The 104,808-nt window shown below is 67.2% G+C and carries 89 protein-coding genes, 1 pseudogene and 1 riboswitch; of the genes and pseudogenes, 33 read left to right on the forward strand and 57 right to left on the reverse strand.

Features of this window, described 5'->3' with window-relative positions:
- The first annotated feature begins 228 nt into the window (after positions 1 to 228).
- The 6 genes from CFB18_RS14360 (at position 229) to folE (ending at position 5,622) form a co-directional block, all read left to right on the forward strand.
- Complete coding sequence (locus CFB18_RS14360; protein ID WP_143597633.1) at positions 229 to 1,215, forward strand: hypothetical protein; 987 nt, start codon at positions 229 to 231, stop codon at positions 1,213 to 1,215.
- 583 nt (positions 1,216 to 1,798) lie between these two features.
- On the forward strand, positions 1,799 to 3,244 hold the full coding sequence (locus CFB18_RS14365) for a TolB-like translocation protein (RefSeq protein WP_159461792.1): 1,446 nt from the start codon (positions 1,799 to 1,801) through the stop codon (positions 3,242 to 3,244).
- Positions 3,245 to 3,783: 539 nt separating this feature from the next.
- Positions 3,784 to 4,077 (forward strand): hypothetical protein, encoded by a 294-nt coding sequence (locus tag CFB18_RS14370; RefSeq protein ID WP_143597635.1) that lies wholly within the window; start codon positions 3,784 to 3,786, stop codon positions 4,075 to 4,077.
- A gap of 26 nt (positions 4,078 to 4,103) precedes the next feature.
- Positions 4,104 to 4,571 (forward strand): hypothetical protein, encoded by a 468-nt coding sequence (locus tag CFB18_RS14375; protein ID WP_088572491.1) that lies wholly within the window; start codon positions 4,104 to 4,106, stop codon positions 4,569 to 4,571.
- Positions 4,572 to 4,619: 48 nt separating this feature from the next.
- The gene (locus CFB18_RS15480; RefSeq protein ID WP_159461793.1) at positions 4,620 to 4,775 is read left to right on the forward strand and encodes a hypothetical protein; all 156 of its coding nucleotides are present in this window, start codon (positions 4,620 to 4,622) and stop codon (positions 4,773 to 4,775) included.
- Positions 4,776 to 5,016: 241 nt separating this feature from the next.
- Positions 5,017 to 5,622: a GTP cyclohydrolase I FolE gene (gene folE, locus CFB18_RS14380; protein ID WP_200808240.1), complete on the forward strand. Its 606-nt coding sequence runs from the start codon at positions 5,017 to 5,019 to the stop codon at positions 5,620 to 5,622.
- A gap of 21 nt (positions 5,623 to 5,643) precedes the next feature.
- Here the strand turns inward: folE and CFB18_RS14385 are convergent, their stop codons facing one another.
- Positions 5,644 to 8,271, reverse strand: coding sequence for an AAA family ATPase (locus CFB18_RS14385; protein ID WP_088572493.1), 2,628 nt, complete (start codon positions 8,269 to 8,271; stop codon positions 5,644 to 5,646).
- Between the two features lie 605 nt (positions 8,272 to 8,876).
- Here CFB18_RS14385 and CFB18_RS14390 point away from each other — a divergent pair.
- Entirely contained in the window at positions 8,877 to 9,200 is a 324-nt protein-coding gene (locus tag CFB18_RS14390) for a hypothetical protein (RefSeq protein WP_088572494.1), read from the forward strand.
- 300 nt (positions 9,201 to 9,500) lie between these two features.
- Here CFB18_RS14390 and CFB18_RS14395 read toward each other — a convergent pair whose 3' ends face one another.
- Genes CFB18_RS14395 through hisS form a run of 4 tightly spaced genes read right to left on the reverse strand, consistent with a single transcriptional unit; the run spans position 9,501 to position 15,474 of the window.
- Positions 9,501 to 12,182, reverse strand: coding sequence for a YfhO family protein (locus tag CFB18_RS14395; RefSeq protein WP_088572495.1), 2,682 nt, complete (start codon positions 12,180 to 12,182; stop codon positions 9,501 to 9,503).
- Positions 12,183 to 12,225: 43 nt separating this feature from the next.
- Entirely contained in the window at positions 12,226 to 12,795 is a 570-nt protein-coding gene (locus CFB18_RS14400) for a VTT domain-containing protein (protein WP_088572496.1), read from the reverse strand.
- Positions 12,796 to 12,821: 26 nt separating this feature from the next.
- The gene (locus tag CFB18_RS14405) at positions 12,822 to 14,147 is read right to left on the reverse strand and encodes a nucleotide sugar dehydrogenase (RefSeq protein ID WP_088572497.1); all 1,326 of its coding nucleotides are present in this window, start codon (positions 14,145 to 14,147) and stop codon (positions 12,822 to 12,824) included.
- Positions 14,137 to 15,474, reverse strand: a complete 1,338-nt coding sequence (gene hisS / locus CFB18_RS14410) for a histidine--tRNA ligase (protein WP_088572498.1) — start codon at positions 15,472 to 15,474, stop codon at positions 14,137 to 14,139. Before hisS ends, CFB18_RS14405 begins: the two co-directional genes overlap by 11 nt.
- Positions 15,475 to 16,006: 532 nt before the next feature.
- On the opposite strand from hisS, the gene CFB18_RS14415 reads away from it, so the two are divergent.
- From CFB18_RS14415 to CFB18_RS14460, 10 genes are all read left to right on the forward strand, one after another.
- On the forward strand, positions 16,007 to 16,204 hold the full coding sequence (locus CFB18_RS14415) for a MoaD/ThiS family protein (RefSeq protein ID WP_088572499.1): 198 nt from the start codon (positions 16,007 to 16,009) through the stop codon (positions 16,202 to 16,204).
- A gap of 68 nt (positions 16,205 to 16,272) precedes the next feature.
- Entirely contained in the window at positions 16,273 to 16,857 is a 585-nt protein-coding gene (locus tag CFB18_RS14420; RefSeq protein ID WP_088572500.1) for a glycerol-3-phosphate acyltransferase, read from the forward strand.
- An 18-nt stretch (positions 16,858 to 16,875) separates the two neighbouring features.
- On the forward strand, positions 16,876 to 17,451 hold the full coding sequence (locus CFB18_RS14425) for a DUF4126 domain-containing protein (RefSeq protein ID WP_088572501.1): 576 nt from the start codon (positions 16,876 to 16,878) through the stop codon (positions 17,449 to 17,451).
- A gap of 222 nt (positions 17,452 to 17,673) precedes the next feature.
- Positions 17,674 to 18,159, forward strand: a complete 486-nt coding sequence (locus CFB18_RS14430) for a succinate dehydrogenase/fumarate reductase transmembrane subunit (protein WP_088572502.1) — start codon at positions 17,674 to 17,676, stop codon at positions 18,157 to 18,159.
- Positions 18,160 to 18,162: 3 nt separating this feature from the next.
- The gene (locus tag CFB18_RS14435; protein WP_088572503.1) at positions 18,163 to 18,588 is read left to right on the forward strand and encodes a succinate dehydrogenase/fumarate reductase transmembrane subunit; all 426 of its coding nucleotides are present in this window, start codon (positions 18,163 to 18,165) and stop codon (positions 18,586 to 18,588) included.
- A gap of 9 nt (positions 18,589 to 18,597) precedes the next feature.
- The gene (locus CFB18_RS14440; protein ID WP_088572504.1) at positions 18,598 to 18,951 is read left to right on the forward strand and encodes a retroviral-like aspartic protease family protein; all 354 of its coding nucleotides are present in this window, start codon (positions 18,598 to 18,600) and stop codon (positions 18,949 to 18,951) included.
- Between the two features lie 76 nt (positions 18,952 to 19,027).
- Positions 19,028 to 20,803: a succinate dehydrogenase flavoprotein subunit gene (gene sdhA / locus CFB18_RS14445; RefSeq protein WP_088572505.1), complete on the forward strand. Its 1,776-nt coding sequence runs from the start codon at positions 19,028 to 19,030 to the stop codon at positions 20,801 to 20,803.
- Complete coding sequence (locus tag CFB18_RS14450) at positions 20,803 to 21,195, forward strand: HEPN domain-containing protein (protein ID WP_088572506.1); 393 nt, start codon at positions 20,803 to 20,805, stop codon at positions 21,193 to 21,195. The genes sdhA and CFB18_RS14450 overlap by 1 nt, the downstream gene beginning before the upstream one ends.
- Positions 21,149 to 21,613, forward strand: coding sequence for a nucleotidyltransferase domain-containing protein (locus CFB18_RS15700; protein ID WP_200808241.1), 465 nt, complete (start codon positions 21,149 to 21,151; stop codon positions 21,611 to 21,613). Before CFB18_RS14450 ends, CFB18_RS15700 begins: the two co-directional genes overlap by 47 nt.
- The gene (locus tag CFB18_RS14460) at positions 21,610 to 22,323 is read left to right on the forward strand and encodes a succinate dehydrogenase iron-sulfur subunit (RefSeq protein WP_088572508.1); all 714 of its coding nucleotides are present in this window, start codon (positions 21,610 to 21,612) and stop codon (positions 22,321 to 22,323) included. Before CFB18_RS15700 ends, CFB18_RS14460 begins: the two co-directional genes overlap by 4 nt.
- A gap of 46 nt (positions 22,324 to 22,369) precedes the next feature.
- Here the strand turns inward: CFB18_RS14460 and CFB18_RS14465 are convergent, their stop codons facing one another.
- The 9 genes from CFB18_RS14465 to CFB18_RS14505 all read right to left on the reverse strand — a co-directional run bounded on the left by CFB18_RS14465 (position 22,370) and on the right by CFB18_RS14505 (position 39,042).
- Positions 22,370 to 22,792, reverse strand: coding sequence for a hypothetical protein (locus CFB18_RS14465; RefSeq protein ID WP_088572509.1), 423 nt, complete (start codon positions 22,790 to 22,792; stop codon positions 22,370 to 22,372).
- A 46-nt stretch (positions 22,793 to 22,838) separates the two neighbouring features.
- Positions 22,839 to 24,137, reverse strand: a complete 1,299-nt coding sequence (locus CFB18_RS14470) for a glycosyltransferase (protein WP_200808242.1) — start codon at positions 24,135 to 24,137, stop codon at positions 22,839 to 22,841.
- Positions 24,138 to 24,149: 12 nt separating this feature from the next.
- Positions 24,150 to 24,977 carry a class I SAM-dependent methyltransferase gene (locus tag CFB18_RS14475; protein ID WP_088572510.1) on the reverse strand — a complete coding sequence of 276 codons (828 nt, stop codon included), beginning with the start codon at positions 24,975 to 24,977 and terminating at the stop codon, positions 24,150 to 24,152.
- Between the two features lie 141 nt (positions 24,978 to 25,118).
- Positions 25,119 to 26,534: a class II fumarate hydratase gene (locus CFB18_RS14480; protein ID WP_088572511.1), complete on the reverse strand. Its 1,416-nt coding sequence runs from the start codon at positions 26,532 to 26,534 to the stop codon at positions 25,119 to 25,121.
- 46 nt (positions 26,535 to 26,580) lie between these two features.
- Entirely contained in the window at positions 26,581 to 26,808 is a 228-nt protein-coding gene (locus CFB18_RS14485; protein ID WP_088572570.1) for a DUF2905 domain-containing protein, read from the reverse strand.
- A gap of 25 nt (positions 26,809 to 26,833) precedes the next feature.
- Entirely contained in the window at positions 26,834 to 27,373 is a 540-nt protein-coding gene (locus tag CFB18_RS14490) for an HNH endonuclease (RefSeq protein ID WP_088572512.1), read from the reverse strand.
- Between the two features lie 142 nt (positions 27,374 to 27,515).
- Positions 27,516 to 28,670 carry an adenosine deaminase gene (add, locus tag CFB18_RS14495; protein WP_088572513.1) on the reverse strand — a complete coding sequence of 385 codons (1,155 nt, stop codon included), beginning with the start codon at positions 28,668 to 28,670 and terminating at the stop codon, positions 27,516 to 27,518.
- A 70-nt stretch (positions 28,671 to 28,740) separates the two neighbouring features.
- On the reverse strand, positions 28,741 to 34,587 hold the full coding sequence (locus CFB18_RS14500) for a GAF domain-containing protein (protein ID WP_159461794.1): 5,847 nt from the start codon (positions 34,585 to 34,587) through the stop codon (positions 28,741 to 28,743).
- A 384-nt stretch (positions 34,588 to 34,971) separates the two neighbouring features.
- Positions 34,972 to 39,042 (reverse strand): preprotein translocase subunit SecA, encoded by a 4,071-nt coding sequence (locus CFB18_RS14505; RefSeq protein WP_088572515.1) that lies wholly within the window; start codon positions 39,040 to 39,042, stop codon positions 34,972 to 34,974.
- A 296-nt stretch (positions 39,043 to 39,338) separates the two neighbouring features.
- On the opposite strand from CFB18_RS14505, the gene CFB18_RS14510 reads away from it, so the two are divergent.
- Positions 39,339 to 40,703, forward strand: a complete 1,365-nt coding sequence (locus tag CFB18_RS14510; protein WP_088572516.1) for a right-handed parallel beta-helix repeat-containing protein — start codon at positions 39,339 to 39,341, stop codon at positions 40,701 to 40,703.
- 72 nt (positions 40,704 to 40,775) lie between these two features.
- On the opposite strand, the gene CFB18_RS14515 is transcribed toward CFB18_RS14510, so the two are convergent.
- The 5 genes from CFB18_RS14515 to CFB18_RS14535 all read right to left on the reverse strand — a co-directional run bounded on the left by CFB18_RS14515 (position 40,776) and on the right by CFB18_RS14535 (position 46,517).
- Positions 40,776 to 41,852: an ABC transporter ATP-binding protein gene (locus tag CFB18_RS14515; RefSeq protein ID WP_088572517.1), complete on the reverse strand. Its 1,077-nt coding sequence runs from the start codon at positions 41,850 to 41,852 to the stop codon at positions 40,776 to 40,778.
- 32 nt (positions 41,853 to 41,884) lie between these two features.
- Positions 41,885 to 42,700: a carbohydrate ABC transporter permease gene (locus tag CFB18_RS14520; RefSeq protein ID WP_200808244.1), complete on the reverse strand. Its 816-nt coding sequence runs from the start codon at positions 42,698 to 42,700 to the stop codon at positions 41,885 to 41,887.
- Positions 42,697 to 43,563, reverse strand: a complete 867-nt coding sequence (locus CFB18_RS14525; protein WP_200808245.1) for a carbohydrate ABC transporter permease — start codon at positions 43,561 to 43,563, stop codon at positions 42,697 to 42,699. Before CFB18_RS14525 ends, CFB18_RS14520 begins: the two co-directional genes overlap by 4 nt.
- Positions 43,564 to 43,625: 62 nt before the next feature.
- Positions 43,626 to 44,993, reverse strand: a complete 1,368-nt coding sequence (locus CFB18_RS14530) for an ABC transporter substrate-binding protein (RefSeq protein ID WP_088572519.1) — start codon at positions 44,991 to 44,993, stop codon at positions 43,626 to 43,628.
- A gap of 18 nt (positions 44,994 to 45,011) precedes the next feature.
- The gene (locus CFB18_RS14535; protein WP_088572520.1) at positions 45,012 to 46,517 is read right to left on the reverse strand and encodes an extracellular solute-binding protein; all 1,506 of its coding nucleotides are present in this window, start codon (positions 46,515 to 46,517) and stop codon (positions 45,012 to 45,014) included.
- A gap of 134 nt (positions 46,518 to 46,651) precedes the next feature.
- Here CFB18_RS14535 and CFB18_RS14540 point away from each other — a divergent pair, with 134 nt between their 5' ends.
- Positions 46,652 to 47,971, forward strand: a complete 1,320-nt coding sequence (locus CFB18_RS14540) for an amylo-alpha-1,6-glucosidase (RefSeq protein ID WP_088572521.1) — start codon at positions 46,652 to 46,654, stop codon at positions 47,969 to 47,971.
- 30 nt (positions 47,972 to 48,001) lie between these two features.
- On the opposite strand, the gene CFB18_RS14545 is transcribed toward CFB18_RS14540, so the two are convergent.
- Both CFB18_RS14545 and CFB18_RS14550 read right to left on the reverse strand, forming a co-directional pair.
- Positions 48,002 to 49,585: a carbon-nitrogen hydrolase family protein gene (locus CFB18_RS14545; RefSeq protein WP_088572522.1), complete on the reverse strand. Its 1,584-nt coding sequence runs from the start codon at positions 49,583 to 49,585 to the stop codon at positions 48,002 to 48,004.
- A 139-nt stretch (positions 49,586 to 49,724) separates the two neighbouring features.
- Positions 49,725 to 50,135: a dimethylsulfonioproprionate lyase family protein gene (locus CFB18_RS14550; RefSeq protein WP_088572523.1), complete on the reverse strand. Its 411-nt coding sequence runs from the start codon at positions 50,133 to 50,135 to the stop codon at positions 49,725 to 49,727.
- 268 nt (positions 50,136 to 50,403) lie between these two features.
- Here CFB18_RS14550 and CFB18_RS14555 point away from each other — a divergent pair, with 268 nt between their 5' ends.
- Positions 50,404 to 51,141, forward strand: a complete 738-nt coding sequence (locus CFB18_RS14555) for a creatininase family protein (protein WP_088572524.1) — start codon at positions 50,404 to 50,406, stop codon at positions 51,139 to 51,141.
- Between the two features lie 90 nt (positions 51,142 to 51,231).
- Here the strand turns inward: CFB18_RS14555 and CFB18_RS14560 are convergent, their stop codons facing one another.
- The 20 genes and pseudogenes from CFB18_RS14560 to CFB18_RS14650 all read right to left on the reverse strand — a co-directional run bounded on the left by CFB18_RS14560 (position 51,232) and on the right by CFB18_RS14650 (position 69,451).
- Positions 51,232 to 52,536, reverse strand: a complete 1,305-nt coding sequence (locus tag CFB18_RS14560; protein WP_088572525.1) for a PTS transporter subunit IIC — start codon at positions 52,534 to 52,536, stop codon at positions 51,232 to 51,234.
- A gap of 9 nt (positions 52,537 to 52,545) precedes the next feature.
- Positions 52,546 to 53,004 (reverse strand): PTS sugar transporter subunit IIA, encoded by a 459-nt coding sequence (locus tag CFB18_RS14565; protein ID WP_088572526.1) that lies wholly within the window; start codon positions 53,002 to 53,004, stop codon positions 52,546 to 52,548.
- Positions 53,005 to 53,008: 4 nt separating this feature from the next.
- On the reverse strand, positions 53,009 to 53,311 hold the full coding sequence (locus CFB18_RS14570; protein WP_159461795.1) for a PTS sugar transporter subunit IIB: 303 nt from the start codon (positions 53,309 to 53,311) through the stop codon (positions 53,009 to 53,011).
- A 55-nt stretch (positions 53,312 to 53,366) separates the two neighbouring features.
- On the reverse strand, positions 53,367 to 54,281 hold the full coding sequence (locus CFB18_RS14575) for a phosphotriesterase family protein (protein WP_088572528.1): 915 nt from the start codon (positions 54,279 to 54,281) through the stop codon (positions 53,367 to 53,369).
- A 22-nt stretch (positions 54,282 to 54,303) separates the two neighbouring features.
- Complete coding sequence (gene eda / locus CFB18_RS14580) at positions 54,304 to 54,975, reverse strand: bifunctional 4-hydroxy-2-oxoglutarate aldolase/2-dehydro-3-deoxy-phosphogluconate aldolase (RefSeq protein WP_088572529.1); 672 nt, start codon at positions 54,973 to 54,975, stop codon at positions 54,304 to 54,306.
- The gene (locus tag CFB18_RS14585) at positions 54,972 to 55,964 is read right to left on the reverse strand and encodes a sugar-binding transcriptional regulator (RefSeq protein ID WP_159461796.1); all 993 of its coding nucleotides are present in this window, start codon (positions 55,962 to 55,964) and stop codon (positions 54,972 to 54,974) included. The genes eda and CFB18_RS14585 overlap by 4 nt, the downstream gene beginning before the upstream one ends.
- A gap of 200 nt (positions 55,965 to 56,164) precedes the next feature.
- Complete coding sequence (locus CFB18_RS14590; RefSeq protein ID WP_088572531.1) at positions 56,165 to 57,238, reverse strand: branched-chain amino acid ABC transporter permease; 1,074 nt, start codon at positions 57,236 to 57,238, stop codon at positions 56,165 to 56,167.
- A 61-nt stretch (positions 57,239 to 57,299) separates the two neighbouring features.
- Entirely contained in the window at positions 57,300 to 58,397 is a 1,098-nt protein-coding gene (locus CFB18_RS14595; protein ID WP_407084020.1) for a branched-chain amino acid ABC transporter permease, read from the reverse strand.
- A 99-nt stretch (positions 58,398 to 58,496) separates the two neighbouring features.
- Positions 58,497 to 58,661: pseudogene (locus tag CFB18_RS16660) on the reverse strand (ABC transporter permease subunit); the annotation flags it as partial.
- An 83-nt stretch (positions 58,662 to 58,744) separates the two neighbouring features.
- On the reverse strand, positions 58,745 to 59,452 hold the full coding sequence (locus CFB18_RS14600; RefSeq protein ID WP_088572533.1) for an ABC transporter ATP-binding protein: 708 nt from the start codon (positions 59,450 to 59,452) through the stop codon (positions 58,745 to 58,747).
- Positions 59,431 to 60,207: an ABC transporter ATP-binding protein gene (locus CFB18_RS14605; RefSeq protein WP_088572534.1), complete on the reverse strand. Its 777-nt coding sequence runs from the start codon at positions 60,205 to 60,207 to the stop codon at positions 59,431 to 59,433. The genes CFB18_RS14600 and CFB18_RS14605 overlap by 22 nt, the downstream gene beginning before the upstream one ends.
- Before the next feature lie 132 nt (positions 60,208 to 60,339).
- Entirely contained in the window at positions 60,340 to 61,650 is a 1,311-nt protein-coding gene (locus tag CFB18_RS14610) for a substrate-binding domain-containing protein (protein ID WP_088572535.1), read from the reverse strand.
- Positions 61,651 to 61,667: 17 nt separating this feature from the next.
- Positions 61,668 to 62,105 (reverse strand): MaoC family dehydratase, encoded by a 438-nt coding sequence (locus tag CFB18_RS14615; RefSeq protein ID WP_088572536.1) that lies wholly within the window; start codon positions 62,103 to 62,105, stop codon positions 61,668 to 61,670.
- On the reverse strand, positions 62,098 to 63,120 hold the full coding sequence (locus CFB18_RS14620) for a 3-oxoacyl-ACP synthase (RefSeq protein ID WP_088572537.1): 1,023 nt from the start codon (positions 63,118 to 63,120) through the stop codon (positions 62,098 to 62,100). The genes CFB18_RS14615 and CFB18_RS14620 overlap by 8 nt, the downstream gene beginning before the upstream one ends.
- A complete protein-coding gene (locus CFB18_RS14625) occupies positions 63,117 to 64,646 on the reverse strand; it encodes a long-chain-fatty-acid--CoA ligase (protein WP_088572538.1) in 1,530 nt (509 codons plus the stop codon). Before CFB18_RS14625 ends, CFB18_RS14620 begins: the two co-directional genes overlap by 4 nt.
- Positions 64,647 to 64,653: 7 nt before the next feature.
- On the reverse strand, positions 64,654 to 65,706 hold the full coding sequence (locus CFB18_RS14630; protein ID WP_200808247.1) for an alpha/beta fold hydrolase: 1,053 nt from the start codon (positions 65,704 to 65,706) through the stop codon (positions 64,654 to 64,656).
- Positions 65,707 to 65,748: 42 nt separating this feature from the next.
- On the reverse strand, positions 65,749 to 66,504 hold the full coding sequence (locus tag CFB18_RS14635; RefSeq protein WP_088572539.1) for a 3-hydroxybutyrate dehydrogenase: 756 nt from the start codon (positions 66,502 to 66,504) through the stop codon (positions 65,749 to 65,751).
- Positions 66,505 to 66,532: 28 nt separating this feature from the next.
- Positions 66,533 to 68,047 carry an acyl-CoA synthetase gene (locus CFB18_RS14640; RefSeq protein WP_088572540.1) on the reverse strand — a complete coding sequence of 505 codons (1,515 nt, stop codon included), beginning with the start codon at positions 68,045 to 68,047 and terminating at the stop codon, positions 66,533 to 66,535.
- Complete coding sequence (locus CFB18_RS14645; protein ID WP_159461797.1) at positions 68,044 to 68,850, reverse strand: alpha/beta fold hydrolase; 807 nt, start codon at positions 68,848 to 68,850, stop codon at positions 68,044 to 68,046. Before CFB18_RS14645 ends, CFB18_RS14640 begins: the two co-directional genes overlap by 4 nt.
- A complete protein-coding gene (locus CFB18_RS14650; protein ID WP_088572542.1) occupies positions 68,828 to 69,451 on the reverse strand; it encodes a TetR/AcrR family transcriptional regulator in 624 nt (207 codons plus the stop codon). The genes CFB18_RS14645 and CFB18_RS14650 overlap by 23 nt, the downstream gene beginning before the upstream one ends.
- Before the next feature lie 246 nt (positions 69,452 to 69,697).
- Between CFB18_RS14650 and CFB18_RS14655 the strand changes: the two genes are divergently transcribed.
- The 12 genes from CFB18_RS14655 (at position 69,698) to CFB18_RS14705 (ending at position 87,845) form a co-directional block, all read left to right on the forward strand.
- On the forward strand, positions 69,698 to 70,684 hold the full coding sequence (locus CFB18_RS14655) for a sensor histidine kinase (RefSeq protein ID WP_088572543.1): 987 nt from the start codon (positions 69,698 to 69,700) through the stop codon (positions 70,682 to 70,684).
- Entirely contained in the window at positions 70,678 to 71,337 is a 660-nt protein-coding gene (locus CFB18_RS14660; RefSeq protein WP_088572544.1) for a response regulator, read from the forward strand. The genes CFB18_RS14655 and CFB18_RS14660 overlap by 7 nt, the downstream gene beginning before the upstream one ends.
- A gap of 228 nt (positions 71,338 to 71,565) precedes the next feature.
- Positions 71,566 to 73,164: a malate synthase A gene (aceB, locus tag CFB18_RS14665; RefSeq protein ID WP_088572545.1), complete on the forward strand. Its 1,599-nt coding sequence runs from the start codon at positions 71,566 to 71,568 to the stop codon at positions 73,162 to 73,164.
- A gap of 22 nt (positions 73,165 to 73,186) precedes the next feature.
- Positions 73,187 to 74,494 (forward strand): isocitrate lyase, encoded by a 1,308-nt coding sequence (aceA, locus tag CFB18_RS14670; protein WP_234977069.1) that lies wholly within the window; start codon positions 73,187 to 73,189, stop codon positions 74,492 to 74,494.
- 152 nt (positions 74,495 to 74,646) lie between these two features.
- Positions 74,647 to 74,799: a hypothetical protein gene (locus tag CFB18_RS15490; RefSeq protein ID WP_159461798.1), complete on the forward strand. Its 153-nt coding sequence runs from the start codon at positions 74,647 to 74,649 to the stop codon at positions 74,797 to 74,799.
- A 28-nt stretch (positions 74,800 to 74,827) separates the two neighbouring features.
- Positions 74,828 to 76,420, forward strand: a complete 1,593-nt coding sequence (locus CFB18_RS14675; protein WP_088572546.1) for an ATP-binding protein — start codon at positions 74,828 to 74,830, stop codon at positions 76,418 to 76,420.
- Positions 76,421 to 76,596: 176 nt separating this feature from the next.
- Positions 76,597 to 76,792, forward strand: a riboswitch (cobalamin riboswitch).
- 106 nt (positions 76,793 to 76,898) lie between these two features.
- Positions 76,899 to 79,286, forward strand: a complete 2,388-nt coding sequence (locus tag CFB18_RS14680) for a ribonucleoside-diphosphate reductase subunit alpha (RefSeq protein WP_200808249.1) — start codon at positions 76,899 to 76,901, stop codon at positions 79,284 to 79,286.
- 64 nt (positions 79,287 to 79,350) lie between these two features.
- Positions 79,351 to 80,346: a ribonucleotide-diphosphate reductase subunit beta gene (locus CFB18_RS14685; protein ID WP_088572547.1), complete on the forward strand. Its 996-nt coding sequence runs from the start codon at positions 79,351 to 79,353 to the stop codon at positions 80,344 to 80,346.
- Positions 80,347 to 80,919: 573 nt separating this feature from the next.
- Positions 80,920 to 83,226 carry a glycosyltransferase family 39 protein gene (locus tag CFB18_RS14690; protein WP_088572548.1) on the forward strand — a complete coding sequence of 769 codons (2,307 nt, stop codon included), beginning with the start codon at positions 80,920 to 80,922 and terminating at the stop codon, positions 83,224 to 83,226.
- Positions 83,227 to 83,242: 16 nt separating this feature from the next.
- Positions 83,243 to 84,844 carry an FAD-binding oxidoreductase gene (locus tag CFB18_RS14695; protein ID WP_088572549.1) on the forward strand — a complete coding sequence of 534 codons (1,602 nt, stop codon included), beginning with the start codon at positions 83,243 to 83,245 and terminating at the stop codon, positions 84,842 to 84,844.
- Between the two features lie 45 nt (positions 84,845 to 84,889).
- A complete protein-coding gene (locus tag CFB18_RS14700) occupies positions 84,890 to 86,443 on the forward strand; it encodes a glycerol-3-phosphate dehydrogenase/oxidase (protein WP_088572550.1) in 1,554 nt (517 codons plus the stop codon).
- Positions 86,444 to 86,771: 328 nt separating this feature from the next.
- Positions 86,772 to 87,845: a proline racemase family protein gene (locus CFB18_RS14705; protein WP_088572551.1), complete on the forward strand. Its 1,074-nt coding sequence runs from the start codon at positions 86,772 to 86,774 to the stop codon at positions 87,843 to 87,845.
- A 14-nt stretch (positions 87,846 to 87,859) separates the two neighbouring features.
- Here the strand turns inward: CFB18_RS14705 and CFB18_RS14710 are convergent, their stop codons facing one another.
- Together CFB18_RS14710 and serS are read right to left on the reverse strand one after the other, a co-directional pair.
- Entirely contained in the window at positions 87,860 to 89,074 is a 1,215-nt protein-coding gene (locus CFB18_RS14710) for a ribonuclease H-like domain-containing protein (RefSeq protein ID WP_088572552.1), read from the reverse strand.
- Between the two features lie 22 nt (positions 89,075 to 89,096).
- Positions 89,097 to 90,401 (reverse strand): serine--tRNA ligase, encoded by a 1,305-nt coding sequence (serS, locus tag CFB18_RS14715; protein WP_088572553.1) that lies wholly within the window; start codon positions 90,399 to 90,401, stop codon positions 89,097 to 89,099.
- 329 nt (positions 90,402 to 90,730) lie between these two features.
- Here serS and CFB18_RS14720 point away from each other — a divergent pair, with 329 nt between their 5' ends.
- Positions 90,731 to 91,084: a DUF4870 domain-containing protein gene (locus CFB18_RS14720; RefSeq protein WP_088572554.1), complete on the forward strand. Its 354-nt coding sequence runs from the start codon at positions 90,731 to 90,733 to the stop codon at positions 91,082 to 91,084.
- Between the two features lie 26 nt (positions 91,085 to 91,110).
- Here CFB18_RS14720 and CFB18_RS14725 read toward each other — a convergent pair whose 3' ends face one another.
- The 14 genes from CFB18_RS14725 to CFB18_RS14790 form a co-directional block, all read right to left on the reverse strand.
- Complete coding sequence (locus CFB18_RS14725; protein WP_088572555.1) at positions 91,111 to 91,992, reverse strand: Rab family GTPase; 882 nt, start codon at positions 91,990 to 91,992, stop codon at positions 91,111 to 91,113.
- Positions 91,993 to 92,001: 9 nt separating this feature from the next.
- Positions 92,002 to 92,274 carry a DUF7990 family protein gene (locus CFB18_RS14730; protein WP_088572556.1) on the reverse strand — a complete coding sequence of 91 codons (273 nt, stop codon included), beginning with the start codon at positions 92,272 to 92,274 and terminating at the stop codon, positions 92,002 to 92,004.
- A gap of 34 nt (positions 92,275 to 92,308) precedes the next feature.
- Positions 92,309 to 93,481, reverse strand: a complete 1,173-nt coding sequence (locus CFB18_RS14735) for a roadblock/LC7 domain-containing protein (RefSeq protein WP_088572557.1) — start codon at positions 93,479 to 93,481, stop codon at positions 92,309 to 92,311.
- A gap of 42 nt (positions 93,482 to 93,523) precedes the next feature.
- Complete coding sequence (locus tag CFB18_RS14740) at positions 93,524 to 94,177, reverse strand: DUF4388 domain-containing protein (protein WP_088572558.1); 654 nt, start codon at positions 94,175 to 94,177, stop codon at positions 93,524 to 93,526.
- A gap of 126 nt (positions 94,178 to 94,303) precedes the next feature.
- The gene (locus CFB18_RS14745; protein ID WP_088572559.1) at positions 94,304 to 95,341 is read right to left on the reverse strand and encodes a glycosyltransferase family 4 protein; all 1,038 of its coding nucleotides are present in this window, start codon (positions 95,339 to 95,341) and stop codon (positions 94,304 to 94,306) included.
- A 7-nt stretch (positions 95,342 to 95,348) separates the two neighbouring features.
- Entirely contained in the window at positions 95,349 to 96,002 is a 654-nt protein-coding gene (locus tag CFB18_RS14750) for a hypothetical protein (RefSeq protein WP_088572560.1), read from the reverse strand.
- 378 nt (positions 96,003 to 96,380) lie between these two features.
- Entirely contained in the window at positions 96,381 to 97,517 is a 1,137-nt protein-coding gene (locus tag CFB18_RS14755) for a zinc-dependent alcohol dehydrogenase family protein (protein ID WP_088572561.1), read from the reverse strand.
- Positions 97,518 to 97,531: 14 nt separating this feature from the next.
- Entirely contained in the window at positions 97,532 to 98,983 is a 1,452-nt protein-coding gene (locus CFB18_RS14760; RefSeq protein ID WP_088572562.1) for an aldehyde dehydrogenase family protein, read from the reverse strand.
- A 95-nt stretch (positions 98,984 to 99,078) separates the two neighbouring features.
- Positions 99,079 to 100,218, reverse strand: coding sequence for an ABC transporter substrate-binding protein (locus CFB18_RS14765; RefSeq protein ID WP_088572563.1), 1,140 nt, complete (start codon positions 100,216 to 100,218; stop codon positions 99,079 to 99,081).
- Between the two features lies 1 nt (position 100,219).
- Positions 100,220 to 100,879, reverse strand: coding sequence for an ABC transporter ATP-binding protein (locus tag CFB18_RS14770; RefSeq protein ID WP_088572564.1), 660 nt, complete (start codon positions 100,877 to 100,879; stop codon positions 100,220 to 100,222).
- Between the two features lie 5 nt (positions 100,880 to 100,884).
- Positions 100,885 to 101,631: an ABC transporter ATP-binding protein gene (locus tag CFB18_RS14775; protein ID WP_088572565.1), complete on the reverse strand. Its 747-nt coding sequence runs from the start codon at positions 101,629 to 101,631 to the stop codon at positions 100,885 to 100,887.
- A complete protein-coding gene (locus tag CFB18_RS14780; RefSeq protein WP_088572566.1) occupies positions 101,601 to 102,569 on the reverse strand; it encodes a branched-chain amino acid ABC transporter permease in 969 nt (322 codons plus the stop codon). The genes CFB18_RS14775 and CFB18_RS14780 overlap by 31 nt, the downstream gene beginning before the upstream one ends.
- Positions 102,566 to 103,462, reverse strand: a complete 897-nt coding sequence (locus CFB18_RS14785; RefSeq protein WP_088572567.1) for a branched-chain amino acid ABC transporter permease — start codon at positions 103,460 to 103,462, stop codon at positions 102,566 to 102,568. Before CFB18_RS14785 ends, CFB18_RS14780 begins: the two co-directional genes overlap by 4 nt.
- 64 nt (positions 103,463 to 103,526) lie before the next feature.
- On the reverse strand, positions 103,527 to 104,808 hold a 1,282-nt coding region (locus CFB18_RS14790), incomplete at its 5' end, for an ABC transporter substrate-binding protein (protein ID WP_088572568.1).

The raw sequence follows: 104,808 nt of genomic DNA on the forward strand, positions 1-104,808 counted from the left end.
CGTGGCTGCGGGCCGGGGGGCTGGAGGACCCGGCGGTGGCAGCCGGGCTTCGGGGGGAAGTACCCTGGCCGCCCGAGACAGAGGATCCCGATCTCAGCGTCGCGTCCCCCTTTTTGGAGGACACTCTTCGAATTTGTCCTCCTTTTTGGAGGACCACGGCTTCCGCTGGCTGAATCGCATGAAAACCGAAAGCCGACCCGCGAGCGGAGGGGAAGCGAGGAGCGAACGATGGCTACTCTACGATGCGGATGCTCGGTGTGCGCGGCCCTGGCCCGGGAGGTGGAAGCCCTGAGCGGCGGGCGGCTGGGGGTGCGGAATTTGCGGGACCCCGAGGTCCGGGCCCTGCTCGATCGGGCTCACCCCGGCTGGCGCTGGGAGCCGATGCTCCTGGAGGTCGAAGGGGAGCGGGTGCGGGTCTGGGCGAGGCTGGCGATGCGGGCGCGCCTGGTGCAGGTCCTGGGCCCGGTGCGGGCCCTGCGGGTGGCCCAGGCCGTGGCCCGGATGGGAGGCCCCGTGCTCGGGGTGGATTGGGGAAGGCGACGGCTGCTGCGCCAGAGCCTGGCCCTGGCCGGGCTGGCCCTGCTGCGGCGGATCCCCGGAGGGCTTCAACCCTCCGGCCCTGTAGAATCCACGGTCCCTGTTCCCCAGGCCCCTGAGGGCGAACAGTGGAAGGGATTCCTTCTGCTTCCTCCGGGGGCTCCCCTTCCTTCTTTCGTTCGCCAGGTTCTCACTCCGATTTTGTGCCAGACCGATGGCAGCCCGGAGGCCGAGGCCTTGCGCGGGGAAGTCCTCACCTTTCCCGACCTGGAGCAACTGCGCCCCTTCATCCGGTTCCCCCTGTATAGGCCCTCCCGGCTGCCACCGGGGATTAAATGGCAATGCGCGGCCGTCACCCGATTTGCGCGTTCGGGGGAGGTGTTTTCGGTATCGTTGAACTTTGGGGACGGGGAGGGGGTGCCGCGGATCCGGGTGATCGCCCAGCCGATGTATCCGTCTCCGTATCCGGTGTGGCCGGTGTATTCGCCGGATCGTCCCGAGGAGCTGATCTTTCCGGAGAAGGTCTTCTTCACGCCCAGGCCGGGGCTGCTGCTGCCCAGCGCCCAGGGCCATCTAGCCCTCTGGATCGAACAAAACACCCTCTATATGCTCATTGCCGAACATGATACACGTCTTGAAGCCAACGTAGAACTCATAAAAAGCTTAAATTACCCATAATTTGATTGGGAGGATGCCATGCCTACGGTATATGTATATGCCCCAGTATCTGGAACTGTTACTCGTTGTAACACATCGACGCATTGTCCTTGTACCGATTCTTGCCCTTGCGGAGGATGTTATACGGTTGATATTTCGGCATCTGCCGGGACGCAGATTAAGCTATATGTCAACTATCCATATATCAAAAGCATATATTGGGAAGAGGATACCTCCGGATCCTTCGAATGCTGTGATGGAGTTAACGTACCGATAGATCTTAAACGAGCAATCCGGGTTCATCTTTATGCTGATTATAATTATGGATGCTATGTAGGCTGGGTTCTCTTTGGCCATATTGATCCAACAGGAAGGAACATACAGAACGGCAATATATCTAGCAGGGAAGTTGGGGTTGTGGGTCGCGTTCCATCAGGTAGCGGATATAGCTGTTACTCCGGTCCGCATGTTCACATGGAGATTGCTCCCTCCTGGGGGTATGCCTTCTCATGTGCAAGCGGTGTCACTGTTTCTATGGGATATACAGCTATTTATTACCGGAGCTATTCTACATGTCCAACATAATTCTTGGGGAGGGAAAATGATGAAAATATCTCTTTTTCGTGCCCTTTGGGCGCTGAGCCTTTTGGGGGTGCTGGGGGGATGCGTGGGGGCACCCCAGAATCTGCCTGCGCCCTCCGCGCCCGTGAGTTCGCCTTCCCCGACGCTCGCCCCCACCACGACGCCTGTCCTCACCCCCCAGGCAACGCCCACCTCCGCTCCCGAGCGCATCCGGCTGCTCGGCCCCGGAAATCGGCTCCGTCTGTCCGCCGATGGCCACTGGGGGGTGGGGATGGACCGGGAGTCCCTCTTCCTCTGGGACGCCGGGCGGGGGGTCTTCGAGCCCCTGCGCGTGGGCCCGGAGGGGCAGCCGGCCGCGGGCATCGGCCCCGCCCTCTCCGCCAACAGCCGCCTCATCGCCTTCTTCGCCCGCCAGCCCCGCCCCACCCCCGCCGGAGATCCCGATTGCTACCCCCTGGCCCTCTACGATCTCAACACAGGGCAGCTGGAATGGCTCCCCGCCAGCATTTCCCGGATGGGCATCGCCGGCCACGCGGGCCCCGCCCTCTCTGCCGACGGCCGCTGGCTGGCCTGGGCCAACGACAGCACTTGTCCCCCCGGCCCCGGGGTGTATCTCTATGACCGCCAGAGCCAACGGCTCCATCGGGTTCATCCGCCCACCGAATCCCCCGCCGTCTTCGGCGGCGCCCTGGTGGCCCTTTCTGCCAACGGCCGCTTCCTAGCCTTCGTCACGAAGGATGACGGCGTGGTCCCGGAGGACCGCAACGGCCAGTTCGATGTCTTCCTCTACGACCGGGAGACGGGGAAGACCGCCTGGGTCAGCCGGCCGGTTCGGCCCGAGGATCCTCCCCAGCCCAGCGGCCTGCAGCTGGTTCCCGGCACCGATGGGGCGTGGGAGGGGGGCATCGCCCTCTCGGCCGACGGCCGCTTCCTGGCCTTCGCCGCCGCGGCCCGGCTGGTGGATCGCCCGCTGAAACCCTGCGCGCCCTGGCCCGGGGCAGAGCCGTTGCCTTTCTGCCGCCACATCTACCTGTATGACCAGGAGACGGGGCAGATGGAGCTGGTGGATGCGAACGCGGCGGGGGAGCCGGGGGATGGGGCAGCGGAGGGCCCGACGGTCTCCGGCGACGGCCGCTGGGTGGTCTTCGCCACCCGGGCGCGCAACCTGGGGTCGGTGGGCGCGACGGAGTGCCCCTCCCGGCCGGTGTGGGGGCGGCCCTGCGACCTGTGGCTGGCGGTGTGGGATCAGACGACGGGTCGGGTGACGATCCTGAGCCGGGGCGAGGCCGGTCGGCTGGCCGGGCCGAGCTACAACCCAGTCCTCTCGGCCGATGGGCAGTGGCTGGCCTGGACCTCGGAGGCATTGGAGTGGCTCCCGAAGCCGCTGTCCCTCCCCAAGGGTCGGCCGGCCGAATACCTCTACCTGGCCGAACGGGAGGCGTTGCTGCGCTTTCAAACCGCACCGTAATCGTGGCGCTCTGGCGCCTTCGGGCACGCGACTTACCAGAGACAACTCGCGCGATCTGGACGCCGGTTATCGCGGTCATCCCGATTATTGGCCCGTTCGCCTTTTTGCGTGTGAATGCTGCCGGACGAGATAGGGCAGAGGAGGGGTCTGAGGCGATTGCCCAGGCGTTGGGCGTAGCGGAGCGCACGGTAGAGTCCCCTATGAGCCATGTGTGGGACCAGCTGGGGCGGAGGTCACGGGGACAGGCGGCGGCCTGGGGGCGGGAGCACCGCCTGGGGGAGGTGTCTGGAGCCGGATGGCCTCTGGGTCATTCAAGCCCGGTTGGTGGCGAACACCCCGGACGTCCTCGCCCCCTACCGCCAGGCTCGCCTGGCGGCCGCGAAGGCCCTCCTGGATCGCCCCTGGCCAGGCCCGATCCCTGTCCAGATCACCTTCCGCTCCCCTCTCTCCCTCCGTGCCGTTCAGAGCCTCCTCCAGGCCGGCCATTTGGAGTTCGATAGCGTGGCGGGTGTGTTGGCCCCCGACTTCGCCTGGGGCGGATGGGCGGACCCGCGGGAGTGGGCCGCCACCGGCCTCACGATCGATCCCCACTGGCTGGAACGAATCGGCTGGTCCGGCACCCCTGGGAGGCCCCTCTCGTCACCCATCTCACCGGCTGGCTCCATCGCCCGGAGGACTTGCGCTTCTGGTTGGAGCGACCGGAGGTGGAGCTGGTCGACACCCTGGGGGCCGAGCTGGAAGCCTGGGTGCGCCACAGCCTCCCTTATCGCCTTGGAGGCGGGCGCCTGGGATATGCCCACCAGACGATCCCCACGCGGCCCTGGATCGAATAGGCTCGATTCCCGGCAACAGAGGGCCGATGATCCGCACTGTGCGAGAGGGAACCGAATGGGTGCTGATCCACATCGGGGTGGGGGCCCTGGCCCTGCTCGGGCTGTGGGAGTGGGAGCGGACAGGGCTGGCGGCCCTCCGCCCCCTGTGGAGCCGCCTCCCGGGGTGGCCCCCCGTGGATGTCACTTTTTTTCTCTTCACCGGCGGCCTGGGGGTGGGGTTGCTCCTCGGCCTCGGCCAAACCTTGACCGGCCGCCTGCCGGTGGCGCCCGCATCCTGGATCCTCCGCAGCGGCCTTGGGGGCGGGCTAGCCCTCCTGATCCCCTGGGGGCTTTTTTGGATCATCGGCCCGGAGCGGGTCCTGCCTCCCGCGCTCCCCATGGACCCCGAGTTCTACTCCTCCCTCCTGATCTTCGGGGTCAACGGGGCCAGCCTGGGGCTGGGGGTGGGGCTGGCCCAATGGACGCTTCTGCGGCGGGTGAGCCGGGAGGCCTGAGCGTGGCTGACCCTGACCGCCTTCGGAGGGCTTCTGGCGGGATGGGGGATGGCGTGGCTGGCAGGACGCCTGGCGGATCGCCTTCCAGAGGGGCAGGAGCCGCTGGGATGGCTGGCCCTGGGTGCGCTGGCTGGGTTGCTCTTCGGAGCGATGACGGCCTGGAGCCTCCCCACCCTCTCCTCTCCCGGAAGGGATCGTCCGTGAAAGCTACTCCGCGAATCATTCATTGTTTTGGATCCAGCCACCTGGGAGGTAGCATGACGTTGGGGAGCGATTATGCCAGGGCCCACCGGGTCAGAGAGCCGCGAATCCACCCATCGCTCAGGAGAGAAACAGCAAAGCCCTCGCCGCGCGGCGGATTTTTGTCCCCCTTCGCCCCAGCCGATTAAGATGGATAAGATGTTCGCCGGAGAGGAACAGCCACATGGAGCCTGAGGGGTGGAGGATGTGGGCAGAGACTCGAACGTCGGCGCCGGATCCAGACCGGCTGGCGGAGGCGGTGGGGGCGCTGCTGCGGGCACTGGGAGAGGATCCGGATCGCGAGGGGCTGCGTCGCACCCCGGCCCGGGTGGCGGCCATGCTCCAGGAGGTGCTGGCCGGCTACTGGATGGACCCGGCCGAGCTGATCAACGGGGCGATCTTCGAGGCCGAGGACAACGACCTGGTCCTGGTGCGGGACATCGAGTTCTACAGCATGTGCGAGCATCACCTGCTGCCGTTCTACGGCCGAGTCCACGTGGCCTATATCCCCGATGGCCGGATCATCGGCCTCTCCAAGATCCCCCGCATCGTGGAGCTGTTCGCCCGCCGCCTGCAGGTTCAGGAGCGCATGACGCGGCAGATCGCGGATTTCCTGGAGCGGGTGCTGCAACCCCAGGGCGTGGCGGTCATCGTCGAAGCGGCCCACCTGTGCACCATGATGCGCGGCGTGCGCAAGTCCGGCGCCCGCATGGTCACCCAGGCCCTTACCGGCGCCTTCCGCACCGACCCCCGGCTCCGCAGCGAGCTCCGCGCCCACCTGCGCCACCCGGACCGGGATGCGGCGGGATAAGCAGGGGCCTGCGGATCGAGCTCAGCGCTCGAACTGTCGCCGCAACGTCTCATAAAAAGTGATCATCTCGGAGGTCAAAGAAGGGGGCGTTTCGCGCAAGATCTCCTCCAGCATGGCCTTCGTGATGAACACCATCCTTCCCTCCCGCATGGACTGACGAGCTGCGCGACGGGCTGCGGCGTTGCAGATCGCCTCGATATCTGCGGCAGAGTAGCCCTCCGTGCGGCGTGCCAGCTCCTCCACATCCACATCCGCAGCCACCGGCTTGCCCTGCAGATACCGCCGGAACAGCGCTTGCCGGGCCGGAAGATCGGGAGGTGGCACATACACCACGCGGTCGAAGCGGCCGGGCCGCAGGAGGGCTGGATCCAGCGCGTCCGGCCGGTTGGTGGCCGCGAGCACCACCACGCCCCGCAACGGCTCCAGCCCGTCCATCTCCGTCAGCAGGCGCGTCACCATGCGGGCAATCGTCCCCTCGGCGCTGCTGCGGATGCCGGCGATGGCGTCGATCTCATCGAAGAACAGGATGCAGGGAGCGCTCTCCCGGGCCCGGTCGAACAGCTCCTGCAGGTTCTGCTCCGAGCGCCCGAGCTCGGGACGCAGCAGCTCTGGACCGTGGACGGCGATGAAGTGGGCCCGGGCCTGGCCGGCCACCGCCCGCGCCAGTAGAGTCTTCCCACAACCCGGCGGGCCGAACAACAGCACGCCCCGAATCGGCCGGATCCCATAGGCCTGCATCAAATCCGGGCGGGTAAGCGGCCACTCCACGGCCTCCCGGAGGGCTTCCTTCGCTTCCTCCAGCCCCGCCACGTCCTCCCAGGTCGGCAGGTTCTCCGGGCGCTCCACCTGGATCTCCACCGGGCCCACGCGGCGCTGATACCGCTCGGCGATCCGCTGATACTCTCGGAGCATCTGAAACGTGACTGAGGGGCGCATCCCCCGAAGGACCTCCTCGAAGTCTTCGGACGTGATGGGGACGGGTCTACCGCCCCCTCGACGCATCGCCCGCCGCGCGGCCTCCATGCACAGGGCCTCCAGATCCGCCCCGGTGAACCGCTCCGTCCGGGCCGCCAGCGCCTCCAGATCCACGTCCGGCGCCAGGGGCTTGCCACGCAGATAACGCTGCAGGATCTCCAGCCGGCCCTGGCGATCCGGGGGCCCGATGTAGATCAGGCGATCGAAGCGGCCCGGGCGCAGCGCCGCCGGATCGATCATCTCCGGATGGTTGGTGGCGCCCACGAGCAACACGCCCTCCAGATCCCCCAGGCCATCGGTGTAGGATAGAAATGTGGCCACGATCCCCTTCTCCGGCGCATCGGCCCGGGAGAGCTCCGTGCGCTTGGGCAAGAACGCCTCCAACTCATCGAAGAACAGCACGCACGGACGCAGATTCCGGGCCTCCTCGAAGATGCGGCGCAGGTTGGCCTCCGACTCGCCGAACCACTTGCTGGTGAACTCGGTGCCGCTGACCGCAATGAAATGCGCCCGGGCCTCATGGGCGATCACCCGCGCCAGGCGGGTCTTGCCGGTTCCCGGAGGCCCATACAGCAGAACGCCCCGGATGGGCCGGATCCCCATGCGGGCCATCATCTGCCGCGTGGCCGGGTCAAATTGAGAACGAATGGCCTCCTCGATCTCCTCCCGGATCCCGGAAATGCCTCCCAGATCCTCCCAGGTGTCCGGAGGGATCTCCCGCCGAAACATCGAAGCCGGCAGCGCGCCCTCCCCTTCCGACGTCGATCGGACGGGGATCCTCTCCCTGGCTTCGCCCGTACCCTCGGCCCATCCCGAAATCAGCGGGAACAGTAACGTCGCGATGGGGATCGAGAGGACGATGGAAGGCAAAAGGGAGAGATCCGCCTTCCCGCTGAAGACCAGACTCAGGCCGGCTTGCCCAAGGAGCTGGATGGCGGCCCCCGCAGCAGCAGCCAGCCCGGCCTGGCGCCACCCGGGCGGGGAGCGCCGTTGCAGGATCCAGGCCGCCACGCCGGCGGCCAGCGCCCACATCGCCAGGCGCCCGGGGATCTCCGGCCGGCGCGCCGCCTCATTGAGCAGCGCCTCCAGCCGATCGATCACCGCAGATCCGGAGGCCGCGCGTCGCGCCGGAGGGGACAGCAACTCCGTCAGGGAAGCCGCCGGGCGCTCGACTCTCCGGAACAGGCTGGCCCCCTGCGCGCGCTCCAGCAGGCCGGGGACGGCAACGCCGCCCAGGGCTCCATACAGCAGCAGGCCGAGGCCCGCCCACAGACTGATCCAGGCCGCCCGGCGCCCCCCTGAAAGGCCAGCCACCAGGGGAACCAGCACGAGACCCGAAGGGGTGCGCAGAACGCCCAGAAGGAGCCCGACAGCCATCGCCACCGGCCAGGCCGCCGGGCCCAGCCCGATGCCGACCAGCCCATACAGCCCATACAGCCACCCGAAGCCCGGCATCCGGGAGTAGGCGAGCGGCAGCGTGACGATCCAGAACGCCGCCCACGCCCACCCCGGATGACGCCAGCCCAGCCCGCCCAGCGCCAGTCCCAGCAACTCCGGCCATCCCGGAGGATAACCCGGGATCGCCCGCAGGATCATCCCCGTGAATAGGGCGATCGCCAGCGCCCGCAAGAAGCGGCGGATCTGCGCCTTATATTCCAGGATCCTTCGGTCCATTCACCCCTCTATCCGCATCCGAGCATCCCGCGGAGCGCTCACGAGGCCCCGACGCGCCATCGCGCTTCCCTCCGGAAGCCCTCCGCGCCTAAGCCCGCTCGACGTGGCGGCCGAACCCGGAAAAGCCTCCCTTCTCCGTTTCTCCGTATCCATCCGCCGCGCATCCTTCGCCTCCTCGCCTCCGCCCCGTCGGGGTGGACGATCAGGGTGCCGATAGGCTTCGCCCCCGCCGGGTCCACTGCCTCCGGGAAGATCTCCTTGCATTCCTCGAGGTATGAACTATAATACACTACACCGCTGTGGGCCACGAGAACGAACCGCACCTTAACAATTGAGAGAAGAGGTCAGCGAAAGTTGCCGCAAGCGCTCGAGCACAGGGCGAGGCAAACCCTCATGCTCCCGAGTTCGAGAGCACGAACCCTTATTAAGGAGGGGAGCATGAAAACTATGCCCATGGTGACGGCCTCGGGCCTGCGGCATCCGGCCAAGGGCCGCCGAGGAAGCCCGATGGGGGCGGATCATCGCTCCCTTCGCGCCTCGCCTTTCAGCGAGATCCTTGAAAGCGCTGGAAGGTCACCGGCGAGCGGGTGGTAGGAGGATCTTGTATGCCGTGGATTCCTGCCCGCTCGGCCGAGCGTGCCCGCCGGCAGTGGTCCTTCCGACGGGCGCGAGGAGATCCGAACTCTCCGTTTCGGATCTTCGCCTTCCTCCTTCGACGGGGGAGGGAGGTGTGGCACAGCGGGAGCCAGCGGCTGCAATCTTTGCGACGCCCCCTCAGTCCGAAGTGGGCAAGCCGCCTGGCTTTCGTCCTGCGCACGCTTCGCCTCCTTTGGAATGTTCTCCGGGCAATCGATCAAATCTATGACGTTGGAGACTCCCTGTCCAAGGTGGCGGAGCTTCTGAACCAGGCCCTTCAGATGCTGCGGTAAAGGGGCCTGGATTCGGCCTAGCTGGGCCCTGGCCCGGCAGGCGTTAAGATCCCGTTTCCGGAGGGTTGACGGCAGCTGCCATCCTTGTTCTCCTCTGCTTCTGCAACGAGGGCCTTGACGGCCCTGTAGGGTGGCGAAGCGACAGGCTGGCCTACCAAACACGTCCCATCGGAAGGTGTAGGGGCGATCGGCTGGTCGCTCCTACGGCTTCAAGGCGAGATCAATGACAATATGCTGGAGAAGGGAGCTCACAACCTTCTCACAGCAGGGGGGGAGCCGTTGAAAGGCTCCCCCTTTTTGTTATGGGGATCCATTCGACAAATCCCTCGGCGATCCGCGTCGCCGGCTTGCCATGGCCAGCCCCCCCACCCCCAATAGGGTGCCGATGCCGCCCAGGATCAGGCTGGATGGGAAATACACCCAGCGCACCCGATGAACGCCCGCCGGGACGGCGATGGCCTGGAAGAGGCCGTTGGCCGGATAAACGGGAACCGCCCGCCCGTCCACCCACGCCCGCCACCCGGGATCATAGGACTCCAAAAGCACCAGCCACCCCGCCCGCTCCAGATGGACCTCCACCTCCCGGTCCTCCGGGGCGAAGCGGATCCAGCGGATCTCCACGCGACACGGGCCCTCCTCCCATCCCGCCTCCCCTTCCCCTTCGCCTTCGATCACCACGTGCCGCGCAGGATCGAAAGCGGGATCCGTCAGGCGAGCCATCGCCGCTTCTTCCCCCTGGACGAAATCGGCCGCGCACACGCCATACAGCCAGGGGAGCGCCCGTCGAAACTCGTAGACCTTGACGTCCCCGGCATACCGCAGGGCGAAGGCGCCTCCCGGGCTCAGCACCAGCGCCTGGAACGCCCCCGTCCGTCCGTCCACCAGCGCCCCGCCCGTCACCTGCCATCCACCCCGGGCGCAGGCCTCCGGATCCGAGCGCAACACCACGGAGACCACCCGGCGGGGAACCTCCCAGCGAACGATGGAGGGCCGCCCGGCCTCCCCCGCCGCCACCGGAAGCCGGAGGACCTCGCCGTCGGCCAGCTCCAGCGCTGCCTCCCCCAAACGGACGCCGGGAGGGAACGACGCGGTGATCCGCAATCGAAGCTCGGTGGCCTCCAAGGAGGGGAACGGGCCCGCCGCAATCGGCTCCGGGCCGCAGGCGTCCGCGGTCAGGCCGCCGTCGTAGAACACACCGTCCACCCACTCGTCCCGCAGGCGATCCGTCACGATCCAGCGCACGCCCAGCACCTGCAGCCAGCGGGGCTCCGGGATCCCGGGCAAGCTCTCCCAGAGCCGCCCGTCCCGGAGCAGGCGGTCCGCCGGGACGAAGCGCTGGGCCAGCGCGATGAACCGCCGCAACGGCAACACGCCACCGTCGTAGCCATCGGCCGTCGGAAGGCCCCACGCCATGGGCAGGTTGGGGATCAGGGCCTCCCGCTGCTTCAGCGCCACGAGGAATTCCTCGAAGGCCTCGGGCGGAAGCCGATCTCCGAAGAGGCTCCGCCACTCCCCCAGATCCCCGGGGTCGAACCGCAGGTCCACCACGCTCAGGATCCGCCCCGCCCCCGGCCCCTCCGTCCGCACGAGGTCCTCCATCACGTAAGCCGGGAGACGGGGGAAGGACCAGGCCTCCGGGGGGACGAGGCGGTTGAGGGGCCGCCCCCACGCGGCGCCGATGAGCTCGGCCGCCCACAGCCCCAGCCACAGGGCCCGGGGCGCCCGACGCCCGACGAGAAGCAGCCCGATGCCCACCAGGGCGATCCACCCGATCAGCCGCCCGCCTTCCACCGGCCCCAGGGGGCCGGTCATCCCCGCAGGGCGCAGCGGGGCCGCCGCGGCGGCGAGGCCGATCAAAGCGAGAACCCCCAGCGCCCACATCCCCGCCCGCCGGCGGGAGATCCTCCGAAGGCCGCTATCGAACCCCTCCCCGATCCCCAGGGCGGCCCCGAAGGCCCAGAGGGCCAGCCAGCGGGCCGGGACCCGAAAGGCGCGCAGCGGCGGCAGCAGCCAAGCCAGCGCCACATAGAGGGGGTTATAGGCGCCCCAGGCGAAGAACAGCCCGACCCCGGCGATCACCGGCCACCGTCCCCGGCCGAGGCCGGCGGCCAAGGCCAGCAACCCCAGGACCCCCACGTCGGCCGTGAACTCGGTGAAGGCCGGCGCCTCCCGACCGGGGAGGATGGATCGACCCAGCCAGAGTGGCGAAAGCGAAAAGGAGAGGACTTCGTTCAGAGGGAGGCCGCCGGCGCGGATGGAGCGCCCGGCCAGCTCCAGGGCCGGGACCCACTGGACGGCGCTCAGGGCCAGCGCCAGCGCCCCGCCCAGCCCCCCGGGCCCCCAGGCGTGGACCCAGGCCCTCCCCGACCGCGCCTCCCGCCACGGCGGCGCGAAAAGGAGGGCCAGCGCCGTCCAGCTCAAGAACACCGTCTGGGCGTGGCCGCACAGCACCTGCATCGCCCCGGCCACCCCCAGGGCCAGCGGGCGCCGGGCCGCCCACGCCCATCCCATCCAGGGCAGCCAGGCCAGGGCCTGAAACTGATTGATGTGCTCCGCCTGGGCCAGCATATATCCGCCCATCGCGTAAGCCAGGGCCGCGGCCAGCGCCCCGCCGGGCCGGGCGCCCCTGCGACGCACCAGCCCATACATCCCCCAGGCGGCCCACAGGGCGTGCAGCCCGATCGAGAGCTTCAAGGCCTGGGGAGCCGGCATCCATGAGAGCAGCCGGTTGGGCGGGTAGAAAAAGCCGACCTGCGGGTTGGCCAGGAACGGGACCCCGGCGAAGAGATCGGGGTTCCACAGGGGGAGACGGCCCTCCCGGGTGGCACGGGCGGCGGCCTCCCAATAAGGGTAGAAATACAGGGCCACATCCCCCCGCATCAGAACGCCCGGGGAGAAGAGCAACGGAGCCAGGGCCAGCAGAAGAAGGACGGTGATCAGCCCCCACGCGGCCGCATCTGGAAGCCATCGATTCATCGACATGCGTCGATCGATCCTCATCGGAGACGCCTATGGGGAGCTGCGTTCATCCGCCGAACCATCGCTGCAGGAGCTCGATCCCGTAAAAGCCTGCCCAGGCGGCGATCCAGTTCTTCAGGATCTTTCCCATCGCGCACGGGATGAAAAACAGAAGGAGGGGCATGCGGGTGGAGCCGGCCACGATCCCGGCGACGTCGAAGAGGGGGTTGGGGACCAGGGCTAGGAGGAAGATCACGGCGGGGCCGTAGCGGCGCATCCAACGGGCGATCTGGGAGTAGCGGGGGAGCTCCTCCGCCAGGGTCTGGCCGCTATAGCCGGCCAGATAGCCGCTGAGCTCGCCTACCGCCTGCCCCAGCCCGGCCACCACCCCCACGATCCACGGGTTGAACATCCCGCCCGCCAGGGTGGTCACCGCCAGGCCCGGGAGAGGTAGGATCAGCGTGGCGTTGGTCAGGGCGCTGATCAGGAAGATGGCCGGGTATCCGAAGCGCGCCCATTCGGAGAAGCGATCTCGATAGCGCAGGGTGAACCATACGGCGCCGACCAGGATGAGGACCACCGCGACGCGCGCCGCCCACAGGCGCCTTCGAGAGATCGTCGAGGTTCGGGCTTCCACGGGAGCTCACTCCTTTTCAACTTCAATCAATGGGCGTCCGGCCAGGGGGCGCCCAGGCGGACGATGCGGGCGGAGCCGGAGGGGATCCCCGCCGTGGCGTTGCAGGTGTCCACCACCAGCCGCGCCGTCGCCACCACCTTCGGATAGTCCACCGCCCGGTGCCCGGTCACGATCAACACTACATCCGCCCAGCGCAGCCATCCCTCCTCCAGCGGCACCGACTCCCACTCGACGATCTCCCGGTAGAACCGGCTTCCCCCTGCCCGGAACCGCGGCACATACGGATCGTGATAGGCCACCTCCGCCCCTCGCGCCAGCAAGAGCTCCATGATCCGCTCCGCCGGGCTGTTGCGGGCGTCGTCCACCTCCCGCTTGAAGGCCACCCCCAGCACCAGCACCCGCGCCCCCCGCAGCCCCCGCCGCTCATACCGGTCCAGGGCCTCCTCCACCTTCTCCACCACGTGGAAGGGCATCCCCTGGTTCACCTCTGCCGCCAGCTCGATGAACTTCGTGTAAAAGTCATATTCTCGGGCCTTCCACGACAGATAATAGGGATCCACCGGGATGCAGTGCCCTCCCACCCCCGGACCCGGATAGAAGGCCATAAAGCCGAAGGGCTTGGTCTTCGCTGCTTCGATCACCTCCCAGATGTCGATCCCCATCCGCTCGCACAGCAATGCCAGCTCGTTGACCAGGGCGATGTTCACGCTGCGGAAGATGTTCTCCAGGAGCTTGCTCATCTCCGCCACCCGCGGCGAGGACACCCGATACACCGGCGCCCCCAGCCGCTCCAGCAGCGCCGCCGCCCGGGCCGTGCTGCGCGGCGTGATCCCGCCCACCACCTTCGGGGTGTTGCGCACCGTCCACTCCCGGTTCCCCGGATCGATGCGCTCCGGGGAGAAGGCCAGGTCGAAATCCTCCCCGGCCCGCAGGCCGCCGCGCTCCAGGATCGGCCGCACCACCTCCTCCGTCGTCCCCGGATAGGTCGTGCTCTGCAGGATCACCAGGTGCCCCCGCCGCAGGTGCGGGACCAGCCCCTCCGCCGCTGCTCGCACATACGAGAGATCGGGCGCCCGCATGGCGTCGTAGGGCGTGGGCACACAGATCAAAACCGCCTCCACCCCCGCCAGCGCCCCGTAGTCCGTCGTCGCCCGGAACCGCCCGCTCTCCAGGGCGGCCCGCAGCGCCTCTTCCGGCACGTCCCGGATCGGGCTGCGCCCGACCATCAGCATCGCCACCTTGCCCGCGTCCACATCCACCCCGATCACTTCCAGCCCGACCTCCGCAAAGGCCACCGCCAGCGGCAGCCCCACATACCCCAGCCCGATCACGCCCACCCGCTCATCGGCCATCGCCTTTCCCTCCCAGGCTCTGCCGGATCCAGCGGGCTGCCTCCTCAGGAGGCAACGTCCGCTGTTCCCCGCTCCCCATGTCCCGGACGGTGACCACGCCCCGGGCTTCCTCGTCCGGGCCGAGGATGGCCACGAAGGGGATGCCCTTCTGATGGGCGTAGCGCAGTTGGGCCTCCAGGCGGCGGGGCTCGAAGTAGAGCATCGCCTTCAGCCCCGCCCGGCGGAAGGCCTGGGCGAGGGCGATGGAGGCCCCCATGCGGGGCTCGTCGAAGACGGTCACCAGGATCTGCACCGGCGTGCGGGGCAGGTCCGGTGGGGCCATCCCCAGCTCCTGGATCACATCGATGATCCGCTCGATGCCGAAGCTGGTCCCGGTCATCGGCACGCTCTGCCTGGCGAACAGGCCCACCAGGCCGTCGTAGCGGCCGCCCCCGGTGATGGAGCCGATCCTCGGCTCGGTGACCACCGTCTCGAAGATGGGGCCGGTGTAATACTCCAGGCCCCGCACCATGGTGAAGGAGATCCGGTAGCGCTCCGAAGGCACCCCCATGGCCTCCACGAACCGAAGCAACGTCTCCAGTTCCCGGATCCCTTCCAGGCCCTCCGGGATCTCCGCTGCCTGCATCCGGCGGGACAGCTCCCCCAGGATCTCCGTGTGATCCCCTTCGATCTGGAGCAGGTCCAGCATGCGGGCGATGGCTTCCTCGGGGATCCCATACCGGCGCATCTCCTCCCGGACGCCCTCCAGACCCAGGCGGTCGAACTTGTCGATGGCCCGGTAGAGGCTCCCCAGCAAGGGCTCCGGGACCCCGGAGTAACGGCCGAGGCCGGTCAGCAGCTTGCGGTCGTTGAGCAGGATGACGAAGTTCCGGAAGCCCAGGCGGGTGAGGGCCTCGTGGATCAGGGAGATGATCTCGGCGTCCGCAGCCATCGAGGAGGTGCCCACGATGTCGGCGTCGCACTGGTAGAACTCCCGGTAGCGCCCCTTCTGGGGACGCTCCGCCCGCCACACCGGGGCGATCTGGTAGCGCTTGAAGGGCCGGGGGAGGTTCGGATACATCGCCACCACCCGGGCCAGGGGGACCGAGAGGTCGTAGCGCAGGCTGAGCTCCTCCTTGCCCTCCCGGTGGCGGGCGTCGTAGATCAGCTTCTCCGCGTCCGACCCGTATTTGCCCATCAGCGTCTCGCGCAGCTCCAGGGCCGGGGTCTGGAGCGGCTCGAAGCCGTAGGCCTCGAAGATCTCTTCGAAAGACCGGATCACATACCGGCGCAACATCATCTGCTCGGGAAGGATGTCCCGCATCCCGCGGGGCAGACGGGGTTCCATACATCCACCTCTTCGTCTGGATTCCCGGACCGGTTGCTTCACCTATCATAACTCAGGTCACCGCAGGGCGATGATCCGCAGAGAGACAAGCCGCGACCCCGCTGGATCGAGGAAGACAGGGATTGCAGGTTGAAGACCCCTCCCCGAAGATGCCCCGTGCGGCCATCAAGACACCGGTTCGGGGCGAAAGCCCCTCCTACAAAGATCAATCCTTGTAGGAGCGGCTTCAGCCGCGACCTTAAGGGAATCGAAAACCAGGGTTCCGGGTTGAAGATCTTCCTCTCAAAAGCAACGGCAGCCTCATTGAGGGCAAAAGTTCGGGGCGAAAGCTCCTACAGAGAGCGACCTGAAGGACCAAAATCGAGGCTGAAGCTCCTCTTACCGGGAGCGAAGCGGTCAGTGGGATCCATTTCGATCCACGATTCATGGCGGAGAAAGGATGCCCCGCGGGATTATAATGAAGACGGGATGGAGCGAAGATCCCGCGAAGCGATGCGGGCCTCTATCTTATTGACGCCGCAGGGGAGGTGGAATGGTTCGCCTGATCTATCGCAACCAGGTGTTCGAAGTGCCGGCCGGCCTGACCGTCCGAGAGGCCATGAAACAGGTGGGCCTCAACCCGGAGATCACGCTGGCCGTCCGGGAGGGGAAGCTGCTGCATGAGAACACCGTTCTGCAGGACGGAGATGAGGTCCGGCTGGTCGCCGTGATCTCCGGGGGCGGGGGCTGAGGATCACCGCACATCCACCGGAGGACTTCACCGGCCCCCGTCCATCTCCGGATCGCGGGGAGGCTCCGATGCTGGCGGTCTTATTGACAGCTTATCTGCTCGGCTCGATCCCAACGGCGTATCTGGTGGCCCGGGGGGTGGCCGGGTTGGACATCCGGACGGTGGGGGATGGGAACCCCGGGGCGCGCAACGTGTGGCTCCACCTGGGATGGCGCTGGGGGGTCCTGGTGGCCATCCTGGATATGCTCAAAGGCTACGCGGCGGTGCGCTGGGCCCAGGCCATGGGCTTCGCGGAACCCTATGCCTTCCTGGCGGGCGTGGCCGCGGTGCTGGGGCACGACACCTCGCCCTTCCTGCGGTTCCGCGGAGGACAGGGGATGGCCACCACTCTGGGGGTGATGCTGGCCCTGCTGCCGGGGGAGACCCTTTTCGCCATCGCCGTGTTCCTGCTGGCCTATCGCCTGACCCACCGCTGGGATGAAAGCCTGCTCGCCGGGATGATCTGGCTGCCGCTTCTGCCACTCCTGCAGGGGCGCGAGCTCCGATACGTGCTCTACCCAGTCGTCCTGCTTCCCACCGTGGGCATCAAGAAGGGGATCGACACGCTTCGGCGCTCCGGGGGCGTCCGACGGATCCTCCATCTCCATCGCTGAGAAAGCGGAGCTCACGGAATGGATGCCGCCTATACGGTCCTTTCGGCCTTCGGGCTGGCGGCGGCCGCCGGCCTGAACGCTTATGTTCCATTGCTCGTCGTGGCCCTGCTGGCCCGCTTCACCGACTGGGTCCGGCTCGCGCCGCCCTATGACACGCTGACCCATCCGGCGATCATCGGCCTGCTCCTCGTTCTGGCCCTCATCGAGTTCCTGGCCGATAAGATCCCAGCCGTGGACGCCGCCAACGACCTCCTGCAGACGGTGATCCGTCCGGCCGCGGGAGCGATCCTCTTCGGGGCGCAGACCGGGGCGATCCGCGCGCTGCACCCGGCCCTGGCGCTGGCCTGCGGCCTGCTCATCGCCGGGGGGATCCACGGGCTGAAGGCCACCCTCCGGCGGGCCGTGCAGGCGGGCGCCCCACCCCTGGCTCCGCTGACCACGCCGCTCCTCAGCCTCCTGGAGGATCTGGCCGCGCTGGCCCTCAGCCTGATCGCTCTCCTGGCGGCGTGGCTGATCCTCGCCGGGGCGATCCTGATCGCGGCCGTGGCGCTCCGGCGCATTCAGGGCTTTTGCAACCTGAGACTCCGACGATAGGCTGACGGAATGGCCCAAGCGGTTCCAGCGGGGCGGCGACAAGCTGCAGGTGAAGAACGGCCCCTTTAAGCCAGCGACGGGGCTTCGCGAGGGGAGCGATTCGCGAATTCCACCAAGCCTCCTTTCCGCGCTTCGTCGGCGGATCCGGAATCCACCGGAGAGTTCCCCTTCCTTCCCCCCGGTGCTATAATTCAAGTGAAAACTTTCCCAAAGGAGCCGGCCATGGCGGGCTCAGAGACGGTCCTTCCGAAGGGAACGCGGAACCGATGGCGGACCCTGGAATGGGCGTGGGCGCCGGCATCTGGGCTGAGCGCGGTGGTTCGGGAGATCCCGCAGTATCGGGGCCGGATCCACCAGTGGGCCTGGGTGGCCAACCGGGTGGCCGGGCTGGGAACCCTCCTCTTCCTCACGATCCACGTCCTGGACACCTCCCTCGTCTATTTCGCCCCCACCTGGTATGAGCACGCCCTTGCCCTGTATCGGCATCCGATCTTCGGCCTGGGCGAGCTGATCCTGGTGGGCTGCGTCCTCTGGCACGGCCTGAACGGCCTGCGCATCGCGATCAGCGACTTCCGGCCCCGCCTGTGGGCCGCGGAGACCCAGGCCCGGTTGATCCTGTGGACCCTCATCGCCTTCCTCGTCCTCTACATCCCCACTTTCTTCATCATGGGCAACGTCATCCTGCAAAAAGGCATCCTGGGGAGGTAAGCCATGGCGGCCATCCCGAAAGCTGTCCCGCGGACCGTCCCGGCGATCCGCCCCCGCCTGGAGGTCTGGCTGTGGACCTTCATGCGGGTCTCCGGTGTGCTGCTGATCCCGCTGGCCTTCGGCCACCTGGCGATCATGCACATCATCAATAACGTCCATGACATCAACGCCTGCTTCGTGTATTACCGATGGAACGTCCTCTTCTGGTGGCGGGTGTATGATGCCCTGCTTCTCTTCCTGGCCTACATCCATGGCTTGAACGGCCTGCGCTATGTGATCGATGATTACGTGCATCACCGGGGCTGGAACCGGGCGCTGAAGTGGATCGCGTTCATCGGAGGATCGCTGGTGATCCTGGTGGGAGCCATCGCCCTCATCGGCGGGGTGCGGGTCACCGCTCTGCCTCAGGGATGCCCGCCGATCCGTTAGGAGGCGCGGATGGGATTGACCTACATTGAGGGGATCGTAACCGGTCCAACAGGGAAACAGGCCTCTGTTCGCTTTCTTGTGGACAGCGGGGCCACCTACACCTTGCTTCCTCATGAAGTCTGGCAGGCCATCGAGCTGAAGCCGAAACGCTCGGCCACGTTCGTCCTGGCGGACGGCACAACCATCGAGCGTCAGATCTCCGAATGCCACATCGCCTTGCCCCAAGGGGAAGGGCATACCCCGGTCATCCTCGGGGAGCCCGGGGACGAGGCCGTGCTGGGGGTGGTGACCCTGGAGATCCTGGGGCTGGTGCTCAATCCGTTCACCCGCACCCTCCAGCCCATGCGAATGCTGCTGGTGTGAGAGGAATGCGGCGAAGCGAGGTCCAGGGTCCTCGCTCGCCCGAACTTGCGATGTCAGGCCAGAAAGGAGTTCCCCGATGAAAGTCCATCGGCATCAATTCGACGCGGTAGTGGTGGGCGCGGGAGGGGCCGGCCTGATGGCCGCCCTCTACGCCTCCAAGCAGGTTAAGACCGCGGTCCTCAGCAAGCTCTACCCCACCCGTTCCCACACCGGGACGGCCCAGGGGGGCATCGCCGCGCCCCTGGGGAACATGGAGGAGGACCGACCGGAGTGGTATGCCTACGACACCGTGAAAGGCGGGGACTGGCTGGTGGACCAGGACGCGGCGGAGATCCTGGCCTATGAGTCCATCGAGGCCATCATCGAGCTGGAGCACATGGGCCTGCCCTTCGACCGGACGCCCGACGGCAAGATCGCCCAGCGCCGGTTCGGCGGGCACACGCGCAACTTCGGCGAGGCGCCGGTCATGCGGGCCTGCCACTCCGCCGACCGCACCGGTCACATGATCCTCCAGACCCTCTACCAGCAGTGCATCAAGCACAACGTCCACTTCTTCGACGAGTTCTTCGTCACCGACCTGATCTTGGAGGACGGGGTGGTTCGCGGGGTGGTGGCCATCGAGATCGCCACCGGGGACATCCACGTCTTCCACAGCAAGGCGGTGCTCTTCGCCACAGGGGGCGCCGGTCGGATCTACAAGGTGACCTCCAACGCCCACTCCCTCACCGGCGACGGGATGGCCATCGTGTGGCGCCGCGGGCTCCCCCTGGAGGACATGGAGTTCTTCCAGTTCCACCCGACCGGCATCTACAAGCTGGGGATCCTGCTGAGCGAGGCCGCCCGGGGCGAGGGGGCGGTGCTGATCAACGATAAAGGCGAGCGCTTCATGGAGCGCTACGCCCCCACTCTGAAGGACCTAGCCAGCCGCGACGTGATCTCCCGGGCCATCTACATGGAGATCCGGGAGGGCCGCGGCATCGGCGGAAAGGATTACGTCTATCTGGACATGCGGCCGGAGACCATCAACCGCCTCAAGAGCGCGCCGGGCGGCCGGGAGGTCACGCCGGAATACCTGGAGCAGAAGCTCCCGGACATCATCGAGTTCGTCCGCGTCTACCTGGGCATCGACCCCATGCGGGAGCCGGTCCCCATCCAGCCTACCGCCCACTACGCCATGGGCGGCATCCCCACCGACGTGGACGGCCGGGTGATCCGCGATGAGCGCAACACCCCGGTCCCGGGCCTCTACGCCGCCGGGGAGGTCGCCTGCGTCTCCGTGCACGGGGCCAACCGCCTGGGGACCAACTCCCTGGTCGACCTGGTGGTCTTCGGCCGGCGGGCGGGCCGCCACATGGCGGAATACTGCCAGCAGGCAGACTTCGCCCCGCTCCCGCCGGAGCCGGAGGCCTTCACGGTGGAGATGGTGGAGCGCATCCGCAACGGGACGGGCGAGGAGCGCGTGCCCCTCATCCGGAACGAGCTCCAGGAGACCATGCAGACCTATGTGAGCGTGTTCCGGGAGGCCAGCGGCCTGGAGACCGCCATCGAGAAGATCCGGGAGCTGCAGGAACGCTACCGCCACATCCGTATCGACGATAAGGGCGAGCGCTTCAACACCGACCTCCTGGAGGCCATCGAGCTGGGCTTCCTGCTGGACGTAGCGGAGGCCACCGCCTTCAGCGCCCTGAACCGCACCGAGAGCCGGGGCGCCCACTATCGGGAAGATTACCCCAAGCGGGACGACGAGAACTGGCTGAAGCACACCTTGATCTGGCGCCAGGATGGCCGAGTGACCTTCGCCTACAAGCCGGTGGTCATCACCAAGTGGCCGCCGAAGGAGCGGAAGTATTGATGCCCTCCCGCTATCGGGACTGGCTGGCCCAGGGGCTTCGGGATCTGAAGGCCGCCCGCTCCATGCTGGATGAGGGCTTCTACGAGTGGGCGGCCTTCCAGGCTCACCAGGCGGCCGAGAAGGGGCTGAAAGCGCTGCTCCGTTTCCACCATCGCGAGTATCGAGGGCATCGTCTGGTGGCTATGCTTGAGGAGCTCGCCCAACAGACCCACATCCCCGAAGCGCTGTTCGAGGCGGCTCGGGAGCTGGACCTGCATTACATGGGCTCGCGTTATCCAAATCATTTCGCGGAAGGCTACCCGGCTCAATACTATGATCGGAACATCGCTCAGCGGTGCGTGGATTATGCCGGGCGGATCATGGAGTTCGTGCAGCAAAGCCTGGGAGAGTAGCCCTCAGGCTTCAGCCATCCGCTCCTTTCTGGAACGCATCCGGGAGCTGGAGCCCGACGCAGTTTTTCTGTTCGGTTCGCTGGCACGGGGCGATTACCTGGACACCAGCGACGCGGATCTGCTGGTCCTGTTCTCCCGGCCGATGCCCTATGCGGAGGTAGATCGACGGGCACACGGGAACCTCCATATCCTGGTGGAAACCTGGGAGAAAGTGCGGCGGCAGGTCCAGGAGGGAGAGCCTTTCTACCTGGAGATCGTATTGGAGGGATGCCTGCTGGAGGAACGGGAGGGACGGGGTCGGGCCCTTATCGAGGCAGCACGGGAAACTGTCCTCTCCATGGGATTCCGCCGCATTCCTGGAGGGTGGGCCTGGTCACCCTCTGCTCAAACCCAGACCGCATCGGAGGAGACGCCATGAAGGTCCGGCTGCGCATCCAGCGGTTCAACCCGGAGAAGGACCGCAAGCCGTGGTGGGGGGAATACGAGGTCGAAGCGGAGCCGGTGGATCGGGTGCTGGACGCCCTCCACTACGTTAAGTGGTATATCGATGGCACCCTGACCCTCCGACGTTCCTGCGCCCACGGCATCTGCGGCTCGGACGCCATGCGCATCAACGGCCGCAACCGCCTGGCCTGCAAGGTCCTGGTGCGGGAAGCCCTCGCCGAAGGGCGCGGGGTGATCACCGTCCAGCCTCTGCCTGGCCTCCCGGTGATCAAGGACCTGGTTGTCGACATGGAGCCCTTCTTCGCCAAATACCGGATGATCATGCCGTATCTCGTCAACAACGATCCGCCGCCGGAGCGGGAGCGCCTGCAGACGCCGGAGGAGCGCGAGCGCTACGACGACACCACCAAGTGCATCCTGTGCGCGGCGTGCACCACGTCCTGTCCGTCCTTCTGGGCCAACGGGGAATACATCGGGCCGGCGGCCATCGTCCAGGCCCACCGTTTCATCTTCGACAGCCGGGATCAGGCGGCGGCGGAGCGGCTGCGCATCCTCAACGAGTGGTTCGGGGTCTGGCGCTGCCGCACCATCTTCAACTGCGTGGAGGCCTGCCCGCGGGGCATCCAGATCACGCGGGCCATCGAGGAGGTCAAACAGGCCATCCTGACCGGACGGCTGGGGTGATCCCATGGCCGGTAGGGGCGCAGCGGCGCTGCGCCCCTACCTGTATTTATGTCCGGCGATCCAGACGGCGCAACCGCTGGTAGCGGGGGATCCCCTGGAGCTCCTGCCAGCGGGCCTCCGCATCCCCCCACCGCCATTCGTAGGTCACCCATCCCTCCCCGTCCAGATACGCAAAGCGGGGCCCTGCCCCCAGGGAACGCTGGAGCGCTTCCACAATTTTGGGCAGATCCTGGTCCATACGCAGGATCACATAACGGCGGGGCTCGAACTCGATCTCGAAGGCATGCCCGCGCCAGTAACCCCGATACCGGAAGGGCGGATCCTTTTGAAGCGGATCCACCGGCGAGACCCATGCCTCCTGCAGGCGCGCGAACCAGAGGCTCTGGCGGAGCTGCTCCGCCACCGCCCCCGCGCTGGGGCGCTTCTCCGCGTAGAACCAGTGGACCTCAGGGGGCACACCCGCAGACATCCTTCCTTCCCTCCGATGAAGATCTCAGAAAAAGAAGGACACCGGCTCATCCCACCCAGGCCGGCCCGCGCCGGTAACAAATCAGGCGCTGGGATCGAGCCCGATGGGCCTTCAGGACCTCCTGGTAAAGCCCCAGGATGCGATCGGCAATGAGGGGCCAGGCGAACTCCTGGGCCCAGCGGCGGCCGCTCTCCCCCATCCGCCGCCGCAGCGCCTCATCCCGCAACAAGCGGTCCAGAGCCCGGGCCAGGGCGATGGGCTGACGCCGGGGCACCCGCAGGCCGGTCTCCCCGTGGCGGACCAGATAGACCAGCCCGCCGACCTCCGAGGCAATGACCGGTGTGCCGCAGGCCATGGCCTCCAGGGCCACCAGGCCGAAGGACTCATAGTCCGAGGGCATCACCACCACATCCGCCGCATTGTAATAATATGGCAGGGTCTCCTGGGCCTTCGCCCCCAGGAAGGTCACCAGATCCGAGATCCCCAGATCCTCCCGCAGCTGCTGCAGCCGGCGCATCTCCGCATCCGCGGAGGCGTCGGGATCGCCGCCGATGATCACCACTGCGAAATCCCGCGTCCAGGTCGGGCACTCCTGGGCCAGGATGGCCACCGCCCGCATCAACGTCTCCAGCCCCTTCAACGGCTCGATCCGCCCCACGAAGAGGACGTAGCGTCGGTCTGGAGGAAACCCCAGCACCCGCCGCGCTTCCTCTTTGGGAAGGGGGCGGAACTGCTCGAGATCCACCCCCGGCGGGATCACGGAGATGTGGGAGGGCGTGGCGCCATACAGCCAGACCAGCTGGGCCTTCTCCACGGGAGTGGCGGCCACCAGCCGATCGACCTCCTGGACGATCCGCCGCTCCGCCTCCAGACGCTGGGGAGGCTCCTGCTCCTCCGGCCGCCGGGCGACCCGGTTCTTCATCCGACCCAGTGTGTGGAACATGTGGATCACCGGCGCGCGCCAGGCCGCCCGCAAAGACAGGGCCGCCAGGCCAGAGAGCCAGTAATGGCTGTGGATCACATCGTACGTGAGGTCCTCCCGCTCCGCGAAGCGCCGAACCCACTCGACGAACTCCGGCAGGTGCGGAAGGATGCGGGCCTTCTCCAGAGGGGCCTCCGGCCCGGCTGGGACGTGGATCACCCGTCCGCCGGGGCCCAGATCATGGACGATGTGGGGGAGATGCGGGTTCTGGGAGCGGGTGAACACATCCACCGCGATGCCCCGGCGGGCCAGCTCCCGGGTCAGCTCCCGCACGTAAACGTTCATGCCCCCCGTGTCCTTACCGCCCAGGGTCGCCAGGGGGCAGGTGTGCACACTGAGCATGGCCACGCGGCGCACCGCCATCCCATCGCCTCCCTATGCGTGGACTTCGGCGGAAGCGGAAACGGGAGCCGCCCGGAGCGGCTCCGGGGAGCGGGCCTTGCGGGCCAGGAAGAACGTCACCTTGGCGTCCACCTCCAGCCCGCCCAGCTCCCGGATGCGGGGCTCAAAGCGGGCCCAGACGGCCCGCCAGTCCGGCTTGTTCCGCCATCCGTAGGCGCGCTCCAGCCAGTCGCACTCGAACTGGATGAAGGCCCTTGCCTCATCCGGATCCAGGTTCACCCCGGTGGGGTAGAACTCCACTTGCTCCACCTGAAACCCCATTCGCTCGAGGGCAGCCCGGATCTCCGCTTTGGTGAAGAACCCGGCCCGGATGTATTGATAGATCTCGAGGGCGAGCCGCTGGGAGGGCGTCTCCGCGTCCTCCGGGGTGGTGGTGGCCAGGGCCAGCCATCCTCCCGGCTTCAGGACCCGACGGATCTCCCCAAGGAAACGGTGCAAGCTCGGGAGATCCAGGCAGATGTCCTGGAGCGCCAGGAACGTCCCCACCCCATCGAACGTCTCGCTGGGGAAGGCCAGCCGGTAGGCGTCCATTTGAACGAAGACGCTGGAGCGAGATGAGAGATCCCGGGCGTGCTGTCGGGCCAGCTCCACCTCGCAGCGGGCCAGGTCGATCCCCACCACCACCCCCGGGGATCCGGCCTTCTCGATCTCCAACGCGAACCATCCATCCCCGGTCCCGACGTCCAGCCAGCGCTCCCCGGGGGCGATGGGGATCCGCTGGACGATCGCCCGACGCACCCCGTTGAGATCATCGTAGTAGCTCTGGAACTCCCGGATCACACGCAGGCCACGCTCCCCCATCGATCGCTCCCTCCGCTGAGATTCAGACGTGGCGGACTTCCTCCGCCTTCCTTTGCCGGCTCCTTCGGGCGATCAAAGGCGGGTGGAGCGGAGACGCCCCACCCGCCCGGATCCATCGGCGCCCCTGCCGACGCGGGCCCTTCATCCTCCGCCGGACATCCCGGCCACGAAGCCGCCCTCGGTCATCTTCCGCACGTCCAGGACCTCGTCGAGCTTCTCCGGCGGCATCAGACCCATCTCCAGGACCACCTCCCGGATGGTGCGGTTCTCCGCCATGGCCTTCTTAACCACCTCCGCCGCCCGGTCGTAGCCGATGTAGGGCGTGAGGGCGGTGGCCAGGATGGCGTTCTTGTGCACCAGGGTCTCCATGTGCTCCCGGTCGGGCACGATGCCGCAGATGCATTTATCGGCCAGGACGGTGGCGGCGCTCGCCAGGATGTGGATGGACTGCAGCAGGTTGTGGGCGATCACCGGAAGGGCCACGTTGAGCTCGAAGTTCCCCGAGGCCCCGGCCATGTTGATGACCACATCGTTGCCCATCACCTGCATGCAGACCATCATCACCGCCTCGGGGATCACCGGGTTGATCTTCCCGGGCATGATCGAGGAGCCCGGCTGCAGGGCGGGGAGGCGGATCTCCGCCAGGCCCGCCTGAGGGCCCGAGTTCATCCAGCGCAGGTCGTTGGCGATCTTATAGAGCGAGACCGCCACCGTCTTCAGCTGCCCGCTGAGCTCCACCGCCGCGTCCTGGGCCGCCTGGGCCTCGAAGTGGTTCTCCGCCTCACGGAACGGCAGGCCGGTCTCCTCGCGCAACGCCGCCGCGATGCGTTGACCGAACTCCGGATGGGTGTTGATGCCGGTCCCCACCGCCGTCCCGCCCAGGGCCAGCTCCGCCAGGTGCGGCAGGGCCGCCTCAATGCGCCGGATGCCATGTTCGATCTGGCTGGCGTAGCCTGAGAACTCCTGCCCCAGGCGGATCGGCATGGCGTCCATCAGGTGCGTGCGGCCGGTCTTGACGATGTCATCGAACTCCCGGGCCTTATCCGCCAGCACCTCGTGGAGATGCCGCAGGGCCGGGAGCAGCCGTTCATGGACGGCCAGGTAGGCCGAGACGTGGATGGCGGCCGGGATGACGTCGTTGGAGGACTGGCCCAGGTTCACATGGTCGTTGGGATGCACCTCCTTCGAGCCGATGGCCCCGCCCAGGATCTGGATCGCCCGGTTGGCGATGACCTCGTTGGCGTTCATGTTGGTCGAGGTCCCCGAGCCGGTTTGGAAGATGTCCAGCGGGAAGTGATCATCCAGCTTCCCCTCGATGACCTCCCGGGCCGCCTGCATGATCGCGTTCGCCCGGCGCTCATCCAGCAGGCCCAGATCCCGGTTGACCCGCGCGGCGCAGTATTTGATCAGCCCCAGGGCGCGGATGAAATCCCGGTGGAACCGGATCCCGCTGATGGGGAAGTTCTCGATGGCCCGCTGGGTCTGCGCCCCCCACAGGGCATGGGCGGGGACCCGCACCTCGCCCAGCGAATCCCGCTCAATTCGGAACGCCTCCATGGCGACCTCCTGCGGATGGATGTCGCCACCGCCGCCCATCCGCCCCTCACCGCCAGAGTCGGAACACCAGGTTCAACACCAGCGTGAGCAGCAAGCTCAACAGGATCGAGGTGGCCAGCGGGAAGAAGAACACGAAATTCCCCTTCTGGATCAGGATGTCCCCCGGCAGCCGGCCCAGGCCGGGGACCCGACCGATGAGAAGGAACAGGAAGCCGAAAGCCAGGAAGAAAAGGCCGATCAGGATGAACCAGCGTCCGAACTCCTGGAACGGCATCCGCATCCCCCTCCAAACGCCGGGCTTACCAGCCTTCCAGGTATTTCCGCCATTCCACATATTCTCGCAGATAGGACCCAAAAAGATAGCGGATGGTGGGGACCGGCTCGAAGGGCGGACGGAGCAGGGTCATGTGAGCCTCCGCCGGCGTGCGGTTCCCCTTGCGACGGTTGCATGCCGGGCAGGCCGCCACCAGGTTCTCCCAGGTGTGCCCCCCGCCCCGATGCCGCGGGATCACGTGATCCACCGTGAGATGCGGGGAGGACCGCCCGCAATACTGGCAGGTATACTGATCCCGGCGGAGGATCTCCCGCTTGGTCAAACGGAGCCGGCGGGGCGGCCGGCGCACCACATAGCGCAGACGGATCACCGAGGGGCGGGGGAAAACCCGGGAGGGCGTGCGCACCTCGCCCCGGCCGTTCTCCAGGATCTCCGCCTTCCCGCTGAGCACCAGGACGATCGCCCGGCGGAGGGAGCAAACGTTTAACGGCTCGAAGTTGGCGTTCAGCACCAACACCGGCTCTCGAAGCGGCGATAGGGATGAGAACCTCCTTGAGGCCTCCATGGCTTCAACCTTCCTGCCGCTGGCTTCTCCAGGCGGATCGGGAGATCTCGAACGCGCTCGCCCTCCATTATAAACACAGGAAGCCGGATCCGCCAGCCGGCGGGTTGAGGAATCCGGGGACACGGCTGTGACCCTTGTGGCCTCAGGGGAGGGAAGCCTCGGGCCCTTCGCCGGGAGCGCCGCCCAAGGCCCGGAGCTCGTGGTGAAGGCGCCGGGCCAGGAGTCGACGTTCCTCCGGGCTCAGGAAGGCGGCCTCGATCCCGTTCTCCAGGATCCGGAGCAGGTCGGGCCACTGCAACCCCATCCCGGCCATAGCGAACAGATACTCATCGGTCAGGGTGGTATCGCTGATGCTGGGATCATCTGTGTTCAAGGTGACCTTCAGGCCCAGGCGGTAAAGATCCGGGAGGGGATGTCGGTGGAACCCGGCCACCGCCCCGGTGTGCAGGTTGCTGGTGGGGCAGACCTCAAGGGGGATGCCTCGCTCGTGCAGCAGCCGGAGCACCTGCACATCATGCACCGCCTGGATCCCGTGGCCGATGCGATGGGCTCCCAGGACCAGGATCGCCTGACGGATGTTGGCCGGAGGGCCTACCTCCCCGGCGTGGACGGTGAGGAAGAGCCCCTGCTCCCGGGCCCACCGGAAGACCGGCAGAAGCGATTCCGGCCCGTAGCGAGCCTCATCTCCGGCCAGATCCAAGCCCACCACCCCATCCCGGCGATGGGCCACCGCCAGGCGGGCGATCCGCCAGGCCACCTCGGGATCCTCCCCCCGCACGATGGTCATGATGAGGCGCACCATGATATCGAAATCGCCCTCGGCCCGGCGCACTCCCTCCAGCACCCACTCGGTCACCTCCTCCAACCGGAACCCCTGGGCCTGGGCCAGGGCCGCGGGATTGAAGCGCAGCTCCAGATAGCGCACGCCATCGGCGGCCGCGTCGGCCACCGCCTCGTATGCCATGCGCTGGATGGCCTCCTCGCTGGTGTAGAAGCGACGGAGGATCTGAAACCGGGCGAGGAAGCGCTGGAAATCGGCGGGCTCGCTCGCCGTGACCCGCAACAACGGCTCCAGGGTCGCCGGGGTCGGATCCAGCCCCAGAGGGAGTTTGTGGCGCCGGGCGATCTCCAGCAATGTGCTCAGGCGGAGGGAGCCTTCCAGATGCCGGTGCAGATCCACCTTGGGGAGGCGCCGCAACCAGGCCCGCCAGGCATGGGCCGCCGGCCCATGCCGCAGGCGCATCCGGTCCCGCTCCGGGGTCCGCAGCTTCACATCCTCTGGATCCCGGCGGATCATCCTCGCTCCCCGTTCGATTGTGCCTTTTCACAGGATGCCATGGGGTGGATTCGCTGGACCGCCACAGCCTTTACGATTCCCCGAAGAGGAACTCCAGCAGCTCGTCGGAGGCCACGGCCGGCGGCTTGGGGATCGTGAAGTAGAAAGTGCTCCCCTTGCCGAGCTCGCTCTCCGCCCAGACCCGTCCCCCGTGGGCCTCCACGATCCGCTTGACGATGGCCAACCCCAGCCCCATCCCGCCGAACCGCCGCCGGGTGGAGCCGTCCACCTGATAAAACCGCTCGAAGATCCGATCCAGTTTATCCGGCGGGATGCCGATGCCGGTGTCCTGAACGGAGACCTCCACGTGGTCTCCGCGATCCACCACCCGCACTGTGATGCGCCCCCCATTGGGGCTGAACTTCACCGCGTTGTGCAACAGGTTGTCCAGGACCTGGGAAAGCCGCTCCCGGTCGCCCCACACGACGAGCGGCCCGCCGGGCTCCTCCAGGAGGATCTCCAGATTGGACTGGGATGCCGTGAGTTGGAAACCCTGGATGGAGACGCGGGCCAGGCTCACGATATCCACTGCCTCAAAGGCCAACGTCCCCCGCTCGATCCGCTGCAGGGTGACGATGTCCCCCACCAGCCGGGTGAGGAGGTTGGTCTTCTCCGCGATGATCCCCAGGGCCTCCCGCTGGGCCTCCGTCAGCGGGCCCATGGAGCCATCGATCAGGAGATCCACATACCCCTTGATGAACGTCAAGGGCGTGCGCAGCTCGTGGGAGACATTCTGCACGATCTCGTCCTTCAGGCGATCCGCCTCCTGGAGCTCCTCATAGGCCCGGCGCAGCTCCTCCGCGTGGACCCGCAGCTCGTAGAAGAGGCGGGCGTTCTCGATGGCCGCGGCAGCCTGGGCGGCCACCACCGTGAGCAGCCGCTCGTGCTCCGGCTGAAACGCATGGGGGACCTCATCATCGACTGAGAGGGCCCCAATGGCCCGATCCCCCACGATCAGGGGAACACACAGGATGGAGCGCACCGAAGGGTCGAAGACCACAAAGCGAGGATCTTCGCGGGTATCGGGGACGTAGATCGGGCGCTTCTCCTGAACCACCCGTCCGGCGATCCCTTCCCCGATCCGCAGGCGGGCTTCCCGCCGCCAGCGGTCCTTCACCCCGGCGGCCGCCCGGATCTCCAGCATCTCCGTCTTGGGGTTCAGCAACATGATGTTGGCCGCCCGGCAGCGGAGCACCTCCCGCAAGGTCGTGACCACGGAATCCAGCAAGATCCCCAAATCAAGGGTGGTGCTCATGCGGCGGGCGAACTCATAAAGGGTAGTCACTTCCCGGAGGCGCTGGGCGGTCTCGCGATGGAGGCGGGCGTTCTCCAGCAGCACCGCCAGGTGGCCCGCCAGGACGGTCATTAGACGAAGATCTTCCTCGCTGAAGGCGTTGGGCCGTGGGCTCTCCGCGTTCAGCACGCCGATCACGCGCTCGCCAATCTTCAAGGGGACCGCCAGCTCGGATCGGGTGCTGGGCTCCGCCTCGATGTAGTCTGGATCCTGCCGCACGTCCGGCACCAGGGCGGGCATCCCGGTGCGGGCGACCCGCCCGCAGATGCCCTGCTCAACCGTCAGGGGGACGCGAAGGGCCTGCTCCGAGAAGCCGTAATGTCCGATGCTCTTCAGCGCCCCGGTCCCTTCCTCCAGCAACAAGCACTCCACTGCCTCGAAGCCCAGAGTGCGCTGGATGGCCGCGAGGGCCTGGCGGACGACCCGGTCCGGATCCAGGGTCACCGCCGCCGCGGTGATCACCTCATACAGGATCGTCAACTCGTTCAGGCGGCGACGCACCGTTTGGAAAAGCCGGGCGTTCTCCAGGGCGATGGCCAGCTGGCCGGCCAGAGCGCTGAGCAGACGGATGTGCTCCTCCCGGAAGGCCCCCGGCTCCGGGCTCTGGACGTCCAGGACTCCGACCAGGCGGTCGCCTGCGAGCAGGGGAACCGCCAGCTCGGAGCGCGTCTCAAGGATGGAGGGAAGGTAGCCCGCATCAGCCTGCACGTCCGGGACGCACACCGGGGCCCGCGTGGCTCCCGCCCGCCCGACGATGCCCTCCCCGAGGCGCACCTGTGACACCCGCCGCGCCTCCTCCGCCCGCTCCCCGGTTCGATACCGCACCAGGATGTGAGGATCCACCGGATGAGCCAGGAAAAGGGCAACGTAGCGGAAGGCAGGTATCTCCTGGAGCATCTTCAAAGTTTGCTCGACTAGGGTCTCGAAATCCATCGAGCGGACGGCGATCTCGGAGGCCTGGCGCAGGATCTCCAGCTCGGCGAGGCGCTGGCGGGCGGCCTCGTAGAGCTGAGCGTTGGCGATGGCCACGGCCACCTGATCGACCACCGTGCCCAGCCAGCGGAGCTCGTCCGCGCGGAACAGTCGGGGCTCCCCGAAAACCACGTGGAGCGTCCCGATGATCCGGCCGGCGTGACGCAGGGGGAAGGCCGCGACCGCCCCCACCCTCCACGTCCGCGCCTCCGCATCCTGGAAGAAGGGATGGACGGTCGCATCCGGGATGATCAGAGGATGCCCGGTTCGACACACCGTTTCCGTGACCCCCCCGGGGCGAGGAGGAGGGGCCTCCCACCGGAGCTCCCCTTCCCGGGCGAGCGTCATCCCGCCGCGCCAGCGCTCCCCGGCCTCATCCCGGAGATGGATGTAAATCCGATCCGCACCCGTATGCTCCAGCAGCCGCCGGGCCACCGTTTCGAGCACATGATGGAGATCGAGGGTGGAGGTGACCTGAGCGGCCACCTCCTGCAAGGTGGTGAGCTCCGCGATCCGCCGCTGGGAGTCTTCATACAGTCGGGCGTTGTGCAGGGCCAGGCCGATGTGATCGGCCAGGGACTGGAAGATCGGCTCATCCTCCGGAAGGAACGTCTCGGGGTGGACCGAGAAGAGCACCAGCGCTCCGAGCACCATCCCTTCCAGGTGGAGGGGAATGACCGCCAGCGAGCGGACCGGATCCATCTCCTCCGGCACGAAGGGCTGATAACGCTCATCCCGCCGCGCGTCCATGATGCGCGCGATCGCATCGTTTTCGATGCTCCAGGCCAAGACACCGCCCATCGGCCGAAGGTCCCCGGCGGGAAGGTATTCCGAGAGCAGGCCGGCGGAGGCGGCCACCTCAACATGCGCCCGGTCCGCGCTGACCCGGAAGAGAACGGCCCCGTCGCAGATCCCCATCTCGGCCACGATCTGCCGGGCCGCCGTCTCGAACACCTCCGGGATCCGCAAGGCTCCCGTCAGCGGCCGGGTGATCCGGCTCAACGCCTCGAGCAGCCCCGCCCGGCGCTGCTCCGCTTCATAGAGCATCGTGTTAGCCAAGGCCACGCTCACCTGATCCGCCAGGGCCCGGGCCAGCTGGATCTCCTCGTCCGTGAACGTCCTCAACCGGACGTCGCTGAGCTCGATCAGGCCGATGGCGCGGCCCCGCACCCACAGCGGGAGCATCAGACAGGTCTGATACCCGAACTCCTGCATCCATGCCTTCTCGTGGGGATCCGCCTCCGGGTCGTCCATACGGATCACCATGAACTCCCCTACCTGAAGCAGCCGGGTCGTGGCCGGATACTGCGCCAGGGGATACCGCCGGCCGACCTCCGGCAGGGAGGGATCCTCCGCCTGTCGCTCCGGGGGCGTGTAATCCGCCTGAACCACCAGGGACTCCCCCTGGGGATCCAGGAGGGAGATCGAGCAATTGGTCACCTGGAGCACGCCGGCGAGATGGCGGGCGGCCTGCCAGAGGACCTCCTGAGTGCTCAGGGTGGAGGCGGCCAGGGCGGCGCCCACCACCAGGGCCCCTAAATCCCGCAGCCGCCGCTGGCCCTCGTGATACAGCGCAGCGTTCTGAAAGAGGATGGCTGCGTGGAAAGCCAGCAAGCCGAGGGCTTCCCACTCCTCATCCGGAAGATCCCGCCCGGGTTCCGGGAAAAGGAGGAGGACCCCCAGGGATCGCTCGCCATAGCGCAGGGGGATCCGCCAGGCGGGCTCCCCATCCAGGACGATAGCCTGGGGTTCCGCCCCTGCTTCCTCCAGAACCGCGCGCATCGCCCCCGGAGGGCGGGCCGGATCGGAAGGGGGATCCGAGGCGGCCAGCCGGGCTCGATGGCCTCCTGTGGCGCTCCACACCCAGACCTCGGCGCGTTGGGCCTCCACGAGCTCCCGGGCGACCGCTGCCAGCCGGCTCAGGATCCCCTCAGGCTCCGTCTCCGCGGCGAGGGCCGCCATCCCTCGACTCAGCCGGCCCATCCGCAGAACCCGCCGGCGTTCCTGCAGGGTGATCCGGGCGGCCTCCAGCATCGCGCCCAGCTGGTCGGCCAGGGCCAGGATCAGCCGGGGCTCGGAGGCGAGCCAGCCGCCCGAGCCCGAGGCGCTCAGGCCCAGCAGGCCGATGGTCTGCTCCCGGGCCCGGAGGGGGGCCAGGATCAGAGTGCCGGACGGCAAGGGAATCGTCCGAGCCTGACCCTCCCGGAGGACCGCATCGATCGTCTGCGGCGGGAGCGCCCGCATCCACTCCTCAACGACCTCCGGGGCCAAGCCGTGGCTGTAGCGGCCCTGTCCTTCCCCATCCTGCAGATCCAGCCATCCGCCTGCGAACCCCAGGCCTTCGACGAGACGGCCCAAGGCCTCCTGGATCAACCGGGGCAACTCCGGTTCGAGCTTCGAGAGGCCGGCCACCGCGTGGCTGATCTCAGCAACCTGGGCGAGGGCCTGCTGGTAGCGGTCCCGCTCGATGCCGGTAACGCGCAGGCGCTCGGCCATCACCAGGAGCATGGCGATCTGATGGCTGAGGAGCGTCAGCAGGTCCCGCTCCAGCGGATGGGCGGGTCGGGGCCAGCGATAGCCGAAGGCCAGCAGCCCGATGGTCTCCCCTTGATGGAGCAGGGGGAGCATCACCAGGGTGCGAACCCCCAGGCTCTCCACCACCTCTCGGGTGATCGGCGCGAGGATCGCGGTGCGGGTATCTTCGATATACCAGGCGTAGCGATGCGCCCGGAAGGCGGCGTAGGTCGGCTCATCCATTTCCAGCTGGCCGAAACGGACGGGGAAGGCCTCGCCCACACCGAAGCCGATCACCAGCTTCATCCGACGGCCGTGCACCCGATAAGCCGCCCCCAGGTCCGCCTTCCACATCTCCATCAGCAGATGCAGGGCGCGAGCGAGCAGCGACCGGGAGTCGTGGAGCTCCGCGCTCAGCTCCGCCAGCATTCCCAGGCTCTGGGAGAGCTCCCGATGGAGGCGTTCCTCCGCGCCGGGGCTCGTCTGCCGGATCAATCCGCCGCCGGGGATCGGAGTGGCCAGCCAGCGGGCCTGTCCGCGCTCCCCTTCGGGCCCCAGCACAACCTCCCAGATCACCGGGAGACCCTCCCGGAGGACATGGACCCAGGCCTCCGCCAGGGCCTGACGCTGAGCGAGGCTTGCCCACTCCCAGAGCGGGCGCTCCAGGAACTGGGATCGGGGGAGCTGCCAGAAGTGGGAGGCCGCGGCGTTCGCCCACAGGATCCGGCCCTCTGGATCCAGCATGTAGAGAGGCTCGCCGAGCTCCTCCCAGTGGGCGAGGCGGTCTGGAGGGATTAACGGGTCCAGCTGTAGACGAAGCGCCCCTGGGGAGCGTCCCATCGTGGCAATAAAACGGCATGGAAACGCCATCGGCGCCAGCCAGAGATAGCCCTCCCGCGGCTCGCCCGTGCGGGCGGCCTCCTCCAGGACAGACCATGCAGGCGAAAGCCGCAGGATGGCCTCCTCCACCCGCAGCCGCCGACGGGGGGCTGATCCGAAGATCCATCCAGCGAGGGCGGATCTGCCGGGGTAAAGCCAGCCTGTGCGCAGATCCACACGGAGAACCGGATCAGAGGAATGTGCCCCTTGCGCCTTCATTTCCCCATCCCCTGTATTTTGGGAACATTCGGAGCACGCGCCTTCAGCGGTTCCCTCCCGTCTATTATCCATTATCCCCACAAGCAACGATCCCGAGTGCGCCCACGCCCAGTCCGTTGGGGAGATCGCCAGGAAGGCGCATTTCGGGCCGGGCAACGCAGGCGACGTCGAAGGAATGGGACCCCGGAAGGCCTATGGCCGACGGTTGGCCTGATGCGTCGAATGAATTCGACCTCAAGGGGCCTTCGGCCAACAGTCGGCCTGCGCCGACCGAAAAAAATCCTTTACGTCGGCGAAGTCCGACGCCCGGCGCGCAGCGCCTTATAAGGCCGATTTCCATCGGCGTGAAGGCCTTCGGCCCCACGCATCCTGCGCTTGTGACGATCATCGACGGCGGGGTTCGGAGGTCGGGCGGGGCGACGGTGCGGTTCCGGGCAACGGCGGGGCGCCGGGGCGGCCGTGGCAGTGCTTGTATTTCTTGCCGCTTCCGCACGGGCATGGATCGTTGCGCCCGATGGCGCGGGAGGCCGGTTCCGCCTGCACGCGGGCCCGGGCTCCCGGGGCACTCCGGCGTTCCCGGGCCAGGGCCTGGCCCGCGGGCACGATCAGGAAGAGCCGGCGCACCGTCTCCGCGCGGATGTTGTTCAGGAGATCCTGGAACATCTCAAAGGCCCGGCGCTTGTATTCGACCAGGGGATCCCGCTGACCGAAGGCCTCCAGGCCGATGCCCTGCCGCAGGTTCTCGATGGCCGTGAGATACTCCACCCAGAGCTGGCCAATCAGGCTGAGGAGCAGGTCACGAGCCGCCGCCGAGAAGGCCCGGCGTCCGAAGAACCGGAGGGCCTCCTCCTGAAGCGCAGGGTCCCACTGGCGGAAGGGAACCTCCGCCACCGCCTCCCAGCGCGCCTCTCCCAGCCAGGCCTGAAGGCTGAGACGGGCCGCTTCCTCCAGATCAACCGGCCGCTGATCCGCCACGGAGGCCCATGTCGTCCGGCCCAGCTCCTCCTCCCGGGCCTCCAGGACCCCGTGCAGGTGCTCCAGAATGCGGGGGCCTCGCTCCGCTTCGGGGATCTCCTCGAACAGCCTTCCGGCCAGATAGGACAGGGGGAAGACCACCTGGGCGTAGGTGACCCGCTGATGAGTTCGCGCGTCGAACGCGGTCTGGCGGGTGAACTGGGCCTCCCACAGGGCCTGGGCCAGGGCCGTTGCATCTCGTTGCCCGTTCAGGCGCTCCGTCAGGAGCCCCTCGGCTTCCCGCAGATGCGCCTCCAGGCGCGCCTGGGCTTCGGCCTGCACGCCCTCCCGGATGATCTCCGCCAGATCCTCCCAGGAGGACTCCAGAAGATCGGCCTCGTTCAGCGTGAACCCGATCCCGACCCGGCGGGCGGCGGCGGCCATGGCCTGCATCCGCAGGGCCCGATGGCCGGCCTCCTGCACCGCTTCGGTCAAGGCCGCTCGCACCTCTTCCGGCCTCGCTGCTCGCATTCCCTCTAAACGGATCTCCAGGCCGGTGAGCTCCCGCACTCGCTCCAGGAGGCTTCGGAGGCTTGGGGCCTGGCCACTCTCCTGGCTCTCCTGAAGCCAGTCCTCGAAAGCGCGCTCGGCGGTCTCCACCCAATCGGAGAGGGCCTCACGGCTGCGGTCCGCCACGGCCTGAACGGCGCGAGCGGCGGCCTCGGCCCAGTGGGCGGCGGCCGCCTGGGCCGCCTCCCGCAGCAGCGCCATGGCCTCCGCGGCCACATTGCCATCCAGCCTCAGGCGCTCCAGGAGCAGCGCCAGACCGAAAGAAGGCAGGAAACGCCCATCGCCCAGCACCATCGGCGGCTGGATGCTGTCCAGCCACTCGATGACCTTCCACCCCTCTCCCGGCTTCATCTGCCGGAGGCGGCGATCCACCTCCGCCTCCACCATCGCCCAGAGGTCGTCGTGCAGATCGTCCCGCAGGAGCAGCCGCAGGCGCTGGCTGTAGATCAGCTCCCGCTGGCGGTTGAGGACGTCATCGTATTCCAGGAGATGCTTGCGGATATCGAAGTTGTAGCCCTCGACCCGCCGCTGGGCTTCCTCGATGGTTTTGTTCAGCCACGGGTGCTCCAGAGGCTCGTCCTCATCCTCCCACACGCGCTCCATGAAACGCCGTAGCCGGTCCCCGGCGAACCGCCGCAGCAGGTCGTCCTCCAGGGAAAGATAGAAGCGGGAGGACCCTGGATCTCCCTGGCGGCCGGCGCGGCCGCGCAGCTGGTTGTCGATCCGGCGGGCCTCGTGGCGTTCGGTGCCGATGACGTGAAGGCCTCCCAGGGCCTTCACCGTGCGCTCCCCCTCGATGTGCTCCAGGAAGCGCCGCACCGCCTCGCCATACAGCCCGTATTGGGAGGAGTCCAGCCGGCGCAGGGCCTCTGCCCGCTCCTCGAAGGTCATCTCGTAGGGGTTGAAGCCGGCTCGGCGCAGGACGCGGTTGACGTCCCCCAGCACCTCCTCGGGGAGCTCCCCGCCCAGCTTGATGTCCACGCCGCGCCCGGCCATGTTGGTGGCGATGGTCACCGCTCCCACCCGACCGGCCTGGGCGATGATGCGGGCCTCCCGATCGTGGTGGCGGGCGTTGAGGACCTCATGGGGGATCCCCCGCTCCAGGACCCGCCGCAACCGATCGCTGTCCTCCACGTCCCACAGGGCGGCCAGGCGCTCCAGGTTGGCCGGGGCCATCGGGTCGGGATCCAGCCCCATCGCCCGCGCCCAGGATCGGAGCTTCCCGAGGGGGAGCTTGTCCGGCGGCTGGTTGAGGAGCGCCCGCTCCTCCTCGGAGAACTCACCTTTCGATCCTGTCTCACCACGCCGCAGGGCGTCTTTCACCAGATCGACCAGGGCCAGCCAGCGCAGACCCTCCCCCTGCAGGCGCTTGCTCAGGTAGTCCGAGGCCTCCACGGAGGTCGTGCCCACCAGGACCGGCCGGCCCAGGGTATGCATGCGGACGATCTCGCGGAGGATGGCGCGGTGCTTGGCCTCCTTCGTGCGATAGATCACGTCGGGATGATCGATGCGGATCATCGGGCGGTGGGTGGGGATGACCACCACGTCCAGCCCGTAGATCTTCTGGAACTCCTCCGCCTCGGTGGCCGCGGTGCCGGTCATACCGGCCAGCTTCTCATACATCCGGAAGTAGTTCTGGATGGTGATGGTGGCGTAGGTGACGTTCTCCGGGCGGATGGGGACGCCCTCCTTGGCCTCGATGGCCTGGTGGAGGCCGTCGGACCAGCGGCGGTCCGGCATGAGGCGGCCGGTGAACTCATCGATGATCACCACCTGGCGCCCCTGCACGATGTAATCGCGGTTGCGATGGTAGAGGAACTGGGCCTTGAGGGCCTGCTCCAGGTGGTGGATCATCTTCATCTGCTCGGGGGTGAGCTCCTCGGGCCGCTCCGGGTCGAAGAGCGGCTTGCCGATCAGCTGCTCGACCCGGTCGTAGCCGGAATCGGTGAGGTGCACTGTGCGATGCTTCTCGTCGATCTCGTAGTCCCCGGGTCGCAGCTGGCGGACGATCTGGGCCCAGCGGATGTATTCCTCCGTCGCTTCCTCCGCCGGCCCGCTGATGATCAGGGGCGTGCGCGCCTCGTCGATCAGGATGTTGTCCACCTCGTCCACGATGGCATAGCGGTGGGGGCGCTCCAGCCGCTGCACCCGGGCCTCCAGGGTGAAGGCCATGTTGTCCCGCAGGTAATCGAAGCCGAACTCATTGTTCGTCCCGTAGGTGATGTCGGCGAGATACGCCTCTTTGCGCGAGACCGGGCGCAGCTGGGCGAAGTCCTCCTTCCCCCCGGTGTAATCCGGATCATACAGATAGGCGTTGCCTTCCCCCGCCTGCAGCAACCCGACCCGGAGCCCCAGCAGATGGTAGATCGGGCCCATCCAGCGGGTGTCGCGCCGGGCCAAGTAATCGTTGACGGTGACCAGGTGCGCGCCCAGGCCCAGCAGGGCGTTTAGATACAGGGGGAGGGTGGCCACCAGGGTCTTCCCCTCACCCGTCTTCATCTCGGCGACCTTGCCGAAATGCAGGGCGATGCCACCCAGCAGCTGCACATCGTAATGGCGCAGCCCCAGGGTCCGCTTGGAGGCCTCGCGGACGGCGGCGAAGGCCTGGGGGAGGATCTCCTCCAGGATAGCCTCCTCCGCCTGGCGCAGCTCGGAGAGACGCTGGCGGACCTCGTATTCGAGCTGGGTGCGCCGCTGGGGGTCGCGCTCGACCAGCCAGGCCAGGTGGGCCTGACGGTAGGCCTCTCGGTGATGGGAAATGGCCTCGGCGATGCGCGACCGGAACCGGTCGGTCATCGCCCGCAGCTCCGCATCCGTCAGCGCTTCGAACTCCGGCTCCAGGCGGTTGATGGCCTCCACCAGAGGCGCCCAGCGCCGCAGCCAGCGCTCCGACGGCTCGCCCAGGATTTTCCCCAGGATCTGCTTGAGCATCGTCTCCTCTCAGCGCTCCAGAACATCCGAATTGAGCCAAGAGCCCCCTTCCCCGCCCTCCCCGCGGGCCGGTCCCGGGGCTCTTCCTTAAGTTTAAACCGGATCGCAGGAAGCAAAGGAACCCCGGGCCCGAACGAAAGGGCCATGCGGCTCCCCTGGAGAGCACCTCCCCAGACCGTATTTCTAACCCTTGATATACGGCGATCCAACGCCGTTGTTTTTCTAAGACCTCTAAGAAATCGATCGCGGAGACAGGCTGGCGCTCCCGGTCCTCGAACCCCTCCCAGGAGGCGCGCATGCTGCGCACGGTGTGTTCGCTGATCATGGTGGTGGGAGCGGCCTACCTGATCCTGGTCATGGGTTCCAGAGACCCGCGGACGAACGCCCGGACGCTCTGGGTGGACGATGACGGCACGGTGGGGGCGGCCGCCTCTTCCTGTGATGGCCCCGACCCGGCTTACATCCGCATCCAGGCGGCCATCGAGGCGGCCGAGGATGGCGATGAGATCCGGATCTGCCCCGGGGTGTATCGGGAACAGATCACCATCCATCGGAATTACCTCACCGTCCGCTCTGTGGACGGATCCGCGGTGGATGCCAGCCCCGATACGATCCTGTTGCCTGAGGAGCTGGACCCGGCCGGGGTGTGGATCCTGGGGGACGGCAACGTCCTGGAGGGGCTGGTGATCCAGGACACGGCGGCTGGCCCGCCCCATCCCGTCCATCTTCACCGGCTTATCTGGGTGGGGGGCGATCGCAACACGGTCCGCCGCAACCGCCTCGTCGGCCGGGGGCCAACAGGCCCTGCGGATATCGGGGTGGAGGTGCACGGGGGAGATGTCGGCAACGGGGTGGCGGAACGGAATGAGATCGTCGAGAATGAGATCCTTAACGTCTTCAGCCACGCGATCCTGGTTCGGAGCCTGGCCCGCGACCGGGCTGCCTACTGGACGGTTATCAGAGGTAACCAGATCCATGATAACCCGGGGAACGGCATCACGGTGGATCGCTCGCCCGCCACACGGGTGGAGCGCAACACCCTGTCCCGTAACGGGGTGGCTATCGTCTTCCATAGTGAGCCTGCGTTCCCGGCCATCGAGACGATGTTCCGGTGCAATCAGATCGTTGGCAATCGCACAGGAGCTCGGAACGCCGCAACAGATGGCTTGGTGATGCGAGCAGAGTATAACTGGTGGGGGAACGAAAACGGCCCCCGCCATGATCTGCGGAACTCGGGGGGAGGCGGAGATGCGGTAGGAGACAACGTGGCGTTTCGGCCCTGGCTGACCGGGCCGCTGGAGGAGATATGTCCCCTGCTGCGCATCCGCATCGATGTGATGCCGGGGGACACCACGAACCGCATCCATCCCGGAAGCCACACCCTGATCCCGGTGGCCCTCCTTTCCAGCTCGGGCTTCATCCCGCTGGCCGAGGTGGATCGAAGGCGTCTGCACTTTGGAGCCACGGGCGGGGAGAGCGCTGTGGTTGGCTGCGACAGTCTGATCGGCGACCTCAACGGCGATGGGATCGGGGACCTGGTTTGCTACTTCCGGTCCGAGCTTACCGGCCTGGGGCCGGACCACCGGGTCGCCCGGCTGCGGGGTCAAACCCTGGAAGGGGTTGCCATAGAGGGCCAGGATGCTGTAGAGATCCTTCCATAACTAAACTATAGGGCGAATTTCCTGAGCGTCGAGGGGGCGATCCCAAGGAGGCTGCGCCGGATCCGGAGACAATCATCGAAGAGCCTGACCGCTTTGGGCATCCATCCAGCGCACCGCTTCGGGGGGGAAGGACAGCCAGAGGGTTTGACCCGGCTCCACCGCGCGTCCCGGAGGCAGCGTCATCTTCAAGGTCTGGGAGCCCAGGTAGGCGGTCACCAGAACCTGAGCCCCCAGGGGCTCCACGACCGAGACCGTAACGGGGACCGTCCATGGCTGCGGAGACGCTTCGATGCGGATGTGCTCCGCCCGGATGCCTAACAACAACGGCTGCTGGGGGACGACCCCGGGGATCTCGGGCATGGGGAGGCGATATCCTTCCAGGACAAAACTCCACCCGCCCTCGCTATTCTCCGCCACCCCACGCAGGAAATTCATCGGCGGGTTCCCGATGAACCCGCCCACGAAGACCGTGGCCGGGGCTTCATAAATCCGCATGGGTGTGTCGACTTGGACGATCTCCCCCTCGCGCATCACGGCGATACGATCCCCCAGGCTCATCGCTTCCACTTGGTCATGGGTCACATAGATGATCGTCATCCCCGTCTCCTGGTGGAGCCGTTTCAGCTCCGCCCGCGCATGCAACCGCAACAGCGCGTCCAGATTGCTGAGGGGCTCATCCATCAGCAGCACATCCGGCTGCATCACCAGGGCCCGGGCCACCGCGACCCGCTGCCGCTGACCTCCGGAGAGCTGGGCGGGATACCGGTCGAGCAACCCCTCCAGCTGCAACATCGTCGCGGCTCGCTCCACCCGCCGCCGCACCTCCGCCTCCGGAACCCGCCGCATGCGCAACCCGAAGGCGATGTTGTCGTAAACCTTCATGTGGGGGAAAACCGCATAGCTCTGGAATACCATGGCGATGTTTCGACGGCGGGGAGGCAGCCCGGTGACCTCCCGCTCTCCGATGAAGATACAACCGTGATCCACCCGCTCCAGGCCGGCGACACAGCGCAACAGGGTGGTCTTGCCACATCCGGAGGGCCCCAGCAGCACAAAGAACTCTCCATCCTCGATCGTCAGGGAGACGTCCCGCAACGCAATGACCTTCCCGAAGGTCTTCCGGATCCGCTCCAGACGCACACGTGCCATATGGTCTTCACCCCCGAATATGGGGCGCCGGCTCAGCGGCTGACGACCCCCCAAAGATTGAAGAGATAACGCCGGATGATGAGAAGGATGATCATGGCGGGGGCGACCATGAAAAAGCCCCCAGCGAACCGGAAGTAGAGGGGCGATTCGTTGAGGACCGTGAGGACCAGGGCCGGCAACGTTCGTTGCCGCAGGGTCAGGATGGTGGCGGCGAAGACCTCATTCCATGAGATCACGAAGGTGAAGAGGCTGGCGGCAGCCAGGCCAGGCAGGGCCAGAGGCAAGGAGACCCGAAGGAAGGCGGTGAGCGGGCTGCAGCCCAGGGTCATGGCCGCCTCCTCCAGATCGCGGGGGATGGCCATGAACACGCTGGAGGTGATCAGGATGACGAAAGGGAGGGCCATAGCGGTATGGACCAGGGCCACTGCCCATGGCGTGTCGTAGAGGCCGATGCGGATGAAGGTCACCGCCAGGGGGATGGAGAGGATCGCCATTGGGAACATCCGGGTCATCAGGATCCCCATGCGCACCGCCTCCCGCCCCGGGAAGATGAAGCGAGCCAGGGCGTATCCCGCCGGCGCCCCCAGGGCCAGGGACAGGATCATCGTGAGCAGGGCAACCACCACGCTGTTGCGCGTGGCCGCCAGCGTCCCCGTGGCGTTCACGAAGAATTGCATGGTCTCCACCGAGAACTCCAGCGGAAGCAGGGGACGGGGCCAGCGATACACGGCCATACGCGGGCTGAAGGCCAGCAGCCCGATCAGGTAGATCGGGGCCAGCACCCAGAGGGCCAAAAGCGCTGCCCCCCCATACCAGAGCAGGTCCGCCATCCGGGATCCCCGCTTCATCGCCCCATCTCCTCCGGGCGCACCCGCAGGACGTAGAGATAAAAGCCGGTCACCAAAGCGGACAGGGCCAGGATGATCAGCGAATACGCCGCGGCCACATGGGGGTTATGGGCCCCCGCATACCAGACGTAGGCCTCTGAGGCCAGGACGGGCAGGACCCCCCCGCCCAGGGCCACCACCACGGCGAAGGTCTGGAAGGCGAAAAGGGTGCGGATGATCAGGGCCGCCTGCAGGCTGGGCCGCAGCAGGGGCAGGACCACGTAACGCAGTTTCTGAGCCAGGTTCGCGCCGAAGACCTCCGCCGCCTCCCAGTACTCGCCCAGGATCATCTGCAACCCCGCCACCAGGGTGACCATCACGATAGCCGTGGCCCTCCACACCTCCGCGATCACCACCGCCAGGAGGATGCCGATCGGGTGCTCATATGAGAGAAAGATGATGGGACGCTGGATCAACCCCAGGGCGCGCAAGACGACATTGAGATATCCCCGCTCGGTGAAGATGGCCAGCCAGACCAGCCCCGCCGCCAGCTCCGAGATGGCCAGCGGGATCGCATACACGTAAAGGAAAAATCCGGCGCCGCGGCGCCGGGACTGCGCAATCAAGGCCATGGTCAAAGCCAGAGCCAGCTGCAGGGGGATCACCAGGGCGATCAGCACCAGCGTGTTGCGCAGGGCGGGCATGAAGCGGGTGTCCGCCAGCATGCGGCGGAAGGGCTCCCCGGACCAGGAGCCATCCGGGGCCTGGGCGGCCAGCAACAGAGCCTGGACGCTGGGGAGAGCGATGAACAGCCCCAGGAAAAGAATGGCCGGCATCAACAGCGCCAGCGGCAACCCGATTTCGACTTTCCACCACCGACTCACCCCAGCCTCCCTGAAGGTCGGGAGGCAGACCCTCGGCCTGCCCCCCGACCGCGATCCCCGGATCACCGCACCTGGCATGGTCCGGTGCTGGGCGGATCCGGTGGCCAGCAGGCGGCGCCGGTCTCGTTCAGGATCGCCTGCAGCTTGGCCGCTTCCTCCTGAAGCACCTTTTCGATGTCCTCACCCTTCAGCACGATGCGCTCCAGGGTGTCCCGGTTGACCTTGTTGAACTCGCCGGCCTTGCCGCCCAGGCCCACCGGCAACAGCGCCGGGATCGCATCTTGTGCCCCGGATTGCTTGACGACCGCCTCGCCTTCGATCCGGACATGAGCGGGCATATCCGCCGGCATGGGGATGTCCAGGACCGGGAAGAAAGCGACCTCGCGGAGGATGGTCAGCTGAGTCTCCGGCCGGGTGAGGAACTCAATCAACGCCTCCGCCCCTTCCCGGTTTGGCGCGCCCTTCACGATCCCGAGACAGGCCAGCACCGGCATGAAGCCCCGTCCCTTGGGGCCCGCCGGCACGGGGGCCGCGATGAAGTCCTCCGGCCGCTCCTTGAAGGCGTTCACCAACCGGGCCGTGTGATCCCAGGCGATCCACACCTCCTCGGCCAGCAACGGCTCCTGCATGAAATCATAGGTGGTGGATTGTGGGTTGACATGCTCCCAGAGGGCCTTAAAGGACTTCCACATCTCCACCGCCTCCGGGCTCTTGTACGTTGTGACGAAGGCGCCGGTGTAGGATGGATACAGATAGCCCTGGACGAAGCGGTGGATCAGGCCCTTGGGACCCAGGGGGAACCCCAGACGGCGCTCCCCTGTCGCCTTATGGATGTTCTCCCCCCACTGTCGGAGCTGATCCCATGTCAGGGCGTTGACATCCGCGCCCGCAGGCAGGTAGTCCAGCGCCTTCTTGTTGATCGCCAGGATATAAGTGGCCTGCATCCACGGGATGCAATACTGGCGATCCGTGCCCAGCTTCCCCAGCTCCGCGAACTGGGAGATCATCGGACGATCCTTCAGGCGCTCCATCAGCGGGGTGAGATCCTCCAGGGCGTTGTCCTTGAGGAGCGTGACGAAGTTACCATGCAACGCCCCCACCACATCCACCGTCACCTTGCCCGCCTGGATCTCCGCGCGGATCCGATCGTGGAAGGGGCCTTCGTCCTCCGGGATGAACTCCACAGGGGCGCCGAAGGGTTTGAGGATCACGTTGCGCATCTTCTCCGCCTCCTCCACCGGCCGCAGCTGGGTGGAGAGGAAGAGGACCGGCTTGGGCGGCGGGGTGGGCGTGGGCGGAGGAGGCGTGGGGGAGGGCGCCGCCGGCGGAGGCGGAGCGGTGGGAGTCGGCGTGGGAGGTGCCGCCGGCTGGCAGGCGAGGGACAGGATGAGGGCGACCGTGAAGAGGGCCCAGAGCCTTCGCGTACGCATGATCCACCTCCTGATCGTTCAATGTGGGAACAGATGGCTTTCCGGCAACATATAACCCGTGAGGGCAGCGATCCGCTCCGCCGCCCTCGGGACCGCCGCTTCCAGCGGACGACGGCCGAGCAGTACGTCCTCCACCAGCGCCTGCCATTCCTCCGAAACCCGGGCGTAAGCCGGCAGGGAGGGGCGCGGCCGCCCCTGCTCCACCCAACGCTGCGTCCGCGCCAGGAACCCTCCTCGCTCCCCGGCCAGATGGGAGAGGGCGTGGATCCAGGGAGGATGGCGCCCAGTCATGCGGGCGAACGCCCGCAAAGGCTCCCCCTCCACGGCCTGTCGCAACAGCGCCAGGGCCCGCTCGGGATGGCGGGATTGCCGATAAATCCCGAACGCCATGCCGCCCATCAAACCGGCCGGACGCCCATGAGGCCCTGCCGGGATGGGGAGGACCATGAGGCGCTCCAGGAAGGTCGCTTCATCCCACCCCGCCGCCTGCTGGATCAAATCCGCCTCATAGGTGCCTCCCACGGCCATCACCACCTGCCCCTCCGCCAGCCAGAGAGCCGCCTGCTCTCGATGGAAGGCGGTCACCTCGGGGGGCATCAGCTGATGTTCCCAGATCAACGCCCGCAGGAAGGCCAGCGTCTCATAAGTGGCCGGCTGATCCAGCAGGACCCAACCCCCGCTCACCAGCTCGCCCCCATTCGCCCAGAGGAAGGGAAGCGTTTGATAGGTGGTGGTCTCGCCGCCCGTCCGGCCGGCCACCATCGCCAGCGGATAAGGGCCCAGGCCGTAACGCCGGCGGACCTCCGGTTGCCGAAAATGAGCCCCTACCCGGAGCAGATCCTCCCAGGTGGTCGGCGGGCGCAGCCCTTCCGCCTCCAGCAGATCCCGCCGCACCCACAGGACGCTGACATCCATGCTGATGGGGATCCCATACAGGTGTCCTTCGAAGACCCACGCCGAGCGGGGGCCCGGCATCAGCGTGGCCAGCGCCTGGGCCTCCCAGGCCGGATCGATCTCCCCGACGGCTCGTAGATGGCGAAGGGTCACGAACTCCGCCAGCCAAGCGGAATCCAGGATGGAAAGATCAGGAGCCCCGCCATTCCCCACCGCCTCCATCAGCGCTCCCCGCAACTGTAGGAAAGGGATTTGCTCCACCGCCAGCTCGATCGGCTGGTCTGGATGTTGCTGATTCCAGCGGGCGACGGCGAGATCCAGGGGGATGCGCCAGCGGGGGTGGGAGATCACCACCCGCAACACCAATGGAGAACTCGCCCCCCCGTTTCGAGGGGCGACAAAGGTGCCCCGCCCCCGTTGACGGAGGATCAGACCCTCCCGCGCCAGATCCTCCAGGGCCTGACGGACCGGCGCCCGGCTGATCCCATAACGGGCGCAAAGCTCCGCTTCCGTGGGCAGACGATCCCCCGGCCGGAGCCGACCCCCCAAGATCTCCGACCGCAGGAGCTGCTTTAGCTGCTCGTGAAGCGGGACCCCCAGCGCGGGATCCAGCCGCCGACGTGCCCCCACTCCTTACTCCAACCATCAAAACTTTGTTATAATGATATACAAAATTTTGGACTTGTCAAGGAAGGAAGCATGAGGCGGGTCTCCACCCCTCCGCGCTCTCCGGTCCTGCAAGGGCCTATCAACAGGAGGGCTTGATGATTCAGAAGGACCTGCGACAGGCGGCAGAAGAGGTGCTGCGGCGGAACGATCGGGGGACATTCACCGCCCCTTCCCCCCGGCAGTATCCCCACCTCTGGCTGTGGGACGCCGGGTTCGCCGCCCTGGGCTGGGCGGCCTTAGGGGATTACGAGCGGGCCTACCGGGAGATCCGGGCCGCCCTCCGGGGGCAGTGGCGCAACGGGATGCTCCCCCACGTAGTCTTCTACGACTGGCCCAGCGCCTATTTTCCGGGCGCCGATGTCTGGCGCTCCGATCTGGCCTCGGAAGCCCCGGCGGAGCTCCCCACCTCCGGCATCACCCAGCCCCCGGTCCTGGCTTTCGTGGTCGAGATCCTGACCCGCTATGATCCCGATCGAGGGCGCGCGGCAGCCTTCCGCCGGGAAGCCTTCCCCGCACTCTACGCGTATCACCGGTGGCTGCACACCGCTCGGGACCCCGAGGGCATGGGCCTGAGCGTCCTGGTGCACCCCTGGGAGTCCGGGATGGACAACAGCCCCCTGTGGGACGCGGCCCTGGCCCGGGTGCCGGTGGGGGATCTGCCGCCCTATCGCCGAGCCGATGCCCATTGGGTGCCCGAGGAGCAGCGACCCCGCTCCGCCGACTACGACCGCTTCCTGGCCTTGATCCTCCATCTGCGATCGCATCGCTACGGGGAAAGCGGCGTCCAGACCTCTTCCTTCCGGGTCTATGACATCCTGTTCAACGCCCTTCGCTATCGCTCGGAGGAGGCCCTCTGGACGATGGCGGCGGAGCTGGGCGAACCGACAGGGGAGATCGAGGGGTGGCTGGCGCGAGGCCGCGCCGCCTTTCAGGCCTATCTGTGGGATCCGGCGCGTGGGTTCTTCCTGGACTGGGACGCGGTGGCGAAGGCCCGGATCCCGGTGATCGCGGCGGGCGGGTTCCTGGCCCTCTACGCAGGCCTGGCCACGCCGGAGCAGGCCCACGAAATGGTGGCGCGCTATCTCACGAACCCGGAGGCCTTCGCCCCGGACGGCGGGACGCGCTATCTGGTCCCTACAGTGAGCAAGGCCGAGCCCGGCTGGGAGCCCCGACGCTACTGGCGGGGGCCGATCTGGATCAACCTCAACGCCCTGATCGCCCACGGCCTGCGGCGCTATGGGTTCGTCGACCTGGCCGAGCAGATCCGCGCCGACACCTTTGCCCTCGTCGCTCGCTCAGGGTTCTGGGAATACTACGACCCCCGCACTGGGGAAGGATTGGGAATCGGAGATTTCACCTGGTCCGCCGCCCTCCTCCTGGCCTGGGACCTGCTGGAGATCCCCGAAACGAGGTAGGGGCGACCGGCTGGTCGCCCCTACGCCTCCCTACCCGCCTGCCCCGGAACCTGCAGGATGCGGGGAGGGCACGGAAGGTCGGTCAAAGACGATATGGGAGCCAGGGGCCATCTCCTTATGGCGGGTCAGGGGACGGAACAGGGAGGCCAGGATCCCCTGCTCGCGGTCCGGCAGGCCGGTGGCGAGGGGCTGCCCCAGCGGGTCAAAGACGGCAGCCGGGGCACTGGGCTCACCGAACAGTGGGGAGGCCCGCACCAGGAAGACCCGGTTCTCATCCGCCCGGGTTCGGGCGAGGAGATCGTCGGTCGCCCGACGGGCGGAGGGGAGCCAGATCAGCAGCTCCGCGCCCTGGGCCATCAGGCTGCGGGCGATCTCCGGCGCCCAGATCTCCTCCGACCCCAGCACCCCGAGGCCACCCCATGGCGTCTCCATCGCCCGCGGCGGATCCCCGACGCGGCGGCGGGCGATCTCCTGCCCGCGGTCGATAAGGTGGATCCCCACATGCCCTTCATCCACCAGGGGAGCGATCAGGCCGCAGGCCAGCCGGGCGCTGAGGGCCTGGAGGGCGTCGAGGGTTGTCGTCTGCTGATAGGCCGGGGCGCGCTCCCACCCCTCCGGGATGCCGGGCAGGATCAGAAGGGAGGCCCCCTGGCGGATCAGGCGCTCGCCCAGCTCCTCCACCCGTCGCCGCCACGCCTCCGGATCCTCATAGGGCTTCAGCTGGAGGATGCCGACCCGGAGATACATCGAATCCGCTGGGATCGGCTCCCGGAGCCGCCGGGCCACCGGGAGCGCCTCCCCCGGCGTGTTCCACCACAGTGCTGGCGTGGAGGGCCGCGCGCGGGGGCCGGGCGCCGCCGCCAGATCGACCTCCGCCAGCACGATCTCCTCGCGATCCGGGCTCCCCAGCGCCCGATAGGCGCCGTCCGGCCCCACCACGCCGCTCCGTCCGCAATAGAGGATGCTCTCGGCCTCCACCCCCACCTTGTTCGCCCAGGCGATCCAGAGGCCGTTCTCCAGGGCCCGGGCGGGCAGGAGATAAGTCACCTGGGGATTGGTCCGGGCCTCGGGGGCCCCGGTGGAGGTCACCAGAGCGGTGGCGTCCAGGATCAGGCGGGCGCCCCGCAGGGCCAGGGTGCGGGGGATCTCCGGCATGCGGGCGTCGGCGCAGATCATCAGGCCTACCTGTCCGAAGGGGAGATCGAAAACCGGCAGTTCGGAGCCGGGATCGAACCACTCTCGATCGAAGTGCCAGAGGAAGAGTTTGTCGTGGAAGCCCAGGACCTGGCCGTGGGGATTGATGAGGGCCACTGAGTTGCGCAGCCGCCCGGAGGGATGGGGGCGGACGAGGCCCACCGCCACATAGGCCCGGTGCCGACGGGCCTTCTCTCCGAACAGACGGAGGACCTCCTCCAGCGGACGGGGCTCGGCGCGATGATAAGCCTCTAACGAGTGGAGATAGTAAGCGGGGTAAGTGCACTCCGGCAGCAGGATGAGATCCGGCCGGTGGCGTCCGGCCTCCTCCACGCCCTGCAGCGCCCGCTCCAGGGCCTCTTCCGCCCGCTCCAGCCCGAGGGCCTCCAGCTGCACACAGGCGATCCCAAGTCGGGACATTTTCACCTCCCGCGATGCTTTGTATGTGTGGGATCTGTATGCGTGGAATCTTCGATCCGCCCCTCAACCGCCTCCCGGGTCAAGCGCTCACATCCGGGCTTGTTGGATCGGCTCCGGCGACCCGGAGAGATGCAGACCTTCACTCCAGGATCTCATACGGGCTTGGGGTGGGCCACTGAGGGAGCAATCCCATCAGCATGATGCCCGCCACCACGCACAGGCGCACCGGCTCCGTCCCGGTGTTGAACACGCGATGGGCGGTGTTCTCACGATTGTAGATGGCATCCCCCGCCTCGAACTCGTAACGCTCTCCTTCCGATTCGATGTAACCCCTACCCTGGAGGACGAAGTAGACCTCCTCGCAGTTATGCCGGTGCAGGGGCGTGTGCGCACCGGGATCGATCTCCACGATCCCCATGATCAATGTCTTGGTGGGAAAGCCTGTCTCCGGGTAAATCACCTTCCAGTCCCGCACGCCGGGCATGCGCTCCATGGGAGCGCCGCTCAGGAACTCCGAAGACTTGATCACCACGCGGCGTGATCCTCCCATCCGGCCACCTCCTGGCAAGTTAGAGGAGAAACGATCTTTACGCGTAGTATTGCATCAAGCAGGCAGAGAGCAAGAAGCCGAGGACCATCGATTCGAACCGGCTGTGAGACAGGAGCGCCGCATGCTCTCATTGCTTCCTTGATGCCGGTGCGGCTTACAGCTCCACAAAATGAGCATCCAGCGATAGACCTTCCGGTGAAGTGCAAGGCCGCGTGGCAACCAGCCGGATCCCGTAAACTGAAAGGCGATCCTTCCGGGGAGGCCTGTGATGTCCCTGGTGCGCTACGAACATCTGAACGGAGAAGAGGCGCGTCAGATCCTGACGGCGCGTCGGCTGGCCATCCTGCCCATCGGAGCCCTGGAAGCCCACGGCCCGCATCTCCCAGTGGGCACGGACAACCTGCTGGCCCAAGCCATCGCCGAGCGGGTGGCCGAACAGGTCGGAGGCGTGCTGCTGCCCCTCCTCCCTTATGGCCAGGTCTGGTCCCTTCAGGATTTCCCCGGATCCCTCTCCATCTCCAACGAGGTCCTAAGCGGTCTCCTGGTCGACCTGGGGCTCAGCCTCCAGCGGCAGGGGGCGGCGATCCTGGCGGTGATCAACGGCCATATCGGCAACGGAGCCGCCCTCCAGGCGGCCGCCCGTCGCCTCCACGCCCTCCAAGGCCCCGTGATGTATGTCTTCACCTACCCCGGGCTCGGCGAGGCCGCCACGCGGATCTGCACCTCCCGCCCCCTGCCCGGCGGTTACTTCCACGCCGATGAGATCGAGACCTCTATGGTCCTCTATGTCGCCCCTGAACACGTGCGTCTGGATCGGATGATCCGAGAGGAACCCCGACTCCCCCCCGACTTCCCTTACCGCCCGGTCCCCTGGACCGAGATCACCCGCACCGGCGTCCTCGGCGACCCCACCCTGGCCACGGCAGAGAAAGGAGCCGCCCTCATAGAGGCCATCGTCGCCCAAATCGTCTCCGTCCTCCGCCTCGCCCTTCAGCGACTCGGATGAAAAACGAGAGGGGCGGGCTTTCCGCCCGCCCCTCCCATCCGTCCGCGCAGGCCGAGACGCCCCCGAGGGAAGCCTCCGGTTCGGATGCGCTCAACGGCCCAGGATCCGGCCGATGAGGGCGATCAGCAGGGGCCAGAGCACGTAATCCGTGTCCGAGGCCCAGCTGAAGAAATCGCCGATGGCGAAGCCCAGCACCGGCCACATCAGCGCCTGCCCCACGCCCATCAGCACTCCGGCGACTACGCCCCCCAGGATGGCGCCTGGGATCCCCCAGTATTTATTCCCATACACGCCGGCGGTGGCCCCGTGGAACCAAACGGACATGGTGGGGGCGAAGATGAAGAACGGATAACGACCCGCGGCGAAGAGGAGGGAGACCAGGACCATGGTCAGCATCCCGATCAGGCCGCCGTAGGCCATGGAGACCTGGCCGTAAGGGAAGAAGAGGGGGCAATCGAGGGCGGGGATGGCGCCGGGGACGATGCGCTCGGCGATACCCTTGAAGGAGGGGATCAGCTCGGCGATGATCATCCGCACGCCCATGATCAGGATGGCGAAGCCGGCGGCGAAGTTGAGGGCCTGCAACAGGACCCAGATGATCGGATGCTTGCCCGCCTTGCCCGCCGCCTCCACCACGAAGCCTACGTTCAGGGCAGCCATGATGAGGTAGACCACCAAGAAGGTAGCCGCCATCAGCAGCATGGGCTCCCGCAACCACTCCAGCGCCCGCGGGAAGCGGAGGGCCTCCATGTCCCCCACCCGCCGCTTCCCTCCCCCCGACAGCAGGCGCGACAGCCACGCCGTCACCAGGACGGTCAGGGAAGAGGAGTGGCCCAGGACGAACCCACTGCCCTCGTTGACGAAGAGATCAAAGCGATGGGTATACCAGGGCTGGATGGTCTGATAGAGGCCGGTGAACAGACTGGCCACGATCACCAGGGCCGCCCCCTCCAGCCCCAGGGCATACCGGAAGGCAGAGACGAAGATCACGGCGTTCCAGAAGATCAGGTGACCGGTGAGGTAGATATACTTAAACCCCAGGCCGCTGAGGAGGCGGGTGAGGAGCACGTTGATCAGGAAGGCGAAGAGCATGACCAGGCCGATCTGGATCCCGAGCTCGCTGATGATCTTCTGGGTCCCGATCTGGATCTGGACCGGCGGCAGGCCCAGGGTCTTCCCGGCCAGCTCCCCCAGTGGGAGCAGCGCTTGGACCATGAGGTTGACCCCTGCCAAGAGGATGAGCAACCCGATGGCCGTCTTGAGGGTCCCGGAGATCGTCCGCTCGACCCGCTCCCGGAGCAGGAGGAAGCCCAGCAACGCGATCAGCCCCAGGAAGAGGGACGGCTCCTGCATGAACTTCTGGATGAATTCCAGGACAGCGCGCAAGGCCTCCATGGCAACCTCCTATGGGGGGTTCTGGATCAAGGACCGCACCAACTCCTTCCATTGCTCGGGGGTTCCCAGGCGCGCGGCCGCTTGCGCGAGCGCGTCAGCCCGCGCCAAGAGCTCTGCCAGCTGGCGCAGGAGATCGATGTGAGCCGATCGATCGGGAGTCGCAAAAGCGATGAGCACGCGAACGGGATCGTTGTGCGATCCGAAACGAACGCCCTCCCGAACCACCACCAGGGACAGGCCCAGGCCGTTGGCCCCATCCTCCGGCCGGGCGTGGGGGATGGCCACCCCAGGGGCAATGGCGATGTAAGGGCCCAGCTCCTGACAAGTCCGAACCATGTGATCCACATACGAAGGTGTGACCAGGCCGTCGGCAGCCAGGAGCTCCCCGCTGATCCGAACTGCCTCTTCCCAGGAGCTCACGCGCTCCAGGATGCGGATGCGCCCGTCCAGGGCCTCCAGGAAATCCACGGGCTTACCCCTCCAGCCGCCGCACGGCGGCTAGCAGCTTCTCCTGGATCTCCGCTTTGTTCCCGTAGTTGGTGACCGCCACGATCTCCCGGGCCCGGGCCCGCTGGTGGAACATCTCCGCCAGGTCCGGGCCGGTGACGATGATGTCGGCCGAGATAGTAGGCGCCAGGGTGGCGTCGGCCGTCTCCACCACCGCCGGGATGCCCGCCTTTTTCAGGATCTCCTCCACCGTCATCTTCAGGTAGAGGGCGGTCCCGGTCCCCAGCCCACAAGCCGCCACGACCCGGATCGGTGGCTTCCCGCTCACGGTGCACCTCCTCCTGCCCTCGCTGAAGGTTTCGATGCTTGATGTCCTGGACCGCTTATCCGATGGCCAGCGCCTGCGCCGGGTTGTGGATCAGGAGATCCCGGATCGCCTCCTCCGGCACCCCCTCCGAGCGCAGCCACGGGACGAAGCGCAACAGGATATACGTGAGCCCCGGCCCGCCTCCGGTCCCATAGCTGGGCCAGTAGGACTTGCGTGCCATATCCCCGCCTAGCAGGATCTGCTTCCCGTAGCCCTCGGCGATCAGACGTCGGATGAACTCGACCCGGAGGCGATCCGGCGCGTATTTCTCCTTGCTGATCTGGTCGTAGCTCAGGTAAACCCCCGCCCGGGCCAGGGCCAAGTGATACTCCCATTCCATCCGGCGGTCGACGTGCCCGATGATCACCCGCGCCGGATCCACCCCTTCCGACCGCAGGAGGGCCACTTGCTCCAGGCCCATGGTGCCCGCCTCGGTGTGGGTGGAGATGGGCGCCCCGGTGAGGCGATGGGCGATGGCGGCAGCCCGGAAGACCTTCTCCTCGTTCGGCGTGATGCGATTCAGGCTGCTGCCGGCCTTGATGACCCCGGCCCGGATCCCCGTCCCGTCGATGCCCTCCACGATCTCCCGCACGAACCGATCGGCCAGCTCGTGGACCGAGCGCCCTTCCACCCAGGGGCCGGAGAAGGCCTCCTTGTGGTGGCCGGTGGCCGCGATCAGATACACGCCGGCCGCCTGGGAGATCCGATACAGGGCCTGGACGTCGCGGCCGTAATCGGGTGGGGACATCTCCACCAGCGCCTGCCCGCCCGCTTCCCGGAACCCGCGCAGCTCCTCGATGGCGACATCCTCGCGGTCCAGGATCAGGTCCGCATCCTCCACCGGGGGCCGGCAGAAGACATGCTCATGGGCGTAGCAAACCCCCAGGGATTCCGGGGGGATATCGCCGGTCACCGTCCGAATGATCGCCACAGGGCTCCCCTCCGCTTTGGGATCACGGAACGCGCGCCATCTCGCCGGCGAGGGCCCGGGCCTCCCGGGCCCGGCGGATCAGCTCCTCCTTCTGTCCTTCGCGGATCAGACGGCGATCCGCCAGCCAAGTGCCGGCGCAGGCGAGCACGTTGGGCAGGCGCAGGTAATCCTGAAGGTTCCGCGCCTGGATTCCTCCGGTGGGGATGAAGCGAATCTGGGGGAAGACCGGCGCCAGGGCCTCCAGGGTCCGCACCCCGCCCATGGCCTCAGCGGGGAAGAACTTGAGCACCTCCCACCCCTGCCGCCAGGCGGCCATGACCTCTGAGGGAGTCGCCACCCCCGGGATCAGGAGGATCCTCCGCTCCCGGCACCAGCGCCCCAGCTCAGGCTCCCACCCCGGGGAGACCAGGAACTCCGCCCCTGCGGCCACTGCCTGCTCCGCCTGCTCTGGAGAAAGGATGGTCCCCGCCCCGATGCGTAGAAGCGGATCGGCTCGCCGCAGATATCGGATCACCTCGGAGGCCACCGCGGTGCGGAAGGTCACCTCCAGGAGCGGGATCCCGGCCTCCTGCAAGGCGTCCGCCAGGATGCGGGCCTCCGCCTCGCTTTCCAGAGTCGCCACCGGGATCACCCGGACCTGGGCCATGGCCTCCAGGATCCCGCCCGATCGTTCTGTCACCGCCTCGCCGTTCATCCGCGGGCCTCCGGGGACCTTTGGAGATGAAGGTTCAGGACCTCCGTGGCCGCCCCTTTGTCCGTGATCAGGATGTCGATCAGGCCGCTGCGCAGGGCCGCCAGGATCGCCGGGGCCTTCACCGTCCCTCCGGCCACTGCGATCACACAGGGGATGCGCCGGATATCCTCCAGGGTGAGGCCGATGGTCCTTCGATCGAAGGGCGTGCTCACCGGGCACCCGTTCAGGTCCAGATACCGGCCGCAGAGGTAGCCCACAGCGCCCCGCCGGCGCAGCTCCGCCAAGTCCTCGTCCGAGAGATAGCCGGCGCGCTTCAGCGAGGAGGCCTCGGCCTGGGTCGTCCCGATGCCTACCAGCAACAGATCGGCGCTCCGGGCCAGGTCCAGGACCTCCTGGATGGCCCGCTCCTCCAGCAGGCGCTGGGCCACCTCCTCGCGCTCTACCATCACCGGCGCATGCAGGTAATACCCCTGAGCCCCCAGGGTCTCCGCCAGCTTGCGGACGATGGCCGGGGTATCACAGGGTTGGCGCCCCCCCAGGGCCCCCAGGCACTGGACAATCCGCAGCCGTGGATACGAGGAGGAAGGAAGTGCCTGGACCACCTCCCACAGGGTGGTCCCCCAGGTGACGGCCACCGTCATCCCGTCCCGGAGGTGGGGGAGCACCTCGAGAGCGGCCAGCTTCCCCAGCTGGCCGAGCAGCTCCCGGTAGGAGGAGTTCTCCGCATCCAGGACGCGGGCGCCCTGTAGGGAGAAGGCCTCCATCAGCTGGCTTTCCAGGTGGGGGACGGTTTTCACGGGCCACCGGATGTGGATCTGGACGATGCCCTTGCGCCGCGCCTCGCTGAGGAGGCGGGAGACCATAGAGCGGCTCAGCCCCAGCCGCCGGGCGATGCGGGCCTGATCCCAGCCGCGCTGGTAATACAGGCTGGCCACATAGGCCAGCAGCTCCTCACGGGTCGGAAACAGAGAAGACGTCCTCCGAGGCATCCCCATCCCACGCGCCGGAAGGATTCCCGCTCGCCGCCCACAAGCCCCAAGCCTTCCTCTGCCCCACATGAGCAAATGTGCATTTTATGCAACTACGTTCGAGGCGATTATAAACAGGGTTTTCGGGCCTGTCAACCCTTTCGGCCCGGGCTTTAGGACCGGGGAGGTTGAGGGACGTGCGAGGGCTCGATCGTTCGGACTCACCCCCCACGAGGGGATGGGGCCCGCAGGTTCCTGTGCGTAAAGGGGCGGTGAAGGGACCACCTCTGTCGCCAAGTGCCGACCAGCCCCTGGGGGAAAGACAGCACGATGATCACGTAGAAAAGACCGAACAGCAGGAACCAGATGGGGCCGAACATCCGATTGAACAGATAGCCGACGAGCTCCAGCAACGCCGCGCCGAACATCGGGCCGCTCAGGGTCCCCACCCCACCCACCAAGGTCATCAACAACGCCTGGATCGTGGTGTTCACGCTCAGGAGCGAAGGGGTGGCGTTTTTGTTCAGCAAAGCGTTCAGCGATCCCGCCAGGGCGGCCAACGTCCCGGAGAACACGAAGGCCAGCAACCGGAAGACGAAGGGGGAATAGCCCAGCGCGACCGCGCGCTCCTCGTTCTCCCGCAAGGCAACCCAGACCCGGCCGGTGGGAGAATCCACCAGCCGTCGCGCCAGGAAATAGGCCCCCACCATGAAAAACAGAGCCACATAGTAGAACCGCAGGCGATGCACCGCCGGATCCAGCCAGGCCGGGACGGGGATGCCCTGAAGGCCATCCTCGGCACCCGTGTATTGCCGGAAATCCGGAGCCTCGCTCAGGATGAAAGCGGCTTGAGCCAGCGCCAGGGTCACCATCGCCAGATAGACCCCGCGAACCCGTAAGGAGAGGACGCCCACAATCCCGCTGAGCACTACCGCGAGGAGCACTGTGGATAGCAGGGCGATCGGAAGGGAGGCATGGAGATGCTTGAGCAGGATGCCCGTGGCATAGGCCCCGCCGCCGAAGAACAGCGCGTGGCCGAAAGACAGAACGCCCGTGTAACCGATCAGGAGGTCGTAGCTGAGGGCGTAGACCGCCATCAGGTAGACGCGGATCAGCAGGCCCTGGAGGAAGCGTGGCCATCCAGATTCCACAGGCTCACGGAAAACCCCGCTGAGCATGAAGGGCAACCCGACCAGGATGCCCAGACCGATCAGCCATCCTATGTGCGGTTGGATCCATCGCCGGAGCGCTTGAAGCGGCGAAAGGCTCATCCACCGTCCTCCGATTCGCTCCATCCGCGCTGCCTCCTGGGATTTCCTCACCGCAGCATTCCAAGGAGGACCCGGCCGCTCATTATCAGGTTGGTGAGCTGGTTTTCTGACCGAACAGGCCGCTCGGTCGGATCAGGAGGACCACCGCCATGATCAGCACGGTGGAGGCCCGGGCAACAGCCGGGGAGAAGCGTAGCGCCTCCGCCATGCCGGGGAGCGCGATCCCCACTGTGACCAGGTAGTCCCCGAAGGCCCGGGCCAGACCCACCAGCATCGCCCCCGCCGCGGCACCCCCGTAGTGCCCCATGCCGCCGATGATCACCGCGATGAAGGCCTGGAGCAGGAACTCCAGCCCCATCGCTGGGCTCAGGCCCAGGAACGGGGTAGCCACCACGCCGCCCAACGCCGCCAGGGCAGAGCCCATGGCGAACACCCCGGTGAACAGCCGCCGCACCGGGATCCCCAGGGCTTCCACCATCTCCCGATCCTCCACGGCGGCCCGCACTGCCATGCCGACACGGGTCCATCGCAACCACAGGCCGATCCCGGCCCACATCGCGATCCCCACGCCAATGATCAGCAGCCGATAGGTAGGGAAAGGACGCCCCAGCACGTCCAAGGAGGCACATCCTTGACTCAGCCACTCCCCGATGGATGACGCCAGGCACGGCGCGGCGAAGAGAGAGGGACGCGGCAGCGGAGCATAGTTCCCGGGTCCCCAGACCACCCGCACCAATTCCGTGCCCACGTAGGACAAGCCCAGGGTCAGGAGGACCTGATAGATCGGGCGGGCGTAAAGAGGACGAATCAGCGTAGCCTCTATTCCAGCGCCTAGGGCGCCGCCGGCCAGGGTCCCGGCGAAAAGCGCTATGAGGAACCGGAGATCCGCCGGACTTCCCAGGATCCAGCGCTCCAAGGGCTCCCGGCCGATCAGCATCAGGATGCCCAGCCCCAACAGGCCGGCGGAAAGGGCCCCCGCGCGACGCAAAGACGTGGCGCGACGCCCCAACAGCCATCCACCGCACAGACCTGCCAGCCCCATGGCCCCCATGCGGGCGAAGACGATCCCCAACGGCTCCTGGGCAAGCGGGGTGGGGATCGAGCCGCCGGGCACTGTGCTCCCGAAGGCGACCAGCTTCCCGAGGTTGTAGTTCCAGAACGCCAGGGCTCCCAGCCCGACCATCCCCAAACCGGAGAGCGTCCGGGGCACTGACAGCCGGCCCGCTGTGGCCTGCCCCGTCGCGATCCCAGCCCCCAGGGCCAGCCATAACGGGATCCCATTGAGCAACAGGCGCGGGTTCTGGTAAGCAGTCCAGCCGATGTAAGCTCCCAGCATAAACAGCGTGCCATGCGCAAAATTGATCACATCCATCATCCCGAAGATCAGAGAGAGTCCGGAGGCGACCAAGAAGAACAAGGAGGCCAGGGTGAGGCCAGAGAGCACCACAGAGGCCCAGACCGGAGAAGGGAGGAAGAGGGCAGGGAGCCCCACGAGAGCCAGGAGGACCAGAGCGATCACCCATGTTCCCTTCATAGGGTTACTCCCAAATAGCGCTCGAGCCATCCTCGGTTTTCCCGCAACTCCGCCATCGGTCCGCTTCGCACCACCCTCCCGTCCTCCATCAGGAGGTAATGGTCCGCCACATGCTGGACGGCGTGAAAGTTCTGCTCCACCAAGAGGATCGACACCTCCCCGCGCAGCTTGTGGATGGCATCCATCACCTGCTCCACCAGCATCGGGGCTAAGCCCTCGCTGGGCTCATCGATGAGGAGAAGGCGGTTCTCCGGGACCAGGGCGCGGGCGATGGCCAGCATCTGCTGCTGGCCACCGGATAAAAGGCCAGCGGGCTTTTTCAGCGCTGCCTTCAGGTCCGGGAAAAGATGGAAGATCCAGTCTGCCCGCCGGGCCAGATCCCCCCGGCGCCGCTCTGCCAGCTTCAGGTTTTCCTCCACCGTAAGGCTCCGGAAGATCGCCCGATGCTCCGGAACGTAGCCAATGCCCCGCCGCGCGATCTCATCGGTGGGACGCCCCCGGAGTTCCTCCCCCAGGAACCATATGCTTCCCTGGGTGGCCGGCCAGAGGCCCATGATGGTGCGCAGGGTGGTGGTCTTTCCCACTCCGTTTCGGCCCAGCAGGACAGTCAGGCTTCCTGCCTTCACCGCGAAAGAAACCCCCTTCAGGATGTGAAAGGACCCAACGAACGTATGAACCTCCTTCAATTCGAGGACGGCATCCATGTCCGTTCCCCCAAGTATGCGCGTTGGACTTCCTCATCGCGGGCGATCTCCTCCGGGGTGCCTTCCGCCAGCACGCGCCCGTGATGGAGGACGGTTACCCGATGGGCCAAGCGCATCACCAGGTCGATCTTGTGCTCGATCAGGAGGATGGTCCGCCCTCGCCGCTGGTGGATCTCCTCAATGAGGCGGATCAGCCGAGGGATCTGCTCGAGGGCCATCCCGGCCGCCGGCTCGTCCAGCAGCATGAGCTCCGGCTCCTGAGCCAGGAGCATCGCGATCTCCAGCCACCGCCGATGCCCGTGGGAGAGGATACGGGCCGGGAGATCAGCCAGCTCCGCCATGCCGATCTCATGCAGCACCGCCCAGGCCCGATCCAGATACCGGTGGAGCCGGCCGGCCGGGACCCAGAAGCGGAAGTTATCAGGCCCCAGGGCCTGGGCGGCCAATCGCACGTTCTCCAGGACGCTCAGGTTGGGGAAGACATGAATGAGCTGATAGGCGCGGCCGATCCCCAGATGCGCCCGACGGTAAGGGGGGAGATCCGTGATGTCCTGGCCTCGGTAGAAGATGCGGCCGGCGCTGGGACGCAATGCGCCTCCGATCAGGTTGAAGAGCGTGGACTTGCCGGCTCCGTTGGGCCCGATGAGGGCGTGGATGGCGCCCACCTCCACCCGCAGATTCACTCGATCCACCGCCCGCAACCCTCCGAAATCCTTTGTCAATTCCCGGGTCTCCAGAAGAATCCCCCCTGGCATCCCTCCCCTCCCTGGACCTTGGTCGGCCCCCTTCGCTTGCCGGATCCTACCTTCGCCTTTATCCTCGAGAAGGGTTCGCCCCGGTGAGGGCGGGCAGCGCCCCGTGCCCCTCAGCTGCCCGCCCCTCACCGCCTACGGTTTGGGACAGCGCTCCTGATAGGGACCCTCCAGCATGCACGGCGGCGCTGTCTCCTCCGGCGAGAACTCCTTGATCAGCTCGAAGAACCGGAACTGGGGATCCTTGGGATCCTTCAGACGGACCAAATACATGGGCTGCAGGGCAACGTGGTCATAGGGACGGATGATGTAAGTGCCCTTTGGGCCCTGGAAGGTCATGCCCTCGAAGACGGGGATCAAGGCCTCCGCCCGGGCATCGCCGTTGGTTTTCTTCAGCCCCTCGACCACCATGATCGCCGCGGCCATGCCACCTGCGGTGAAGAGATCAGGCGGCGTCCCGAACTTCTCCTGGTGACGCTTCACCAGCCAGTCGTTGACCGGGTTCTTAGGCAACGTGTAGTGATAGACACTCACGCCGACCGCTCCCACCGCGGAAGCATAGCCAGAGGCGATGCTCTGGTTGTCCCCCATCCCGGTGGCCACCGTCATCTTCTGGAAGATCCCCAGATCCTGCATCTGCTGAAAGAGCGGCACAAACCCTGCGCCGGCCCAGGTCACGATGAGGACCTCCGCGTTCGCATCCAGCACCCGCTGGAGGTAAGGGGTGAAATCCGTGGTCTCCAGAGGGATGAAGATCGTCCCTGCGCCCTCAGGGGTGTCGTTGATGGTGAAGCGGCCGCCCAGGCTTTTGACCACGTTGTAAAACGCACGAGCGGAGCCATGGCCGAAGGCATAATCCGGGGCGATCTGCACGAAGGTCTTGCCCATCTCGATCAGGGCCTTGCCCATCGTCAGGGCATCCTGCACGCTGGTCCGGCTGGTCCGGAAGGTGTAGGGATTGAAGTTCTTGCCGGTGATGTCCGGGCTGGCCGCCGGCTCCGCGATCAGGATGACTTTGTGCTCCTCGGCCACCTTCTGGACGGCCAGGGTGACGCCGGAGCTGGGGGCTCCGACTAAGATCTCCACGCCCTCAGCCTCGATGAGCTCGCGGGCCTGGGCCACCCCTTTCTCCGGGTCGCTGGCATTGTCGCGGACGATGACTTGGATGGGGCGGCCCGCCACCTCCATCGTCCCGCCGGTGGCGTATTCCAGGCCCAGCATGAAGCCGTTCTCCAGCATGGGTCCATAGAGCGCCAGGGAGCCGGAGCGGTCGGTGAGCAGGCCGATCTTCAGCGGCTTGCCCGGTGTTGGGGATGGGATGGGGGCCACCGTGGGCGTGGCCGGGGCAGGTGCCGCGGTGGGCGTCGGCGAGGGTGCCACCGGCGCCGCGCAGGCCCCGGCCAGCAACAGGAGAACTATCCATCCTACCAGGCGGTAACACTTCATCTCCCACCTCCTTCTGTTCAGGTTCGCTGATCATCGGCAGGACGCCGAAGATCGCCTCCCGGAGCCAGAACGACTGCTTCCCCGCGCAACACCTCCTCGCCGTGCTGGTTGAGGCAGCGTGTCGCCAGGGTGATCACCGGCTTGTCCTCTCGGATTCGGACCACCTCCACCACCGCGGTGACCGTGTCACCAAGGTAGACCGGCCGGAGGAACTCCAAAGTCTGGCGGAGGTAGATCGTCCCCGGACCCGGCAATATCCGCCCCAGGACGGCGGAGATCAGCCCCGCCACCAGCATCCCGTGGGCGATGGGCCGGCCGAAGCGAGTGTTTCGGGCGAACTCCTCATCCAGATGCAACGGATTATCGTCCCCGGTCAGCGCCGCGAAGGCCTCTACATCCGCGCGAGTGATCGTCTTCGTCCATGAGGCGGTGGCGCCAATCCGCAGCTCAACCATGAGGACCTCCCCACCGGAGCACGGTGGCACCCCAGGAGTATCCCGTGCCGGCACTCAGCAGCACCACCACATCGCCGTTCCGCAGACGGCCCGCCTCTCGCGCCAGGTAAAGACCGAGCAGGGGATCCGCCGCGGAAAGATGCCCGTAATCCGAAAGGTAGATCGCCTGGGATTCCGCTAAACCCAGAGTAGAGAGCAGGGCCTCGAAGAGGGAACGCTTGGTGTGCAGCGGGATCAGGAAATCGGGGCCATGACATCCGCTCCGAGCGATGGCCTCCCGTACCACCCCTACGAAATAATCGAGGGTGATGGGATCCAGCATGGCCTTCATCTGGACCGGATCCGTGACATCGAAATAATGCAGGCGCCGCTCCACGGTCTCGTGGCTGGGCGGGAGCACGGAGCCGCCCGCCGGGACCCGCACGAACTCGGCGAAACGGCCGTCGGTGCGCAATGCGGATTCCAGCACCACGTTGAAGGGGTGATCCCGCCGGAGCAAACAGGCCGCCGCCCCGTCGCCGAAGTTGAACATAAAGCGGGCGCGGTGGTTGGTGTAATCCAGGAGCATGGACTCGTTGGAGGCCGCTACCAGCAGGACGTGGCGCAGGGAGGGATCGGCCAGCATCATGCTTCGAGCCGCCTTCATGGCGAAAGGGAGCCCGGCCGAGGTCCCGCAGATCTCGAAGGCATAGGCCCGATGGGCCCCCAGAAGCGCCTGGATACGGGGCGCGGCCAGCCACACGTAGTAATCCTTATGCATGCTCCCGAAGTAGATCAAGGCGTCCACCTCCTCCGGCGGAACCCCGGCGTCCTGGAGGGCGCGCCGGCTGGCCTCGGCGGCCATCATGGAGACCGTCTCCCCCTTTCCCGACACATCCGCGATGCGCTTCTGGTTCAGGCCGAACTTGACGCGGATGACCTCCTCGGGGATGCCGGAGGCCGCGGCCAGCTCCCCTGCGGTCATTGCCCGCTCCGGGAGATAGACGCCCAGCCCGGCGATGCCGATCACGGTCATGACGTCCCCCCATAACGAGCCTTCACTTCGGAACGCACGATTTTCCCCAGTGCATTCCGAGGCAGGGCCTCAACGAAAACCACGGACTTGGGGATCTTATAACGAGCCAGGCGCCCCTCACACCAGGCCAACAACTCCTCCGGCTCCGCTTTCCAACCCGGACGCAAAACCACCACAGCCCGCCCCACCTCTCCCCATTTCGGATCCGGCACCCCAATGACGCATACCTCTTGAACAGCAGGATGCTGCGCCAACACTGCTTCTACCTCCGCTGGATATACATTGAGACCCCCGCTCTTAAACATCTCTTTCAGACGCCCAACAATGTAGGTGAATCCCTTCTCATCACGGTAAGCTAGATCTCCTGTTCGAAACCAGCCATCCCGGAAAGCATCCACGGTCGCGTCCGGGAGGTTCCAGTATCCCGAAAAGATGTTGGGACCACGCAGCCAAAGCTCCCCGACTTCGCCCGGCTTCGCTTCATGACCTTCAGGGGTTACGATGCGAGCTTCGGTGAAGAAGGCCGGCTTGCCGATGAAGCCCAGGGACCGGGTTCCCTGTTCGAATTCCTCCGGCTCCAGCATGAACGCTGTAGGGGACGTCTCGGTCAGCCCATAGCCACCCCCGAAAGGCAAACCCCGCTTTCGAAAGGCCTCCACAACCTCCAGCGGACAGCGATCACCGCCGTTGTAGAAGGCCCGCACACTGGACAAATCCGTTCGATCGAAGAGGGGCGAACTGAGTAGCATCTGAAAGATTGTGGGCACGCCCATCACGATGGTCACCCTTTCCTGCTCGATCAACCGAAGGGCCTCATCAGGATCAAAACGCCGAGGCATCACCACACGCCCACCCACCAGCAAGGTGGGTAAAGTGAAGAGGCCGATACCCCCAACATGAACTAAAGGAAGAAGGGTGAGGGTTGTGTCCTCTGCTGTGATACGGAGGGCGATGATATCGTTCATCGCGTTCCAGAATTGGTTGGCATGTGTCAACACCGCCCCTTTGGGACGCCCCGTGGTTCCGGAGGTGTAGACGATCAGAAGGGGAAGATCCCAGGAGAGAGGATTCCCGGGCTCATGCTCTGGGTGGCCTGCAACCCAAGAGACGTAAGACAGCGCTCCTTCTACCGACTCTTCAGCAAGAACGACAACTTCTTCCAGAGAGCCCTGGGCACGAAGTGGCTCAATCATCGAAGCCTGTTCGAGCCCCACAAACAGAATGCGCACTCCTGCATCCTGGATCTGATAGAGAAGCTCTGGGACAGCCAAACGGTAGTTCAGCGGAACCACGATCAGCCCGATCTTGGCGGCACCGAAAAGCAAGAACAGGAAACGGGGATCGTTCATGGAGAGTATTCCTATTCGATCCCCTTCCCGCAGACCCATGGCTCGCAGTGCATGCGCTGCGCGATTCGCCTCAAAATTCAGCGCTCCATAGGTATAACGGCTGGTTGGCGTAACCAATGCCTCCCGCTCGGGATGGAGATGGGCATGCTTATAAATCCAGTAGCCAACGCCATACATAATGGCTTCACCTCCTCAAGTAAGCGTGGAGGATCTCCTGGAAGACCTCCGGGCGCTCCAGATAAGGGGTGTGGCCGGCATCGGGGATCTCTTCCTCCTGATATCGGCCTCCGGCCGCCTCATACCGCTCCAGCACCCGGCGGGTTTGGGCGACCATCGGCTGAGGGGGATAGATTGCCTCTCCGGGCCAGCCGGGGACGAGGCCGATGGATCCAAGGTAGCCGAAATCAAACAGGGAATGATCCGAGACGACGACATCCTCCGCCCCCCGGATCCAGAGGATAGGCGGCTTGGGGTCGATCGCCGCCAGGGCGCTCAGGTTGCAATACTTCGGGCTCATGGCGTTGTTCACCCCGCGGGTTCCGGGAGCGATTCCCGGCCAGTTAGCGGAGATCTGGAAATCACCGGGATAGTTCTCCTCGCCCACAGCGGTGCGCACCATCGATTCCACCAGGATGTCCTCCCGGGGATGGAGGAAGGGCGCTTTCCCATAGAAGGCGCGGAGCACGCGACGCGGGGAGAAATCGCTCTCCTCGCCTCGATCCCCTGCCGCCAGCCGGCGCACGAACTCCGGGTTCGCCGTCCCACCCCCCGAGCCCGCATAGTCCGGCCAGCACGGCGTGCCCTCCGGATCCTTCGTGCCGCCGAACCCATAGGGCGAGAGCGGGTCAACCAGCGTGAGGGAGAAGATCCGCTCGGCGTGATCGATGGCGTATTGCATGGCGATTCCACCACCCATTGAGTGGCCGACCAGATGGAAACGCGCCAGGCCCATGGTCTCTACCAGCGCATGCACGTCGTCGCTGAAATCCCGAAGCCCGCGCGTGGCGTCCACCGGCCGCCGCTCCGATTCCCCATAGCCCCGCAGGTCGGGGGCGATGGCCCGGAAGCCAGGCGGCAGGGTGAGCATCGTTTCCTCCCAGAAGGTCGCGGAGGAGACATTGCCGTGGAGGAAGACCACCGGCTCGCCATCCGGCGGACCAGCGAAGAGAACGTGGAAGGTCAAGCGCGGGGTATGGATCTGCTCACAACGGATCCCTTCCAGATGGGGCATTCGCATCACTCCCTCCCTGAGTCGGAATAAAACTCCCCCTCTCTCCCTTCAACGAGCTGTCCAGCCCAGATCGATGGTCCAGGCGGCCCCGGTGACCGCCGAGGCCTCCTCGGAGCACAGATAGGCGACCAGGGCGGCCACCTCCTCGGGCTCGATCAGGCGACGGATGGCCGCTGGCTCCAGCATGACCTTCTCCACCACCTCTTCGGGGGGAAGCCCTCGCATCCGTGCCTGATCCTGAATCTGGTTCTCCACCAAGGGGGTGCGCACGTAGGCAGGGCAGATCGCGTTCGCCGTGATGCCGTAAGGTCCTCCCTCCAGGGCCGCCACACGGGTGAGGCCGATCAGGCCGTGTTTGGCGGCCACATAGGCGCTCTTGAAGGGCGAGGCCACCAGGCCGTGGATCGAGGCGATGTTCACGATCCGCCCCCAGCGCTGGGCTTTCATGGCCGGCCAGGCGTATTTGATGAGCAGGAAGGGGGCGGTCAGCATCACGGCCAGCATGGCCTCCCAAATCTCCTCTGGGAACGCCTCGATGGGGTCGATGTGCTGGAAGCCCGCGTTGTTGATCAGGATGTGCAGGGCTCCGAAGCGCTCCAGGGTCTCCGCGATGAGGCGACGGCAATCCTCGCGGCGGCGCAAGTCGACGCAGAGGAAAAGACCCCCGATGGAGCGGGCCACCGCCTGCCCGCGCTCCGCCTGGATGTCGGCGACCACCACCTGATCCCCACCCCGGGCCAGCCGCTCGGCGATGGCCCGCCCGATCCCGCTCGCCGCCCCGGTCACCACGGCCACCCGCCCCATTGGCCCCTCCTTAAAATTGACCTGCCGGCTATCCTCCATATCGTTGCCGGAGGGCATTCTTGTCGATCTTCCCCGCACCGGTTTTCGGCAGCTCCTCCACAAAGACCACGGATTTCGGGATCTTATAACCTGCCAGCTGGGAGCGCAGATAGACCAAGAGCGCTTCCTCCGTCAGGGCGCTTCCCGGCCGGCGCACCACGATGGCCCGTCCCACCTCTCCCCACTCCGGGTCCGGCACCCCGATGAGAGCGGCCTCGATCACCTCGGGGTGGCCCAGCATGACGCTCTCCACCTCCGCCGGGTAGATGTTCTCCCCTCCCGAGATGATCACATCCTTGATCCGGCCGACGATGTAGAAATCTCCTTCCTCATCCGCCATGGCCAGATCCCCCGTCCGCAACCAGCCCCCCACGATGGTCCGCGCGGTCTCCTCCGGCCGGTTCCAGTAGCCCGGGATTACATGGGGGCCCCGGATCCACAGCTCCCCCACCTCGCCCGGTCCGACTTCCCGGCCGTCTCGAACCACCCGGACCTCGACGTGGAAGAGCGGGCTTCCAACGGAGCCCGGCTTGTGACGGGCCTTCTCGTCCGGCAACCAGAAGTTGTTCGGTCCGGCCTCGGTCAGGCCGTATCCGGTCTTGAAGGGCACCCCTTTCTCGAAAAAGCGCTCGAAAACCGGCATCGGACACGGGGCGCCGCCGCTGATCACAATACGGCAGCGGGAGAAATCCGCCCGTTCCCACCGGGGATGCTGCTGCAGGCGGATGAACATGGTGGGCACGCCGAAGAAAAGGGTGACCCGCTCCCGCTCCAGCAGATCGAACACCTGGTCCGGATCGAAGGCTGCGCAGAGGATGGAGGCACCACCGATATGAACCAGAGGGGTGGTGAAGACATTAAGGCCGCCGGTGTGGAAAAGGGGGGCGTTCAGGATGGCCACGTCGTCGGGCTGAAGCCCCCAGCTCATCACCGTGTTGACGGCGTTCCAGGTGATCGTGCCATAAGTGAGGATCGCCGCCTTGGGCAGCCCCGTGGTCCCGCCGGTGTAGCACAGCACCCATGGATCCTCCAGATCCAGCGGAACCGGATCCGGCGGCCGGTCCGAGGCCTGCTTGAGCAGCTCCCCCCACACGCGATGCCCGCCTCGGACGGGCTCGTCCAGGGCAATCATCACCGAGGCTGCATCCCCCAGCGTAGCTGCTTTCTCGGAAAGATCCCCGCTGTAGATCAGGGCGCGAGGAGGAATGTCCTGCAAAAGAGCCTGTAGCTCCGGGACAGCCAGCCTCGTGTTAAGGGCCTGCAGGATCACACCGGTCTTGTTACATGCGAAGAGCAGATCGAGATATTCCAGCCGATTCGTGGAAAGGATCGCGAGGATGTCTCCTTTGCGCAGACCCAGGGCGCCCAGGGCGTTCGCTGCCCGGTTGACCCGCTGGTTCCACTCCGCATATGAAATCCACCTTCCGGTGGATGCCTCCATCAACGCCATCCGGCTGGGAGATAGCCGTGCCCGTTTCGCCAGCCAATCAACCGCCGGGATCATCCTGAAGGCTCCTCTCCTTTTAGGAAGGCGATGGCCACGCGGTTGAACTCCTCCGCCCGCTCGATGAAGAAGAGATGACCCGCTTCCGGAAAGAGGACCAGACGGCTGCCCGGGATGCGCGCGTGCAACCGTCGGGCGTTCTCCACCGGGACCACACGATCTTCCATCCCGTGGGCGATGAGGACAGGCGCCTGGATCTCGTGGACACGACTTTCTACATTAAAGGCGAGGGCGGCGGCCAGCTGGCGCTGGTAGGCATAAAGCGGCTGGGGATGAGCAACCCGCCAGGCCACATATTCCTCCAAGACCTCAGGATGCTCACGGAGGAATCGCTCTGTCACAGAGACCGCCCACAAGCGCCGCAAGTCCGTCGCCGGATCGCCGGTCCGTTGGGTGAAGACAGTGAGGCTCTCAGGCGGCATGGGGACCACGTTCGGGCCGCCGAAGGAGGTGCAGCAGAGGATCAGCCGGCCGAGCCGATGCGGATGACGCAGGGCGAACATCTGGGCGATAAAGCCGCCCATGGAAGCGCCGACGACATGGGCCCTCTCGATCCCCAGGGCCTCCAGCAACCCCGCCACATCATCCGCCATCTCCTCGATGGTGTAAGGGAGGTCGAGTTTGTCCGACTGGCCCGCGCCCCGCGGGTCAAGGGCGATGGTCCGGAAATGCTGGGCGAAGGCGGGCAGCTGGCGATGCCAGAGATGATGGTCGCCGCCCAGGCCGGGGATGAAGACCACCGCTTCCCCACGGCCCTGCTCCACATAGAACAGCTGGAGGTCATCCACCCTCACGTGAGGCATCCGCTGCTCCTTTCGGGGGAAGGGCAATGCCATGGCGGATGAAGTCCATCGCAGCCTCGATCACCTCCTCAGGGGGCTCCCGGTTCTCCCACAGCACCCAGCGCATCCCCAGCAGATGCGCGATCCCCATCAGGCAATACGCCAGCGTCTCCGGATCCATCCGGCGGATCTGACCGGCCTCCATGGCTCGGGCCAGACCCCGGGCATACCCCTCCGCCAGGCGCCGGTAGTATTCCCGATACACCTCCTCATCCACGAACTGGCTCTCCAGGACGATTCGGTAGAGAAAGCGGTGCTGGAGGACAAAGCGGAAAAAGGCCCGATAACCCTCGCGCTCGATCTCCAGACGATCCTGGAGGCTCGCCACGGCCATCGCGATGAACTTGCGGAGCTCATGGCTCATATGGCGGACCAGAGCGCGGAAGATCTCCTCTTTGGAATCGAAATAGAGGTAAAAGGTGCCTTGGGCCACCCCGGCGCGCCGGACGATCTCCGCGATCGAGGCTCGGCGGAACCCCAGCTCCCCGAAGACTTCCTCCGCCGCCTCCAGCAACCGGCGGCGGGTCTGCTCCCCTCGAACCGTCACCGGCGCTCGTGCCATCCCCTTCTCTGGAATATGACAGATGAATCATATATCATATTATTGGAAACAGCGGATTTTGTCAAGCCCTGGGGTCCCTGCTTCCGGAGGCCTTATGGAAAGCAAGGGGGCAGCACGCTGTGGATCTGCTCGCGCAAGGAAAGCCCATTATTATAGAAGAAAGGGCCATCCCCCTTCGCCGAAATCCCGGAGCAGCCGAATCGGTCCGACATGGACCTGAAGGTCTGAACTGGGAGGAGAAACGCGATGCGCTCAGGGGAGACCATCGAGCCCGGAGAGCCGGTGCGGGTGGCTGCTGGGGAGTTACTCCGGCTGGCGATCACATGGCTTCGCGCCGACCGCGGATGGCTCGCTGCCCGCCCCGGATGGCTGGGAGCGGCGGAAACGCTCCTGGCGGGAGCGAGGGAGCCGGAGGCAGCCGCGGCCTGTTTTGTCCGCCGGTTCCCACTCGAGGAGGGAGACGTGGAAATCGGGGAGCTGGGATTGGTCTGGGCCCGGGAGCCGAAGCCGGAGCCCGATGATCCGGTCGCCATGCCCGCCCTCCTTCGAACGGCGGCGGCCCTCCTTCGGCTGGCGCGGGAGCAGCAGGCCTCCCGCCGCCTGCTCCACGTCCAGGAGCAGGAGCTCTGCCGCATCGTCCTGGACATCCACGACGGCCCGGTCCAGGACATCTTCGCCGCTCTCTCCCAGATCCAGTTGCTGCTGCGCGCCGGACCACGGGGCCGGACGATGCGCCGTCGCCTGGAGCAGACGGCCGGGCTCTTGGAGCGCTCCCTCACCGAGATCCGCACTTTCATCGGGGCCTTCCGCCCCCCGGAGTTCGAACACCGCCCGCTGCTGGCGATGGTCCACGGCCTGATCCTTCAGCACGAAGTCCTCACCGGCCACGAGGTCCATCTGGAGGTGGAGGGGAATCTCCCCGCGCCTCCGCTCCCGGTCAAGATCGCCCTCTACCGGCTGCTCCAAGAGGCGCTGAACAACGCGGCCCGCTACGCCGGCGTCTCCCGCTACACCGTCCGCTTGCGCGGCGAACCCCACGGGCTCTGGCTGGAGGTGCGCGATGAAGGCCAGGGGTTCGATCCGGGTCGCTATTTAGAGAACCCCTCCCCCGAGGCCATGCGCCACTTCGGGCTGCGGGGCATGCGGGATCGGGCGGAGCTGTTGGGCGGACGGTTCGAGATCGAGAGCGCCCCAGGCCGCGGAACCTCCATCCGGGTGTGGCTGCCATGCTGAAAGGGAAGAGCGGGCTTCCCCGTCGGATCCGGGTCGTGTTGGCCGACGATCATCCCCTCGTCCTGGAGGGCTTGCGCGCCATGCTCCGGGCCGAGGAGGACATGGAAGTCGTTGCGGCGGTGACCGATGGGGCGGAGCTGATCCCCATCGTGGAGCGCCATCGCCCGGATGTGGTGGTGCTGGATCTCCAGATGCCCGGCCTCTCCGGATGGGATTGCCTGGAGGCCATCCGCCGGGCCAGCCCTGGAACCCGGGTGCTCATCCTCACCGCCTTCGGGGACGGGGAGTTCATCCAGATGGCCATCGAGCGCGAGGCCGACGGGTTTGTGTTGAAGACGGAGCCGCCTCAGCAGACCCTCACGGCCATCCGGCAGGTTGCCCAGGGCCATCTGGTCTTCCCCCAGGCCGCGCGGCGCTGGCTCAGCCGGCAGATCCCCGAGGGACTGGGGGCCCTCACCGCACGCGAGCGCGAGATCCTGGCTCTGGTGGCGGAGGGCCTGAGCAACGCCCAGATCGCCCGACGCCTCGGCGTCCGGGTGGCCACAGTGAAGTTCCACCTGCAGAACATCTTCCAGAAGCTGGGCGTGCGCAATCGAACGGAGGCCGCCCGCTTTTATTTCACTGCCCGCTCCAGCCGCCTTCCCCCAGACTAATCCTCCTAAACGTCCCTGGCTTTCCGACCCGCCCGCGACCTTTCCCAGCAGGCCCGATCCTCGCCCTTCGGCGGGGGAGGCTTCCCCACCTTCGGTCGGCCGGGGCCGCCCTCCTGCCGGCGCGGCTCGACCCCTCGAAAGACCGTTGTGAGGACCGACCCGGGCGGATACGATGAGGACAACCGCCGCCACAACAGGTGGCGGCATCCTATCCCGGAGGAAGGTCGGATGCGCGCGGCGCTGGAGGGGATCGAGATCCGGGGACCCGTGGAAGAGCCCTTCGCGGAGATCCTGACCCCGGAGGCGGTGGCCTTCGTCGCCGAGCTGGCCCGCGCCTTCGAAGAGGAGCGGCAGCGCCTGCTGGCCCAACGCCGGGAGCGCTATGCCCGTCTGGCGGCCGGGGAACGCCCGGACTTTCCCTCGGAGACGCAGGCGATCCGCGCGGCGGACTGGCGAGTGGCCCCGCCTCCGAAGGACCTGCGCTGCCGATGGGTGGAGATCACCGGGCCGACGGATCGCAAGATGGTGATCAACGCCCTCAACTCCGGGGCCCAGGTCTTCATGGCGGATTTCGAGGATGCGAACGTCCCGACCTGGACGAACATGCTTTATGGGCAATGGAACCTTCGGGAGGCGGTGCGGCGGACCATCCGTTACGTCGCGCCCGACGGACGGGAATATCGCCTGGCGGAGGAGACGGCCACGCTGATGGTGCGCCCGCGCGGGCTGCATTTGAACGAGCCCCGCATGCGCGTGGACGGCCGGCCGGTCGCCGGGGCGCTGTTCGACCTCGGGCTGTTCCTCTTTCACAACGCCCAGGAGCTCCTGGCGCGCGGGAGCGGCCCCTACCTCTATCTGCCCAAGCTGGAGGGCTACCACGAAGCCCGTTTCTGGAACCAGGTCTGCGAGGCCGCGGAGGACCGGTTGGATCTGCCCCGCGGCGCCATCCGCGTCTCCGTCCTCATCGAGCATATCCTGGCGGCCTTTGAGATGGAGGAGATCCTGTATGCGCTGCGGGAGCGGATCACGGCGCTGAACCTGGGCCGGTGGGACTACATCTTCAGCATGATCAAGGTCTTCGCCCACGATCCGGCGATGGTCCTCCCCGATCGCAGCCGGCTCACTGTGCCCGCCACCCCCTTCCTCCGGGCCGCCGCCCAACGGCTGGTGCAGGTCGCCCATCGGCGGGGCGCCCACGCCATCGGCGGGATGTCCGCTTACATCCCCCGCCGGGACCCCGCTGCCAACGAGCGGGCCTTCGCGGAGGTGCGGGCGGATAAAACCTGGGAGGTCGGGATGGGCTTCGACGGCGCCTGGGTCGCCCATCCGGGCCTCGTCCCGGTGGTCCAGGAGATCTTCCGGGAGGCCCTGCAGGGGCCGGACCAGCGCCATCGCCTCCCGGAGGGCGAGGTGACGCCGGAGATGTTGCTGCAGGTCCCAGAGGGTCCGATCACGGAAGAAGGGCTGCGGAACAACATCTCCGTCGCGCTGCAATACCTGGGGGCCTGGCTGGCCGGGCGCGGCGCGGTGGCCATCTTCAACCGAATGGAGGACACCGCCACCGCAGAGATCGCCCGCTCCCAGATCTGGCAGTGGCGCCACCACGGCGCCCGCCTGGACGATGGGCGCAGGGTGGATCGAACCCTCTACCACGTCCTTCGAGATCAGGAGATCGCCGCCCTCGAGCAGGCGAGCTCGGAGGAAGGCTTCCGCCTCCGGGAAGCTCAGGGGCTGCTGGACCTCCTGGTGGAAGCGGAGCGCTTCATCCCTTTCCTCACCGAACCGGGGATGGCTTATCTCGAGGAACCGGTCTCGTCCCACGTGTGAACATCCGGACAGGAGGGAAGCGATGGCCCGTGACGGCACGCTGTGGATGGCGGAAGCGGAGGCGCTGGAGCAGCGCTGGGCAACGGATCCGCGCTGGAAGGGCATCCGTCGCGATTACACAGCCCTGGATGTCGTCCGCCTGCGGGGATCCGTGCGGATCGAATACACGCTGGCCCGCCGCGGGGCGGAGCGGCTCTGGCAGCTCCTGCACACGGAGCCCTACGTCGCCACCTTCGGCGCCCTGACCGGAGCTCAGGCCGTGCAGATGGTCCGCGCCGGGCTGAAAGCGATCTACGTGAGCGGCTGGCAGGTGGCCGCCGACGCCAATCTGGCGGGGCAGACCTACCCGGATCAGAGCCTCTATCCCGTCAACAGCGTCCCTGCCCTGGTCCGCCGGATCCAGAACGCCCTGTTGCGAGCGGATCAGATCGATTGGGTGGAGGGGCGCCGGGAGCGCGACTGGCTGGTCCCCATCGTCGCTGACGCCGAGGCCGGGTTCGGAGGGATCATCCACGCTTTCGAGCTGATGAAGGCGATGATCGAGGCGGGGGCGGCCGGGGTGCACTTCGAGGACCAGCTGGCGGCGGAGAAGAAATGTGGCCATCTCGGGGGAAAGGTTCTGATCCCCACCGGCCAGTTCATCCGCATCCTGAACGCCGCCCGGCTGGCCGCCGACGTCCTGGATGTGCCCACCCTGCTCATCGCCCGCACCGATGCGTTGAGCGCCACCCTGCTCACCAGCGACATCGACGAGCGCGACCGTCCCTTCCTGACCGGGGAGCGGACCCCAGAGGGGTATTTCGTCGTGCGGGGTGGGCTGGAGAGCGCCATCGCCCGCGCTCTCGCCTACGCCCCCTACGCGGATCTGCTCTGGTTTGAGACCTCCCGGCCGGATTTGGAGGAGGCCCGGCGGTTCGCCGAGGCCATCCACGCGGCGTTCCCGGGCAAGCTCCTGGCCTACAACTGCTCGCCCTCTTTCAACTGGAAACGCCACCTGGATGACCTCGCCATCGCCCGCTTCCAGCGGGAGCTCGCCGCCATGGGCTACAAGTTCCAGTTCATCACCCTGGCCGGCTGGCATCTGCTCAACCTGCACACCTTTGAGCTGGCCCGCTCTTACCGCCAGGAGGGGATGTCTGCTTACGTCCGCCTCCAGGAGGCGGAGTTCGCCCGGGAGGCGGAGGGATACACCGCGGTCCGCCACCAGCGGGAGGTGGGGACCGGCTACTTCGACGCCGTGGTGCTGGCGGTCACCCGCGGGGCATCCGCCACGGTCGCCCTCGCCGGCTCCACAGAAGCCGAACAGTTCCACGGAACCACCCACCCCTGAGTCCTCCGGGCCGAAGCGGGCGGCGGGGGAAGGCCATTGTTCCTTCTTGCCACCCTCGCCGCCCGAGATCTTCCCTGCTCCCACACCGGGCAGGCTTCTCCCTCCATACGCTCCTCCTCTTGACGAATGCCCCGCTTGTGGCATGCTGAACCATGAGTCCTCTCCTCCGAATTGGGACCTGGATCCCTTACGAGTTCCCGGTCTCGTCCCTCTCCGCCGCCCTGGCCCAGGCCCTCAAACGCTGGGAGGGGGTGGACGTCTTTGGCGTCGACATTTCTCTCAATCCTTTCCGGGTGATGGAATAACGTTAACGTTGATGGAAGGAGCGCCGCCATGAGCGAGACCGAGCAAGATCCCCTCGCCCCGCTTCCTCCCTCCCCGGGCCCTTCCTCGAGCGCCACGCCGGGGCCCATCGCCGCGCGGGAGGTCGCCCTGGTCCGTCAGGTGAAGGGGCTCCACCGCGTCGCCCGCGCCTTCTACGAGCGCCTCCTGCAGCAGGGGAAGGTGGTCCTGCTGGGCGAACGCTGGGATTTCCAGGGCCAGCCGGATGGCGCGCCCCAGCTCCACCAGGACCCGGACGGGTTCGTCTACCCCATTCGGGCGGTAATGAAGGCGGAGATCGACGGAGCCCTCTGCCGCATCCAACTGGAGCCGGGGTTCAGCGAGAACTTAACCGTCCGCATCCGCTGCGCCCCGGCCGACCTGGCTCGGGTGGAGGCGTTCCTGCAGGCCCACCTGCAGGAGCCGATGGTCATCTACGTCCCCCAGCCCTCGCTCTCCGGCATGATCCGGCTGCTCGACCAGCTCCGCCAGCGGGCTACCATGACCCGCATCCAAGGGCCGGAGGGGTCCGCTCCCGTCTTCGCTCTGCATCCCTCCGGGCGCCTGATCCCCTTGAAGGCCCGCATTGAGGTCTACATCGATGAGGGGTGGATCAGCCTGGATTGGGAGAACGTGTGGGAGGGAAAGCTGCGAGTGGAGACGCCCCCCGCCCTGGCGGAGGAGCTCAGCGCCCTGCTGGCGCGCACCGTGGGGCGGCGGCCCCGGGTGCGCGCCTCCTCTTCCTCCGCCGCCGTGGACGTGGGAGAGGTGGACTGGGAGGATCTGGGCGGACTGGAGGCGGTGCGGGCGGAGCTGCAGAACTGGATCATCGAGCTCCTGCGCAACCCGGGGGTCTTCCGACACCTGGACCTGCAGCCCCCCAAGGGGGTGTTGCTGATCGGCCCCCCCGGGACGGGCAAGACCACCCTGGCCCGCGTCCTCGCCCGGCGGAGCGAGGCCGTCTTCCTGGTCCTCACCCCGCCCGATGTCTTCTCGATGTGGTATGGGGAGAGCGCTCGCCGCATCGCGGAGGTCTTCGCGGAGGCGCGGAGGGAGGCGGCGCAGGGGCGGCCGGTGCTGGTGTTCATCGATGAGATCGACGGCTTCTGCCCGCGCCGGGAGGGGGCCCACGAGGAAACCCGCCGGGCTTTCGCCCAGCTCTGCACCGAGATGGACGGCCTGACCCCCCTCTCCGGGATGATCGTGCTGGGGGCCACGAACCGGCCCCAGGACCTCGATCCCGCCCTGCTGCGGCCCGGGCGCTTCGACCGCAAGATCGTGATCCCCCTCCCCGATCGGAAGGCGCGGGAGGAGATCTTCCGGGTCCACCTGCGTCGCCGGCCCCTGGACCCGGCGGTCTCCCTGGCGGAGCTGGCGGCGAAGACCCGCGGGTTCAGCGGGGCGGAGATCGCAGCCGTCTGCGCCCGCGCCGCCTACCTGGCCCTGGAGGCCTTCGCCGCCTCCCAGGGGATCTCCATCTCCGAGCTGAAGCCAGAGCGCTACCAGACCCTGCGCATCCGCCGCGAGGACCTCCTGCAAGCGATCCGCGAGATCCGGCGGGAGCGACAGGCGACCCGCCCACGTGCCCGCCGCAGGAAGACGTAGGAGTGCGTCCCAATTTCGTCGGGTTGAGCGGACGAGGGCCATGCCCTCGCCCATCCATATAGGCCGACTGTGAGCAGTTGGCCTACATCTGCCTGGGCCTCCAACGATCCTGGGACACACCCAGACGTGGCTCGGACTTGACACCCGACCACCGCCGGATATAATGGGCGGCAAGCCGGCAAGGTTGCGGGATGGGTGGCGGGAAGTCCGGTGGGAGGCCGGCGCTGCCCCGCAGCGGTAACCGGGGACGAAAGCCGCTCCGGCGCGGCCCCTCCAGGCCGCGCGACACGCCACTGGAGGACCCCCTCTGGGAAGGCGCGGCGAGTAGGAGGATCCGGAAGCCCGAAGACCGGCCCATCCTCCCCTTCGGCGGGCATCGCCTCGCGGGAGGGCGATGACGCAGCCTCCTGTTTTCGGGGAGGCTTTGCTCCTATGCCGGCGGTGCTCCCGCGCCATCCTTTCCTCACAGGAGGACACGATGGCGATGCGGATCGTGCCCCAGGAGCGGACGACGCTTCGTCGCGTCTTCCAGGAGACCGGGCTGCCGGAGGACCTCTGGGCTCCGATCCTACAGGAGGCCTGGGAAAGCGGGGTGGAGGCGCTGGATCCGCCGCAGGCCCTGGAGGCGCTGCTCCTGTCGATCACCGCACGGATCTGGGAGGAACCCCTCTACGAGCGGGCCGCCGCCGCCCTCATGCGCCGGCGCATCCTCCTGGAGGCCCTGGGCACCGAGGACCCGGACTACACGGACTACACTGCCGCCTTCCCGGCCTACATTCGAGAGGGAGTGCGACGCGGGGCCTTGCACCCGGATCTCCTCACCTACGATCTCGACCGACTGGCGCGGGCGCTGGATCCCCGGCGGGATGCCTTGCTTCCCTACGTAGGGCTGGCCACCCTCTTCGATCGTTATCTGGTCCGAGACCCGGAGACCCGTCAGGTTCTGGAGCTGCCTCAGTTCATGTGGATGCGGGTGGCCATGGGTTTAGCCCTTCGGGAGACGGATCGCGAGGAGTGGGCCCTGCGGTTTTACGAGCGGATGAGCACCCTGCGTTTCCTCCCCAGCACCCCCACCCTGTTCAACAGCGGCACCCCCCATCACCAGCTGGCCTCATGCTATCTCTACGAGGTGCTGGACAGCTTGGAGCACATCCTGGACGCCGCGGCCACCTTCGGGATGCTGGCCAAATACGCAGGGGGCATCGGGGCTTCTGTGTCCCGCATCCGGGCCGCCGGCGCCCCGGTGCGAGGGATCAACGGCCGCAGCGGCGGGCTCATCCCCTTCCTGCACCTCTACGACGCCCTGATCCACGCGATCAACCAGGGAGGGCGGCGGCGCGGGACCATGGCCGCGTATCTGGAACCCTGGCATCTGGAAATCGAGGCTTTCCTGGACCTGCGCCGGAACACGGGCGATCCCTATCAGCGCACCCCATCGCTGGACACCGCCCTTTGGATCCCAGACGCCTTCATGGAGCGAGTGGAGGCCGACGCGGACTGGTATCTGTTCGACCCCTTGTATGCGGGGGACTTGGTGGACCTCTACGGCGAGGCCTTCCGGAGGCGCTATGAGGAGCACATCGCCCGGGCGGAGCGGGGGGAGATCCCCCGTCGCGCATGGCGCAAGGTGCGGGCCCGGGAGCTGTATTTGCGGATCCTGGACGCCCTGCTGGAGACCGGCCATCCCTGGATCACCTTCAAGGACAGCAGCAATCTGCGCAGCATGCTGCGCCACGCAGGGATCATCCATTCCCTAAACCTGTGCACAGAAGTGGCGCTGCCCACCTGTCCGGAGGAGATCGCCGTTTGCAACCTGGGCAGCGTGAACCTCGCCCGCCACCTGAACGCCGATGGGTCCCTGGACGAGGCAGAGCTGGCCCGCACCGTCGAGATCGCCATGCGGGCCCTGGACAACGTGATCGACCTGAACCTGTATCCCTCAGAGCGCGCCCGCCGAAGCAACCTCCTGAACCGGCCGGTGGGACTGGGCTGCATGGGGTTCGCGGAGCTCCTGAGCCGCCAGGGCCTCTCCTTCAACGACCCGGAGGCCGCGGAGTGGGCCGACCGCCTCGTCGAGCAGCTCTCCTTCCACGCCATCCGGGCCAGCTGCGCCCTGGCCCGGGAGCGCGGACCCTTCCCCCGCTTCCCGGGCAGCGAGTGGTCGAAGGGTCGTTTGCCCTTCGACACCCTGGAGGATCTGGAGCGGGAACGCAGGCGGGCCATCGAGGTGGATCGAGGGGGGTGGCTGGATTGGACGGCCCTCCGGGACGCCCTGCGCGCGGGGATCCGCAACGGCGCGGTGATGGCCATCGCCCCCACCGCGACCATCGCCTTGATCGCCGGCACCAGCCCCAGCCTGGACCCCTATTTCAGCAACCTGTTTGTCCGGACCACTCTCTCCGGTCGCTTTGTCGAGTTCAACCCGGCCCTGGTGGAGGCGTTGAAGACCCTGGGGCTCTGGGAACGGGTTCGAGAGCGGCTGGTGGAGACCCAGGGCGATGCGTGGGCCATCCCGGAGATCCCGGAGCCAGTGCGCCGCCGCTTCCCCACCGCCTTCCAGATCCGTCCCGAGGCCCTGCTGGAGATCGCGGCCCGGGCCCAGAAATGGGTGGATATGGGCATCAGCCGCAGCCTCTACTTCACCTCCGAGACCCCGACCGATCTGGCGGAGGTCTACCTGCATGCCTGGCGGAAGGGCCTCAAGGCCACCTATTACTGCTACGTGATGCCTCGTATGCGGGCCGAGCCGGCGACGGTGCGGGTGAACAAGGCGGCCCAACGGCCTCGCTGGGTAGAGGCGGCGGAGGCGGAGCTGCAGGCGGAGGCCGCCTGCGCCATGGACGGCTCTTGCGAGGCCTGTCAGTAGTAGGGGCACAGCGCCGCTACGCCCTCATTGCATCGCCAGCCCATCTCCTTTGAGGAGGACGGCCATGCGATCCGCGCGCGGGTTGATCGGCGGCGATCCGGTGGAGCCGCTGCGTCTTTTTCCTCTGCGCTACCCGTGGGCTTACGCCCACGTGCAGCAGGCCAAGCGCAACACCTGGTTTCCCGAAGAAGCCCCCCTCCACGACGATGTCCAGGACTGGCACGAGCGCCTCACCGAGGAGGAGCGCCAGGCCGTGGAGATCCTCCTGGGCTTCTTCAACCCCATGGAATCCCTGGTCACCAGCAACCTGCTGCTGGCCCTCTATCCCCATCTCACCGCTCCCGAAGTTCGTCTCTATCTCGCCCGCCAGGCCTGGGAGGAGGCCAACCACGCCATGGCCTTCGAATACGTGATCAAGACGCTGCCCGTGGATCGGGAGCGGGTGTTCGGCATGCTGGAGGAACATCCGGCCGTGGCGGCCAAAGCCGCTTTCCAGCGCCGGCTCACCGCGGAGATCCTGAAGCCGGACCTGGACCTGGCTACGATCGAAGGGCGACAGCGGCTTCTGCGCAACCTGGTGGGGTTCTTCGTGATCCTGGAGGGGATCTTCTTCTATTCCGGCTTCGCCTTCGCCCTCTCCTTCCGGCGACGCAACTGCTTACGGGGTCTGGGGACGATCATCGATTGGGTGCTCAAGGATGAGAGCCTTCACCTTTCGTTCGGCGTGCACTTGATCCAGGCCTTCCTCCAGGAGAACCCCGAGGTGCGGACACCCGCCCTGGGAGAGGAGCTGCGTCGGATGATCCTGGAGGCGGTGGCCCTGGAGGAGGCCTACAATCAGGCGCTGTTGCCGCGGCCCGTCCTCGGCCTCCACGCGGGTTCCCTGAACGCCTACGTGCGCTATGTGGCCGACCGGCGCCTGGAGGAGCTGGGGCTGGGCCCGCACTTCCACACGCCCAACCCCTTCCGCTGGCTGGCGGCCGAGATCGACCTCCCGGAGCAGGTGAACTTCTTCGAGGCCCGTAACGTGAACTACGAGGTCGCACGGCCGCGGGAATGAGAATAGAGCATCCGGGCCGGGCTCCGCCCCCCCGCATGTGCGCCTCACGAAGCGCAAGGGCCTGCACACCATAGAGCGCCGAGGGTCTCAATCGTTCGCGGGGCATTCAGGCGGTAATCCCCACGCGCGAGGCCGTCGATGCACCCGCCTGCCTTTGGCTGCGCCGGAAGTCCATCCCAACCCCTGTGGTGCCCATCGGTTTAGAGCCGTAAGCCCTTAACCCTTCGGCGCGATCTGCTCTAATAGGGCTATAATTCTGTGCGCAGAAAAACGAGGGGGACCTATGGAAAAGGCGGCGCCCTTCCCGGATCTGAGCCGGCCGGCTGAGGTGTTCCGGCGATATCCAGAGATTGAGGCGGTTTACCTCGGTGCGGGTCGAAATCCTGCAACGCCGCCTCCGTAAACTGTTGGATTCCGGAGTATCTGGAGCTCGACCGCCGCATCGTGTATGAAGTCCTTCAGCATGGGCTGGGGGATCTGGAGCGGCTCGGGGATTTCTTCGCTTCTTTACCTGTATAGGTGCCGCTATAGGTGCCGCGAGCCCACATCCGGTGGCCGGATGAAGGATACCCGATGGGGACCACAGAGATGGAAGGCACATCGTCCCACCCCACGTGGACTCGAACTGGCCTTCTGATCCAGGAAGAGCGGGTTTGCTGCGAGCGAGCCCGCTCATGGGGGAGACCACGCTCGGCGGCCGTTCTCCTGATATGGCTCACCGCAGCAGCTGCCCTCGCCCTGATGCCGGCGGAGCTGGCCCTCTACGACGAGAACCACGTCCTCTGGCAGATCACCTCTTATCCACCCGCCGGGGTGATCCGCAACCTGATGCGGGACAGCCACCCGCCTCTCTACTATCTGCTGGCGCAGGGATGGCTGGCCTTGGGAGGGTTTGATCATCCGTGGGCTTTTCGCGTTCTCTCCTTCTTCCTCGGCCTGCCCGCCCTCCCCTTGGCCTTTCAGATCGGGCGCCGCCTCGGGGGCCCCCGCCTCGGCCTCGCCGCCCTCACCCTCCTCGCCCTCAACCCCTGGTTCCTCTTCCTTCTGGTCCTGATCCGGATGTATGGCCTGACCGCGACGCTGGGTGCCTGGAGCGTCTGGATCGTCCTCGGGTTGCTGGACCGTCCGACCCCCCGGCGCTGGGCGATCTGGACCCTGGCCCAGGGGCTGTTGCTGTTCACCCACTACTACGGAGCCCTGCTGATCGCCGCCCTCTGGCTGACGCTGCTGTGGCGCCGCCCCCGCGGGTGGCGCGGCGGCCTGCTGGCCGCCCTCCCAGTTGCTGCCCTCTTCGCCCTCTGGCTCCGCCAAGCCTACGCGGGATCCCTGGAGCACACCGTGCGGAACCTCTCCGCCATCCCGGTCCGACCGGGGCCCGTGGAGGTGGTATGGCATTACGGGGCCACCGCCCTGATGGGGCCCTTCGTCGACGGGGTTTTCGCCCGCGCGGCCTCCCTGGCCCTCGCCCTGGGCCTCTCCCTCACCATCTTGGTCCGCCGCCCCCGCCTTAGGGGGCTCTCATCCCGGGGAGGCGAGCTGGCTGTCTGGGTGGGCCTTCCCCTTCTGCTGGGCGCTCTCTTGGCCCTCCGCTGGCCCTTCTTCGCCGCCCGCTACTTCGCCATGCTGACGGTTCCCGGGGCCGTCGCTCTCGCTGCTGGCATCCACCTCCTCCGCCGCTGGGAGTGGATCCCGATGATCCTCGCCCTGGGCTTGATCGGCCTTTCCCGCTTCCCTGTCATGGCTGCGCAACCGCTGGGGCTCTTGGGTCTCGACGCCCTGAGTCTGGCTCTGGCCACCCTGAACCGCTCCGATCCAGTCCTGGTCCAGGCCCCCTGGCACATCGACGCTGATCACCCGTTTTATGAGTGGACAGACCCGAGGCAACGTGCAGTGGTCATGGAGAAGCATCCAGCTTTCTGGTTCGTCGGCGTTTCGATCTACGCGGGGGAGTGGCTTCCATGGCTGGAGGAGATGCGAGCCACCCACACGATCGATTTCGCCGCCACCTACCCCCACCCCATCCCGGAATACGGCGCCAGCCTCTTCCACCTGGTCCGCAAACCCGAAACCGCCCCCTGGCAGCCCACCACCGCCCGCTGGCAAAACGGCCTCACCCTCACCGCCCTCGCCCTCCCCGACCCTCAACTCCCCCCCGGCGCCTCCCTCCGCGTCGGCCTGCGTCTCCACACCGACCGCCCCATCCCGGAGCGCTGGACCCTCTTCCTTCACCTCCTGGATCCCCAGGGCCGCTGGCTCGCCGGCTGGGACGCCGAGCCCAATCCCCCCACCCCCACCTGGACGCCCGGAAGGCCCATCACCCACTGGCACGGCCTGCGCCTCCCGATAAACCTCCCCGCCGGCCGCTACACCCTCGCCATCGGCTGGTATCCCACCGGCTCCAACGGCACCCCCCGCCTCCCCCTTGAAAAACCCTCAGGGGACAGCCTCCCCATCGGCACCGTCGACCTCCTCCCCCTCCCCCGTCCCCCCCGTTGGGGCACCCGGTATGCCCCCGAGCTCCAGCTGGAACCCCCTCGCCTCCTCGTCCGTCCACAGCAGGAAGCCATCGCCGTGTGGGCCATCCTCAACTGGCAGCCCCTCCCGGGTCCCGTGGACCCCGCCGCCTTCCAGGTGACCCTGGCCCTCCCCAACGGCCAGGCCCTCCCCCTCGCCCGCCAGCTGCCGGTTCCCCCCGGCCCCCTGGCCGGACCCGGGTGGATTCGCGACGTCTGGCATCTGGCGCTCCAGGCCCCGCCCCCCGGCCTGGCCTGGCTGGAAGTCCGCTATGGCCCACGCTCCCTCGCCCGCCGTCCCGTCTGGCTACTCCTACCCTACCCCCGGTGGAATTATGATTGGCTCTTCCTGAATCGAACCCCATAAGCAGGGGAGGATTGCTGTGCGCCGCTGGAACGGATGGGGAGAAGCCGCCGTTGAGGTTCTACTCCCTCCCAGCGCCCAAGCTCTCTTGGAGGACCGGCTCGGGCCGGGGACGCCGCCCCGGGACTGCTCGCTGGAGGAGGTCTTGGCCCGCATCCCGCCCTCTCGCCTTCCCAACCACCCGCAGGTTCACACCGATCCCGAGCTCCGCCTGCGCCACGCCGTCGGCCAGGGGCTTCCGGACTGGATCGCCGCCCGCAGCGGCCGGATCCAAGCCCCCGATGGCGTCGCGTTCCCGGAGACCAACGAGGACGTCCGGGCCCTCCTCGCCTACGCCCGGGCGGTGGGCGCCCGGGTCATCCCTTATGGCGGCGGCACCAGCGTAGTGGGGCACCTCCGGGTGCTCCCGGATCCCCGCCCGGCTCTGGTGATCGACCTGGGCCGGATGAACCGCCTCCTGGCCCTGGACCGCCTCAGCGGCCTGGCCACGTTCCAGACCGGGATCCGGGGGCCGGACCTGGAGGCGGCCCTGCGGGCCCACGGCTTCACCCTGGGGCACTTCCCCCAGTCTTTCGAGTATTCCACGCTGGGGGGCTGGATCGCGACCCGCTCGGTGGGCCAGTTCGCCCTGGGCTACGGCCGCATCGAGGAGCTCTTCGTGGGCGGACGGGTAGAGACCCCGCAAGGCCCCCTGATCTTGCCATCGCTTCCGCCCTCCGCGGCCGGCCCGGATCTGCGGCACCTGGTCCTCGGATCGGAGGGCCGCCTGGGGATCCTGACCGAGGCCGTCCTGCGGGTGCGCCCCCTGCCGGAAGCCGAGGCCCTCGGGACGTTCTTCTTCCCGGACTTCGACCACGGCCTCGCGGCGGCCCGGGCCATGGTCCAGGCCGGGATCCCCTTAACGATGCTCCGGCTGAGCACCGCTGAGGAGACCCGGATGACCCTGCTGCTGTCCGGCCGCGAAGGATGGGTCCGCTTGCTCCGGGGGTGGCTCCGGCTGCGCGGGCTCGGGGACACGCCCTGTATGCTCCTCCTCGCCGCTGCAGGGGCCCGCCGCGTGGTCCACGCCGCCCTCGCCGAGGCCTTCCACATCGCCCGCCGGCATCACGGCCGATCGCTGGGGAGCCGCCTGGCCCGGGAGTGGCTGCGCCAGCGCTTCCGCGCGCCCTACCTGCGCAACACGCTGTGGGCGATGGGCTACGCGGTGGACACCCTGGAGACCGCGGTGATCTGGGCCCGGGTGCCGGCGATGGTCACGGCCATCGAGGAGGCCCTTCGCAACGGGCTGGCGGACCAGGGGGAGCGGGTCTACGCTTTCAGTCACGTCTCCCACGTTTACCCCCACGGGGCCAACGTCTACACCACTTTCCTCTTTCGTCTGGCCCCGGACCCGGAGGAAAGCCTGAGGCGCTGGCAACGTCTGAAGCAAGCGGCCAGCGCGGCGATCCTGCGCCTGGGAGGGACCATCAGCCATCAGCACGGGGTGGGGGTGGATCATCTCCCCTACCTGGAGGCGGAGAAAGGCCCCCTGGGGCTGGCGATCCTGCGGGCGATGTTGCGGGCCGTGGATCCCGAAGAGATCATGAACCCCGGGAAGCTGATCGAGGGTCCCGGCCGGTGAGGGGTCCGATTCGGCCTGAACCTTCCCTTCCCGCAGGGAAACCCCATGATCCCGGATCGCAAGGAAGTCTGGGAACGATTGGCGGAGCCCTGGGATCTGGTGATCGTCGGGGGTGGGATCACCGGGGCGGGGCTGCTCCATGAAGCGGCCCGCCTGGGGTTCCGGGCGGTGCTCCTGGAGGGACGGGACTTCGCGTGGGGCACCTCTAGCCGCTCCGGCAAGATGGTCCACGGCGGGCTGCGCTACCTGCGCCAGGGACAGGTCCGCACCACTTGGCTTTCCGTGAGGGAGCGGGAGCGCCTGCTGCGGGCGCTGCCGGGCCTGATCCGGCCCTTGGGCTTCCTGTGGCCCCTTTACGCGGGGGATCCCATCGGGCGTCCGGCCGCCGCCTTGGGGCTGTGGATCTACGACGCCTTCGCCGGGCGCCAGGCCCACCGGTATCTCGGGCCGGACGCCCTGCGGATCTACGTCCCTCACCTGAACCCGAAAGGCCTCCGTGGGGGCTATCGCTATCTGGACGCCATCACCGATGACGCGCGGCTGGTGCTGCGGGAGATCCAGGCTGCCGTGGGCCAGGGAGCCCTCGCCCTGAACTACGCCCGGGTGGAAGGCTTCCGACAGACCCGGACGGGCGCCGTCGAGGGTGTTCGGGTCCGCGATGTCCTGACCGGCCGGGAGGCGGAAGTCCGGGCCCGGGCGGTGGTGAACGCCACCGGCGCCTGGGCGGATCAGCTGCGGGGACAGCTCGGAAGGCCGCCGCGGCTGCGGCTCCTGCGGGGCAGCCACCTGGTGCTGCCCGGATGGCGGCTTCCCCTCGCCCAGGGGGTAATCCTCCTTCACCCGCAGGATCACCGGCCCCTCTACGTCCTCCCCTGGGAAGGTATGGTCCTGGTGGGCACCACCGATGTGGATCACGCCGAGGATCTCGACGCGGAGCCCCGCATCCATCCCGAGGAGTTCGTGTATCTGCTGACGGCCCTGCGCCGGGCTTTTCCGGATCTGGATCTCGGTGAACGGGACGTCGTCGCGACCTTCGCCGGGGTGCGGGCGGTGGTGGGGACCGGGCGTCAGCCGCCATCGCGGGAGCCGCGGGACCACGTCGTGTGGGACGAGGGGATCCTCACGGTGACGGGGGGAAAGCTCACCACCTTCCGGGCGATGGCCCGGGACGCCCTGCGGGCCCTCCGTCGGCGTCTGCCCGCGCCGGCCCATCCCCCTGCCCCGGAGGAGCCGGAACCTGTGCCGGAGCCCCCGGCCGACCTGGACCCGGCGGTGGCGGTCCGTCTGGTCAGCCGGTATGGGCCGGGCATCCTGAGCCGGTGGGCGGAGATCTCTTCGGAGGACCGCGAACGGATCCCGGGGACAGAGATCCTCTGGGCGGAGGTGCGCTGGGCGGCCCGGTTCGAGGGGGTGGTGCATCTGGACGATCTGCTCCTGCGCCGGACCCGGCTGGGGCTATGCCTGCCGGAGGGAGGGCTCCCGTTCCTGCGCCGGCACCGCGCCCGCCTGCAGGCCATGCTGGGCTGGGACGAGGCGCGCTGGGCCTGGGAGGTTCAGCGCTACCGGCAGATTTGGGAGACCAGTTATCAACCCCCGTAATGAGGGGCCGGCCCGGTCGAGCCCTCGCGAGACCCAATCCAGATCAAATGTCCCGCGGCCAGCTGTTGCGCCCCCAAGGAGCGGGCTCCGAGCTCAGCGCACGGTTCAAGCGCCCTGCACCTTGCCTGGACGGATCTTCGCCAAGGTGTTAGGCTAAAGGATAAAGGGAGGCCTGACAACCCTATCATTCCGATTTGAAAAACAGAGTGGCGTTAGCCGGGTAGCTTGAGGCGGCGGACATCATGGGCGAGGCGGCCGGTCTAACGTATCTATCTCCATCCGCTTTCGCTCCCCGGCGAATCGCTGAGCCCGGAAAGGTGGCGTGGAGATGCGCGCTTTTGAAAGCACAACCTGGTCACCTCCTCCGGATTGGCAACGCTTCACCACCATCGATCTGCACGCCGAGGGCGAGCCGCTGCGCGTGCTGGCCACCGGCCTTGACCCGATCCCCGGCTCCACCATCCTCGATAAGCGCCGCTATGCCCAACAGCACCTGGACGGGCTGCGCCGCGCGCTGATCTTGGAGCCGCGTGGCCATGCCGATATGTATGGCGCGATCATCACCGAACCCGCCTCGCCCGATAGCGACCTGGGCGTGCTCTTTATGCACAACGAGGGCTGGAGCACCATGTGTGGCCACGGCATCATCGCCCTGGTCACCTGCTTGCTGGAAACGCGCTTGAGGCCGTCTACTTTCCCCAGCCTGGATTGTGAGCGCCTGGCGGCGAAAGGTGAGCTGCGCATCGATGCGCCGGCCGGCCAGGTCATCGCGCGAGCCACCTTAGCGCCTGACGGTCAGCGTGTGGCCCGCGTAACCTTCCGCAACGTGCCTTCGTTCGCTTACGCCCTCGACCAGGTGGTCGACGTGCCCGGCCTGGGCCGCGTGCGCTACGACCTCGCCTTCGGGGGCGCCTTCTACGCCTACGTGGACGCCGCTGAGATCGGATTGGGGCTGGAGGCCGGCGATTATCGCGCCTTGATCGAAGCCGGCATGGCCATCAAGCGGGCGGTGATGGCGACGCGGGAGATCCGCCATCCCTTCGAGCCGGATCTGAGCTTTCTATACGGCACGATCATCAGCGGACCGCCGCGCGACCCCGCTCATCAAGCCCGCAACGTATGCATCTTTGCGGAGGGCGAGGTGGATCGTTCGCCTACCGGCACGGGGGTGAGCGGGCGGGCAGCGCTGGAGTATGCGCGTGGACGCTTGCGGCCGGGTCAGCCTTTCACGATCGAGAGCATCCTGGGCACTACCTTCACCGTCACCATTGTGGACGAGGTGAACTTCGGTGGCTTCCCCGCGGTGATCCCCGAAGTCTCCGGGCGAGCCTGGATCACCGGCCGGCATGAGTTCGTGCTGGCACCTGATGATCCGCTGCGTGATGGATTCTTGCTGCGGTGAGCGCGCAATCCAACTTATTCCACCAACCCCGGACGCCTTCCGGGATCCACGCCCCATAGAGGGTCCCGCCATTGAGCGAGGCGGCGAGCGAGGCTTTGCCGGAGGGAGGCCCAGCGGTCAGGGTCACCCTGGGCATCGATGCGGGCCAGGGCGATGCGCGCCCAGCGCTGGGCCTCCCGCGGATCCCGATGGGTCCGCTCGTAGTAACGGGCCAGCCGGACCGCCGGCCACACCTCCCCGGGGAACTCCAGGGCCCATGCCTGCCAGACCCGGGCCGCCTCCTCCAGGCGGCCCATCCGGCGCAACAGGTTCCCCAGGGCGTGCCACGCAGTCCGCCGCAGCTCTGGATCCCCGACCTCCTCCTCCAGAGCCCGCCGGAAGGCCCGTTCCGCCGCCTCCCAGCGGCCGCTCTCCTGATACCACTGGCCCAGCTGCACCCAGTCCCACCCCTGCACCGCCGGATCCCGCTCCGGGTTCTCGAACAGATGGGCCAGGCGGGCGGCCAGGGTCACCATCGAGAGGACGTCCTGACGGTTGTGGCGGAACACCCCCTCCAGCAGATCCGGATCACGATGTTGCAGGTAGGCCCAATAACGGGAAGGGATCTCGGCGCCCGGCACGTCATCCGGGGAGCGTTCCAGCCCCAGGACAGCCTCCTCCAGGGCCATCAAGGCGCGGGAAGGCAACCGGCGCCGCCAGAGCCGACGGGCGGTCGGCAGCAAATCCCAGTGCGGCGCATCCAGGCCCCTCCATCGGAGCCCATAGCGATTCAGGCGCATCTCGATCAGCGGAAGATCGAAGCCCCGACCGTTGAAGGTCACCAGGCCCTGAACCCCAGTGGTCAACCCGAGAAACGCCTGCCAGAAGGCGGGCTCCGCCGCCGGATCCGCGAGGAAGAGCTGGCGGAAGACCAGGGCCTCGCCTTCGATCCGGGCGAAGCCGAGGAGGAAGATCATCGTCCCCGCCCCGCCCACCAGACCGGTGGTCTCCGTGTCCAGAAAGAGCACGCCCTCCGCCGGGATGTCCAGCCAGTCCGGATGGCTGGCCAGGGTGGCCACCGCCCCCCGGGGGGCAGTCCTCCAGGCCTCCAGGGGAAGGTCCCCATGCCATGCGAACAACGGCAGGGACTCCTCCCACAGCCGGATCCCGCTGTCGGGGAGGCTGGGAGGCCTTTTCACTTCGGAGGGACGGCCGCGAAGCCGCCGCCAGCGCGCTTCCAGGGATTCCACGTGTATGCGCTCCCGGATTCAATCAACCATCCTCGGCCCTTCCCTCGCTTCCCTTCGGGCCGCGCAGCACTTCCACGCCCATATACGGCCGGAGGACCTCCGGGACGACGATGCTGCCGTCCCGCTGCTGGTAGTTCTCCATGATGGCGATCACCGTGCGGGGCAGGCCCAGCCCGGAGCCGTTGAGGGTGTGCACGTAGCGGGGCCGAGCCCCGGGACGGGGACGGTAGCGGAGGTTGGCCCGCCGGGCCTGGAAGTCCTCGGTGTTGCTCACCGAGCTCACCTCCAGCCACTCCCCGCACCCGGCGGCGTAGACCTCCACGTCGTAGGTCTTCGCTGCGGCGAACCCCAGATCGCCGGTGCAAATCTCCACCACCCGGGTGGGCAGCCCCAGGCGCCGGCACGTGTCCACCACGTCCTCCACCATCTTCTCCAGCTCCAGATAGGAGGTCTCCGGCGTGGTGAACTTGTAAAGCTCCACCTTGTCGAACTGATGCCCGCGCTTGATCCCCCGCACATCCCGCCCGGCCGACATCCGCTCTCGGCGGAAGCAGGGCGTGTAGGCCACGTAGTAAAGGGGCAGCTGGTCGGCCTCCAGGATCTCATCCCGATGCAGGTTGGTGAGCGGGACCTCTGCCGTGGGGACCAGCCAGAGGTCATCCTCCACATCGTGGTAGAGATTGTCCTCGAATTTGGGAAGCTGCCCGGCGCCCACCAGGGCCTCGCGCTTGACCACGAAGGGGACATAGACCTCCGTGTAGCCATGGACCTGGGTGTGGAGGTCCAGGAGCCAGCTGATCAGGGCGCGCTCCAGGCGGGCGCCCAGCCCCCACAGCACGTAGAACCGGCTGCCCGCCAGCTTGACCCCGCGCTCGAAGTCGATGAGGCCCAGGCGAGGCCCCAGCTCCCAGTGCGGCAGCGGAGTGAAGTCGAACTCCGGGAGCTCCCCCTCCACCCGCACCACCCGGTTGGCGGATTCGTCGGGGCCCACCGGGACGCTGGGATGGGGGATGTTGGGGAACCAGAGCAACAGCTCCTCTCGCCGGGCCCCCAGATCCCGCAGCCGGGCCTCGGCTTCCGTCAGGCGCTCCCCCAACGCCCGCATCTCGGCGATGCGGGCTTCTCGCTCGGGTCCGGGAGGCATCTTGGCGATCTCCCGGGAGACCTGGTTGCGCACCGCCCGCAGCCGCTCCACCTCCTGCAGCATCGCCCGATAGGCTTCGTCCAGCTCCAGGAAGCGATCCACCCGCTCCGGCGACTCCCCCCGATGACGCAGCGCCTCCCGGATCTCCTCCGGGTTCCGTCGGATGCGCTCGATGTCCAGCATCCCGCTCTCACCCCGACACGTGGATCCTGTCCGCCATAACCATAAATCCGGCCCCATCCCCCGTCAAGGCACGTCCCCGCCTTCCCGAACAGCCGGGAATGTGATGAAAGGCCATCGCTCCTTCCGAAGCCCACCCAACCCGTTCCCTTCAGGCAACGCGGGATCCCATCGGATCCCCTCTGTATCCAGAGCCCTCCCCTGCGGATCCAGGAAAATCATCGATCACGCACAGAACGCAAAGATGGAAGTTATAAAAACGTAAAGCACTTGCATGGACGTCTCCCATCTGTAAAATAGAGGCAGGAGGAAAATCCTGTGTGGAGGTTTCCATGTTGGTCAATCCTCGAAAGGCGTCGGCGGAGGAGGCGGGGGATCAGGATCGTTTGATGGCCCTGCTGGCTTACATCATCGGGATCATCGTCCCTCTGATCATCCTGCTCACGGACATGAAGAATCGTCCCTTCCAGCGGTATCACGCCGTTCAGGCCTTGGTGGCCCAGGTGGCCCTGATGGTGATCTTCTTCGCCCTAGGGCTGATCCCCATCATTGGCTGCATCGCGCCCCTGCTCGGCTTGGCCGCCTTCGCGCTCTTCATCTATTACGCGATCCAGGCCTACCAGGGCTATTACTTCGAGATCCCGGTGGTGACCGCCTTCGCCCGCCAGCAGGGATGGATCGTCTGATTCGGGGATGCATTCGTGTCATCCATCTATTCGGGTTCAGGGCGGGTGGCGCGCAGGGCGACGCCGGCCAGGGTTCGGAAGAGCTCCGCCACCCCGATCCCGGTTACACACGAGGTCTCCACGTAGGGGGTGCCCCAGGCCCGGGCCAGGGCCTCGGCCTCCCCGCGGGAGACCTCCCGCGGCAGATCCGCTTTGTTCCCCACCAGGAGCAGCGGGATGGACCCCGCATGGGCACGGAGCTCCTGCCACCAGCGGATCAGCTGATAGAACGAAAGGCGGTTGCTCAGATCGAACACCAGCGCGCCGGCCGCTGCGCCCCGATAGAAGAGATCCCGAAACGCCGCGAAGCGCCGCTGCCCCCCCACATCCCAGACCACCAGCCGGACCGCCATCCCCTCCACCTCCACCGGGCACACGTGGATGTCCACCCCCACGGTCATCCGGCGGCGGGGCTCGAAGGCCCCGTGCAGGTAGCAGTGGACCAACGAGGTCTTGCCGACGGTGGCCTCGCCGGCCAGCAGCACCTTGCGCACCGGAACCGCCGGCTTTGAATCCATCGGTCGGTCCGAGAGCAGCTCCCGGAGCCGGGGCCATGGGAACGAAGCGGGGAGGATCCAGTCCCACGGCCCTTCCGGGATCGGTTCCGCCCGGGCCGCTTGAGGGCTCACCCGGATCACCAACGGGGGCCTTGGGCGCTGCTTCCACTGAGCCGCCCATGCCTCCGACATCTCCTCCGCGGCAACCAGGACAGCGGCGAGGGAGCCTTCGGGGAGGGCGAGGGAGTCCGCCTCCTCAGGGGAGCAGGCCAGCACCTCCCACTCCGGCGACAGGGCCTCCAGGAGGTCTGCCAGCCCGAGGGGTTCCGCCTCCCGGATCACCACCAGGATCCGACCGCCGGGTTCCGCCATCCCGCGCCCTCAGAACAGCATATCCGTGAGATCCCGCTCGCGGAGCAGACGCCGGCGCCACGCGTGGATCTGGGGCACGATGAAAGGGAGCAGGCGCATGCAGTAATAGGGCGGGATGATGGGAACGCCAACGAGATCCCCGAAGGTGATGAGCATGAAGAGGTGCTCCATGGATCCCCGCTGGCGGAGGTGCGCCCGCACCATATCGTGCAGCGCCATCCCGTAAAGGATCTCCCCGATGGCCCGCCCCAGGTTACGCATCCGATCCCACGCCACCGTCATCGCCCGGCCCTCCCTTCCGCGCAGATCCCGCCGCTCATCCTATGGCCAGATCCGGCCGTGGCCCCTCCTCCACTCGGAGGGGCGTCTGATACCAGCGCACCGCCTCCCCCAGGCGGGCCCGCATCTGCCAGCCCAGGCTCTTGGGGGCCGCCTCGATGGCCTGGCGGAGCCGCTCCAGCCGCCGCTGGACCCGCTCCCGCTCCGCGGCCTCCCAGCCGGCGATGACCCGGGCCGCCCGCTCAATGTTCATTGTGACCGTGCGATACCAACCCCAGTCGTCAGCGCAAAGGGCGACGATGGCCCGCAGGTCCACCGCCTCCGCCTGTTCCCCCTCCACGACCTCATGGTCCAGCAGGAGGACGGCGATCTCCAGGAGGTCCGCCTCCCCAGCCTCCACGGCCTGCAGACGGGAGAGCAGGAGATACGCCGGGGGCAGCGTAACCTCCTCCCGGGTCAGAACGGAGGCGAACTCCAGGCGATGATACATCTCGTAAGCGTCCAGGAAGATGTCCACCGGCCATCCGGTCTCCGGCTTGCGAAAGTGCAGGCGTCGGGCGCCGTAGAAGGCGTTGAACCGGGTGAAGGGCTCATACCCCTGATCCTGCAGGAAGGCCTCCACGGCCCGCCGCTCGCGGGAGGCCCCCGCCAGCTCCAGCCCAATGAAAGCCGGGACCGGCAGATACCGGAGGGCAGAGGGACAATGATAAGCGATGCCGATGCTCCCCAGCAGCCGCAGGGTGATCCCCTGCGCTCGGGCGGCCTCCACCAGACGCCGGCCCTCCTGGACCAGATCCTGGATCACCGGGGAGACCCGCGGGACGGCAGGGCGAGGCCGGCGGGGAGCGGCCGGCCGCTCTGAGCGCTCCCTCAACGCCGCGGTCAGCGAGCGGACCACCGGGCCCAGGGCCAGGTTCAACAGCGGAAGGTTCACGGAACGAGCGCAGCAGAGGGCCAGGAAGCCGCCGGGCAGTCGTCGGAGGATCAGACGGCCTCCGGTGAACACCAAATCAACCTCCTGGATGCGCCGTCGGGAGGTCTCCAGGGCCTCCATGGTCCGGGCGGCGATGCGCACCGCAGAGGCCAGGGCCTCCAGGGCGTAACGCTCCGGGAGCGTGTGGGCCAGGATCGTCCCCTCCTCCGTGAACAGGATCCCGCCCTCCACGCCTGGGATGGCGTTCACCTCCTGCAACGCCTCCTCCACTCCCATCCTCTGCCCCCTTTCCCCACACGAGAAGTCGACCCTCGGGGCTCACGAGAGCCGGCCGGGGAGCTCGGCGAGCACCAGCGCCGGGGAGGCCTGGGGGGAGAGCGCCAGGCCGACGATGAGAGGGGGATGGCGGAAGATCAGCAACCGGCGCTGGGGTTCGGAGACCACCGCGTGCTCGAAGGCCCCCATCGGGAGGAACCTGGCCAGGGTTTCGGCCGCGGCAGCCAGGTAGACCGTGAGGGCGCCTTCTGCCTCCCCTTTCCCTTCCGGGACGTCCGCGGCCAGCACCACGCCATCCGGGCCGGCCACCACCACCCCCAAGACACCCTCGATGGTCTTCAAACGGGAGACCAGCTCCCCCGAGGGGAGCGAACGCGGGCCTGTGGGCTCCGGAGCGGCGGCTCGCTGCATCCCTTCCAGGAGCAGATCCTGCCAGGGGCGGTAGAGGGTTCGCTCGGGGCTGCGGACTTCATCTTCGAGGGTGAACTGCCCGTCGGTCCAGCGCAGCAATCTCCACAACGCCGGCTCCCCTTTCAGCTCCCCGCACACCGCGTGGACGAGCTCGCCGTCGGAGAAGTAGAGCTCGCCCTCCAGATCCCCGTGGCGGAGCCGGAGCCGGGCCGCGGCCCGGGAGCGACACCCGGTTTCGATCAGCGCGGCCAGCGGGATCTCCCGCAGGCTCCCCGTGGTCGCCATCGCCGCCTCCTCTTCCGGAGGATCGGCCGCGATGCGCCGGCGATGATGGCTCCAGTTTATCTGTGGTCTTCTGCCATGGCAAGGAGCGCCTTACCTTAAAAAAGACCGCGCGAATACACAGAGGAGTTACACCGGCGTCTCCGGGGGAGCCTGACGAAGGACCCACAGCAGGACACCCGCCAACACCAGAAGGGCCAGGGCCTTGTAGAGGGCGGAGGGGATCAGCAGGGCGATCCCACCGGCCACGGCGGCGAAGCCGTAGTAAGTAAAGAGGATGCGCCCGGGGGACCATCCGGCGTCCAACAGGCGGAAGTGCAGGTGATCCCGTCCGCCCTGGGTGGGCCGTCGCCCTCGGCGCCACCGGTAAGCGATCAGCCAGGCCACATCCGCGATGGGCAGGGCCATCGCCATCACCACAGTGGCCACCTTCGCCCCCCCGATGATGGCCAGGACCCCCAGGACGTAGCCCAGGAAGAGGGCGCCGGAGGACCCCAGGAACAGGCGGGCGGGCGGCCGGTTGAAGAGGAGGAACCCCAGGCAGGCACCCGCCAGGGCGGCGGGCAGGAGCGCCACGCTGTGCTGGGGCGGGTCCAGCCGGTATCCGGCGTGCAGGAAGAGCACCGCCGCCACGATGGCCACCACCCCCCCGGCCAGCCCGTCCACCCCGTCCAGCCAGTTCACCGTGTTCATCATCCCCATCAGCCAGAAGACTGTGAGCAGCACCACCACCGGAGGCGGGAAATAAAGCGGCCGGCCGGTCAGGGGATTGTTCACATATTCGATGAAGATGAGGAAGGGAAGGGCCAGCAGGGCGATGAGGGCCTGGCCGAGGAACTGGGGCCCCGGGGGGAGCTCCCGGCGGTCGTCGATCAGCCCCAGGATCAGGCTCAGGGTCCCTCCTAGCAGCAGCCCGGTCAGGCGGATGACCTCTTTCGGATCGAAACGGGGGATCGGCAACAGCTGGGCGAAGAGGACAGTTAGGGTAAAGGCCAGCCAAAGCGCCAGGCCTCCGGACCGGGGGATCTCCCCACGATGGCGTCGGCGTCCACCCGGGCGGTCGATCATCCCCAGGCGGTGGCCCAGGCGCTCCGCCAGTGGGGAGGCTCCGGTGGAGAGCCCCAGGGCCAACAGAAACACGCTGAGGGCCGCCAAGGGAAACGACATGCCCCGCTCATTCTCCCGGGCTTCGGACGACCCGCTCGGCGATGCGGCGGATTTGCTGGAAGACCTCCCGCGCAGGGAACTGCCGGTCCATGGGGAAGCCGACGTGGATCTGCAGGTGATGGGGCTCGTTGCGCCGCACCGAGAGCCGGGCGACGTAGGGGCAGAAGCGGGCCAAGTCGTTCAGGCACTCGGTGATCACACGGGGCGCGTGCGGCCCATGATAGGCCAGGCGCCCGCCGGCCAAGTCCATGACCTCCCACTCCCGCCAGATGATGCGCTGGAGGATCTCCTGGCCGGTCCACATCGTGGGGTTGCCCCATTCCCCTTCGAAGGCTGGCGGCTGGCGTAGGCGCGCCCGCAGGATCATCAGGTCCCGGCGCCCTCGCCAGCGGGAGAACAGCCAGAGGAAGGGCACATCCCGGGGCTCGAAGACCAGCAGGATCTCGACCTCTCGGAATGGCGGCTTCGCCTCCCGCATCCCCAAGCGGACCAGGGAGGTTCCCACCCACTGCAGGGTGGTCCGCTCGCTGAGGAGGGGGAGCCCCTCGCGCATCCAGCGCAGGAGGCGCTGGCCTTTGTGCACGTTCCACTGCATCCCCAGGAAGAACCACCCGACCACCACCACAGCCAAGGTCATCGCCACCGGCACGCCCAGATCCATCCCGCCCGCTCCTGCTGCAGTTTTTTCTCATCATACAACAGAGAGCCTTCGACCAAAAGCCCATTTTTGTAGGAGCGGCTTCAGCCGCAACCCTCGGCGTCATCGAAAACCCAGCGGCTCGAAGTGGTCAGAGCCGTCTCCACTGCGACCCCTGCGTCGTCGAAGCAGAGATTCGGGGCGAAAGCCCCTCCTACAAAAGCCCATTTTTGTAGGAGCGGCTTCAGCCGCAACCCTCGGCGTCATCGAAAACCCAGCGGCTCGAAGAAGAAGACAAGAAGATCGGGGCTAAAGCCCCTCCTACAAAAGATTCATTTTCATTAAAAACCGGGGAGGGCCTGCGTGAGCCCTCCCCGGGTGGGCGTCTCACCTCGGAAAGCGCTACGCGGCCCCCAGCCGCACCACTTGGCGCACCACTTCGCCGCGGGCCAAGGCATCGAACCCCTCATTGATCTCCTCCAGGCCGATGACGCGGCTCAGGAGCAGGTCCACCGGGAGCCGGCCCGCCTGATGGAGGGCCAGGAACCGCGGGAGATCCCGACGGGGAACCGCCGAGCCCATATAGGAGCCCTTGATGGTTCGCTCCTCGCCCACGATGCTCACCGCTGGGACGCTGAACATGCGCTCGGGATGCGGGAGACCAATGGTGATCGTAGTGCCCCCCCGGCGGGTGGCCTGGTAGGCCTGGATCAGCACCCGCTCGCTCCCAACGCTCTCAAAGGCGTAGTGGACCCCTCCCCCAGTGAGCTCACGGATGGCCGTCACCGGATCCACCTCCCGCGCGTTCACGAGGTGGGTCGCTCCTGCCTTCTGTGCCAGCTCCAGCTTCCCGGGGAGGATGTCTACCGCGATGATGGGATAGGCACCGGCCAGGTGAGCGCCCATCACGACGCTGAGGCCCACGCCGCCCAGCCCGAAGACCGCCACGCTCATCCCGGGCTCCACCCGCGCCGTGTTCACCACCGCTCCCACCCCGGTCATCACCGCGCATCCGAACAGGGCTGCCTTCTCCAGGGGGATCTCTGGATCGATGCGGATCAGAGACTCCTGGGCGGCCACGGTGAAACGGGAGAAGGCGGAGACGCCCAGATGATGGTGGAGGGGCTCTCCCGCGGCGTTCCGGAAGCGCCGCGCTCCGCTGAGCAGCGTTCCGGCCGCGTTCGCCCGGTTGCCGTTCTCGCACAGGACGGGGCGGCCGATGGCGCAGTAGAAGCACCGGCCGCACATGGGGACGAAGGAGAAGACCACGTGGTCCCCCGGCCGCACCTCATGGACGCCCGGGCCGACCTCCCGCACGATCCCGGCGGCCTCGTGGCCCAGGACCATCGGCATAGGCCGCGGCCGGGAGCCATCGATCACGGAAAGGTCCGAATGGCACAGGCCGGCGGCCGCCACCTCCACCAGCACCTCCCCGGGCCCCGGCCCCTCCAGCTCCACCTCCTCCACGGAAAGCGGTCGGGATTCGCGATAGGGCGCCGGCCGCCCCATCTCGTAAAGGACCGCCGCCAGCGTTTTCATCTCTCACCTCCTGGTCATGGGGCGGGGCGGATGACCACCATGTGGACGTTAGTCATCTCCTCGATGGCGTAGCGCAACCCTTCCCGCCCCAATCCGCTTCCCTTCACCCCCCCGTAGGGCATATGATCCGCTCGGAAGCTGGGGGTGTCGTTGATAATGATGCCGCCGAAATCCAGCCCCTGGACCGCCCGCAGCACCCGGTTGATGTCCCGGGTGAAGACGGCCACCTGGAGCCCGTATTCGGTGGCGTTAGCGGCGGCGATGGCCTCCTCGAAGTCGTCCGCCTCCAGCACCGAGGCCACCGGCCCGAAGACCTCCTCCCGCACCACCCGCATCTCGGGCCGCACCCGGATCAGGACGGTGGGCCACACCACCGGCCCCTCCCGCCGGCCCCCGGTGACGGCCTGGGCGCCGCCGCCCAGGGCCTCCTGGATCCATCCCTCCACCCGCATGGCCTCTCGCTCGTCGATGAGCGGCCCCACATCCACCCGTTCGTCCAGGGGATCGCCCACCACCATCTCTGAGGCCGCGCGGCTGAAGGTCTCTACCAGCGGCTCGAAGATCCTCCGAACGCCATAGATCCGCTGGACCGAGATGCACACCTGGCCGGAGTTGTAGAAGGCCCCCACCGCCAGCCGCCGCGCCACCCAATCCAGATCCTGGACGTCCTCGGCGACAATGACGGGGGTGGTGTTGCCCAGCTCCAGGGTCAGCTTCTTGATCCCCACCACCCGGGTCAGGCGCTCCCCGACGGCGCGGCTTCCGGTGAAACTCACCTTCCCCACCCCCGGATGGGCCGCCAGCCACTCCCCGACGGTGCCCCCGGGCCCGAAGATCAGGTTGAAGCCTCCGGCCGGCACCCCGGCGGCCTCCAGGACCCGGGCGAGCAGGACGGCGGTGAGGGGGGTGGCGCTGGCCGGCTTGAGCACCACGGCGTTCCCCGCCGCCAGGGCGGGGGCCACTTTGTGGGCCACCAGGTTGAGGGGGAAGTTGAAGGGGGAGATGGCCGCCACCACCCCCACCGGCCGCCGCACGTAGAACCCGAAATATCCTTCCCCTGCGGGCACCGCGTCCAAGGGGATCACCTCCCCCTCGATCCGCCGGGCCTCCTCCGCGGCGATGGTGAAGGTCCAGATGGCCCGCTCCACCTCCGCGCGGGCCCACTTCAGCGCCTTCCCCGCCTCCGCGGCGATCAGCCGGGCGAACTCCTCCTTCCGCTCGCGGATCATCCCCGCCGCCCGCAGCAGGATCTCTGCTCGACGCCAGGCCGGAAGGGCGGCCATCGCCTTCGCGCCCTCCTGGGCCGCGGCCACCGCCGCATCCACGTCTTCCCGCCGCGCCTCGGGCACCTCCCCGATCACCTCGCCGGTGTATTTGTCCCGCACCGGGATCGGCGCCCCTCCATCCACCCACTGGCCCCCGATGAAGAGCCGGGCTGGGCCGAAGGTCACACGCTCCCGCACCATGGCGCGCCTCCTCGCTCGGGATAGGATCGGACCTCGTGGAGCCCTTGTCTGTCTACCAGGTTACCACGGATCTGCAGGGCCTTGAACCCAGCGCCTCAAAAGATCCCCACCTCCGGCGGCGGGGTGATGGCCTCGCCCGGGAACGTCCAGATGGGATCCAGGATTCGGAAGGGATAGTCCGGATGGGACTTGGTCTCCCCCCAGACCACATCCGCCACCACCTGATGGTCCTCCCGACGCAGCGTGATCCGACCCATGGGAGCCTCGTAGCCAATGCCCTCCAGGTAAGGGATCAGGCCTTCCGGCTCCAGTGTCCCGGCCCGCCGGATCGCCCCGGCCAGCAGGCGGAGGCCCAGGTAGGCGTTCTGGGCGTTGTAGCTGGGATAGCGGCCGTAGCGCCGGAAGTACGCCTCGACGAAGCGCCGGTTCTCCGGGGTGTCCGGCCACCGAAACCAGTAACGCGTGCCCACCCACAGTCCCTGAGGCATCTCCTCGCCTAAGGCTTCCAGCACCTCCAGGGCGGCCCCCAGCTCCATAAAGACCGCGCAGCGCCGGAACAGCCCCATGGCCTGCCCCTGGCGGATCAGGCGGACCAGGTCGCCGCCCCACGAGGAGATCCAGAGGGCCTCCGCCCCCGAGCGCATCGCCTGCCGGATCCAGGGAGTGAGGTCTTCCGCCCCCGGCGGATGGAAGATCCCTTCGGGGAGGAGCTCGGCCTCCGGCTTGAGCTCCCGGAGGAAGCGAGAGAAATAGGCCCAGGAGAAGTAACCGAAGGAGTAGTCCGGGCCCAGAGTGGTCCATGTGATATACGGCAAGGGGGCCACCAGGAGGGCGCCCGCCCGGGCGTTCTGGGCCACATTGATGCTGCAGCGGAACACATAGGGGTTGAAGAGCTCGCCAGTGATGCGGGGGCTAGCGGCGTGCGTGACCATCAACACGCACCGGAGCTCCGGGAGCAAAGGGACCACCGCCTCGGCGACGGCGCTGGAGTCGATGCCGATGAACAGGCGGACGCCGAGCTCCCGCGCCATACGGCGGACGACCTCCACGGCGTGGGCGGGGCTTTTCTCGTCCTCGATGAGCAGCTCCACCGGCCGCCCCAGGAGACCGCCGGTGGCGTTGATCTCCTCCGCCGCCAGCTCCAGGCCCTGCCGCGCGGAGGCCCCATAGGCGGCCGCCGCCCCGGAGAGGGCATACAGGGCGCCGATGCGGACCGCTCGCTCCGAGAGGCCCATCTCACTGCCCTCCCTCGCCGGGATCCTGGATCTCTCCCCGCTCGATGGTGTAGATGCGCTCCGCCAGGGCGCTGATCCGGTGGAGATCGGACTCCGCCACCAGCACCGCTATGCCCTCCGTCCGCAGGCTTTGCAAGATCTCCCCCAGACGAAGCGCCATGGCGGGCGACAGCCCCTCGAAGGGTTCGTCCAGGAGCAGCAGACGGGTCCCGTGCATCAGCGCCCGGGCCAGGGCCACCAGCTTCTGCTGGCCCCCGCTGAGCTGGGCGGCCCGCCGCTCGGCCAGCTCCGCCACCTCCGGCATCCGTTCATAGACCCAGCGGAGACGCTCCGGGGCCCCAGGAAGGCCGATGGCCCACGCCGGCAGCAACAGGTTCTCCTCTACCGTCAGCGGCCCGATCAGCCGGCGGTCCTCCGGCATGTAGCCGATCCCCAGGGCAGCCCGCCGATGGGCCGGCAGGGGACGGAGATCCTGTCCCTCCAGGCGGAGGCTCCCGCCCTGGAGCGGGACCAGCCCCATGATGGTCCGCAGGGTGGTGGTTTTGCCAGCCCCGTTACGGCCCACCAGGCCGGTGATCTGGCCCGGGAAGGCCTGCAGGCTTACGCCTCGCAGGATCGGGAAGCCCCCCAGGGAGACGCGCACGTCCTCGAGCTCCAGCATAGGGCTTACTCCCATCCCAGCACCGCGCGGCGGATCTGGGCGTCGGCGAAAAGGGCCTGCGGGTCGCCGTCCGCCACCACGCGGCCGTTGTGGAAAACCAGCACCCGCTGGGCGTAGCGATACACCACCTCCATGTCGTGCTCCACGAAGAGAGTGGTCACCCCGGCGCGCCCCAGGACCTCCATCAGGATCTCCATGACCCCGAATTTGTCCTGGGTGCTCACCCCGCTGGTGGGCTCGTCCATCAGCAGCACCGTCGGCCGCAGGGCCAGCGCCATGGCCACGTCCAGGAGCTTCCGCCCCCCTTCCGGCAGCTCCCTCACCGGGCGCCGGGCATAGTCGGCGAGCCGGAAGGCAGCCAGCAGCTCCATCGCCTCGGCCACCGCGTGGTCCCGCCCCAGCGGCCCCCAGAAGTCCAGCCCCCGCCCGGAGCGGGCGGCGATGGCCAGCAGGAGGTTCTCCAGGACGGTCAGCCCGGGGTAGAGCTGGGGGATCTGGAAGGAACGCACAATGCCCATCCGGGTGATGGTCCGCGGCGGGAGCCCGGTGATGTCCACCCCCCGATACAGAATCCGACCCCGGTCCGGGCGGACGTAGCCGGTGATCAAATTGAGGAACGTGGTCTTCCCAGCCCCGTTGGGCCCCACCAGGCCCACCCGTTCCCCGGGGCGGATCTGCACGTTCACGTCCTCGGCAGCCACCACCCGACCGAAGGTTCGGGTCAGGCCCCGCGTTTCCAGGACCACATCCATCCGGACATCCTCCGCGTGATGAGCTCGTAGAGGGACCAGAGCCCTCCGGGGGCGAACCCCACGATGGCCAGCATGATCAATCCCAGCCCCATCTGCCAGGTGTAAGGGATGTATTTATAGGCATAGGTCCGGAGGAACTCGAAGACGATGGATCCCACCAGCGGGGCGAAGACGTTCCCCGTCCCCCCGAGCAGGGCGACGAAGACGAACTCCCCTGAGGTGGTCCAGTAGGCCAGGTTCGGGTCGATGTGGCCCACGCTCATCGCGCTCAGGGCCCCGCCCAGCCCGCCCATGGCCCCCACGAGGAGCACCGTGATATAGAGGGCACGGCTCACCGAAAGCCCCAGGTATTCCACCCGCACCTCGTTGTCCCGGATGGCCCGCACGGTGTAGCCCAGGGGGGATTGGAGATACCGGAAGATCAGGAAGACCATCACCGCTGTGCAGGCGAGGGTGAACAGATAAAGGGCGGAGCCCAGATGCTCCTCGGGGGGGCTCCAGCCCAGAAAGGTCGGAGGGGGGATGCGCAGCCCGTCGGTGCCTCCGGTGATCCAATAGGCCTTCACCAGGACGCCGTAGAGGATCATCGAGAAGGCCAGGGTGAGCATGGCGAAGAAGATCCCCCGGTAGCGGGCCAGCAGCGGCCCGGTGAGGGCCGCGATCCCCAGGCCTGCTCCGGCCCCCAGGGCCACTCCCACGAGGGCGTCCCGAAGCCCCAGGTCCCGCACAGCGAACCCCACCGCGTAGGCCCCGGCGGCGAAGAAGAGCCCCTGTCCGAAGGAGACCAGCCCGGCCTGCATCAGCAGCACCACCCCCAGCACCAGCAGCCCGCGGGCCAGGGCCAGGGTGAGCAGGAACCGGCTCCAGCCGGGCAGGAGGAGCCCCAGCCCGGCCATCCCCGCGATCAGGATCAGCCCTCCGAAGGGGCGGAGCTTCATACCCGTCGCACCTCCTCCATCCCGAACAGGCCGTGCGGCCGAAGGAGCAGCACCATCGCCATGACGAGATAGATGGCGAAGAGCTCCAGCGCCGGGATCCGGTGCACCATCAGGGAGCGGACCAGGCCCACCAGGAGGGCGCCGGCCGCCGAGCCCTCCAGGCTCCCCAGCCCCCCGATCACCACCACCGCGAAGGCGAGGACGATCACCTCCACGGAGAGGCCGGGGACCACGGAGATCATCGGGGCGGTGAAGGCGCCCCCTAAGGCGGCCAGGACGGCCCCCAAGGTGAAGGTGAGCAAGGAAACCCGGGGGACGTTCACGCCCATCGCGGCGCTGATCTCGGGATCATGGATCATGGCCACCACCAGCCGGCCGATGCGGGTGCTGTGGATGAAGAGATAAAGCGATCCACCGGCCAGCAGCGCGACCCCGAGCAACAAGAAGCTGTAGCCCGGATACGGGATGCCCCCCAGCTGGACGATCCCCAGCAACCCGTAGGGCTTGTAGGCGTAGTAGGGGTTCACCCCCCACACGAGCTTCATGAGATCTTCCAGGATCAAGAAGAGGGCGTAGGTGGCCAGGAGCTGGTAGACGGGATCGCGTCCGTAAATCCATCGCAACAGCCCTCGCTCGATGAGGGGGCCGGCGACGGCTCCCACCACCAGGGCGGCCCCCAGCAGGGCCAGATAGCTCCCCAAGGGCCAAAGCCCCCGGTCAAAGTAAACGAGCACCACCGAGGCAGCCGCGTAGGCCCCCAGTGCGTAGAGGCTGCCGTGGGCCAGGTTCAGGATGCGCAGCACCCCGTAGATCAGGGTGAGCCCCGCGGAGATCAGAAAGAGCCACGAGGCATACACCAGCCCATCCGTCAGGATGATCAGCGCCGTCTCCATCCACGCCCCTCCGCGTCGGGAGGGGGGCAGGGCCTGCGCCCTCGCCCCCCTCCCTTAATGGAAATTACGGGCACTTCGCCCCGGGGAACCCCTGGGCGATCCAGTCGGGGGTCTTCATCCCGTCGGGCGGGTTCACGCACTCCGCGGGGAACTCCATCACATCTGTGAGCTTCACCTCCCCGGTCGCCGGATCGAAGTCCCCTGTGATCCCCAGGACGATCGGCTCCACCGCCTGATGGCCCTTCCCCAGGGCCATGCGGATCGTCCCGCTGGGGGTCTCGAACTCCAGATACTCGAAGGCCGCGATCACCTGATCCACTGTCGGCCACTTCCCGCCGTTGGCGGCGATGGCCTTCTCATAGGCGGCCTTCACGCCCAGGATGGCCTGGGCGATGTGGTAGGAGGGGTAGACCGGGCGGACCACATAGCGGTCCTTATAGATCTTCACGAACCAGTCGTTGAGAGGCGTCTTCGGGGCCAGGGCCCCGTGAGGCCCCCGGCCGGCGATCACGATGCCCTTCGGAACATCCCGGCCCAGGCGGGGGAGGATGGTATCCCCGGTGGTCAGGATGGCCGTCGTCTGCTGGAAGAGCCCGCGAGGGGCGGCTTGGATCACAAAGGCCTCCAGATCACCGCCCCAGAAGCTGGTGTGGACCACCTCGGGGCGGGCGGCGAGCATGGCGGAGAGCTCCGCCGAATACTCGCCGGCAAACAGCCTGGGGAAGTGCTCCCCGACCACCTGCACATCCGGCTTGAGTTTGAGCACAGAATCCCGGAAGGCAGCCCAGGAGTCCTGGCCCCAGGCGTAGTTCTGGTTGATCCCCGCGATGCGGCGCAGATTGGGCTTCATCCGCAGGATGTAGCGGGCGGCGCCGACGTTCTCGATCACCTGATGGGCGTGGGTCCGGAAGACGTAACGGTAATCCCGCTCTTCGAAGATCTGGTTGGTGCCGCAGTCAAAGAGCACGGTGAGGGTCTTGAGCTCCTCGGCCACCGGGGCCACCGCCAAGCAGTCGGAGCTGGAGATGTAGCCGATGACCAGGTCCACCTTCTCCTCCAGCACCAGACGGCGGAACTCCGCCACCTGCTTCTCCGCGCCGCCGGCTTCGTCCACGTAGATGGCCTGGATCGGGACCCCGCCGATCCCCTTCTGGTCGTAAGGGGCGGGAGCGTTGCCGGCGTTGAGGTTCTCGATGAGAACCTCCGCGGCGTTGCGAGCGGGCACTCCGAAGGGCGAGGCCGCCGGGCCGGAGAGGAAGGTCACGATGCCGATCTTGAGGGCGGCCGGGGCCCCGGGGACGGCGGGGGTCGGCGTGGGGGGCGCCGCCGTCGGGGTCGGGCCGGCC

This window comes from Thermoflexus hugenholtzii JAD2 (assembly GCF_900187885.1).
Classification (GTDB): Bacteria; Chloroflexota; Anaerolineae; order Thermoflexales; family Thermoflexaceae; genus Thermoflexus; species Thermoflexus hugenholtzii.

Coding starts and splice junctions, on each gene's coding strand:
- CFB18_RS14360 (WP_143597633.1), top strand. CDS start 229: ATGGCTACTCTACGATGCGGATGCTCGGTGTGCGCGGCCCTGGCCCGG.
- CFB18_RS14365 (WP_159461792.1), top strand. CDS start 1,799: ATGAAAATATCTCTTTTTCGTGCCCTTTGGGCGCTGAGCCTTTTGGGG.
- CFB18_RS14370 (WP_143597635.1), top strand. CDS start 3,784: ATGGGCGGACCCGCGGGAGTGGGCCGCCACCGGCCTCACGATCGATCC.
- CFB18_RS14375 (WP_088572491.1), top strand. CDS start 4,104: ATGATCCGCACTGTGCGAGAGGGAACCGAATGGGTGCTGATCCACATC.
- CFB18_RS15480 (WP_159461793.1), top strand. CDS start 4,620: ATGGCGTGGCTGGCAGGACGCCTGGCGGATCGCCTTCCAGAGGGGCAG.
- folE (WP_200808240.1), top strand. CDS start 5,017: ATGTGGGCAGAGACTCGAACGTCGGCGCCGGATCCAGACCGGCTGGCG.
- CFB18_RS14385 (WP_088572493.1), bottom strand. CDS start 8,271: ATGGACCGAAGGATCCTGGAATATAAGGCGCAGATCCGCCGCTTCTTG.
- CFB18_RS14390 (WP_088572494.1), top strand. CDS start 8,877: ATGCCGTGGATTCCTGCCCGCTCGGCCGAGCGTGCCCGCCGGCAGTGG.
- CFB18_RS14395 (WP_088572495.1), bottom strand. CDS start 12,182: ATGTCGATGAATCGATGGCTTCCAGATGCGGCCGCGTGGGGGCTGATC.
- CFB18_RS14405 (WP_088572497.1), bottom strand. CDS start 14,147: ATGGCCGATGAGCGGGTGGGCGTGATCGGGCTGGGGTATGTGGGGCTG.
- hisS (WP_088572498.1), bottom strand. CDS start 15,474: ATGGAACCCCGTCTGCCCCGCGGGATGCGGGACATCCTTCCCGAGCAG.
- CFB18_RS14415 (WP_088572499.1), top strand. CDS start 16,007: ATGGTTCGCCTGATCTATCGCAACCAGGTGTTCGAAGTGCCGGCCGGC.
- CFB18_RS14420 (WP_088572500.1), top strand. CDS start 16,273: ATGCTGGCGGTCTTATTGACAGCTTATCTGCTCGGCTCGATCCCAACG.
- CFB18_RS14425 (WP_088572501.1), top strand. CDS start 16,876: ATGGATGCCGCCTATACGGTCCTTTCGGCCTTCGGGCTGGCGGCGGCC.
- CFB18_RS14430 (WP_088572502.1), top strand. CDS start 17,674: ATGGCGGGCTCAGAGACGGTCCTTCCGAAGGGAACGCGGAACCGATGG.
- CFB18_RS14435 (WP_088572503.1), top strand. CDS start 18,163: ATGGCGGCCATCCCGAAAGCTGTCCCGCGGACCGTCCCGGCGATCCGC.
- CFB18_RS14440 (WP_088572504.1), top strand. CDS start 18,598: ATGGGATTGACCTACATTGAGGGGATCGTAACCGGTCCAACAGGGAAA.
- sdhA (WP_088572505.1), top strand. CDS start 19,028: ATGAAAGTCCATCGGCATCAATTCGACGCGGTAGTGGTGGGCGCGGGA.
- CFB18_RS14450 (WP_088572506.1), top strand. CDS start 20,803: ATGCCCTCCCGCTATCGGGACTGGCTGGCCCAGGGGCTTCGGGATCTG.
- CFB18_RS15700 (WP_200808241.1), top strand. CDS start 21,149: ATGCCGGGCGGATCATGGAGTTCGTGCAGCAAAGCCTGGGAGAGTAGC.
- CFB18_RS14460 (WP_088572508.1), top strand. CDS start 21,610: ATGAAGGTCCGGCTGCGCATCCAGCGGTTCAACCCGGAGAAGGACCGC.
- CFB18_RS14465 (WP_088572509.1), bottom strand. CDS start 22,792: ATGTCTGCGGGTGTGCCCCCTGAGGTCCACTGGTTCTACGCGGAGAAG.
- CFB18_RS14470 (WP_200808242.1), bottom strand. CDS start 24,137: ATGGCGGTGCGCCGCGTGGCCATGCTCAGTGTGCACACCTGCCCCCTG.
- CFB18_RS14475 (WP_088572510.1), bottom strand. CDS start 24,977: ATGGGGGAGCGTGGCCTGCGTGTGATCCGGGAGTTCCAGAGCTACTAC.
- CFB18_RS14480 (WP_088572511.1), bottom strand. CDS start 26,534: ATGGAGGCGTTCCGAATTGAGCGGGATTCGCTGGGCGAGGTGCGGGTC.
- CFB18_RS14485 (WP_088572570.1), bottom strand. CDS start 26,808: ATGCCGTTCCAGGAGTTCGGACGCTGGTTCATCCTGATCGGCCTTTTC.
- CFB18_RS14490 (WP_088572512.1), bottom strand. CDS start 27,373: ATGGAGGCCTCAAGGAGGTTCTCATCCCTATCGCCGCTTCGAGAGCCG.
- add (WP_088572513.1), bottom strand. CDS start 28,670: ATGATCCGCCGGGATCCAGAGGATGTGAAGCTGCGGACCCCGGAGCGG.
- CFB18_RS14500 (WP_159461794.1), bottom strand. CDS start 34,587: ATGAAGGCGCAAGGGGCACATTCCTCTGATCCGGTTCTCCGTGTGGAT.
- CFB18_RS14505 (WP_088572515.1), bottom strand. CDS start 39,042: ATGCTCAAGCAGATCCTGGGGAAAATCCTGGGCGAGCCGTCGGAGCGC.
- CFB18_RS14510 (WP_088572516.1), top strand. CDS start 39,339: ATGCTGCGCACGGTGTGTTCGCTGATCATGGTGGTGGGAGCGGCCTAC.
- CFB18_RS14515 (WP_088572517.1), bottom strand. CDS start 41,852: ATGGCACGTGTGCGTCTGGAGCGGATCCGGAAGACCTTCGGGAAGGTC.
- CFB18_RS14520 (WP_200808244.1), bottom strand. CDS start 42,700: ATGAAGCGGGGATCCCGGATGGCGGACCTGCTCTGGTATGGGGGGGCA.
- CFB18_RS14530 (WP_088572519.1), bottom strand. CDS start 44,993: ATGCGTACGCGAAGGCTCTGGGCCCTCTTCACGGTCGCCCTCATCCTG.
- CFB18_RS14540 (WP_088572521.1), top strand. CDS start 46,652: ATGATTCAGAAGGACCTGCGACAGGCGGCAGAAGAGGTGCTGCGGCGG.
- CFB18_RS14545 (WP_088572522.1), bottom strand. CDS start 49,585: ATGTCCCGACTTGGGATCGCCTGTGTGCAGCTGGAGGCCCTCGGGCTG.
- CFB18_RS14550 (WP_088572523.1), bottom strand. CDS start 50,135: ATGGGAGGATCACGCCGCGTGGTGATCAAGTCTTCGGAGTTCCTGAGC.
- CFB18_RS14555 (WP_088572524.1), top strand. CDS start 50,404: ATGTCCCTGGTGCGCTACGAACATCTGAACGGAGAAGAGGCGCGTCAG.
- CFB18_RS14560 (WP_088572525.1), bottom strand. CDS start 52,536: ATGGAGGCCTTGCGCGCTGTCCTGGAATTCATCCAGAAGTTCATGCAG.
- eda (WP_088572529.1), bottom strand. CDS start 54,975: ATGAACGGCGAGGCGGTGACAGAACGATCGGGCGGGATCCTGGAGGCC.
- CFB18_RS14585 (WP_159461796.1), bottom strand. CDS start 55,964: ATGCCTCGGAGGACGTCTTCTCTGTTTCCGACCCGTGAGGAGCTGCTG.
- CFB18_RS14590 (WP_088572531.1), bottom strand. CDS start 57,238: ATGGAGCGAATCGGAGGACGGTGGATGAGCCTTTCGCCGCTTCAAGCG.
- CFB18_RS14595 (WP_407084020.1), bottom strand. CDS start 58,397: ATGGTCGGGCTGGGAGCCCTGGCGTTCTGGAACTACAACCTCGGGAAG.
- CFB18_RS14600 (WP_088572533.1), bottom strand. CDS start 59,452: ATGGATGCCGTCCTCGAATTGAAGGAGGTTCATACGTTCGTTGGGTCC.
- CFB18_RS14605 (WP_088572534.1), bottom strand. CDS start 60,207: ATGCCAGGGGGGATTCTTCTGGAGACCCGGGAATTGACAAAGGATTTC.
- CFB18_RS14610 (WP_088572535.1), bottom strand. CDS start 61,650: ATGAAGTGTTACCGCCTGGTAGGATGGATAGTTCTCCTGTTGCTGGCC.
- CFB18_RS14615 (WP_088572536.1), bottom strand. CDS start 62,105: ATGGTTGAGCTGCGGATTGGCGCCACCGCCTCATGGACGAAGACGATC.
- CFB18_RS14620 (WP_088572537.1), bottom strand. CDS start 63,120: ATGACCGTGATCGGCATCGCCGGGCTGGGCGTCTATCTCCCGGAGCGG.
- CFB18_RS14625 (WP_088572538.1), bottom strand. CDS start 64,646: ATGTATGGCGTTGGCTACTGGATTTATAAGCATGCCCATCTCCATCCC.
- CFB18_RS14630 (WP_200808247.1), bottom strand. CDS start 65,706: ATGCGAATGCCCCATCTGGAAGGGATCCGTTGTGAGCAGATCCATACC.
- CFB18_RS14635 (WP_088572539.1), bottom strand. CDS start 66,504: ATGGGGCGGGTGGCCGTGGTGACCGGGGCGGCGAGCGGGATCGGGCGG.
- CFB18_RS14640 (WP_088572540.1), bottom strand. CDS start 68,047: ATGATCCCGGCGGTTGATTGGCTGGCGAAACGGGCACGGCTATCTCCC.
- CFB18_RS14645 (WP_159461797.1), bottom strand. CDS start 68,850: ATGCCTCACGTGAGGGTGGATGACCTCCAGCTGTTCTATGTGGAGCAG.
- CFB18_RS14650 (WP_088572542.1), bottom strand. CDS start 69,451: ATGGCACGAGCGCCGGTGACGGTTCGAGGGGAGCAGACCCGCCGCCGG.
- CFB18_RS14655 (WP_088572543.1), top strand. CDS start 69,698: ATGCGCTCAGGGGAGACCATCGAGCCCGGAGAGCCGGTGCGGGTGGCT.
- CFB18_RS14660 (WP_088572544.1), top strand. CDS start 70,678: ATGCTGAAAGGGAAGAGCGGGCTTCCCCGTCGGATCCGGGTCGTGTTG.
- aceB (WP_088572545.1), top strand. CDS start 71,566: ATGCGCGCGGCGCTGGAGGGGATCGAGATCCGGGGACCCGTGGAAGAG.
- aceA (WP_234977069.1), top strand. CDS start 73,187: ATGGCCCGTGACGGCACGCTGTGGATGGCGGAAGCGGAGGCGCTGGAG.
- CFB18_RS15490 (WP_159461798.1), top strand. CDS start 74,647: ATGAGTCCTCTCCTCCGAATTGGGACCTGGATCCCTTACGAGTTCCCG.
- CFB18_RS14675 (WP_088572546.1), top strand. CDS start 74,828: ATGAGCGAGACCGAGCAAGATCCCCTCGCCCCGCTTCCTCCCTCCCCG.
- CFB18_RS14680 (WP_200808249.1), top strand. CDS start 76,899: ATGGCGATGCGGATCGTGCCCCAGGAGCGGACGACGCTTCGTCGCGTC.
- CFB18_RS14685 (WP_088572547.1), top strand. CDS start 79,351: ATGCGATCCGCGCGCGGGTTGATCGGCGGCGATCCGGTGGAGCCGCTG.
- CFB18_RS14690 (WP_088572548.1), top strand. CDS start 80,920: ATGGGGACCACAGAGATGGAAGGCACATCGTCCCACCCCACGTGGACT.
- CFB18_RS14700 (WP_088572550.1), top strand. CDS start 84,890: ATGATCCCGGATCGCAAGGAAGTCTGGGAACGATTGGCGGAGCCCTGG.
- CFB18_RS14705 (WP_088572551.1), top strand. CDS start 86,772: ATGCGCGCTTTTGAAAGCACAACCTGGTCACCTCCTCCGGATTGGCAA.
- serS (WP_088572553.1), bottom strand. CDS start 90,401: ATGCTGGACATCGAGCGCATCCGACGGAACCCGGAGGAGATCCGGGAG.
- CFB18_RS14720 (WP_088572554.1), top strand. CDS start 90,731: ATGTTGGTCAATCCTCGAAAGGCGTCGGCGGAGGAGGCGGGGGATCAG.
- CFB18_RS14725 (WP_088572555.1), bottom strand. CDS start 91,992: ATGGCGGAACCCGGCGGTCGGATCCTGGTGGTGATCCGGGAGGCGGAA.
- CFB18_RS14730 (WP_088572556.1), bottom strand. CDS start 92,274: ATGACGGTGGCGTGGGATCGGATGCGTAACCTGGGGCGGGCCATCGGG.
- CFB18_RS14735 (WP_088572557.1), bottom strand. CDS start 93,481: ATGGGAGTGGAGGAGGCGTTGCAGGAGGTGAACGCCATCCCAGGCGTG.
- CFB18_RS14740 (WP_088572558.1), bottom strand. CDS start 94,177: ATGGCGACCACGGGGAGCCTGCGGGAGATCCCGCTGGCCGCGCTGATC.
- CFB18_RS14745 (WP_088572559.1), bottom strand. CDS start 95,341: ATGTCGTTTCCCTTGGCGGCCCTCAGCGTGTTTCTGTTGGCCCTGGGG.
- CFB18_RS14750 (WP_088572560.1), bottom strand. CDS start 96,002: ATGGATCTGGGCGTGCCGGTGGCGATGACCTTGGCTGTGGTGGTGGTC.
- CFB18_RS14755 (WP_088572561.1), bottom strand. CDS start 97,517: ATGAAAACGCTGGCGGCGGTCCTTTACGAGATGGGGCGGCCGGCGCCC.
- CFB18_RS14760 (WP_088572562.1), bottom strand. CDS start 98,983: ATGGTGCGGGAGCGTGTGACCTTCGGCCCAGCCCGGCTCTTCATCGGG.
- CFB18_RS14765 (WP_088572563.1), bottom strand. CDS start 100,218: ATGGGCCTCTCGGAGCGAGCGGTCCGCATCGGCGCCCTGTATGCCCTC.
- CFB18_RS14770 (WP_088572564.1), bottom strand. CDS start 100,879: ATGCTGGAGCTCGAGGACGTGCGCGTCTCCCTGGGGGGCTTCCCGATC.
- CFB18_RS14775 (WP_088572565.1), bottom strand. CDS start 101,631: ATGGATGTGGTCCTGGAAACGCGGGGCCTGACCCGAACCTTCGGTCGG.
- CFB18_RS14780 (WP_088572566.1), bottom strand. CDS start 102,569: ATGAAGCTCCGCCCCTTCGGAGGGCTGATCCTGATCGCGGGGATGGCC.
- CFB18_RS14785 (WP_088572567.1), bottom strand. CDS start 103,462: ATGGAGACGGCGCTGATCATCCTGACGGATGGGCTGGTGTATGCCTCG.